A 112,374-nucleotide genomic window follows, 5' to 3' on the forward strand; every position below is an offset into this window, starting at 1 on the left:
GTCCAAGAGCCGGGTCCAGGGGCACCCTGGTGGGGAGTGCAGAGGGGCAACGCCCCTTTGCCCGCCGGAGGCCCGTCTCGTCTCGATCTCGCTGAAGGAGCGAGGGGCCAAGCGCGGACACCGTGCCGTATGCCCCTCACCAACCCGCGGGGATGCAAAGCGAGCGGTGAGTCCTCAACGCCGGGACCACAAAGCGGAAGTCCGTCGTGTCCCACGGTTCCTCATGGAAATGCCTCCGGCGGCAAGGGGTTGCCCCCTTGACCCCGGCTGCCGTGGAACATTGGGTTTGAGGTATCGGCGTCGCGCCGGCAAGGACGCTATGCCGATTCGCTTCCGCGGTCGACGCCCACATAGATCTTGCCGATCAGCTCGCCGTCGTCCTGGCTCTCGTCGATACACGCAATGAACTGCTGGCTCAGGATCCGGTCGCTCTCATTGTCATGCATCACGCTGATCTCGCCCGTCGGGCAGCACGCCCAGAGCGTGATCGCCTTCGTGTCATCCGGCTCCGCGATCGGCACAATGTCCAGCCGCTTCTTCTCATAGTACGAACCGGCCCGCCGACCCAGCCCCATGTAAGGCGTCGGATCAGACGTCCCGTCGGTCCCCTGCTGGAAGATCTCCTGCAGGACCGCCTCCGACCACTCGGCGAGTGGCGCCGTGACCGACGCCTCGTCGCCGATGTTGATGACGTCGACCGGGCTATTGCCGTACCGGTCAACGACGCGGTTCCGCGTCCCCTTGGTGTAGGTGAACTCGATCCCTCCCTGGGTGTGGCCAATGTCCTGATTGGCGACCTTCAGGATCGCGGCTCCCCCGGTAATCTCACGCAGTGCGGCGGCCATCTCTACTCTCTCTTGGTGACGCGAAGGGTCCAGTCCGTGGTGAGCTGCACGAGCTTGCCACCGCCGGCCGGGTTGTCTCGCTGGGACAAAAGTTGAACGGTCTGTCCTGGCGTCGCGACGCGAAGCCAGCAGGTCTCACACTCCATCGGCACGGGGTGCTCTCGGGTGGGATAACGGAGCAATTCCTCAATGCGACGGGCGACGGGCCAGGCAGCCGCCGCGCTGGCGGCCGTGACATCGATCTGGAGACGGGATTCGGAGTCGCCGGGGATGTGCGGGTTGGGGATGTCGCTGAGGAGGAGGAGTCGGACGGCGGGGAAGGTATCGATGGCGAAGCGGGGTGTGCCGTAGCAGATGCGGTCGTGGACGAGGTTACGGAGGGTCTCGTCCGCGAGGAGGTGGGTGATGATGGCGGTCCAGAGGGTCGGCATGTGGTTCAATCGGCCGATGATCCGAAGGTGCGAACCACATGGCGGAGGTCGGTAAAACTTCTTGTTTGGCCGCGACCGGAAGTGCAGACTGTGGTCGGCGTTTTGTTCGACGTGCGATCGCGTTGAGGAGGGCGGGCATGGATCCGGAGTTCTCGGCGGACCGATCGGAGGAGGGTGATCCCAAGGTCGTTTGCCGGGCGGTGAATGCCATGATCGCCGAGCACATCCGCTTGTTGCTGGCGGTGCATGACATTCGGGCGGCGGTGATTCAGCGGGACCCGATACGAGCCATGGCAGCCACTGCGGATCTCCTGCTGGCGGGTCAGGACTGTCGGAAGTCGCAGCGCGTTCTGAGTGAGATCCTGGCGAACGATTACGGTGGCGACTGGGGCTGTCCGTCGTGCCACGAAGAGGTGCCGCGGAATTTCGATGTGTGCTGGAGTTGTGGTGCGTCGCATCCGTCGTTGGCGAATCCGGATGCTGCGGTCATCGACTCAGAGGACGTTGAAACCGCGAAGTAGGCCCCCACCGGGTCCAGGGGCACCCTGGTGGGGGATGCAAGGGGGTCACCCCCCCTTGCCCGCCGGAGGCCTGGCCGTCGAGAGATGTCTGAAGGAGAGCGTGTCCAAGCGCGGACAACGTGCCGTATGCCCCCTCACCTGCGACGCGAGGAGTGCGAAGCGAGCGGTGTAGTTAGAGGGAGTCCTCAACGCCGGTACCACAAAGGGGACATCCGTGGTGTCCCACGGTTCCTCATCGAAGCGCCTCCGGCGGCAAGGGGTTGCCCCCTTGACCCCAGCGGCCGTCGCACGTTGGGCTTGAGCGATCAGCGCTGCGCCGGCGGGCGCGTCTTACTCAGGATCGCCATAGAACCGCACGGACCCTGGCTCCGGCAGATGCTCCGGATCCAGCGTGCACCCCTTCGGAATCGTCATCGGATACAGCGTCGTCGGCCGGCCCGACCGATAAGTGATCTTCTCGATCATCATCTCGTCCCAGCACTCGTCCAGATCCGGCGCGACATAGTCCGCCGGCGGCGGATCCAGCACATCAACCCGAACCAGCTCCGCCGTCTTGAACGACCGGATCGGAACATGACTCGTCTGCATCTGCCGCCGGTCATCCGGTCCGGGAACCGGCTCCCGATGAATGCAGTTCACGATCTCAATCTCATGCCGGGACTTCTTCAAAAGCGTCCCGCTGAACTTCCGCTCCCCTCGGGCACCCATGTAGACCGCAATCCGCGACCCGCACTGCGTCTCTGCCAGCGTGTGCCGCACCTCGCGCAGCCTGAGCTCCTGCGAGACCTTGCTCAACTCCGGATCCACCTCGACGGACCCATCCAGCGGATACTCATCAAGCGACCGCAACGCCGGAGCCGTCATCGCCATCGAACCGAGCGACATGCAACCGGAGAGCAGCCCCCCGGCCAGTGTCAGCGAAAGTGTGACGTGACGAACCATGACGCGCTCCCCCGGCAAGCCGGACCAACCGCGGCGTGAAGCGGCCGGACCCTACGACCGCCCGAAAGCGACGGTCAACCCCGCCTCGCTGCCACGCGGCGTCTGAGCTCAAAGGCGCCGCGTTCGCCCCTCCGCACCGGCAGAAACCGCGGATGCTGGTCGGCGTCCAACGGCAAAAGATAAACTCCCTCCACCCCGGCAATGCGCCGCGGGAACGACCCGTTTCGGAGGGCCCCCGGATGGTCACTGTTCGTGCTCGCCTGCTGAGTGTGCTGCTGCTCCTGTCGATCCTGCCCGCCCCGTCTGTTCGCGGCGCGGATGTCCCCAACCGCGCGGAGCGGCTCCGAAAGCTCGAGACCCAGCTGCGGAAGGCCCCCATCCCGGAAGCGATCCAGGCCCTCGAAGCGGCGATCGCGGAGTCGCCGGATGATTCACCCACCCGCATGAAGCGGATGGAGATCGTCCTCCGCCTCCGCTCCGAGAATCGCTTCGAAGAGGCGGCCGTCGAAGGGGAGAAGCTCCTGGACGACGCGATGTCGCACGCGGGAGATCGCGATCGCCTCCGCACTCTGCCGTTTGTTTCGTCCGTGCTCGCTGGGCTCTACGCGGAGTTGGGCCAGGAAGAAAAGGGACGGGCGGCCCTCGATCGACCGATGGCCTGGCTCAACGAAGTGATTCTGCCGGCCAGTTCGCAGTTTCTGAAGGGGGCCAGACTCCGCCAACTGGCGAACGTCGCGGGCTGGGTCGCCAAGCGGAAAGGATTCGCGGCAGGCGACGACCTGCTCTCCCGCGAACAACGAAAGCTGGAGGTCGGTCGGGAGAAGTGGGCTCCAGAGTCCGAAGGACTGGGCCACTGGGTTGACGTCATGGAGTCGCGGATCTCGCTGGCAGATCGCTCCGAACAGCCGGACGTCGTTCGATCGCTCTCTGCGGAACTCGACGCCGCGGCAGAGCAGATGCTGAAAACGAACCCCGGTTCCGACCGCGCGGTCCTCACGATGCTCGAAGTCCGTACGAACTCCGTCGACCGGATGTATCGCGACCAACCGGAAGCGGCCCTCGCCCTCCTGAAGAAGACGCTGGAACAGACCGAGATTGAATCGACTGAGAACCGCCAGGTAATCGACCGTGTTCGAGAACAGCTCGCCAAGTATGAGCCGCGGATCCAGGCCGCGATCATCGCCAAGTCCCTGACGGGCCGGCCCGCTCCGGAGATCAAGGGGGCGGGCTGGGTGAACGGAGACGCGCGGCCCCCGGAAGCGCTCCAGGGAAAGGTCGTCCTCCTCGACTTCTGGGCCCTTTGGTGTGGTCCATGTATCGCCGCGTTTCCCGAGGTGACCGCCCTGCACCAGGAGTTTCACGGCCAGGGGCTGGAGATCGTAGGCGTGACGCGATCCTACGGGTTCGAGTGGGACGAAGCGGGCGACGAGCCGGTGTTCAAGGAGAACAAGGATCTCCCGAAGGAAACGGATGCTGTCGGCCGCTATATGAAGAAGAAGGCTCTCCCGTTCCCCTCGATCGTCGACGAGCACGAAAGCTCGATGTTTACGAACTATGGAGTGACCGGAATCCCGCAGTCGGTGCTGATCGACCGCAAGGGAGTCATCCGGCTGCTGCAGGTCGGGCACACCGAAGCGCACACGAAGGCGCTGCGGGACAAGATCGTCGAGCTGCTTGCGGAGTAACCGGCGAGCGGGGGGCGTCAGCCCCCTGATAGAGCGTCCCGCGTTCACCTTCCGTACGCACTCCGGAGTGTACCGGCAATGGCCGGCCTCGTGGTCTACCGGCCACCATCCATCTGAACCACCTTCTTCAACCGCTTGATCGCCCACTCCTCAATCGCCATGAACGCCGGCCGCAGGAACGGCATCTGTTCGCCCGCCCCGCCGCCCCCTGCGTCCTTCGCCGGCCACGACCGCACCGCCTGGCTGTCCGTCACGTCAGGAGCTGTCCCGATCGCCTTCACCGCCCCGCCGGCAATCCACTCCGTCCCAAACTCGATGTGCGGCGCGTACTCCTGATTGCTCCCGACGGCGGCAAAGAACTCGGACCCCTCCCGGCCGCTCTCATGCAGCAGTGTCGCTCCCAGCGCCCCGGTCTCAACCGGTACCCGCCGCCGCGCCTCCGCCGCCCAGCGGGCCGCAATGACCTCCATCTCCCGCTCGAGCTCCTTCTCCGCCTCCTCACCAAACCGCCGCAGCGACTGCGCGAACGCGTCGAGACCACTCCATCGAAATTGAACGCTGCCGGATGCCATACCACTCCATCGGCCCGCCGTCGCCTCGTGTCGACGGATTTCCCGAAGTCGTTCCACCCGCGGCGGTGACGGCAGTCCTGGTTCCCGCGATGCTGTCTTCATTGGAGACAACGAAGGGCCCCCGCCAATGAGACTCTGCGCCGCACAGATCCAGCCGACCGCCGGAGACATCACCGCCAATCTCTCCCTGCACCGCGCGGCGATCGAGCGGGCCCTCGCGTTCGGAGCGGAGCTGATCATCTTCCCTGAGCTCTCGCTGACCGGCTACGAGCCGACCCTCGCGGCGGACCTCGCGATGACAGCGGACGACTCCCGCCTCGGCCCCTTCCAGGCCCTCGCGGAGGAACGCGGACTGACGATCGCCGTCGGGCTCCCGCTCCAGGCGGGCTCCGGAGTCGAGATCGGCCAAGTGTGGTTCCAGCCCGCCGCGCCGCGACTGACCTATTCGAAAATGCTCCTCCACGTGGATGAGCTCCCGTACTTCCGGAGCGGCACGCGGCAGGTCCTGCTCCGGCAATCCGGGCACGTCCTGGCTCCCGCGATCTGTTACGAGTCCCTCCAGCCCGAGCACGCGGAGGCCGCCGCCGGTGCGGGGGCGGACGTCTATCTGGCGAGCGTGGCGAAGTCTGTCGGCGGGGTCGATCGGGCCTTCGTCCACTACCCGGCGATCGCCCGGCAGCACGGCATGGCGGTGTTGATGGCGAACTCCATCGGTCCCTGCGACAATTTCGTCGCCGCCGGACGCTCTGCGATCTGGAGCCCGCGAGGCCAACTCGTGGACCAGCTCGACGCGGATGCCCAGGGCGTCCTGGTCTTCGACACGGAGACCGGCGCGGCCGAACGGACCACGTGGTGACGTGCCGCCGGACTCGCTCGGCGTGATGACACGGATTCCCAGAAGTGCCGCAGCCGGGAGAGCGAATGTCCTGCCGAGCCGCGTGAAGCGCAGGACGGTGACTGTCGCGACCGGGAGGGCGAAGCTCCTGCTGAGCCGCAGGCGTTGCCGAGCCTCCCCGGGCCGAGCGATTCGATCGACGAGGCCCGGCAGTGACGGTCCTGTCCAGAGTCGCCCGTCCCTTGGACATTCGCGGCTCCGCGGGAGCGTCGCCCTGCCGATGGTCGTTCCCCCGGCACCTCAGCGAGCCGACTTTTTTCGCCCGAGTGTCACAAACGGCCCAGCTCATTCGTCTTCTCTGTAAAGCCCGTCCGCCCGTCGGCTCAGACGGGCGGACGGAGTCACACAAACCTGGAGGTCGCACGATGATTCGGACCTGGATGGCAGCAGCGGCGGGAGTGATGGTCGGGGCCGTGGGGATGGGCTTCGCCGCCCCTCACGAGCACGGGGAGCGGGTCAGAACGATCTCCTCGCGGGAGATTCAGGAGAAGGTGAACGGCAAGGAGTCGGCCGTCACGGCGGTCGAGGTCACGATCGGGCCGGGGGAGGCGGGGGATTCGCACCGTCATCCGGGGCCGGGGTTCGTGTACGTCCTGGAAGGGGAGTACGAGCTCGGGATCGACGACCAGCCGACGAAGCGGTTCAAGGCAGGTGAGACCTTCTACGAGCCGACGGGATGCCTGCACCGGGTCTCGAAGAACCCGGCGAAAGAAGGGACGACGCGCCTGATCGCCTTCGTGGTCCATCCGCGGGACGCGAAGGAGATCGCGGTCCCGGAACCCAAGAAGTAAGTCCGGTTTCCTCGTGAGCCAAGCGGCCTGCCGGCGAGCGAAAGTTCGAAAGCCCAGGCATCCTCAACACGAAAACGTCAAACGGAGACAGAGTGATGAAAGTCGTTGTGATTGGCGGAAGCGGTCTGATCGGGAGCAAGGTGGTGGCGAGCCTGCGGGAGCGGGGGCACGACGTGCTGTCCGCCTCGCCGCGGTCCGGCGTGAATGCCGTGACGGGCGAAGGGCTGGCGGGAGCGCTGACCGGCGCGGACGTGGTGGTCGACGTCTCGAACTCGCCGTCGTTTGAGGACAAGGCGGTGATGGAGTTCTTCGAACGCTCCACGTCGAACCTGATGGCGGCGGAGAAGAAGGCCGGCGTGAAGCATCACGTGGCCCTCTCGGTCGTGGGGGCCGAGCGGTTGCCGGACAGCGGCTACATGCGGGCCAAGGTGGCTCAGGAGGCGCTCATTGAGGGGAGCGGCGTGCCGTACACGATCGTGCGGGCGACGCAGTTCTTCGAGTTCCTGGAGGCGATCGCGGCTTCGGGAACGGTGGACGGGGAGGTGCGGCTCCCGACGGCGCAGTTCCAGCCGGTGGCGGCGGTCGATGTGGCGTCGGCGGTGCTCGATGCCGTGCTGGGCGCGCCGGTGAACGGAATGGTGGAGCTGGGTGGGCCGGAGTCGTTGCCGATGTCGGAGTTCATCGGGCGGGCGCTGGTCGCCGGTGGGGATGGGCGGCGGGTCGTGGGGGATTCGGAAGCGCGGTACTTCGGGGATCAGCTCCAGGAGCGGGCGCTGGTGCCGGATGCGGGAGCCAGGATTGGATCGCTCCGCTACGAAGCCTGGCGGCAATCGGCCAAGGCGTAATTCAGGAGCCGGGGGCCAGGCCCGTGTTGTGATCTTGACAGGCCCCTGGCGGGTGCAGGGCGGAGCCCTGCCCGCCGGAGGCCCGCGGAACGGTCCAAGCCACCCAGGGCGCCGTCGTCAGTGGAGGTCGAACTGGAAGGTGTTCTCCCCCTCCCGGACCTCGACGACGAGTCCCGACTTCTCATCGGACGAATACTTCGCCGGGATATCCGGTCCTTCGATGGTCACCTTGTAGGCGCCGACCGGAGCGCGGCTGATCGTGAAGCGGCCTTCCTCATTGATCTTGGCGCCGAGGAACTGTCCGTCGGGATAATGGAGGAAGAAGCGGGCTTTGCTCACCGGCTGGCCGCGCAGGGTCGCCAGTCCCACGACTTTTCCCTCCGCCGGAGTCTCTGGCGGGGCGGCGATTGCGAGGGTTCCGCAGCCGAGAATCAGGGCGATCAGTAGCGCGCGTGCAGTGAACATTCCGGCCTCCTGGGAGCGATGGGATTCCTCCTTCGAGCACCTCGGGAATCCCTTGCGGCAGTCTTGTGGGGAGTGATCTCGCAGGTCAAGGATGCCCCGGGAGGGCGAGGCTCCTGCCGAGCCGCGTCGGCGACGGAAGAGGCCAGATTGGGCACCGCCGGGAGCTTGCGTAGACACAGAAGAAGGCGAGCGGGGGGCGTCAGCCCCCTGATTCGGAACATCCGCTGTCTCGAACCGCGTCCTTGCCGGCACAGCGTGATAGCTCAAACCCAATGTGCCACGACAGCCTGGGGTCAAGCGGCCAAAAAGCACAGGCCTCCTTGGCCCGGGAGGCACTTCCATGAGGAACCGTGGTGCACAACGGATGTCCCCTTTGTGGAACCGGCGTTAAGAACTCACCGCTCGCCGTGGAATCCACGCGGGTTGGTGATGGGGCATCCGGCACGTTGTCCGCGCTTGGACACGATCTCCTTCAGACATCTCTCGACGGCCAGGCCTCCGGCGGGCAAAGGGGCGTTGCCCCTCTGCACTCCCCACCAGGGGTTCCCCCTGGACCCCGGCTCAGGCACTCGCCCGCAGCAACGCCTTCAGAAACTCACCGTGACCCGTCTGATCAAACACGGCCATCACCTGATACGTCGCACACGTCGACATATCCCGGATCCGGTCATTCTCCACGCCCCCCGGCTTCGCCCGCAGCGACGTCTCAAACGGAAAATACCCGACCGCTTCGAACACCACCTGCTGCCCGCCGATCGTGACCTCTTCGGTCCCCCCTTTGACCCGCAGGCTGTACCGCACCCCCGAACAGACGGGAACAAAGTCCGCCGTCGGCTCATAGTGGTTGCCGGCGGTCGGCTCGCGGTCCATCCACCGCAGGATCTCGCACTCGTTCCCAAACAGATCGTCCATCAGATCACCACCTCCCGGTACTGCCCGATCGTCGATAGCACCCCCATCGGCAGCTTTTCAAACCCGCCCCCCGTCGCCAGCGTATAGCTGTAATCCCCCAGCGACTGATCGCTGTGCAGCAGCCCCCGCTTCCGCGCCTGCCGCGCCAGCGCGAGCATCTGATACAGGCACGCCTTCAAATCCGCCGGACAGGTCTCGGCCGTATAGCCCGCGGTGAACACGACCTTGATGTTGTTCCGCCCCACCGGCCACAGCGGCCCGCTCTCCTGCCGCGACCACAGGACCGAGTCCCGCATCTCGATGCACCCGGCATTCCGCTCATGCGGCCGGCTGTCGACGAGCGCGTAGTGCGTCCCCGCCGCCAGTGACTCCAGCACCGCCCCCCGCGGCCCATCGAGAATCTCGACGGACGCGACGGCAGTCACCGGCCGCTGCGGCAGATAGAGCGACGGCATCCCGCTCCCGCTCAGGTATTCGGTGTGGACCTGGCTCTCCAGCCGCCGGGAGAGCGCGGTGTCGAGCCCTGCCTGCACGGCCTCGATTGCCAGGTCGAGGAACGGGTCATCGGCGGAGCCGGCCAGTCCCAGCCAGGTCTTGGCGTTCGCGCGGGTGATCAGAGCCACGTCACAGCCTCCTCGCTCACAAGTTGGTCAACCGTCCACAGGATCGCGGCCAGGATCGCTCCCCACGGAAAGGGAACGAGCCACGCTCCCAGCCGCAGCCAGGTCGCATACTTCCACAGATGCGGCGGGACGGCATTCGCCACGAGCGCCGCCCGAACCATCTCGCGCCGCCGCGAACGCCACTGCCGCCGCGCCACACCGCGGCCCACGGAAAGCGCCCCCCGTCGCGCCGCCTGGACCACTTCGGTCCGATCATGCCCGGCATAGATCGCGGCCCGAGCGACTTCGAAGTCATCCATCGTCGAGAGCGGTTTCTCCACGAGCTCGCCGCCGACCGAGACCCGATAGGCAACACACCCCGGCCGGCGATTCGCAGCAGATCCGGGAGCGGGCATCAAGACCTCGGAGTCGGGGAGAGGGGACTAGGGACTAGGGACTAGGGACCAGGGACCTGAGGAGAAGTGGCCTTCAGTGGGATCGAGGTTTCTGCCCGCCCGAAACACGATGGAGCGTGCGACAACGAAGGTCGTCACACGCTCCATCGAACGGGAGGAAGGGAGGGGGACGAGGGACTAGAGACTAGGGACCGGAGGAGACGGGGCCTTCGTCGTCACGAGTCTTGCGACGACTGGACCCCGAGGACGACGGACAGAGAAGAGAGCTCCTTCCTATCCCTAGTCTCTAGTCCCTAGACCCTAGTCCCCCCCATTCCCTCACGGCACCTGCGCCGCCTGGGCGAACACCGGGCAGGCCACGAACTGCTTGGGGGTCGAGCCTCCCGTGAAGGCGGGCGTGGCGATCGCCCGGACGTACGGCTTGGTCCGCGTCCCCTGGAGGAGCGCGACCGCTTTGTTGGCGGTCAGGGTGACCGCCGCGCCGGTGATGTCGGTCCAGTTCGAGTTGCCCGTCGTCGACTCCTGGAGCTTGCACTCCACGGAGAAGCTCGCCGGCGAACCGGTCGCCGTGCCCAGAGAAAACAGCCCGGCCACGGGGCCGAGATGGTCCTCAAACTGGACCGAGTCGCCGTTCACCGGAGTCGTCCCGGACAGCTCACTGCTGGCAGGGATCGAACCGCGGACATCGAGGTTGTGTTGGTAGTCGCGAAGCATGGATGGAGAGGATTCAGGAGTCAGGAGTCAGGAGTCAGGAGTCAGGAGTCGGGAGTCGGGAGTCGGAGCTGGGACAGAGGGAGGAGAAGAGGATGGGGAGGAGAGAAGTCGACCCAGGAAGAAAGGATTCAGAACCTAAATCCTGAATCCTGAATCCTCTCCCACCCCCCTGGTCAGCCGACGACCAGGTCGTCAATCAAAACAAACGCTTCCTCGCGTCGCGGACGGCCGTCGACGTGCTGGATGGCCCGGATCGAGGTCCGGTCGTTGAGGAAGTTCGTGCTCATCGTGTTGTTCAGGACGAACTCGATGACCCCGTGCCGACCCAGCAGGTACTCGGAGAAGACGCCCCCCACCAGGCAGCTCAGGTCCGTCGCCGAACCCTTCGCCCGGTCGCTGGGGACCATGCTCGACTTGATGTAGCTGTACGGACCCAGGCGGCTCTTCTCGACGTCGACGACGAACGCCCCCTTGCCGTCGCCGCCGCTGACCGCATCGGCCCGCCGCGTCGCCAGGTAGGCCATCATGGTCGGCCGGACGAGCCAGGTGAAATTCGTCGTGTCGACGTTCCGCTCGGCGACGAGCGACTCCGCCAGCATCAGGTCCTGCGGCTCCAGCGTGTCGCCGTCGGTGCCGGGACTCGACGCCGCGTGCGGCAGGACGCCGTCGTAGGCGATCAGCCCCTTCGGCTTCACGTCGCTCACCGCCGTGTTCCTCAGCAGCGTCGCGTTCAGCTCCTGGCTCAGGGCGTTGGCGATCTGGTTGCGGAGCATCAGCTCGGTCTGCGGGCTCGAGAACCGCAAGAGCTCGTTCGGCATCGTGACGATGCAGGCCAGCTTCTTGACCCGCATGTCGATCGAGCCGGAGGTCGGCGTGCTGGGGGTGATCGTCCCCGCCTCGCCGATCCAGTAGGCCGTCGGGTCGCCGGTGATCCGCGGCCACTGGATCGAGCCGTTGAGCGGGAAGGTGAACTCGGTGCACCCGGCCGCGGTGAAGACCTCCTTGGCCCGCAGCAGGTCGATCAGCTCTCCCTGTTGCGTCGGCCCGAGGAAGACGCCGTAGACGGTGTCGTCATAGATCGACAGATCCTGGTTCCGCCGCCGGGCCTGCCAGGCCGCGTGCCAGCGGGCTTCGTCGGGATCGCATCCCACCACTCCCTGCCGGACGATCGACTGGATCTCGGCCCGCTCGCGGTCATCGAGGTACTGCAGATGGCTTGCGCCGATGGGAGCCAGGAGCGACGCTCCGTCGAGTCCCACGCCGCCGAAGCCGACCTTGTGGAGCCGGTCGCTGACGTCGAACTCGATCTTGGCGAACTTTCGCGGCTCGCGGTTGTCCGGGTGCATCGCCTGGACGAGCTTGGAGAAGCTGTAGCCGCGGCTGGAGAGGGGATTTTCGCCTTCGCGGATGGCGGGGGCTCCGCCGCCGAAGAGTTGGCTGCGGGCGTTGACCCGCGGCCGGCGGGCGTCGTCGAGTGCCCGTTCGAGATGTTCCTGCTTTTCGACGAGCGGCTGGATCGCCGTGTCGACCGCTTGTTTGACGACGTCGGCGACGTTGCCGACGTCGGACTCGGTCTCGGAGTGAATTCGCATTCCTGCCCTGATGTGTGGGGTTGGTGGAGGTGGTTGGAAGTGGTTCCACGGGTGAATCGGCACGTGGGGGTGAGGGGCGCGCACGTTCGAGGTTCGCGGGGTCCAAACCAACGTCCCGCGCTCAGGAATTCGAAGAGTTGGAAACACAGAGGCGCAGAGGGCACGGAGGTGTTGCGTGAGTGAGTGTTGAGAGGCTCATGAACGCTTCTGGCGGAGAAGGGGTGCCACAGATGAACACGGATCAACACAGATGAAGGCAAGGAGGCAGACCTTGCAGCCATACCGGCCCAAGAATCGGGGTCCAGGGGGACCCTGGTCAGGGGGTGCAGGGGGGAGAATCCCCCTTGCCCGCCGGAGGCCTGGCCGTCGAGAGATGTCTGAAGGAGCGCGTGTCCAAGCGCGGACGCGGTGCCGTATGCCCCCTTACCAACCCGCGACGAGTGCAAAGCCAGCGGCGTGGTGTCCAGGGAACTCTCATTGCGGGGAAGTCCCGTCAGGGACGGCCGAAAATAGCCCACCCTTTCAAGGGTGGGGCTGCGGTCGACGGCCAGGCCTCCGGCGGGCAAAGGGGCGTTGCCCCTCTGCACTCCCCACCAGGGGTACCCCCTGGACCCCGATCCTTGGGCCGGTGAAGCTGCGACGACAGACGCACTCCCGCCTCTGTCTGTGTTGATCCGTGTTCATCGGCGGCCCCTTCTCTCCTTCCTCTGCGCCGCACGCCCGTGGCTCATTAGCTCGTTCACCGGCCCGCCCGCCGCCCCAACTTCCGCATCGCCACATCAACCCGCTGGTGCAGCGGCGCAATGCTCGCGCGAATGGTGTCACCCACGATCCGGCTCAGCGGCAGGGGCGCCCCCTTCGCCGGCAGCGCCACGTCGGCTGTTGGACTGGCCGCAGGAAGCCCCGCGCCCACCGACTGCTCAAGCCGCGCGATCCGCTGCAGCAGCGCGTCCCGTTCCCGGCTCCACCCGAGCACCGCCAGCGGCTCCTCGGCATGCGGCGCCAGCGACTGCCGGATCGGGTTCGTCAGCTTCTCACCCCGAATCCGCCCCAGCTCCAGGAACCGCCGCACCGCCCCCGGGTCCGCCGGAATCGTCACGATCGACCACTCCAGGAGGTCGTTCGAAATGAAGTCCACCACCCGCGACGACCGGAAGTCCATCACCTCGGCGGCCTCGTTCACCGAAGGCCGCTTGAACGCATGCAGCCGCGCCTTGTGCGGCAGGTAACTGATGGACGCCGTCTTCAGCGTCCCCTCATCCAGCAGCGCAAACACCTGCTGCGCCTCCGGCAGCACCTGGGAGAAGGTGACCCGTGCCGTCGCCCGTTTCGCCTCCAGCACCGGCGTGGAAGAGAGTCCCAGCGGCAGTGCGAACTGCTCCCCATGGTTCAGCAGCACCACGGGATTCCGCTGAAAGTTCTGCAGCAGCAGCCCATCGCCCCCCTCGCCCGGCACGATCTGCACCAGGCACCCGTTGCGGTTCGCCTGCTCCCCGCGGGTGACGATCACAAAGTCCGCCGACATATCGGTCCCGCGAACGCTCTGCGCCACGGTGTCGACGTCGCGGAAGCAGGGATACCCATGCGGCGTGAGCGAAATGCTCTCACCACACTCCTGAAGAATCGCCTCGGCGCCGCGGAGTTCCTGAAACCCGGTCTGCATGATTGAGCCTTTCTGTCAGCTCAATCGGCACGGCGAGCCTTCCGGCGAGCGGGGGGCGTCAGCCCCCTGATTTGGCCGAGGCCTTCGTCGCCGCCTGGAACTCTCCACTCTGGACTCCGGCGCGTACGCCGGGCATCATCTGAGTAAGACCGAACACGGCGGGGGTTGCCCCAATCGGTCAGGGTCATGCTGACGGGGCTGCTCATGCCGGAGCCAAACGAACCACAAAGGCCAGACGACTCCCGATCCGCGAGGCTCACCCGCCGCATCGGATCCCTGTCGCTGGCCGCCGCCGCGCTCCTGAGCCAGTCCCCTGCCTCCGCCCGGGACAGCGGACTCCTGCGAGACATTCAGGACCGTGCCGCGATCCTCGCGGCACCGCTTCAAAATACGCTGACGATGCCGGAGCGTCTCCGCGACAGCCCGCTCCAGCCTGACGCAACGCTGCCCGGTCTCGCAGAGCCGGACGCTCCGCTCCCGCCACCGCTCGTTCTGCAGCCTGGACCCGATGAAACCCGGATGCTCGCGGGACATCGGTCTCACAGTTCCCATCGGTCACACAGCTCGCATCGCTCCCACAGCTCCGGTAGCAGCCACTCGTCGCACTTCTCGGCCAGCATCGGCAGCAGCATGCGGCTTACCCCCGATCGCTCGATCGCCGATCCTCCGCCGCGACCGGCGGCCCGAGCCTTCACCAAGCCGACCCCGCCGCGGTCGCTGCATCACGGGACCGGGATCTTTCAACCCGGCGACGATGCGAACGGCGGGAGCGACGGCATTGAGTCGGTCATCGCCCCGCCGATGCCGGCCCATGTTCGCCGCGAAGGACGGCTCCCCGTCGCACCGACGCCCGACTCCACGGACCTGCCGATCGCGTCTGCGCCCGATGCGGTCCCTGAGGAGCCCAGGCGGACACCGTCGTTCTTCCCTCCGGTGGCGCGGCCTCCTGAGGTTCCTCTTCAGGCCGTGGAGCCGGTCGCCAAACGTCCGGCCGATCCGTCGGCCATCGATCTCACGCAGCCGGACCAGCGGTATCACCTCGTCAGCGTGGCCCGGATCGCGAAGGTGGGGAAGGCGGTCATCTACGACGTGAAGGACCGCCGCAAGCACACCATGCAGGTCAGAGACACGCTGGACCGGTTTCGTTTGACGGAGATCGACATCCCCGGCCTGTCGGTGACGCTGACGGGGCCGGACGGTGAGACCGTCAAGCTCCACAAGGACTCGCACTGATCGACGTGCGGGGGACCGCGGCCAGACCGCCGTCGTTTCCCGCGAGGAATGGAGAGCATGACCAGTCCGGAGCCGACCGCACGGATCGAGTTCGAGGTCGACCCGTCGATCTGCCGCCTCACCGCGCTGAAGAAGGCGGCCTACCGATGCAGCGACCGCTACCGCGTGCATCTGCAGCCGCAGCCGGATGGGCGGGTCCGCGTTGAACTGATGGCAAAGGAGTCGCGGGAGCGAGCAACACATCCCGGTCCGGACGCGCTGGCGGACGCCGCGCGGCTTGACTTCTGCGGCGAGGCACTCGACCAGGAGCTGCGGGAGATGGTGGCCGAAGAGACGCTCGGCGTCCGGAACCTGCTGCTGGCCCAGGCGTTCTCGGCGACGTCGCTGCTCGATCCGGAAGGAGAGACCGGCGATCCCGACGCCGACCCGCTCGGGATCCGCGTCTCGCAGGCGACCGATCGCGGGCACGCGCCGACCCCGGGGGGCTGACGATGTCCGGGCCCGATGCCGCCGCGCTCTCCTCTCTTCCGTCGCTCCCTGTGCTCGCGCCGCTCCCCGTACTGAACGACCGGTTCCGGCCGCTCTCGCACTACGCCGACCGGGTTGGCGCCGAGTACGCCCTCCTCCCGCTGCGGTTCATTCCGCTCGATGGCGAACGGTACGTCGTGACGAACCTGGCCGGAGAGTACTTCGTCCTGCCGCGGCCAGAGCTGGAAGCACTCGTCCGTCACCAGCTGCCGATCGGCTCGCCGCGGTACGAAGACCTCAAGGCTCGGCACTTCCTGATCGACGGCGATTCGAGCGTCGCTCTCGACCTTCTGGCGGTGAAGCTCCGCACCAAGCAGTCGTTCGTTGCCCAGTTCACCAGCCTGTTCCTGTTCGTCGTCTCGCTCCGCTGTGATCATAGTTGCCCGTACTGCCAGGTCTCGCGGCAGTCGACCGACCGCCACGCCTTCGACATGACGCGGGAGACCGCCGACCGGGGGATCGAGTTCCTGTTCCGCGGTCCCTCCCGGTCGCTCAAGGTGGAGTTCCAGGGGGGCGAGTCGCTCCTCAACTTCGACCTCATCCGGCACGTCGTCCTCGAAGTCGAGCGGATCAACGCGGAGGCGGCACGACCGCGGGACATCCAGTTCGTCATCGCCACAAACCTCGCGTTCCTGACGGACGAGATCCTGGCGTTCTGCCGCGACCACGGCGTCCTGTTCTCAACGAGCCTCGACGGTCCCGCCGAACTGCACAACCGCAACCGTCCCCGCCCGGGAGCCGACAGCCACCAGCGGACGATCGATGGAATCCGCCGCATCCGCGAGACGGTCGGCCCCCATGCCGTCGCGGCCCTGATGACAACGACCGAAGCGAGCCTCGACCAGCCCGAGGCGGTCATCGACGAATACGTCCGGCAGGGCTTCTCCTCAATCTTCCTCCGCCCGCTCAGCCCCTACGGCTTTGCGGTCAAGACCGGGATGGCGGCCCGCTACGACGCCGACCGCTGGCTGGAGTTCTACCGGCGGGGCCTCGCCCACATCGTCGAGCTCAACCGCCGCGGGATCGTCTTCGCCGAGGAGTACGCCTCGATCGTCCTGCGGAAGATGCTCACCCCCTATCCGACCGGCTACGTCGACCTCCAGTCGCCGGCGGGCCTCGGGATCAGCGCCCTCGTCTTCAATTACGACGGCGACATCTACGCCTCGGACGAGGCCCGGATGCTGGCCGAGACTGGCGACAGGACGTTCCGCCTCGGTCACCTGCACCGCGACACGTTCGAGACCGTCATGACGTCCGAGGCCCTGCTCTCGACGCTGGAGGAGACGATGACCGAGGTCATGCCGATGTGCAGCGACTGCGGGTTTCAGCCTTACTGCGGCAGCGATCCGGTGTATCATCACGCCACCCAGGGAGACCGGGTGGGGCACAAGCCGACAAGCGGGTTCTGTCGGAAGAACATGGGTGTGTTCCGGCATCTCATCTCGCTGCTGGAGGACGATCCTCAGGCGGCGGTCATCCTGAGAAGCTGGATCTGAAAACCGGGCGTCGAGCGGGACGCGAAACACGACGCAGGGGAGACGTCAGGGCCACCGATGTTGAAGCTGAACGCACGAGTCCCGGCGATCCGCGATCTCGATCCGTTCGTGGCACGGATCGAGACCTCCGGTGACGCGCCGACCGATGGAACGTCGGCCTATCTCTCGCGCGATCCCGTTGCGCCGGTTCCAGCCGGACACCGGGCCTACTTCTCGCTTCACGAGCCCGCCGAGGTCGCCGCGGCTGACGCCTATGTCGCCCGGCTACCGGAGTCGATGAGCTATCTGGCTGAAGGGGACATCGTCCGCGTCAGCCCCCGTGTCGGGGAGGTGTGGGTCGTCTACCGCCGCGGCTCGCCGTTCAACGCCCTCCTCCTCACGGAGCAGTGCAACAGCGACTGCCTGATGTGCTCCCAGCCACCGAAGGCCGCCGCCGACCGCCACCTCGTCGCGACCTACCTCGATGCCATCCCGCTCATGGATCGCCAGACGCCGGAGCTCGGGATCACCGGGGGCGAGCCGACGCTGCTGGGGGAGGCGCTCTTCGACATCCTCAGAGCCTGCCGTGACCATCTCCCGCAGACCGCCCTCCACATGCTGACGAACGGCCGGCTGTTCCAGTACCTCCGCCTCGCCCGCCGGCTTGCCGATCTCCGCCATCCCGATCTGATGCTGGGGATCCCCCTCTACTCGGACCTCGCCTATCGGCACGACTTCGTCGTCCAGGCCGCGGGAGCGTTCGACCAGACGGTGCGAGGCCTCATGAACCTCGCCCGCTGCGGTGTCCGGATCGAGATCCGCATCGTCCTGCATGCCCAGACGATCGACCGCCTTCCGCAGTGGGCGGAGTTCCTGGCGCGGAACCTGCCGTTCGTCGAGCACGTCGCCCTCATGGGGCTGGAGATGATGGGCTACGTCCGGATGAACCTGGAGGGGCTGTGGATCGACCCCGCAGACTACCAGTCGGAACTGCGGCAGGCGGTCGAAACGCTGGACCGCCACGGCCTCAACGTCTCGATCTACAACCATCCGCTCTGTCTCCTTCCGCCCGCTCTGTGGTCCTTCGCACGGAAGAGCATCTCGGACTGGAAGAACGAATATCTCCCAGTCTGCGAGCCGTGCGCGGTCCGCTCGGAGTGCGGTGGTTTCTTCTCCTCCGCCACACTCCGCACGAGCAGTCACATCGCCCCGTTTGCGGAGCCGCTCATTCACAGAGCGACCGAAGTCAGCCAATCGTTTCTGTCTTGAAGCACCATTGAAGGGAGCATCACATGTGGGATTCGGTTCTGATCGCGTCGCTGTTCGGGCTTGTGGGGATCCTGCTCTCGGTGATCGGTTACAAGCTGTTCGACCTGATCGAGACAAAGATCGACTTCGCGGAAGAGATTAAGAAAGGAAACACGGCAGCGGCGATCGTCATCGCCGGCTTCCTGCTCGGCATCTGCTTCATCATCGGCCGCGCCATCGGCAGCTGACCAGCGTGGATCATCCGGGCGAGCGGTGGGCGTCAGCCCCCTGATAGCGCCGTAGCTTCACGACGACGGCGAACCGATCAGGCGGACGCCTGTGCCCCCCCGACCTCCGCCTCCCGGAACCCGCGAGCTCTACAAAGTTCCTCAGGATCACTGCGCCGCGCCAGCTATTCGCCCGCCCCCGCCCCCACCATCTCCAGCGTCCCCAGATCCAACGCCGCGCCGGTCCGGTCCCCTTCGATCGGCGGAACCGTGAAAGTCCGCTTCAGCCGGCCCAATGGTCCGGCGAAAGCATTGACCGCGTCGCTGGGAATCGCCGAGAGCTCGGCTGTCAGCTCATACTCGCCCGGTGGAATGTCGTTGATCCGGAATGTGCCATCCCGGTTCACCGCCGAGGAAAACCGGGAGGCCGCCTCCCGCTGCGCCAGGAAGGCGTCATACGCGGACCGGTACGCGATACCCTGCGGCGTAGCCATGTAGGCCTGCCACCACTTCTGCCGCTTCGCCTCGTCCGCCTCGACGTCGGCCGGAATCTCCGGCGGCGGAGGGGGGAGAGGGCCGACGGGCTCGACGTTGATCGACGAGAAGTTCCAGTCGAACGGGACCTTCAGGTCCGCCGGGGCGACGAGCAGACCCGTGACGGGCCGTCCTGTCCCGCCAATCTGGACCTCCGTCGTCTCCCCTTTGGGGAACTCCGTGGTCCGGTGGTGTGAATACGTCTGCGACTCCCCTCCAGCCCGGATGTGGTGCCGCACGATGCGGACCACCGTCCCCTTCCCCGGCAACACACGGTCCCAGCGGAACGAGCCGTCCCGGGCCGACGTCGCGTGGTAGTCGAACGAAACGTTCGGCCGGCCCTCCGCATAGCTGTCGGAATGGTGGCTCAGTTTCAGGAGGACGTCGGCGGCCGGCTCGGCCCCGACTCGGACCATCCCCTGAACGACCGCCCACGGCTCGAGCCGGATCGTCTCCAGCGCGTCGTCGGGCTTGAGCGGGACCCACGCGGCGCCCGAGGGGTGGACCACGATCAGCTCGAAGGGGCCGGTCTGCGAGGGGATCTCGAACTCCCCCTTGGCGCCGGTGGTCCGCCGGTCGCAGTACGACCCGCTCTCGGAAAACTCGCCGTTGAGGAACCGGATCTGTGTCCGGTTGAGGCCGATGACGACCGTCGCCTTCTCGGCGGGGCGGCCGTCCGGAGTGACGACAACGCCCGAGAACCGCTTCCCCTGCCGCAACTCGACCCGCACTTCGATCGAACCCTCGTCGGAGCGGACATTGCGTGTGTCGGCGGTCTGGTAGCCGGGCGCTTCGATGCGGAAACGGTAGTTCGGCCGGGGATAGTCGGTGCGGTAGTAGAACGCCCCGTCCTTGCCGTCGAACGAGTCCTTGCGGTCCCAGATGAACTGGTCGTTCCCCAGGTCCTCCCCCAGCACAACCCGGAAGGCGGGGATCGGCTGCCCGGTCGCCTGGTCGACGACGCGGCCGTTCACGTGGAGCGATGGTTTGGAGATAAACACATACGGCTCGTCGCGGGCTACGAGCCGCTGCTCGGAGAGCTGCATTCCGGTCGGCGGGGCGATGTCCGCGATCACCGCGTCTTCGGGGGCCTCATTCCATTCCCACACCCCTTTCTCGTCGGCGTAGGACAGAACTTTGTCGAGCCCATAACGGTGGTCGTCCCCGCGCCAGTTCTGGAAGAAGACGCGGAACTTGGGAACCGGCTTTCCATCGGCGTCGACCATCTTGACCCGGATTGTCCGGGGCGCCGGGAGCGTAAAGTGGGCGGGAGCGAGGTCCGGCTGGAAGTCGATGTTCTCGAGTGCCGGTCCATGGCCGGCGGCCGTCACGACCAGGTCGAACCGGCCGGGGCGACATCCCGCCAGCCGGTACTCGCCGCGGTCATCGGTCATCGCCTCGCGCTGGGCATTGATGAACTGGCCCCGAACCCGAGCCCCCGCGACCGGTTTTCCCTCGCGATCGACGACGCGGCCCGTCGCCACGATCCCGCGGGCGATCGTGATCCGGCGTTCCGGAGTGCCGCCGGCAGGGACGCTGAACTCCTTCAGCGAAAGCGACACCCGGCTCTCGCTGAGGTACTGCGGATGGTCCAGCGTGATGCCGACGGAGTCGAGGCTCGCCGGAACACTTTCATAGGTCCAGCGGCCGGCGGCGTCGGTCTTCACCCGGTCGCCGACGCCGAGCTGGCTCTGATCTTCGTCCCGCTTCTTGAACTCGATGTGGGGATGGACCGAGACCCCTTCGACGGGCCGCCCCTCCTCGTCGACGACGACACCGCCGACGCGGGCTCCCGCATCGAGATGGATCGTGTACTGGTCGGGGATCTGGTCGCTTCGATCCGCCACGTCCCATCCGGCCCAGAACGGCCCGAAGCCGGGAGTGGTGACATCGACGTTGAAATACTGCGTTCCGCGGGCCGGGAGATCGACCGCCAGCCGTCCGGTCTCGTCCGCCTGGGCGAAGGTCCCGTAGCGGCCGGCCTTCACGAACTCGCCGCGATGGAAAGTCCAGGTCTTCTGCCCCGGGATGAGCCGCAGCTCGACCTTGGCCTTCGGGACCGGCTTGTCATCCGGCCCGACGATCAGGACCTCGAACCGGCGTGTCGCCGGAGCGGGGGCCGCCTGCGGTTCGATCTTTGGGGGAGCCGGCTTGTCGGAAGGCTGCGCAGGGCTCTGGGCTCCGGTGAGGTGCGGGAGGCAGAGGGCCGCCAGGATCGCCAGCGTCGCGATCGACCATCCTCGCAGCCTCGTCGTCGGCGCGGGGGCGTCGGTGTCGAGGAGCCGTTGCAGTCGCGCCGCACAGGTCCGACCGCTGCGCGAGTCAAACAGCGCGAGAGCGGGAACCGCGGACCGCGTGGCGGCCTGGGCGGCCCAGCGGACGACCCCCAGGAACGCTTCGCCCCGCTCGACGAAGTTCCCCGCGTGTTGCGCGCTCGCCAGGTCATCAGCGGCGAGTTCGCGAAGGCGGTCAAGGACCGATCTCGCGATCCACAGGGCGGGGTTCGTGAAGTGCACAATCTGGAGGCCGCGCAGCGCCGCCTGAATCGCCAGGTCGTGCCGGCGGATGTGGGCCAGTTCGTGCAGCAGGACCCACCGCCGCTGTCCGGCGGTGAGCGTCGCCGCCAAACCGGGGGGAAGCAGGATCCGCGGTGTCCGGATTCCCCACACGGCGGGGGAGCGGACGAGGTCCGTTTCCAAGAGGCGAACGCGGGCGAGCGCGGGGTCGTCCGCCGTGAGCGATGCGAACTCATCTGTCCACGGCGCTTCGGCGGGAGCGGCGCGTCGCAACTGGCGATGGAAGGCCCATTGCACCCACGCGAACCGCGTCGCGAGTCCCGCCACGGCGAAGGCCCAGGCAACCATGAGGACCGCTCGCCAGGAGAAGCTCGCGCGGGGGGGCCGGGCGACGGTGGCGGGGATCGGCGCGGCTTCCAACTTCGGCAGCGTCGGTGTCGATGGCGGGGCCGAGACAGCGATCGGTCGCGCGGCATCGCTGACCGGGGACGGCTGAGGCCGTGACGTCGAAGAGAGAGGGGCGCGGTCGACAGGGACGGCGGGCTGCGGGGCAGGCTCGACGACGGTGGCGGTGGACGGAACTCCCGCGGGGCCGATCGCAAAACTCGGGAGCCATGCGGCGACCGGCGCCGGGAGGGGGAATTCGACCGGCGTCAGGAGCTTGAGCGGGACGAGCAGGAACAGCAGGTAGCCCCACCGCGGCGACGCCCGGCGGCGGACCAGGAACCAGACCGTGGCGGCGACCGCCAGCACGCCTGCGGCGGCGACGTGGCCTGCAACAAACCAGCTCCACCACGCGGGGGCCCACTCATTCAGCCGGAGCACAACGTTCATCATGAGTCTCCGCGGCGCGGGGAGAGGAAGGGGAGGGCTCAGCAGCCAGGATCCAACAGCCAATCGCAGGCCTCGGTCACGATGGCGGCTTGCGGCGGGAGAGGGTTCGTTTCTTGGCGTCGATCAGCTTCTGGAGCGCGTCGAGGTCCTGGGCATTGAGGTCGCTGGCCTCGACCATGTGGACGAGGAGCGGGCCCGTGGCCGCCTCGGTGGCGTTGGAGAGGAGCGTGTCGGCGGCCCCCCGCAGGGTGGCGATGGCCGATTGCGCCGGGCGATAGACGAAGCCGTTCCCGACCGGCGTGGTCGTGAGGTACTGCTTGTCGACGAGCCGTTTGAGCAGCGTCTTGACGGTGGCGGGGGACCAGCCGTGCAGTTCGCCGGCGAGGGTGTAGACCTCACGGGCCATCGCCTTCTGAAGATCCCAGACGATCTTCATGACTTTCCACTCTGCCATGGAAAGATCGCGGAGTTCGGGCGAGGACATGGGCCGGTGCCGAAGAGGAGCGGAGTACGAACGTCTACAGATGTAGTCGAGTCGCTTTCAACTGTCAACCGGCCTGTCCATTCAGCGACGTGCGTATCAGACGGGTCTGCCCCGCGCGCTCCAAGGTCATTCGGCGTAGGAGTGGCTTCTTCGATCGGCAAGGATGGCTCCGCTGGCCGGCGGAGGTCCTTTGCGTCGGAATCGTCCGAACCAGAGAAGGGACGATGTTGTCGTCCATCGTCGACCCATTACGCTCACTCACTCGGGAGCATGGAACAGTGCAGAGCGAACTCGCAACTCGTCTCTTTACGCACGTCGACCGTCTCGCGGGCCTGATCGGTCCGCGGCCGATGGCGCGGGAAGCGACGACCGAAACGACAGTCACCTACATCGAACGGGAGCTCGCCTCGTGCGGCCTGTCGGTGGAGCGGGAGTTCTATCCGCTCCTCGGACGGCAGGTCTGCAACCTGGTGGCGAACCGGATCGGAAGCGGCCGTCCGGACGAGATCGTGATCCTCGGGGCCCACTACGACACGATCTCGACGACTCCCGGCGCGGACGACAACGCCTCCGCGGTCGCCGTCCTGATCGAGACCGCGCGGCAGCTCCAGACCTTCGCCCCGGACCGGACGATCCGGTTCGTCTCCTTTGCGGCGGAAGAGCCGCCGTACTTCCAGACGGACGGGATGGGGAGCCGCGTCCACGCCCGGGGCTGCCGTTCGCGGAACGAGGAGATCCGGGCGATGCTCTGCCTGGAGATGGTCGGTTACTTCACCGATGCCGAAGGGAGCCAGACGGTCCCACCGGCGATCCCGCGCTGGCTGCGGGGGGCCGTGCCGACGCGGGGGGACTTCCTGGCGGCGGTCGGCAATCTTGCCTCGTGGCGGCTCGTCTGGTCGTTCCGCCGCGGGTTTCGGCAGGGGACGCAGCTTCCGCTCTTTGCGATCGCGCTGCCGGAATCGATCCCCGAGATCGGTCTCTCCGACAACAGCTCGTTCTGGGAGCAGGGCTATCCGGCGCTGATGCTCAGCGATACGAGCTTCCTCCGGAACCCGAACTACCACCTTGTCAGCGACACTCCGGACACCCTCGATTACGCCCGGATGGCGGAGGTGACTCTCGGTGTGGCGTCGGCCGTTGAACGGCTGGCTGGAGGCGAGCGGGGGGCGTCAGCCCCCTGATGGCGCCGCTTGCCGGCGAAGCTTCCATAGCTCAAACCCAACGTGCCACGGCAGGCTGGGGTCAAGGGGGCCACGCCCCCTTGCCGCCGGAGGCACTTTTATGAGGAACCGTGGAACACAACGGACGTCCGCTTTGTGGAACCGGCGTTCAGGACTCCCCGCTCGCTTCGTAATCCCCGCGGGTTGGTGAGGGGGCATACAACACGGTGTCCGCGCTTGGACACGGGCTCCATCAGACATCTCACGACGAGAGGGCCTCCGGCGGGCAAAGGGGCGTTGCCCCTCTGCACTCCCCACCAGGGGCGAGCCCCTGGACCCCGGTGATTTGGGCCGCAATGGTGGGGACGCCGATTCCGTCTCCATGGCTGGCTGAGCGAAACGCCGCAGCCGTGATCGACGGACGGACAGCCTCCCCCACACCTGAACACCGTTCAGCCCCAACCCCCAGATCCCAGCCCCGCGAGGACATACGACAAACTGACCCGCCGATCCCAAACGGGCACACCCGCTGCATCACCTCCGTCGGCAAACAGGGAGCCCCAAAGGACTGCGTATTCACGGACGGCATCTCTTCACCCCCGTCCGGATCGCCAACATGGCCCTGCACGCTGCCTGGAAAGGGCATCTTCGCATCAGTCTCGTCTCGCTCCCCGTCCAGGCGTTCACCACGTCCGCGGGCTCCAAGTCGGACGACATCTCGTTCAACCAGCTCCACGAAACCTGCCACAGCCGCATCCGCTACAAGAAGGTCTGCCCGATCCACGGTGAGGTCCCGAGCAGCGAGATCGTCTCCGGCTACGAGTTCCAGAAGGGGCAGTACGTCGTGCTGGATCGCGACGAGCTCGATGCCGTCCGCATCCAGGGGGACAAGGCGATCGACGTCGCCACGTTCGTCCCTCTGACGTCGATCGATCCGGCGCTCTACGCGGGGCAGGCGTACTACCTGGTTCCGGATGGCAAGATGGCTCAGAAGACGTATGGCCTGATCCGTCAGGGGCTGGCGGACGAAGGGGTTTCGGCCATCGGGGAGGTGGTGATCTCCCGGAAGCAGAAGCTGGTTTCGATCCGGGCGGCCGAGGACTTTCTGGTGATGGATTGCTTGTACTACGAGGGGGAGTTGCGGGATCGGGAGGAGATTCCGACGCCGAGTGCGAGTGGCGGGAAGACGACGGCGGCGGAGTTGAAGCTGCTGAAGTCGCTGGTGGAGGGGATGAGCCAGGAGTCGTTTGATCCGTCGGCGTTCCGGGAGGATTACAATGAGCGGGTGCGGGAGGTGATTGAGGCGAAGATTGAGGGGAAGGAGGTGACGGCGGTTCGGGAGTCGAAGGAGCCGGATGTCATCAACCTGATGGATGCGATCAAGAAGAGTTTGAAGATGACGACGCCGGCGCCGCGAGCGGCGGGGCGGAAGTCGCGGACGACGAAGGGGAATGGTCGTTCGACGAAGCGTCCCGCGCGAAAGTCCGGATAGCCCCCCAAGAGAGCCGGGGTCCAGGGGTTCACCCCTGGTGGGGAGTGCAGAGGGGCCTGTGTTGCTTTTTGGCCCTTTGCCCGCCGGAGGCCCTCTCGTCGAGAGATGTCTGAAGGAGCCAGTGTCCAAGCGCGGGCGCGGTGCCGGATGCCCCCTCACCAACCCGCGTCGCTACCGGACCGACATCCGAACACCCATTGGCCCAGTCGCGCCGGTCCACGCTCGGATGCACTCCTGTGCGAGAGTCCTCGGTAGCGTTCCACTCTGCACCCGGGCGCAGGGTTTGCACCCCTTCTGACGGCAAGTCCGGGAGTGCACAGGCAATGGCGTCGGCTCAATCACAGCTCAAGGAATACAAGCGGAAACGGGACTTCCACAAAACCAGCGAACCGGCGGGGAAGTCGTCCCGACACCGTTCGACGAAGAAGGGACTCGCCTTTGTCGTTCAGAAACATGACGCCAGCCACCTCCACTACGACTTCCGTCTCGAATGGGACGGCGTCCTGAAAAGTTGGGCCGTCCCGCAGGGCCCGTGCCTCGACCCCTCGCTGAAACGCCTGGCCGTCCAGGTGGAAGACCACCCGCTGGAATACGGCACCTTCGAAGGGATCATCCCGCCGGGGCAGTACGGCGGCGGCACCGTCATCGTCTGGGACAACGGCACCTGGGAGCCGCTTGGCGACGCGGCGGAAGGTCTGAGGAACGGCAAGCTCAAGTTCCATCTCCACGGCGAGAAGCTGACGGGCGGCTGGACCCTCGTCCGGATGCGCCGCAAGCCGGGGGAGAAGAAGGACAACTGGCTCCTCATCAAGGAGCGGGACGACGCGGCCCGGCCGCTGAAGGAGCGGGACATCGTGAAGGACGAACCGGCGAGCGTCCTCAGCGGTGTCACGATCGGCGAGATGGCCGAAGAGCCGCCGGCCGAGTGGAACTCCGAAGGCCCGAAGACCGGCCGCAAGTCCCGCCCGACTTCAAAGACAACCCGATCCAAGCCCGCGGCCAAGCCCAGGACTGCGGCGAAGTCCAGGACGTCGGGCGACAAGTTCCCGAAGTCGATCCAGCCCGAACTGGCGACGCTCGTCGAAGCCCCGCCCGCGGGGGACGACTGGCTGCACGAGATCAAGCTCGACGGCTACCGCGTCGTCGCCTTCGTTCATAAGGACAAGGTCCAGCTCAAGACGCGGAACGACCTCGACTGGTCGCACCGCTTCCCGGAGATCGCCCAGGACCTCCAGCGGCGGTTCCACGGCGAGGACCTGGTCTTCGATGGCGAAGTGTGTGCGGTCGATGACGAAGGGGTGACGCGTTTCGGGATGCTCCAGGAGGCACTCAGCGACAGCCAGACCGACGGGCTCGTCTACTACGTCTTCGACCTCTTGTGGCGGGACGGAACGGACCTCCGCGGGAAGTCGCTGGAGGTCCGCAAGGACCAGCTCGCGGAGCTCCTCGGCAACCGTCCTCACGGCCGGATTCTCTATTCGGATCACCAGGTGGGGCAGGGCGACAAACTGTTTCGGAAGGCGGCCGATATGGGGCTGGAAGGGATCGTCTCCAAGCGCCGCGACCAGCCATATCTCTCCGGGCGCGGCGGCAACTGGGTCAAGTCCAAGATAAGCCAGCAGGACGAGTTCGTCATCGGCGGTTTCACGGATTCGACCTCCGCGACCCGCCGTCTTGGGGCGCTCCTCATCGGCTATCACGACAACGGCGAGTTCAAGTACGCCGGCAAAGTCGGGACCGGCTTCACCGAGGCTATGACGGCGGATCTCCGGGAACGGCTCGTGACCCGCGAGAGCGACGAGTCCCCGTTCGCGGACCGCGTCACCGGAGCGGGGCGGGGCGTCCACTGGGTCGATCCGAACCTCGTCGCCCAGATCGGTTTCACGCAGTGGACCCGCGACGGCCGCCTGCGGCACCCGGTCTTCCAGGGCCTGCGGGAAGACAAGCCGGCCCGTTCGGTGAAACGCGACATTCCGAAGGAGGCCCCGGCGATGGAGGAAGCACCGCGCAAGACAAAGTCGTCCCCGGGTGGTGAACGAAAGCCCGCAAACGGGACCGCCAGGAAAGCTCCGGCCAGGCGACGCCCCACCCAGCACCACAGCGGCCCCGAACTCTCCGCGGCGGACCAGAAGCAGCTCGAACAGCTCCACCTCACGCATCCCGAGAAGGTCCTCTATCCCGCGGAAGGGATCACCAAGCTCGACCTCGTAGAGTTCTACGCCGCGGTCGCGGAGTGGATGCTGCCGCACATCGAGAACCGGCCGCTGAGCCTCGTCCGCTGCCCGGACGGCGTCGGCGGTCCGCGGTTCTTCCAGAAGCACGCCGCCGGCGGCACCCCCGACGCCCTCAAGCGGATCCCGATCCGGGAGAAGGACGAAACGGAGGACTACCTCTACATCGACAGCCTCGCGGGGCTCCTCTCGACGTGCCAGATGGGAACGCTCGAGATCCACCCCTGGGGCTCCCGCTGTGACGACATCGAGAAGCCCGACCGCCTGATCTTCGACATCGACCCCGACGAAGGTCTCGCCTGGTCCAAGGTCGTCGGAGCCGCCCGCGAGGTGCGGGATCGCCTCCAGGATCTGGGCCTCGAGAGCTTTTTGAAGGTGACAGGAGGGAAGGGGCTCCACGTCGTCGCCCCGATCGTCCGCCGCGGCGAGTGGCCGGAGATCAAAGCCTTCACCCGCGGCTTCGTCCGACAGATGGCGGCCGACGATCCCCGCGCCTACACGACGAACATGAGCAAGAGCGAACGCCGCGGAAAGATCTTCCTCGACTACCTGCGAAACGACCGCGGCGCCACCGCCGTCGCCCCCTACTCCACCCGAGCCAGGGACGAAGCCTCCGTCGCGGTCCCGATCGCCTGGACGCAGCTCACCCCGCAGATGCGCTCGAATCACTTCACCATGAAGAACCTCACCACCACCCTCGCGCGGCGGAGGACCGACCCCTGGGAAGAGATGCTCACGCTCCGGCAGTCGCTCACCGCCGCCATGCGAAAGAGCGTCGAGGAAACCTGAGGCCCTCCTCAACCTGAAGGCGGTCGGCCGCGGCGCAGTACTCCGTTCTCCTCACGTTCTCCTTGTGGCGGGCCCAGCGTCCGGGTAGCGTCGCTGTCATCCCCCGCCATTCGGAGATCGAGAAATGGGCAGAACCTTGTTTCCTGTGTGCGCCAGTTTCGGGCCGACGTTTCTGGCCCTCGGGCACGTCGTCCCCCACCGCGGAGGGTTTCCCGTCGGCCTTCTGATTGCCCTCCCGGGAGCGGTCATGCTGACGATCGCCCTCAACATCCTCTATCGCGAAGTGACCGCCCGGGACCGCGCCGCCGACCACCCCGCAAGCTGACGAAACGCAGTCGCTTCCGCCCGCCGGGAACTCAAATTGACGCGATCGACGCTCTCCCGCAGACTGTCCGCGCCGCAAGGGCACACGCGGAATCTCGTCAGGAGATGCATTCGATGGGCAAGGTCATTGGACTCGTTCTGGCTGTCATTCTTCTGGCGGGGACATCCCGCACCATCGTCGGCAAACCGACCATGGTCCTCGAAGCAGACGACCTGGAGTTCCCCGAAGTCCACGCGAGCTGGTTCGATCCCTCGACCATCCCCAGCCGAATTCAGGAGCTCGATGGAACCCGCGTCGTCGTCTACGGTGCGATGTTCCCTCCGCTCGCCGAGAAAATGCGTCACTTCCTGTTGATCGGCGACACACGCCGCAAACCGGCCCAGTCCTCCGACTCGACTCAGCTCCGCTACGCCAAGATCGGCGTCAAGCTGACGCACGAAATCGGCTACGAGCAGGGAAAGACACTCCGCGTAGAAGGCACCCTGCGAGTCCGACCGTTCCTCGATCGGGGCGAGCTACGGTTCCTCTACCTCATCGAGGACGCCAAGGCCGAAGTCACCGAGCCTCGCCCCAACCGCTACGAACGGGTCAACTTCTTCAGCTGCTGATCATCGGCGAACGGGGGGCGTCAGCCCCCTGATTCCAAGCCGGCGTCAGCCCCCTGATTCGAAGCCGGCGTCAGCCCCCTGATCAAAAGGACCATCGCCGCTCTGTCGGGGCGACGCGCCAATCCGCGTCGCGACCGGCAATCACCGCCAACGCGTCCCCAGCCATCCAATGATCGAGCCCGCCAGCAGCAGTCCCATCCCCAGACTGAGCCACCACACCGTCTCCGCGCCGCCGTGGCTGTTCAACCCCGGTCCCGCAACGATCAACAGACCGGCCCCTCCGACAACCCAGCCAACGAACCGAAGCCCGCGACCAGGAATGAGATGATTCGGGCCCATCGCTCCCCCCGGATTCACTCCCACCACCGCGGCTGACAGGGACGCGGGGTTTTGCCGCCACAACAGCGTCCAGTTTAGCTTGGACCGTTCCTCATGAAATGCCTCCGGCGGGCAGGGTTCCACCCTGCACCCGGCCCTCCGCTCGCTTCGCTCGCCGGAGTGCACAGGTCACGCTCTCCCCGACCTCACGGCGTCACCCGCTTCAGCACATACGGATCATGCTCATGATCCCGCTCCGTCGCCCGCTCGAACCGCTGCACCTCCTTGCCCTCATACAGCACCTGCAGCGCCCCGTCATTCATCCGCACCAGCCCGTACTGCCACTCGGTCTCCCGCCCCTCCAGCAGCACAAAGATCTCCGGATCCGTCCCCAGCGCAAACGCAAACAGACCTCCATCGACCGCCCCCGGCATCCCCGCGGGATACCGGTACAGCGGCTGACTCAAGAGCCGCAGCGCCTGCTCCTCCCCCGCATCGCTCACCCGCCGATCCTCCAGCACCACGGAGAACTCCCGCGCCATTGCCTTCATCTGTGCCAGCCGGGCCACCGCCGTCCCCGCCGGCTTCCCGCTCTCCGGCACGCCCTTCATCACCATTCCCGGTCGCGATGGACTCCACGTCGCCACGCCCGCCCGCCGTCCCGTCAGCTCCCCCGCCGTCAGTGAATGCAGCTCGACATGAAACCCGTTCGCCGGCTGCCACGCATAAAACAGCGACATCACGACGACCGGCCGCCCCTCGTCCGTCGCCACATACAGGTCCCCGAACACCCGCCCCGTCCCCGGGTTCGACCACCGCAGCAGCGACTTCGGCTCCAGCTTCACCTCCCGCTTCCCGGCCGTCTGAAAACTCCACCGCGGCAGCTCCGCGTCAATCAGCCGCCGCGTCTCCTTCACTTCCGCGGAATCGGCCGTCGCCTCCTCCCCGCGCGACAACCCCGCCAGAACGCTCAGTCCCACAACGACGCAACACGACAGAACAAATCGCATGAGCGGCCTCCGGATCGACGCGAAGAATCGACTCCTCCAGAGAGTAGAGACAATGTGTCTATTGTCAATCGGTCGGTATTGGCGATGCGAGGGGCATGAGTCGTTCGAAGGTCGAACGCTGAAGGCGTTCAACAACTTAGCCTGGGGCAACGCCCCAGGAACGGTGAGTCCAATCGTCCTCAAGCCCTGAAGGGGCGCAACAACAGCAGAGGGCGCCCTCACACTGCGGCGCTCGCTCTGCACTCTCCGCGGGTTGGTGAGGGGGCATCCGGCACTGCGCCCGCGCCTGGACACGATCTCCTTCAGACATCTCTCGACGGCCAGGCCTCCGGCGGGCAAGGGGATGTGATCCCCTTGCATCCCCCACCAGGGTCCCCCTGGACCCAATGTGTCTTGCCTCTCCTCTCTACCTTCCGCCTTAAGCCTTAAGCCTTAAGCCTTCTCTTCCCACCTTCGCTCCAGCCGCTTCACCCGCGCCTGCATGAACGACAACGGCGCCGCCATCACCTGATCGCGAATCCGATCCAGATGCACCCGCGCCCCCTCCAGATTCCCCTCCCGCATCGCCAGATCGAACCGGCCCCGCTCCATCGAAATGTCCCCCGGAGCCATCCCCTCCGCCGCGTCCAGACATCGGACAGCCGTCTCCAGGTCCCCCCGCGCCATCGCGATCCGGCCTTTCAGCGCCATCGTCTGCGCCTCATCGGGCTTCAGGCTCGCCGACCGTTCCGCCGCCTCCCACGCCCCATCGAGCTCCCCCAACTCCAACAGCGCCACCCCCTCCATCAACGGTCCCACCGGGTCCCGCGGCTGAGCCGCCTCATACTCCCGCGCCGTGGCCAGCACCTCCCGCGGCAACTCGTCCTCCAGTTGCAGCAGGGCCAGCACCAGCAGCGCCGCCAGCGGCCCGCGCCCCTCGTCGGTCAGCTTGCGGAACTCCTCCCGCCCCCGCTCGCGATCCCCGTTCAGCGCGTGACAGATTGCCAGATTGTACCGGGCCGTCGGCGACCACTTCCTCCGCGGCTTCCGCTCCGCCAGGGCCAGCGGCGCCTCGTAGTCCCCCGCCAGGAGAAGCGTCACGATCCTGGTCTCGTCCCGGGCCGTGAAGCGGGCCAGCATCGACAGGAACATCCCCGCAAGGACTCCCAGGAACGTCGCCAGGAACGACAGGGCCAGGACGATCGACATCGGCTCCCGCCGTCCGCCGGCGCTCTCGCGGACCGCGGAGTCCAGGCCAATGGCGATCAGGACGGCAATCATCAGGACAATCGAGAGCACCGTGACCCGGCCCCCGCTCCACCAGCTCCCGCGGACCGCCATCCGGCGCCGCATCCAGCGTCCATTGGTGTAGATGACCCACCAGACCAGCCCGGGAGGGATCAGGACCGTGGCCAGCATCAGCAGGTTGGCGATCGCTCCCTCGCTCGGATGGCCGGAACGGATCAGGACCAGCGAGGCCGCCAGCACCGTCAGCCAGACGAGAGTCATGCACCGCGCGGCCCAGCGGCGGCGCGGGACGTCCCCCCGCTCCCAGGGGACGGTGACCGGCTCGAACTCCGGGGCCTGCCGCGCGATGGCGTCGATCCGCTCATCGCGCGAGGGATGCGTGGCGGTCGCGTAGATCATCCAGGAGAGCAGCCCCTTGTTCGGGATGCCGAGCAGCACATGGATCTTGGACAGGGCGGAGGCGAGCGGCTGGTGGCCGACCGCTTCCGCGGCGCGGCGGTCGCAGTCGTACTCCAGGACGCGGCTCAGGACCCGCTTGAGCCCCGTCGCGAGCGCCCCGCCGAAGAACAGCGCCGCCCCCGCCAGTTCGGTCACCGGGGAGCCCGGAAAGTCGAGCCAGGCGGCGACGAAAACCGCCGCCGAGGCCGCCACCGGGACGATGCCGGCGAACCACCACAGCGACAGGTTGGCGATGTGGCCCAGCTCGTGAGCCAGGATGGCGTCCCGTTCTTCGGGCGTCAGCCGGTGCAGGATGCCGCCGGTCGTCAGGAGCGTCGGGGCGGCGATGCTGGACATGAAGGCCATGGCGCTCAGGTCCCCGGTGTCAGCCGGGATCATCCGGACGAGCGGCGGGTGGACCCCCATTTGTCGGGAGAGCTCCGCCACGCGTTCGGGGATGGGGCCCGTGGTGATCTCGTTGAAGCTCCGGTTCTTCAGCTGGTTGAGGGCCCGCAGGTTCATCGCCATGAGGAAGAAGATCGACAGCCCGGTCGCCCAGAAGGTGAGGCCCATGCTGGCGCTGCCGGACCGTTCGAAGACGAACCGGCCGGCGACGAGCAGAGTCCAGAGCGGCAGCAGTCCGAGGGCGGTGAAGACGAGCGAGACTCCGATCCACCGCCCTCGCGATCCGCGGCCGACGCGCGACTGGCGGTACGACGCGGCGAGCATCAGCAGGAACACCCCTCCGGCCGTCGCGAGTACGGAGGAGGGCTGCGTCGGGACCCATTGATCGGGTGAGGAGGAGAGGAAGAACCTCGACAGCAGAGACGCGTCCTCGCCGGAGAAGCCGCCGGGGCGCATGCCGCGGCGGTCCGGGCCGCGTCGCCGGCGGAGCTGGTTGCGAAGCTCGCCGCGAGCTTCCGCGGCTTCGTCGCTGCGTCCCAGGCGATCCAGGATCGAGGCCCGGGTGGCGAGGAGTCGCGTGCGGTCGGCGATCGGGAGATCCGGGTTTTCGAGCTGGAGCTCGATGAGGTCGAGGGCCTCTTCCGGTTCGGTCGAGATGAGGGGGAACAATTCCAGCCAGGGGTCCTGTTCGGTCTTGTCGAGTGTCTCGAAGCCGGCCGGGGGACCGTCGGGGAGGGGCGGGGCGGCAGCGGGTGGTTGTGCGCGGAGGTCCGCTGCCGCGAGGGCGGTGATGAGGGCGAGGGGGAGCAGGATCCAGCGGAGGCGAAGTGGGCGGGACATGGCGCCGCTTGGATGAGGCCGGGAGAGGGTGAGCGAGCGAACGTGCGCACTATGCTGTGTCCTATGGCGGCGGTCCAGCGGGGCGGGTTCTCGCGGCGTCGCTGCATCGAGCGCCCACGGGTTACGCGTTGGGGACGTAGTTTCAGGGAGAGTCCGGGAGTCAGTCGGAGGCCGACATGCGGTACTGCATCTACGGTCATCTGACGGCCTTTGTCATTTGTGGGATGTATGCCGTCGCGGGGCGTTTTGGCGTGCTGCAACAAGTCGATTCGTTCCCCTTGTGGGCCTGGATCGTTGTTGCAGCCTTCGTCTGGTCATCGGTGTTGGCCTGGTTCGTCTGCCCATTGGTCTCGCTGTTCTTATTGCTCCTGGTCGAGCGACCATGGCGGCACGCCTTGGCGGCGTTCGTGGCCGAGGTCCTGCTCTGGGTGGCTCAATACTGGGTTCTGATGTTGCGATAGATTCGATCGGGACGAGATGCCGAGCCATCGAACTGCTCGTCGCTCGAACATCGTTCTCACCGGCACGGCACCCGTTCGCTCGATCCCACGTTCCACGGCCACCGGGTCCAGGGGCACCCTGGTCAGGGGATGCAAGGGGGAGAATCCCCCTTGCCCGCCGGAGGCCTGGCCGTCGAGAGATGTCTGAAGGAGTCGGTGTCCAAGCGCGGACAACGTGTCGTATGCCCCCTCGCCAACCCGCGAGGAGTCCAGAGCGAGCGGTGTCGTGTGAGCGAGTCTTCACCGTCCGCCCCCGCAGTGCGGAGATCCGTGGCATCGCGCCGCGAGACGCGCTCTCCGGCCCTGTGGGCCGCTGGTCCCCGCTTAACCCGCGCCGGGGAATCCACCCTCGTCCGTTCCGTGGTCGTCGGCTTCGTGTTTGCCCGATCGGTGTCCATCCGCGGCTGCCCCCCCTGGAACTCCCTGCGCCGGCTCGTCCGTTGACGCTGGTCCTTTCCGCAGGTCAGACTTCAACCGGCGACTTCCAGGGAGGCGTCGCCGGGGTCGGGACGGAAGGCAGGAGGAGTCATGGGCTGTTCATGCTGTGCGGAGCCGTCGGTCCGTCGCTGGAGAGGGCTTCCCCTCGTCCTCACGCTGTGTGTCCTCCTCGGCTGCACGGAGTTCTCGCAGCCCCTGTGTGACGAAGCGGACTCCGTGGTCGACGCCCGGCTGCTGGGGAGCTGGGACTTCCCTCCGGACAAAGGGAAGGAGGAGGAATGGACCGAGTGCGTCATGACCGTCCAGCGGGTGGAGGGAAAGACCACGCTGCGGTTCGTCAGTTCGGCTCTGCACTACGGCAAACGCGAGGAGGAGAGCTACCTGGGGCGGGCCGTGACGATCGGCGATCGATCGTTCCTGAGCGTTCGCTCTCTCAATCCCGAGGTGAAGGACCCGGGTTGGCTGCTGCTCCAGTATCGGTTCATCGCGCCGGACGAGGTGCGGTTCTATCTGCTGAAGACCCGCCTCGTGGAGGCCGAGATCCGCGCCGGTCGCCTGCCGGGCCGGTCCCGAATGATCCCGCCTCCCCCGCTGCTCGCTCTCCTGGGGGCGAAGCCGCACGAAGAACTCTCGCTCACGGCGACCGTCGACGAGATGCGGGCGTACCTCGCCCAGCACCCGGACGCCTGCTTCGATCTGAAAGAGCCGATCCTCCCGCTGAAACGTCGACCGGGTGATGCGTCGCCGGCCGGCAAGGCGGACAAGCCGATCGCCGTCGAGGTCGCGAAGCCCGTCCAGTAAGGGGGACGACGTCCGGCCGCGACGCGCGCGAACGCCGTTGACCGCGCGATCGAAGGATCGGCACACTTCGGTGTCGGCGGACGGGAAACCGGAAGACCTGATTCATCGGAGGGCAGGGCATGGGGCGGAACCAGCGTCGCGGAACGGGTCTCGTGTGGCTGTCGGTCCCGCTCGTCCTGGCCCTGGCTCTCGTCAGTCGCGCCGCGGAGCCGGACGAACTGCTCAAGCAGGTCCAGGGGAAGTGGATCCGCTACCAGAACGCCCCCGGCGGGAAGGTCACGCTCATCAAGGAGCATCGGGATCGGAAGACGATCCTGACCGCCTACGACGAACGGAAACGGGTCCTCTACTCCCACACCTCCGACTTCACCGTCGAGCAGTCGGGCCGCGTCAGAATCTTCACGTTCCGCAACCGGACCATCACCGCGGGCCCGGATAAAGGGCAGGAACAGAAGGAGCCGTCGTCGTACGTCTATCGGATCGTGGATGGAAAGTTCCTCGAGGTCCACGGCGTCCTCGACGACTCCCCCGGCCCGCCGGCGATGATCCTGTGGGAACCGTACAAAGGAGACCTTGGCGACGTCGCTCGGCTGGATTGATGAGAGGCCGCTCTCGGCGCCGGTTTCGAGTTCGGAGACCGGCTGCCTCCCACGGTTCTCGACGGTCGGCCTCCGGCGGGCAAGGGGGCGTGGCCCCCCTGCACCCCTCACCAGGGCATCCGCCCTGGACCCGGTTCTTTCCTCTCGAATTCCGACCCGCCTTCTGTCATTCTGCAACCTCTTGCTGCGGCTAGTGCTCTCGGAGGCGGACCAGTGCCATCAGTTCCCTGCCCCCAATGCGGGGTCACGCTCAACGTCCCGGAATCGGCCTTCGGACAGACGCGTCCCTGCCCCCACTGCAAGCAACGCGTCCGCCTCCAGCGCCCCAAACCGGTCGACGCCATCACCGGCCTCAACTTCGAAGACAAAGACCTCTTCGACGAAGACGACTCCGCCGCCGATCTCGACACCACCCCCGGCAAGAAACGCAAATCGCCCGCCGGAGGCTCCTCCGGCCCCGTCAAGAAGACGACCAAAAAGCCCGCGAAGCCCAAAAAGAAACCCGCCTCCGACGACACCGAGATCCCCCCGTGGGTCATCCCGGCCGCGATCGGCGGCGTCGTGGCGCTGTTCTTCATCGTCATCCTCATCGTGATGATCGGCGGCGGCAGCGGCACCACGGCTCCCCCCATCGCCCTTTCCCGCGAACCCCAGCGCGGCCCCAACTCCTTCGTCCCGTACGCCCCCCCCACCGGAGCCGACACCAAGCTCTGGAAGGTGACCGTCGACACCGCCCCTCCGCCCCCCGCCGGCCTGCAGTCGTTCTTCGGCGCCCCCAACCGCGACGCGGTCGTCGCCTTCGCCTCCCCCGCCGCGGCGACCGCCGCCGTCCTCGATCGCCGGGGCGACGGAACCCAGTGGCTCCAGTACAGCCTCGACAAGTCCGAACAGCTCGGAAAGGTCGACATCCCGGGGAGCTTCGGCGGCGACCGGCAGGCCCCCGTCGTCGCCCTCAGCCCCCTCGGCAAACAGCTCGCCCTCCGCGGCAGCGGCGAAGGGGGAGAGAAGCGAGTCGTCCTCTTCAAGACGGACGGCACGGAGGCCGCCTCGATCGACGTCGATGCCCCGATGGAAGGGATCTCCTGGCTGTCGTTCCCCTCTGAGGAACGGCTGCTGGTCCTCGCCGGCGACCGGCTTCGCGGCTTCGACGTTCCGTCGGGCCGCGAGGCGTTCCTGATCGAAGGGGTCAAGGCGCTCCCCTCGACATCGCCCGGGGGCAAGTGGGTGGCGGCCCTCATCGGCGAAGGGATCGGCTGGTACTCCACCGCGGACGGGACGGTGGCCGGCGTCAGCCCGCTGCCGGAAGCGTGGTTCACGCAGGACCAGCAGGTGAGCCCGCAGCCGGACCTCGCGGGAAAGCGGCTCGCGCGGGTCGCGTTCTCCCGCGCGGGGCGCTCGGCCGCGATCGTCGTCGTCAATCCGCACTCGGATGTTCACATTGCCGAAGTCGATCTCTCGACCGGCCAGATCCGCGACGCCTTCGTCCTCCAGCACCGGCAGACGCAGGAAGTGCAGAAGCTCCTGGATGCCGCGTGGGTCGGCGAGCGGCAGCTGCTGTTCCCCTCCGGAATGCTGGTGGACCTCGACCTCAAGACGTGGCTCGTCCGCTATGAGCCGGGGACGTGGTGCGGAGCGGGCCCGGACGGACGGTACTGGCGGGTCCTGGCGGGGCGGGAACTGGGGCAGTCGGACAAGCTGTCGGGCCATCAGGCGGTCCTGGCGGCGGTGACGCTTCCGGACCCGGTGGCGGCGGAGCAGCTGCGGGACGCGCGCGGGGGAGGCTTCGCTTGGCATCCGGGGCAGGCGGTCCGGATCGAAGTCGCCGGCAATCTTCCGGACAGGGAGCGGGAGGCGACGATCGAGGCCTTCGCGGCGATGCTGGCGCAGCGGGGGATGCAGATCCGGCCCGATGCCCAGCTCGGGGCGCGGCTCAACATCGGGGTGCGGCCGGGGCTGGTGACAGGGAAGTCGCGGCCGGCGCTCGATACGACCGACCGGGCGGAGGAGTACAAGGAGGGGAAGGCCGGGACCGTGCGGATCTCGATCGTCGACGAGCACGGCAATCCGATGCTGGTGGTGAGTGCTCCGGACGAGAAGCCGGATGCGGTGACCAGCACGTACGGCGGGAGCAGTGCCGAGCAGTTGTGGCGCCAGTTGCGGGCGAAGATCGACACGCTGCGTCTTCCGCGGTTGTACTTCCGGACGGACGGGGGACGACGGCTGTCGCTCTCGCAGCTTGAGATCCGCCGTGCGCAGGCGGGGATCGACGGCCTTGCCAAGCCGACGTATCCGAACCTCGATGGCATCCCGGACGCGTTCGCGTTGCCGAGCGACCGTTGAACCGGGTCCAGGGGGACCCTGGTCAGGGGGTGCAGGGGGCAGAATGCCCTTTGCCCGCCGGAGGCCTGGCCCTCGGAAACCATCGGAAGCGATCGGTATCCGAACTCGGAAGTGGCGTCAGATGCCCCCTTATCCTCTTCTCTTCCTCAAGGCCCGGCCTGATACGAGATCGCCTGTCCCGGCACCAGCCGGTCCGACTCGATCGTCAGCTTGGGGGCGGTCCCGCCGGCGGTGATCCTGCACATGCGCGACTCATCGGGGAGCAGGCCGCGGAGGGATTCGCCGGAGCGGACGCCGTTCACGGCGGGGTAGGCGTCGTAGTAGAACGGCGCGATGCCGCGGTTGGTGATCGTCACTTCGGACCGGTCGGAGGCGGCGGCGAAGCGGGTCACCTCGAACCGGTATCCGCAGGCGAGTCCCGCCTTCCGGAGGACGTCGGGCTTCTGATAGTCGGGCTGTCCGTCGCCGATCATGAACGAGATGTGGAACTTCGCCGCGTGATCGGCAAAGGGGATGCCGTGCGGTCCTTTCGGGGCGAGTGCGAGCCGCTGGTCCTTCTTCTCAAAGAAGCTGAACTCGCCCCCGGTGGGGGACCGCTTCCAGCGGTCGAGCCCGAAGGCGACCCAGTTCGGCTCGTTCGACGCCTTGTGCTTCGCGTGATTGAACGAATCGTCGAAGAGGCCGAACCGCAGCCCGAGCAGTTCGGGGCTCGCGGCATAGGGAGCCTGATCGCCGGCGGCGTCGACGGAGATCATCCACGGCGTCTCGCGGAACGTGGCGGCAAGGTGCCGGGCAAACTCCCCCTGGTAGTCGAGCGAGGGGAAGGTTTTCCCCAGGACCATCGGGCCGTCGTAGATGTGGTACTCCGACCACAGGCCGAACCCGACCTGCACGAAGGCGAGCCGCGGATCGCGGTCGTAGCGTTCGGCGAACTTCGTAAAGAACTCGAGCGTGAACCGCCGCAGCTCCGGGTGCGACCAGTCTGGGAACCCGGTCGGCTTCTTCTCGCTCGGAGCGGTCTGGCCTTTGTAGTCCGGAAGGGCCTGGATGTAGGCGGGGACGCCGCTCGGCTGGCCGACGTAGGTGTCATGCCAGCGGAGGATCGTCTGGTGCTTGCGGCGGGCGACGGTATCGAGCAACGTCTCGACCGCGCTCCAGTCGTAGGTCCCCTTCTCGCGGACGACCTGAGAGTAGGTCAGGTACGAATACTCAAGCTGAATCGGCGCCGTCTCGACCTTCTCGTTCGTGCTCCACAGGACGATCCCGGTCATCGGCTGAACATCGGTCAGCGTCGACTTCAGTGCGATGGGAACCAGATCGTCGGCGGTTACGGGAGAGGAAGTCAGGAGGGGGAGACTGGCGATCGCAGCGAAGAGAGAATGTCGCATCGGGTGAGTGGAGCTCCAGAAGACGGACGACAGGAGAGGGCGAGTCGAGCGACGAAACCCCAAGCTGAGGAGCGGTGACCGAAGTTGCAAGGCCGGGAGGCCCCCTGTGTGCGTCTGGAGAGTCGGTGGAGAACTCCAACGGGAGGATCGAGAGAAGACTTCGGGAGGGCGAGGCTCCGGCCGAGCCGCGGCGGTGGAGAACGTCTCCGATCGCCCCGTCACCCTCACCCAGTGAGAGCCGTGCCGTTCCTCCGGAGAAGGGGCGGCACGTCCATGTGATGGAGGGAAGGTGTTTGCGAACCTTCGCGGCTCAGCCGGAGCTTCGCCCTCCCGGTCCCCGGCGATCAGGCTTCGCCGACCGAGAAGTGCCACCAACTTTCCGGACAGACGCCGATGGGTTGAGCAAAGGATGTCCGTCCGGCGGGGATATTCTTTGATCAGTCGGCCGGGGCGTTGGTCCCCTGTTCCGTCTCGTCGCGGCTGTCGGCCGGTGCGACGGGGGGACTCGCCACTCGCGTCAGCAGGATCGGCTGGCGGGCTTCGGGGGTTCCCAGCGGGGCGTAATTGCGTTGGACTCGCAGCTCGTCGAGCGAGGCGATCCCTTCCTTCGCATCCGCGGCGAAGTCGAGCCGGCGGGCTTCGGCGTCGTCGGGAACGAGGTCTTCGAACCAGACCTGGAGGTCGGGGTCGAACCGCCTGGCGAGGTGCTCCGTCAGGGCCCCGGCGATGTACCGCCGCATGGGGTTGATGGCGGTGTTGTACCAGACCCGCTCGCTCACCTCGGCGGTGGCCCGGTTGAGGTCGTGGGCGATGCCGACGGCGAACCGCGGCACCTTGTGGAGCGCCAGGACGTTGTCGCGGAGCTGGTCCGCCTGCTCGCCGGTCAGCATCTCGTTCGGCTTCACCGACCAGGGAACCGCCTTGACCCCCGGCGGCTGAACGATCGGCCGGCCCGCCTGGGCGAAGCCGCGGTAACGGGCCATGAACTTCTCGCCGATGGCGTCGAGAAGCTCCGGCGTCACCGAATGATGGACCTCCTTGTCGATCTCGATCAGCATCGACTGCAGCGGTCCGTGCTCATAGGTCTGGTGGCGGGCCCGCTCGATGATCTCGCTGGAGAGAATCCACTCGGCGCCCGCTTCGGTCGGGCTGAGCGGGACCGACTTGCTCGTGGGGTGCTTGCCCTGGATGCAGACGATTTCGTCGGCGCCGACGTCAAAGGGGGCGCCGCCGCCGGGCGTGATCGTCCAGCGGCGGGCGACCCCGTCGCGGTCGGTCTTGGCCTCGGCCCAGGGGGTGGGGATGACCCACAGTTCCGCGGGGAGGCCGAGACCGTCGGGGACAGCCCAGAGGACGACGCGGCGGAAGAGGCCGAACTGAAGGAAGATCTCGTAGGCGAGCCCCTGCCAGAAGTCGACTTCGTTGCAGTAGGCAAAGAGGCGGGCGAGCGGGTGTCCGGGATCGGCGACCCGTTCGCCGTCGACGAGATAGCCGACGTGCGGCGTATCCTCCGCCGCCTTCTGGGCGTTGGCGTCGATGGCGATGAAGTTCCACAGTCGGCAATGGCGGGCTTGTTCGCGGGTGAGGCGGAGGTCGCGGGCAAGGTCGCTGGTGGCTCCGGAGCCGAGGCCGAGCGGAAGCGGGGAAGGGGAGGCGACGGTGGACTGGCGACGGGGCTGGAAGGTGTCGGCGAACGAGGGAGCGATTGGCATTGGGGGTTCCTTTGCCAGTCAATCGGCCGGGGGAGGAGAGGCTCAGGAGAGGCTGAAGGCGGAAGGCGGAAGGTAGAGGGGGAGAGCCCAGGAGCCGGGGCCTGGGGGACCCTGGTGGGGGATGCAGGAGGCCTGGCCGTCGAGAGACGCCTGAAGGGGTCCGTGTCCAAACGCGGACAACGTGTCGTATGCCTTCCCTCCATCTCTTCTCCGAACGGTTGCGCGTCAACCATCGGCGCGACTGTCAGGTCTCTGGAGTCCCCTGGTACGGCGGTAAGACGAAACGGCGAGCAGGAGCAGCGAGATGAACAAGCTGGTCGTCGATGCAACGAGGGCGACGCGGTTCCGCTGGTAGGCGATGGGGATCAGCAGGTGGTCCATCTGCCATATGAAGTCGCGGGACTCCTTGAGCATTCCGAACACGACGAGCAGGCCGATCATCCAGCGGCGGATCCGTCGGTAATGCCAGCCGGAATAGAGAGCCGCCAGCGCCAGTGTCGGTGTGAGGAGAAAGTACGGGTACGCGTCGACCAGATCGGCAATGAAAAGCCCATCACGGATGTTCCACGGATCCCTGATGACGTAGACCGCAAAGCAGACCGTCGCCGCGGCGGCGAGGGTCGAGACCGTGATGCGCGTCAGGAGGGCTTTCATCAGAGCGGCGACCGGCCGATGAACACTGTGGGCCTCGTGAATGCTTGTCCGGAGAGATACGGCCGCGCGACGCGAAGTTTTTCCTCCAACGGCTCAGTCTGCCCGGGGGGCTGGCCCCAGGTGCTCGATAAACCCCTTCGCCGCCGCCGAGTCCGCGCACGCCATCCACTTCAGCCGGTCGAGGCAGTCGATGGCCGTATCCCGCTGACGTTCGAGGAGCGTGACGTGCTCCTCCAGTCGCGCGACCCTGGCCTGCAGCAGGAGGTGGGACTGGATCAGCTCGCGGCGGGAGTGGAGCCACAGCCGCAGTCGGTGCCAGAGTCGTGTCATGAGGGATCAGGCGTCAGGTGTGGGATTCGCTTGGCGTGGGATTCGGCGGCCTGAAGGGCCATTCATTCTCTCAGCCAGGGCCATCGGCCCTGGTGGTGATCGTTTTGAGATCCCTTTCGGCCCAACCGTTCGGTTCCCATGGCTCGAAGGCCACACAGTGGAACCGAATGGTCAGCCCGTCGGGCCTGTCGTTGTTCTGTCGCACGACGTTCCAGGGCCGATGGCCCTGGCTGGACGAACCTCTGGCCCTTTGGGCCGTTCTCTTGCGCACGGCGGCAATTCCTGTCCCCGGCGGATGTCCCCTGTTTCCTGACACCTGTCACAGCACCCCCACGCCGAGGACTTCCCCCAGCTGACACGCCGTCCGGTGCACCCGCGCCAGCACGGTCGGCTCGTATCGACGGTCCAGGACGAGAACGAGGCCCGTGTGTTTTCCATCGGCCGCGGTGAGGTCAGTCGGGAACAGCAGCTTCACGACACCGCGGGGCGGAGCGGCGGAGAAGAGTTTGCCGCGGTTCGCGCAGGGTCGGTTCTGGCACCGGAATGCAAAGCCGTTGCCGGTGCGGAGCATGATCGTTCCACACCGCGGGCACTCCGCCTGGAGTCGCGGCGGAACGACGGTCGGCTCGCACGCCGAGAAGTCGTCGCGAAGGAGCCGGATCCGCAGGAAGTCCCACAACCGGTGTCGAGACTGAGGCTCGCGGAACCGGAGCAGCACCATCTGCTGCCGCCGCGACTGCGGAAGCAGCACTTGCGCGCGGCGATTGAGGTCGTCGTGCCGCGGTGCGATAAGAGGAAAGTCGGCCATGCTGCCGGCTCTATCGGCACCGAAGGCGGACTTGCGTGCGCGATTCGGCCCGGCTGGGCTCTGGTGTGGTATGATCGAGGCGACGTCCCATGGTCGAAAGGGTTGACGACGCCATGCACTCTCTTCGGCTCGCATCCACATCGCGGTTCATTCTGTGCGCTCTGGCACTTCTGCTTCCGTTTCCCTGGGGAGGCGTCGCGGTTGCGATCTGTTGCGGAGTCGCGCTGACGGTCAAACCGATCCAGCGCGGCGCGGGGCTGGCGATCGCGTCGGTCGTCTGTTTCGCCATCGGCGGACTCTGGTCCGTGGCGCTCTATCACGCGGAAACGGAAAGCGGCGTCGCGCGGGTGAGCCTGAGAACCCACGCGCAAGCCGGCACGCTGGATCAGTTCGTCGGGCAGACCGTGTGCCTCAAAGGCTACGGAATTCCTGCAGGGCGTCCCCAAATCTTTGGAACGGATGATCAAGGTCCGCAGTACACCCACTTCATCCTGTCGGCCGACGGCGGCTATCAGTCCCGGGAGGAAATGATCGGCGTCGTGATCGAGAACAAGGGCTATTGGACGTGGTCGGACGACGCCTTGGCCGTGACCGGGGTCCTGGTCAGGAATCCCAGCGCGACTGACGCCGATCATGTCCCTCGGTACATGCTGGTCCAGAGCCGAGTCCGTCCGTCGCGAACCGCTTTCGACATCGTGCCTCCCGGCCGACGAGGCTGTTAGGTCCTGCTGCTCGATCATCGCGAGAGGCCGACGGGCGTGCAGAGGTCGAGACGACGCGCGAACCCCGGGAGGGCGAGGCTCCGGCCGAGCCGCGGCGGTGGCGGACGCGTCCGATCCCTCCGAGACGTCACAAGACCATCGAGCGAAGAACCGCGCCCGGTTCGGAACCTGCGCGGCTCAGCAGGAGCTTCGCCCTCCCGGCCGTCGCGGCTCCGTTCTCCATGAGCGGTTTCTGGTAGGATGGTTTCCTGGTGACGCCGGGACCGTGTTCCAACCGAAAGCTTCAGCGATGCTCATCAGGAACGGTGTGATGGTGGCCGCGCTGTTCTGCCTGTCGGGCTGTGACGGTTACTCGACCGTCTCGGGGGTTGTTGTCGATGGTGACGGCGCTCCGATTCCTGACGCACGCGTTGGAGTCGCGCTGGAGGGCTACGGCCTTGGAACCGGGGGAACCTCGGACGCCGCGGGAGCGTTCTCCGAGTCGGGCACACACCGGCCGGTTCGACATGGCGTGTTGGACCTCGTCGTCGAAAAACCGGGTTACCGAAGAGAGCACCGGCGCCTGCCTCTCAAGGACGACAACCAGCGGCTGCGAATCGTCCTCGAACGCCTGCCGCCGGGGTTTCAGGAGCCGAATCCGACGGGGCTGTAAGGGGCCGATTTCCTCCATCGTCGGAGCCGACCACCGCCCCGCTTACGGCGGGATTCGGGCGACCTCAAGGACCACCGTCTCGCCGGGACGGAAACTGCCCCCGCGGACGACGGTCCATTCGGCGGCCGCGTCGCCGGGCTGGCTGGCGGCGATGCGGAGTCGTCCTCCGCGACCGATGACTTCCTCGATGAGCTCCTCACTGAGAACGTCTCGCAGGGGCCGCCCCTCCACGCCGACGATCTTGTAGAGCGGGGCCGCGGGCTTTCCCTCCGCGGCGACCGTGTCGATCACCGCCGCTCGCGGGACATCCGTGGACTGCACTCCGCTCATCAGGAGGGCCGCCAGGAGGGTGACGGTGATGGAGAGTCGGCTTGTGACAGGAGCGGGCATCAGTCGTTGCCTGATCGGGAGGGGCGGGAGGGCGGCGCGGAGGGGATCGGTCAGTTTCGAAACCGCCCCGCGTACCAGACGAGCGTGACGTTGGCGGTTCCCGCGGTGCGGAAGTCGATGTCGAGGATGCGGGCATCCTCAGGCTCAACCTCACGAGGCTTGTTCACCAGCTGGAACTCGATGGCGTACCCCTGTTCGAGGGCCTTCGTCACCAGACCGTTGGCGAGCGAGTCCCGCAGCAACGGACAGGCGTGTTCGATCTCGTACTTCTCGCGCCACAAGGCTTCTTTCGAAGTCTGGGCCGGGGCCTCATCGCATCCGGAAAGGATCGCGAGAGCGGCCATCGCCAGTCCGAAGTCCAGGACCGTTTCCAACGATCTTCGGTCCGATCGCAGGAACGAAACGTGACGCAGCCACATGGCGTGTTCCTCCAGCGGGAGTGGTCTTCCGCGATGCGTGTCGTTTTACCAGTTCGCCGGGCGGTCGAGACAGCGTCGTTGACTGAGGCCGGATCCGGCCCGCGGGCCCGTTGTGCCGGGCAGGCCCATTGCCGATGATGAACCTCCACGGGCCCGCGGGCCGAACACGTTTCAAGCGTCTGGAAGCATCATGACTCCCGTTCACACCATGGCCGGCGTGGGAGAGATCCTCGAGGTCTTTGAGGACAAGGTCCGCATCACGCCGCAGGGGGTTCTCGGCTTCCTGACCAAGGGGCTCCAGGGGACCAAGACGATCCCGATCGCCTCGATCCGGGCGATCCAGTTCAAGAAGTCGGCGATGACGAACGGCTACCTGCAGTTCACGGTCCCCGGCGGCAGCGAGTCGCGAGGAGGCGTGTTCTCGGCCGCTTCGGACGAGAACACGTTCATGTTCGCCGGCCAGAACGAGCTCGCGGAGTCGATCCGCGACTTCATCGAAGCCCGGATGCCGATGATCCGGTCCTCCGCCAAGGGAGCCGCCGGCTGGGTTGCCGAGCTCTCGCAGCTCGCGGAACTCCGCAGCCAGGGGGCCCTCACCGAGGAGGAGTTCCAGCGGGCCAAGGAGCGCCTGCTCGGCCCGGCGTGAGGGCCGCCTCGTTGACGACCGCCGTGTTCCCTTGCGGGAGAGGGCCATGTCCTGGTGGAAGGTTGCGTTGATCGTCACGGTGGTCTGGTTCGTTCTGGTCCCGGGCGCGGCCTACGTTCATGTCGAAGTCCTCCTCTCGGGTCAGCTGACGGAAGAGCAGGAGGAGGTGGTTGCCGGGCGATACGGAGCTGTGGCCGGGGCCGGCATGGTGGTCATCTGGGGCGCCGGATTCCTGATCTCGGTTCTTTCGGGACCGCCGCGGCCGAAGATCGACCAGGGGTTCTGTCTGAGCTGGTGGCACCTCAGTCCCCGACGGCAGTTCCTTCGGGAATTCTGGGCCGGCGGGTTGTGCGTCGGGCTGTTCGTCGCGTTGCAGGCCAGCGGGAACGTTTCGCGGGGGCTGGCTGAGATTGGTTTCCACGACCCGGTGGCCGTTGGCTGGCAACTGGCTGGCGTCATTGTCGCGATCTGGGTCATCTGGGTCGCGTTTCTGTACTGGCGATGGAGGCGAGCCGCCGCCGGTGAGACGTCCAGAGAAGGCCCCACGTCATGACGACCTCCGATCGACTGACCATCGTCGACGGGGCCCTGGCCCTCGACGGTGGGACGATCCTCCTCGACGTCGTCGATCGGGCGGGGGCCGTCCACCAGATCGTGCTCGCACAGAACGTCACCCCGAAAATCGAGTTGGAGTTGCTCCCCGGACGACTGCATTTCGACGGAAAGCCAGTCGGTGTCCGGTCGACCGAGGAAGCCTCCCTTCTCAATCGGCTGAAGAACTCGGACGTCCAGCTCTGTGAGGAACTCTCCGACGACGTCTCGGACGATTCGAATGCCTCCCTATCCCCTGTCATCGTCCTGGGAGAGGACCTGAAGGCGTGGCATGCAAAGACGCCGGGCGGCCGCCTGCGGATGCTCGTGGACACGATCGTCGAGCGGGTCGAGGCGGAGGCGTACGTGCTCTTCGCCGAGAAGGTCGCCCTCGCGGCCGATTCCACGAAGTACACGGTCTGGCCAGATCCCGACCCGACAACGCGCAATCGTGCGATCCTGCAGCTGTCGCGAGTCCAGAAGGCCGGCGTAAGCACCGCCCGGACCTTTCTCGACAGCGGCGAGCCTCTGGCTCGGGACATCAGCGCGGTCGCCGCCGTGGAGATCATCGAGACCTGGCGTGCCGAAGGTCTGGCCGTTCGAGTCGAGCCGCCGCTGAAGACCCGCGCGGCCGAGTGAACGGGACAGCGATCCCTTCCAGGCGATCCTTGACCGTCCTCATCACGCCGTACAAAACTGGGACTCTCTCGGGCCCCCTTCGCGGGTGACGGGTTTGGCATCGAAGGGGCCAGGCGGCAATTCATCATGCGGATTATTCTGATCGCTCTCTGCACCATCGCCCTCTTCTTCGGGATCGCACTGCTCGGTGCAGCACGGAGCGCGATTCATGAGATCGAAGCCTTCGTCCTGTTCCTGATCGCCGCGGTCCTGCTGTCCGGAGCCGGGATCATCGAAGCGGTCAACCTGGCGAGCAAGAAGCTGCTGGCCGCGATCGACTCGGCCGGGGAGACACTTTCGGCCCGGGACGCCGACTTTGCGGCCGCTCCGCCGCGGGCGGCCTTCGCTCCGGCGGTTCCTCCGCAACCATCCCCATCGGTCGCTCCCTCGTACCGGCCGGCTCCGCCGCCGCTCGCGCCCCCTGCATTCACCCCGCCGTCGATGGTCCGGCCGGCGTTCTCTCCACCGGCGGCGCCCCTGGACGAGGAGGTTCCTTCGATCGACGAGTTCGAAGTGGCCGACGAGTCGACCGGAGGGGAGGAGGAACGGGCCCAGGAGCTCTATGAACAGGCCCGGTCTTTTGCCAAGGGAGGGGACGGGCATGCGGCCGTCAGCACCCTGCGGCAGGTGGTCCGGCTCTTCCCGCAGTCCCGCGCGGCGGAGAAGGCCAAGCGAACGCTCGGAAAGAATGGCGCGACCGCCTGAACGGCAGATCGGCTGGATGGCCCGTCCATCCTGAGGGACCGGGCGTCATCAGTTCCGCAGGCGGGTGCCGGACCCGGCCTGCGCAAGTCATCTCGCTGTGCGAGAACGCCAACGCGCCTGACGAGCGAGTTCCGAGGCGGGCTCCGACGAGTCGACCACCTTCACCTCTCCGTCTCGGTAGAGGAGAAACGTCCGTCCCTCAATCGCTTCACCGACCACCTCCCTGATGGACCTTCCCTCCTGGTCCAGGTCTTCGATCCGAACATCGCCCGCCCGATGCCAGGGCTCGACCGACGGCCGTCCCGAAACGTACAGCAGCGTCCCCGCCGGCGCCTCATCGAAGTCGCACGGCTGCTCCGGTGAGAACGCCGTCCCCGGACCGACAATCGCATAGACGTTCGTCGCGCTCGACGCCGGATCGCCGAGGTGGAAGATCCCGGCCGGGAACGCCCTGAGTTCTTCGGGCGTCCGGGCCCGGGCCGGTTCAATGAAGTTCCAGAGCTCCGTCCGCCAGCCCAGCGGCGCGTTCTCCCGGCGGTCTTTCAGGGCCGGCCAGCACTTCCCTGTGTCGGCTCGATTCTGCGTCGCCATCCCGATCGCCCGGGCCGCAAACAGGCAACGACTCAACTCGCCCTCGCGACGCGACTCGCGGACCGCGATTGACGCCGCTCGACCGAGGAGCAGGAGCAGAACCACCAGGAACGGCGCGAGAATTCGGCGGAGCAAGACCGGTCCTCCGGAGAAGGGGAGCCGGCCCATCGTACGTCGATGGGAGGTGGAGTGTGAAAACAATCCGGCTCTCTCGGGCCTTGAGAGTTCCATCGTTGTCGTCGTCGCGTCCGCTTCCTAAAACCGGTGGACCGCTCTGAATCGCTTCGAGGAGAGATCGATGCAGCCCGCCGTTCTGATCGTTGGCGCCGGTCCTGTCGGCATGACGATGGCCGCGGAACTGACTCGGTTCGGGGTTCCGGTTCGGATCATCGACAAGGCGCCGCAGCGGACGGATAAGTCGAAGGCCCTCGTCCTGTGGAGCCGGACGCTCGAGCTGATGGATCGCGGCGGGTACTCGCGGGCGTTTCTGGAAGCCGGGTTTCGGGTGACGGCGGCGAACTTCTATGGCGGGGGGCGGCATATCGCGCGGCTTCCGCTGGATGATGTGCCGACGCCGCATCCCTACGCACTGATGCTGCCGCAGTGCGATACCGAGCGGCTCCTGGAGGAGCAGCTCCGCTCCTGGGGTGTGGTCGTCGAACGGCCGGTGGAGCTGACGGAGTTCGTGCCGGGAGCGGAGCACGTGACGGCGACGCTGCGGCATCCGGATGGGCGGGGGGAGACGCTCGATGTGTCGTGGCTGATCGGGTGTGACGGGGCGCACAGCACGATCCGGCACGGGCTGGGGATTCCGTTTTCCGGGAGCACGATGCCGAGCGACTGGATCCTGGCGGACGTGCATCTGCATGGGGCGTTCGAGCATGGCGAGGAGGTGAATATCTTCTGGCATGCGGATGGGGTGCTGGTGAGCTTTCCGATCTCGCCGGGGCGGTTCCGGGTGATTGCCGATGTGGGGGATGGGCATACGAACCCGCATCCGCCGGCGCCGACGTTGGAGGCAGTGCAGGCGCTGGTGGATCGGCGCGGGCCGGGGGGGCTGGTGGTATCGGAGCCGGTGTGGCTGAGTGCCTTCCGGATCAATGAGCGGAAGGTGGCGGACTATCGGGCGGGGCGGGTGTTCATGGCGGGGGATGCCGCGCATGTGCATAGCCCGGCGGGTGGGCAGGGGATGAACACGGGGATGCAGGATGCGTTCAATCTGGCGTGGAAGCTGGCGCTCGTTGAGCGGGGGCTGGCGGCGACGGAGCCGTTGCTGGGGAGTTACAGCGTGGAGCGGGGAGCGGTGGGGGAGCAGGTGCTGGCGGATGCGGGGCGGTTGACGATGGTGGCAACGCTGCGGTCGGGGGTGCTGCAGGGGATTCGGAATCATGTGGCGGGGGTGGTGTTCGGGTTTGCGGGGGTACGGGAGAAGCTGGCGACAAAGCTGACGGAGTTGGGGATCGGGTATCCGCACAGTCCGTTGACGGTGTCGGGAGGGCGGCATCAGCACGGACCCGCGGCGGGGGATCGGGCGCCGGTGGAGAAGGCGGGGGCGGTGACGGCGGATGTGTTTGGTGCGGCGCCGCGGTTTGTGGTTTATGGGGAGCGGAGTGTTGCCGGAGCGGCGGTGATGGAGCGGTACGGCGATGTGGTGGACCAGACGGTGCGGGAGCCGTTTGTGGAGGGGGGGATGTGGCTGGTCAGGCCTGACGGGTATGTGGCGATCGCGACGGCGCGTGGTGACTGGTCGGCGATTGAAAGTTACCTCGCGCGGTTAAAGACCCCGGTTGTGCAGTAAGCGTTCCAGGAGCCGGGTCCAGGGGCACCCTGGTCAGGGGGTGCAGGGGGGCCTGTATTGTTTTTCTGGCCCTTTGCCCGCCGGAGGCCTGGCCGTCGAGAGATGTCTGAAGGAGGGCGTGTCCACGCGCGGACGCGGTGTCGGATGCCCCCTCACCGAAGACGCGGGGATTGCAAACCGAGCGGTGTGGTGGGGGGAGTCCTCAACGCCGGTACCACAAAGAGGACGTCCGTGGTGTCCCACGGTTCCTCATGGAAGTGCCTCCGGCGGCAAGGGGGCGAGGCCCCCTTGACCCCGGCTGCCGTAGCACGTTGGGTTTGAGCTATGGACACCGCTCCGGCAAGGACGCCACTTGCCACGTGGACCGACCGCGGACTATGTTCGCGCCGCGCTACATCACTCCCTCACCACACAACAACCCGCCGTGAACATCCAGCAGTTCCACCTCGTCCTCCGCCGCGGCGGCGATCGACAAATCCAGTTCCAGCTTCCCGGCGGCACGCTCATCCCCGCCCACTTCCACGTCACCGAAGTCGGCCGCATCGACAAGCACTTCATCGACTGCGGAGGCACCCGCCGTCACGCCGCCTCCTGCCTCCTCCAGACCTGGGTCGCCGACGACACCCACCACCGCCTCACCGCCGCCAAACTCTCGGACATCCTGCACCTCGCCGAACCAGTCCTCGACTCCCCCGACCTCCCCGTCGAAATCGAATACGGCACCGACGTCGCCGCCCAATACGCGGTCGACGACTTCGACCTCTCGGACGAAGCCTTCACGTTCACCCTCGTCGGTAAAAAGACCGACTGCCTCGCCCCGGATAAGTGCGGCATCACGGGTTGCGGCCCCACCAGCGACAACCCCACCGGCTGCTGCTGACCGCCGCAACGCCCGAGTCCGTCGCCGCCGGCTCTCCTTCTCGCCAGGAGTTCCCATGGCCAAACGCTCGCCCCGGATCTCCATCACCCGCGCCTACGCCGCGGCCAAGGCGGCGGCCGCCGGCGAATACCGCGTCCTCGTCGACCGACTCTGGCCCCGTGGTGTCTCGAAGGACTCGCTCCACCTCGACGAGTGGCGAAAGGAGATCGCCCCCACCGCGGAACTCCGCCGCTGGTTCGGCCACCGCGAAGACCGCTGGGACGAGTTCCGAATCCGCTATGCCGCCGAGCTCGCGGAGAAGAAGGACGACCTCAAAGAGCTCCGGTCTCTCCCGGCGAAGCACCACCTCGTCCTGCTCTACGGAGCCCGCGACGAAGAGCACAACAACGCCGTTGTTCTTCGCGACGTCCTGCTTCGCCGGCGGATCCGTAAGTCGACGTGAACGGCCTTCCGGACCAGACGAAGCGTGATCGCCACCAGCGGGAGGGCGAAGCTCCTGCTGAGCCGCGAGCGTCCGTTGCCGCGTTCCACTTCTCCTCAGGGCACTCTGGAACACGCCGAGGTGATCGCTTCGGCCACCGTAGCGGCTCGGCGGGAGCCTCGCCCTCCCGTTGTTGAGGAGTGATGGCGTTGATCGAAGGCGAGCCGGTCTAGGGGCGGGTGATCTCTCCCGATTCCAGCTTCACGGCGGACCACTCTGTCGCGTTCCGTCCGAACACGCAGAGTGAATCCCCGTCCGTCACCACGACCATCTGTTCCTGAATGGCGAACTGGTTCTTGACGGGCTTGGAAACTGGCAGCTGGCCCCAGACGCCCGTCACCGCGCTGTAGGCGTACACCCCCTTGCTGGTCTGAAACACCGCGAAGCCGTTGCCCACCGTGAGCGAGGCGTTTGGTTCGAGGGGTTCTTCCAGTTCGACTCGCGTCCATTTCCCGAGCGTCGGGCTGTAGGCGGCGACTGCCTTCCGGGATCTTGCGATGACCGCGATCGTCTCCCTGGTGAGGACAGGGATTCCCCCCGACCCGCCGAAGGGGCCACTTGCGGAGGCGGTGACGGGGACCGCCGCAATCACGGCCAGGATCAGAACGCCGAGGCCTCGGTGGCATGTGGTCGTCATGGTGGCCCGTTGGTTGGTGGGAGACGGATCGACGTCGGTGCGCAACGGTTGCGTAAGAAGCTGCTCAGACATACGCCGGACGATGCAGTTGTTTAACCGCATTCCGAGCCGGGTCCAGGGGGACCCTGGTCGGGGGGTGCAGGGGGCAGAATGCCCCTTGCCCGCCGGAGGCCTGGCCGTCGAGAGTTGTCTGAAGGAGCTGCTGTTCAAGCGCGAGACGGGTGTCGGATGCCCCCATCTCCGATGACGCGGGGATTGCAAAGCGAGCGGTGTGGTGTGGGGGAGTTCTCAACGCGGGGACCACAAAGGGGACGCCCGTTGTGTCCCACGGATCCTCAGGAAAGTGCCTCCGGCGGCAAGGGGGCGTGGCCCCCTTGACCCCAGGCTGCCGTGGAACGTTGGGTTTGAGCTATGGGCGCTGCGCCGGCGGGGACGGCGCTATTCGTTCGTCACGACCGTCTGCGCGTAGCTCGCCGTCGACGTAATCGCCGAACCCGCCGGCGGAACGGCCGTATCACTCGGCTTCCCCGTAATCACACTCCGCTCATGCCGCCCCCACCACGCATCCGCCTCGTCAATCGACCATGACTGCGACGTCGGCACCCGCGACAGACTCGCCGCCAGATCCCGACCCGTCTGCGGCCGCTTAGCCCGCGACTTCTCCAGACACGCCATCAACGCCGCCTCCAACTCCGGCGAAACCGCCCGCCCCAGCCGCACCGACGGCACCACCGGGATCTCCGTCACGTGCCGCTGGCACAGGTCCACAATGTTCTGCGCGTCAAAGACCGGCTTCCCCGTCAGCAGGTAATACCCCACTGCCCCCACTGCATACAGGTCGCTCCGCGGATCAACAGAGTTCGGCGACTGGATCGCCTCGGGCGACATATAGAGCGGAGTCCCCGTCAGCGACCCCGCCGCCGTCAGGTTCGTCTGCTTCTCTTCGTCAACGGCCTTCACGAGACCGAAGTCCAGCACCTTGGCGACATCCGGCTCCCCGCCGCGGCGGTTCAGCATGATGTTCGCCGGCTTGATGTCCCGATGGACCAGCCCCAGCGAGTGCGCCTCATAGAGCGATCCGCAGATCTGCTCGAGAATGCGGATCACCCGCCCCTCCGGCTGCGGCCCGTACTTCTCGACAAGCGCCTGCAGGTCGATCCCGTCCAGGTACTCCATCGCGTAATAGAACAGCCCCTCCGGCGTCCGCCCGTAGTCGTAGATCGCGACGGTGTTGGGATGGTTGAGCTGGCAGGTGAGCTGCACCTCCCGCTCGAACCGCTCGATCGTCCCTTCGTTCACGCGGTCGACCTGCAGCATCTTGATGGCGGTCGGCCGCCGCAGCACCGCATGGTGTCCCTTGTAGACGATCCCCATCGCGCCGGAGCCCAGCTTCTTCTCGAGCGTGTACTGCCCGAGCTTCTGCGTCTCGAGGGCCGCCTTCTGGGCCGCCCGCTGCATCCGGGCCACGATGATGCTGAAGACGAAGATGGCGACCGCCGCGAGGGCCAGCAGCGTCTGGAGCCCGGCGAAGGTCCACTGCAGGATCGCGAGCGGCCGGAAGGCTTCGGCCCGGTCGATCTCGGTTGCGATGCCGATCTGGTAATGCGGCAGGAAGGCCCAGGCCCCCACGACCGGAACACCGCGGTAATCGCGGTATCCTTCGAGGTCTATTCCGTCGCGTCCGGCGAGGGCTTCGGCCGCCATGTGGGTCAGCGGCAGCTTGGCCCGGCGCTGCGTGGGGCGGTAACCCGCGGTGAGGTCGCCGCCGGGATCGCGGACCAGGACGTTGAGAAGCGAATGCTGCCCCGCTTCGTCGGGAATCAGTCCGAGCAGGGCGAGGCTTTCATCGAAGCGGGAGTTGGAGACCATCCGGCCTGTGTGGTCGAAGGCGTAGGTCTCGCCGGACTCGCCGAACTGGCCGAGCTGCAGGATGCCGGTGAACTCGCGTTCGGGGCGGATGCGCAGGCCGAGCACGGCGATCGGTTGGAAGGTGGCGTCGCGGACCGGTGCGCAGACCCACATGGTGGGGACGCCGGAGCGGAGCTTGCCGTTTTCGTCCTTCATCAGGACCCGGCTGGCGACGGGGGGGATGACGACGGTGTCCCCGTTCAGGACCTTGGCGACGAGCTGCTCGATCTGAATGGGCCGTTCCGCGACGCCGATCAGCTCCGGGGCGTCCGACGAGATGATGGTGCCGGTCTTGTCGGAGACGAAGTAGCCGAAGTAGTCGTGAGTGGAGAGGGTGGGGGCCAGCTCTTTGTGGATGAGTTTATGGATCGGGGAGGTGCGGAGCGTGCCGGTGGTGACCTCTCCGGCATCGGGGTCGGTGAGCTTGAGGAGCTCCTCGATCTGTTCGCGGACCTGGGCGTCGTTGGCCTGGGCGAGAGCGTTGGCTTCCTGGACTTTGAACCAGGTCTGGAGCATCGAGGTTTCGACGCCGAGGAGGGTCTGGAGCTGGGAGCCGAGGTTGTTCTTCATGGTCCGCTCGATGGCGGCGCGGACGAAGAAGCCGCCGAGGCCGAGGAAGGCGATGGCGAGGAGGGGGAAGACCCAGAGTTGTTTGCGGAGGAGGAGGCCGGTGCGGGAGATGGAGCGGCCGACGCGGCTCGTGGCCCAGGTCATGCGGACCGCGGAGGGCGAGGCGTTGGCGGAGGCGTGTCCGTTTTTGAAGAGGTTCCAGGGCCAGCGCAAGTTGGGCCTCGCAGGTGCCGGGTTCGCGGCGTGGGAAGGGGGGAGCCGCGGGGATCACCGGACGCGATCAAGGATGGATTGTGGCGGGGCTGGGGGCAATCGTGGGGTGTTGGGGGTGGTGGATGAAAGGGGAAGAGGTTTGCGAAGGTATCGTGGGTATGGTCGTGGTGAGAGTTGGCAACATGTGGCGCAATCGTCACAGAAGTCGCGGGCGGTTTGATCGGATCGTTCGAACGGCGTCTTGGGCCAACGGACCTCCATCGCTCACTCCAACGCTGTCGGCCCACCGGGTCCAGGGGAACCCTGGTCAGGGGGTGCAGGGGGCAGAATGCCCCTTGCCCGCCGGAGGCCTGGCCGTCGAGAGATGTCTGAAGGAGAGCGTGTCCAAGCGCGGACGCCGTGCCGTATGCCCCCTCACCAACCCGCGGGGATCAAGGAGCGAGCGGTGTGAATCGAGGGAGTCCTCATCGCTGGTACCACAAAGGGGACGTCCGTCGCTTACACCGGTTCCTCATGGAAGTGCCTCCGGCGGCAAGGGGGCCTGCGTTGTTTTTTGGCCCCTTGACCTCAGGCTGCCGTCGCACGTGGGGTTTGAGCTATGGAGGCTGCATCGGCCAGATCGCTCTTCCATTACATCGAAGTTCGAGGTAAAACGCCTCGAACCTTGAGGCAACAACCCGCATGCCACCACGAACCAGCAACCCACCCTTCCTCAACGGCGTCCCCGAGCTGTTGATCCTCCGCCTCCTCTCCCAGCGGCCGATGTACGGCTACGAACTCGTCCAGGCCATCAAACTCGCCACCGGCAACCACCTCGAATTCGGCGAAGGCTGCGTCTACCCCATCCTCCATCGCCTCGAAGCGGACAAGCTTCTCAAAGCCCGCGAACAGGCCGCCGGAGCCCGCACCCGCATCGTCTACGAAACCACGGCCCGCGGCCGCGCCCGACTTGCCGAATCGATCTCCACCTGGGAACGCGTCTCCGAAGCCATCAACCGCGCCCTGCAGGGAGGGGAGGGGGACCATGGATCCGCAGCACTGGCTTGATCAGCTCCGCACCGAACTTCAAACGCGACGGCTCCCCCGGCGTTACGTCACACGCCTCCTCCGGGAACTGTCGGACCACGTCACGGATGAATGGGAGAACCCGATGAGCAAGGACGCTCCACAAGCCCCCGGCCCCGCTGCCGTCCCCGGCCCGCTCGAACGGCTGGGCTCGCCGCAACTCGTCGCCGAATCCGCCGCGCGGGAACTCCGCGCCCGCAGCTTCGCGGCCCGACATCCCGTCTGGACCTTCGGAGTCCTGCCGCCGCTCCTCGCCATCGTGGTCGCGGCCGCCCTGCTGCTCGGCCCCGGCGCGCTCCTCGACACCCTCCTCGACCTCCCGCCGCTGGACGAGTACGAGACCGCGCCGTGGGTGCATCTCGTGGCCCAGGGCTACGTCGTCGGCTGCATCGTCGCCGCCTCGCTGCTGGTCGTCCTGGCCTTCATCGGCCTCGCCAGGCGCTGCGACCTCGCCCGCCGCTGGCCCATGACCGCCGCCCTCGTCACCGCGCTCGTCTGCGGCGGCCTCTGGACCGGCGCCACCCCCAAGACCGCGGAGAAGATGGGCACCGTCATGGTCGGCCTCCCCCGCTCCCTCGGGCCCGCCGGCATCGCTTTCCCGCAACTCCTCCAGTTCGCGGCGCCCCTCGCCCTGGCGGCCTGGCTCACCCGCCGTCGAGCCCACGCCGCGCTCTCGTGACCGGCGAGACCTGACTCGCCTTGCATCGATGTCGTAACCTGCGTCGATCGACGGAGACCAACCCGGCCTCCGCCGGTCGCTCCGACTCGACACCGCACAACGAGGCTTCCATGGGTGCGATGGCCGACTTCGCCAGCGTCTCGCAAGACGCATGGCCCCATGTCCTGGCCGCCGTCCGCCTCGCCGGCGTTGCGATCGACATCGGCGAGTGCGACCAGGGAATCCAATGGCACGCCTGCGTTCGTGGCCCCGGCCGCGTCGAACTCGGGTACTGCCCCCAAGACCCCGGCCGCGAACTCGTCGTGTACGCCCCGACCCTCCGCTTCTGGCGACGGCCCCTCAGCATGGGACGGCTCTTCGGCGATGTCCGCCGCGCCGTGATTGCGGCCGGAGGGACGCTGGATTGACTCACTCGCTCCGCCGCGATCGCGGGCGGATTGGTGAGGGGGCATACGGCACCTTGTCCGCGTTTGGATACTCACTCTTTCAGACATCTCCCGACGGCCAGGCCTCCGGCGGGCAAAGGGGCCAAGAAGACAACACAGGCCCCCTTGCACTCCCCACCAGGGGTGGCCCCCTGGACCCCGGTTACTAGCTGGCCCTTTTGACGGCTCTGCGGCGTCTGCGAAACAGGTCCAGCAACCGCCTCTTCATCCGCTCATACAACGCCTCTACTTCCTTCACCTCACACCCCATCTCCTCCGCCAGATCGGCCATCGGCCGGCCCTCCACCACCACCGCCTGCGCCACCGGTCGCAGCGTATGATCCAGGTACCGCAGGAACCGGTCCGGGGCATGCCGAAGCGTCTGCTGCTCCTCCTCCGTCCACTCCACGCACGGCTCCGGCACCTCCGCCTGGATCATCAGCCCCGGCAACACCGTCCCCGTCTGCCGCGCCAACTCCCGCTCCCGACGCGGCACATGATCCAGACGCCGGATCTCATCGATCATCGCCCCCCGAATCCGCTGCCCGCAGTACGAAGTAAACCGCACCGGCCCCCCGCTCCGATACCGGTCCAGCGCAATGAGCAATCCGACCTGCCCCATCGACACCAGGTCGTCAAAGCAGGTCGTCGCCACCCGCGCCAGATGCCGCTCCATCGTCCGGGCAATCGCCAGCACCACCGGCTGGTAAAGCGCCGCCAGTTCGGCCCGGGACTCCGGCCACGCCCCCCACAACCGGGCCTCTTTCTCACGGTCAATCGCCATCTCGTCCCCTCCCACGGTCCGATTTTGAAGTAGTGTACAAGCGTTCTAGTCGAGGCTCAAGGCCCGATCTCCCACTCCGGACATCACGACCACAAGCGAAGTCGGATACACCCGCACCGCCTGCACGGTCACACCGGCCATTCGCGCCAGAAGGCCTTGCACGACGCCAGGCGTTTTCCAGCGAATCAGCACTCCCCCCGGAATCCCGGAGACCTCCGGCCACGGCTCGGGGAACGACACGCTGTGGCCGCCAACCGCCACCGGCCGCCCGCTCAGAAAGTCCACCAGCGGACCGCAACGGCACGCATAGACGACCGGGCCAAAGTGGAAGTACGCCGCCCCGTCCAGCAGGTCCGGCGCACGAGGCATCGCCATCCACCGCACGGTCCCGCCGAGGACCTCCGCCCCGTTCGCCTGCCACGCCGCAAGGAGCCGCGGCACCCACTCGCGCACGAGCGAACGCCACGGCTCCGGTAAGGAGAGTTCCGTCATGCCGCCTCTATCGGCCCACGACACCACCCCTCGGGCACGCATCAAACAACGTCACCGACGACCGCTAGCGCCGCCCGCCCGTCCCACCGAAGATCGCCCCGCTCCCCCCGAACGCCGGCCGCCGCCAGCACTGCCCATTCCGACAGCCCGCCGGCGCGATCGCTTCGGAGCCGGACGCTCTCCAAGCGGCCGGTCGGGAGACGGACGACCGAGCCGGTGCGAATGCCGAGGCCTGCGGCAAATTCGCCACCAGGACCGTCGCGACATTCTTCCGCTCGGCGCCGTACCCTTGAATCAGCCCGATCAGCTTCCCGTCCTGACCAAACACCCCGCCCCCCGAGTCACCCGCGTCGACGCCCCGTTCCTCCGGATCGAGCGACACAAAACTCTCCGGCCGCCCGGTCGCCAGGATCCCACAGTACAGCCCGTTCAGCGGCTCGCACGACGTCAGCCCATACGCGACCACGCTCTCGCGATACTCCGGAGCCCGGACCTCCACGCTCGGCACGTCGAGTCCGGTCACAATCGTCAGCGCGTCCCGATCGGCCGCCTTCTGAAACGGCACGTTGTTCTGCCACCGCCCGTCGACCTGGATGTCGATCTCAATCCCGCCGTGCAGGTTTTCGATGAGATGCCCCGCCGTCAGGAACCGTCCGTCACCGACGCTGATCGCGGTGCACGACGGCGGAGGCTCCGCCGCGACATACCGCCCATCGACCAGTCGATGCCCCCGAGCGCGAACGGCATAGGCATAGGGCGCGGGATCAAAGGCAATCACCGGCGGAAGTTCAACGACAACCGGCCCCTCCTCGCGCCGAACCGGCGCGACCTCCGGCTCCACGACAACCGCCGCATCGCCACCGGTGATGCCGCCGATCACATAGCTCCCATCCGGATCGTCAGCGGACCACAGCACGCGGGGCCTCTCAGCCAACGCCAAAGGCGGCACACATCCGCACAGCGGCAGCAACGCCGCCAGGACACCGAGCAGCACGAACTCACGACGCATCGTCAGACTCCCTTGAAGACCCTCGGTGCAGCCATCCGGTCCCAGGCGTCGCCGTCGACCCCCTGATACCTGGTTCCTAGCTCCACCCCATCGACGAAAACTGCCCCTCATACGCCTTCTTCGGATCAGCAGCCCCGGCGAGCTGATAGACGCCGAACGGGTTGCCGCGGCGGTCGCGGATCTGCTCGTAAGCCCGCTCGGAGAGGTAGAAGAAGTAGTTGTGCGAGTTGTGGACCTTGATGAGCAGCTCGCCCCGTGGCGTCCGGACCACGAACGAACCGGCGTAGGCATGTCCGCTCCCGCCGTGCCTGCCGTTGTACTGCCGCACGACTCGCTCGGTCCGCCCGCGGCCGATGTCCTCGGACTCGAACGACAGCGGCCAGTACGAAGCCAGATCGAGTGGATGCCCCAGCGCAACATGAGCGACGGCAACATCCCATGCGGGAGCGACAGACGCCTTCACGACCTTCCGCGTCCCAGCCGAAGCGAGAAGGTCCGGCGTGACCCAGCGGTCGAGCTGATCCCTGCGGCCGGTGTACTGCGTGTAGGGATACTCGCTCTCGAGCGGCAGGCCGACCTCGGTCATGACCTTCACGCCCGCCTGCATCGAGACCCCGGAGTCGGCCCCCAGCTTGCGATCGATGAGCTCGCACTGCTGATAGAGGAACATCCGGGAGAGTTCTCCCTTCTTCCCTTTGGAGCGGTACTCCACGATCTCGGCACAGGTCGATCCGCCATTGGCCCGGCAGTCGTTCCGCCGCTGCATCTCGAGCCGCTGGCCCCAGTTCTCCGGGGCGTACTCTGGAGCCAGGAACCGCTCCCAGCCGTCGAGCTCATCGAGCGTGAACTGTGAGCAGACCGGCAGCGAGCCGTCGACCTCGGCGATCAGCTCATCGGTGGCGATCGAGAGTCCGCCGCTGTTCGTCATCGCGAAAAGTCCTCAATCCATTCGATCTGTTTCGCCCGCGGCTCGCGGCACAGCTCGGCGACCCGCGCGTCCACGCCCTTGGCCGCTCCAGCCCCCGCCGCCCGGGCCATCTCCGACCACGCCTTCACCGCGGCATAGGAGTCCTTGAACTCCGCGGCCCGAACTCGCACGGCAAAGTCCGCCGCCGCCTGACGCAACCCGGCCCGATAAGCCGCGAGGTATTTCTCTCGCGTCACTGATCCCGAGTCGGCGGTCGTGATCTCAACCGGCCCGACCGGCGGAGCGACCCACTGGCCCACAGCCGCCATCAGCCCGAGGGCCGCAACAAACACGAGCGCGATATTGAACCCGGTCCTCATCCATGCACCGCCTTCACGACCGCCGCCGCGCGAGGACTGATGCCCGACGCGACCACGCACAGCACATCGCCCGCCGCCATCCCGGCGCACTGCTCTTCAATGGCCGCGACATAAGCGGAGAACTCCGGCGGAGCCTCCCGCCCGACAGGCCAGGGCGGGGCAGGGGACGGCTCCGAAGTGGAGGCCGCCGGCGCGTTCGTTGGCCGCCGAAGCTTCGCCCACGGCACGTTGACGGCCACCAGCGCGAGGATCGCGACCAGGGCGGCGATCGGTCCGAGTTGCGTGACGAGCTGAGACATGGAATGTCGGTTGGGAACGTAAGAGAACTGGTCGAGTGTCAGGTTGGGCCGAAGGCATCCGGCCTCACGAGTTGTCCGCCTGCCACGCCTCCAGCGAGGCGACGAGCCATGCCACGCCCGCCGAGACCGCGGCGTCGGCGAATCCGAAGTCATGTCGGTCGAGGACCCCGAGGGCCGCGATGGCTCCGGTGCCGAGGCCGACGACCGCGGCCACTTTCACCGTGTAGGTCAGGTCGGCGACGTCGAAGCGGCCGGACGTGGAGGACTGGTTCGTGCCGAGGAGCGTGCGGGCGAGGGCCAGGAGGTTGTTGAGCATGGATCCGGTCTGCGGAGGAGGAGAGTTGTCGTGCCCTCAATCGGACCGGTCGCCTGGGCTGCGGACATGCCCCGAGGCGGACTTTGGCGAGCGGGGGGCGTCAGCCCCCTGATCCCGCATGGCGGTCGGAGGCGGGGACGGCGGAGCGGAGTCGACGGGCGTGATGCGGTTCACGCTGTCGCGGATGGCTCGGAGGATTTCTTCGTGGGACTTCTGGCCGCCGCGGAGTTCGATGTGTCCTTCGGAGAGTTGGCGGAGGATGGCCGTTTGTTTGGGCATCTGGTCGCGGGCGGTGTCCATGAGGTCGGAGTGGCTGGAGAGGATGCCGGTGATGTAGGGTTCGACGCGGGCCCAGGCGTAGCAGAGTCCGGCGGCGATGGCCCGGCCGGTGCGGAGGATGACCCAGGAGAGTCCGGCGAGTGCGACGAGAGGCCAGCCGAACCGCTCCATGAGTTCGAGGAGCGGTTTGAGGTGTTCGGGAGCGAGGAAGTCCATTTGGTACCGCCGGGTCATGAGGCGTGCTTCGCCATGCCCCCTTCATCGGTCCAAAACCGCTCGCCAAGAACCGGGTCCAGGGGCACCCTGGTCAGGGGGTGCAGGGGGCAGAATGCCTCTTGCCCGCCGGAGGCCTGGCCGTCGAGAGATGTCTGAAGGAGCACCTGTCCAACTTTGGCCAACGTGTCGTATGCCCCTTCACCAACCCGCGGGGATTGCATCGCCAGCGGTGTGGTGTGGTGGAGTCCTCAACGCTGGTACCACAAAGGGGACGTCCGTTGCGTACCACGGTTCCTCATCGAAGCGCCTCCGGCGGCAAGGGGTTGCCCCCTTGACCCCGGCTGCCGTCGCACAATGGGTTTGAGCTATGGAGACTGTGCCGGCGGGCGCGCTGGTTCGCGGCGCTTCGGTTGCGGTATCCTTCCTGCATTCTGTCCACACGTTTGACGAGGGCACGTCATGCTCCATCCGCTCCTGGCCGTGGCACTCCTGCTCATCGCACTCGCCAGCCCCCGCGCCGCCTCCGCCGCCCCACGCGTCATCACGTTGCCCGTCCCCGTCACCAAAGGCTGGTACCTCACCCCCGACTCCGAAACCCTCATCCTCTCCAGCCCCAAAACCGGAGAACTGATCTACTTCAACGTCCTCCAGGGCAAAGAAACCCGCCGCCTCGCCGTCCCCTTCAAGCCCGCCGCCATCACCGGCCAGAAAGACCTCCTCTTCGTCGCCGTCGAAGGAGGCAACATCGTCCACGCCCTCCGCCGCGAAGACGGCGAGAAAGTCCGCCAGTACCGCCTCCCCGGCGAACCGGTCCAGGCCCTCGCCTGCCACCCCGAATCCGGCCCAATCTTCGCCTCGAACCTGAAGGAAGAAATCTTCTCCCTCGCCCCCGACTCCACGCAGGCCACCAAGACCAACGCCCTCGGCATGTTCCTCTGCGTCGACCCCGTCACGGGCAAGCACCTCTTCGCCGGTACCAACCGGCCATCAGAAGACGTCCTCGAGTTCCAGCGCTCCGCCACCGGCCAGCTCCAGGTCAAACGCCTCACCGTCGCCGAAACCGCCACCGTCGCCCGCTACGCCGTCCAGGGCTCGCGGCTCAAGCTCGTCGACATGAACGCCAACACGGCGGTCGGCTTCGGCGGCTACCTGCACCTCAGCCCCGATGGCAAGAAGTTCGTCATGGTCGCCGGCGGGGGCTGGCGTTCGCCGACAAACCGGTCGACCCGCTTCGACATGGCGGTCTTCGACGCGACCTCGCCGGACACCATGCTCGGCGGTCTCGAAATCGGCGGCCCGCAGACGATCGCCTTCCACCCGGTCCTGCCGATCGGCGTCGCCCAGGGGGCCAACTACGACTACTCGCTCTTCGACGCGGAGAGCCTCGTGGTCCGGCAGCAGTGGCGGCTCAAGCCCCCGGCGGTGAACTTCTGGCACAACCTCGCCGCGTTCGGCGGCAAAGGGACAGTCTTCCTCTCCCAGCAGGGAGAGTCGCTCCAGTTCTTCATCCTCGACCTCACGCCCGAGCAGAAGGCCAAGCTCGAAGCCCGTTACGGCAAGCTCCCCGAATATCCCGACGCCCTACCCGTCGAAGCCGCCCAGACCGCCCTCGCCGCCAAAGGCCCGACGCCCCCCGTCACCCCGCCGACCGACCCCGGTTCTCCCGAGCCGCCGGCCACGGTGATGAGGAAGTCCGGCACCGACCGGCCGACGGCGACGAAGCCCATCCCCAAGCCGCCGGCGGGGAAGCCGCTGGGCCGCCAGGACGCGCCGGTCCACGTTCCGGAGGGCTCGGATCTGGCGTTCTACCGGGCGGTGAAAGGCCTGCCGTACCTGCAGGACCGGGACTACCGGCTGATGGCGATGCCGAAGTCCGTGAAGGACAGCGCGGTGCTGGTCCGGGATTCGTCGCGGGCGGGGGGCTGGCCGTCGAAGGGAACGGTCGAGGCGACGCGGGACTGCACGGCTTACCTGGCGGTGATGTACCAGATCAACGGTTCCAGCCTGGTGAAGCGGGACTTGTTCGACGTGCTGGAGAGCGAGGGCTGGAAGGAAGAGAAGGACGCCATCACGACGACCTCGGCGGAGAAGGAAACGTGGGGCTGGAAGTTGTTTTCGAAGCCGGTCCAGGCAGGCCCGCTGACGTTGTCCTCAAGGCTCGGCCTGAACTCGCCGGCGCAGGCGGTCTACTTCTTCCGCTAAAGCTCACCCGCCCAACCAGCGCACCCGCCGGCACAGTCCCCATAGCTCAAACCCAACGTGCGACGGCTGCTGGGGGCAACGGGCAAAAAAACAACACAGAGCGCCTTGCCGCCGGAGGCGCTTCCTTGAGGAACGGTCCAAACCATCATGGATGCGGAAGCCGAAGAGAGCCGAATCCGCGATCATTGTGAAGCCCCTCTCGCCGGGCCGCAGTCCGTGAGCGTCAACCAGGGTGCCGATGTCGTGGATGAGCTCGTGGCCCGTTACCACGAGGAGTGGAGCGTCGGCTACTTCCTGTCGCTGCTCGTCCTGTCCTACTTCGTGCCGCTGATCGGCCTGATGCTCGGCCCGCAGGGGATGAGCCACAAGTCGACGCGGATTCAAGGCTCGATCGTCTCGGTCGTCGCCGCAGTCCGGATGGTGATGTGGGCCATGAAGTGGGGCTGGCCCGTATGAGAGTGATTCAGTTCCGTAGGCAGAGAATGGCCCCACCACGCGGAGCTTTCCGGCGGCAGACGCGTTTTCGACAGATTTGCGAACCGATTCATGCCGGGCTGTGTGACCCAGTCTACGAAGCTCCACCATCGCCCCGGCTTCATACGTTGGCGAGAGGCGAGCTTACCAAGGAGAGCGCGATGGCCGCAGTGGGAAGTTGCGAAGCACGTACCGCCGGTGCAGCGGGCGCGTCTTTCGTTCCGTCTGGCAGGCGTACCCCTTGAGGAGCCGGAGGGTCCGGGAGTGGAGGGGGAGCGGCTGGTTGAGGACGAACCAGGAGACCACCTCGTCGTATTCGGGCGTGGTCAGCGATCCTTCGTACCGGAACCACTCGTCCAGGGAGGGGATGACCGCCGCCGGCGGGAGCGAGACATAGCTTTCCTTGCCGCGGGCGGCGGTCTCCAAAGCGGGCGCGGTCCAGGCATCGAGCAGTTGCTGCAGTTCGGAAGAGGTCGCTGCGTCGGCCTTCTTCGATGAGCGCGGCGCGGGACCTTCCGCCTGCTTCCTCGTAAGGTCGGAGACGACGCCCAGGACGATCAAAGTCGAGCCGTTCTGCGGGTTCTCGATCTCGTGGACCAGGTGCACTTCCAGAGCTCTCTGCTCCCCTTCCATGTCGTGTTCGGATCCAAGATGGACGTGAATCTTCACGAGCCGGGCCTTCATCCCGCCGAGGCCGGGGATCGCGTGCGGCGCAACGGTCAGCATCGGGGCGGTGTACCCCTTGGGCTCTTTCCCGGCGGTATACGTCCTCAGTACAAAGTTTCTGTGGTCGTCTTTCTCCGTGAACGTTCCCTCATAACAGCGCCCCCGGTAGTTGATGGAGAGCAGATCGGGAGCATTGACCTGGATCGCCTCGTCCTTCTTGAGGACGATTGGAGACTGCTGCGGCCAGTACTGAGCACCGCGCGCATTGCCTGATTCACCTGTACCACTCATCGAAGGCCCTTTTTCAAAGAAGAGTTGGTCCGCTCGCCCCCATGGTGCCGGTCCGACTGGAACACGTCAACAGAATGCTGCGGCCGGTCTTGGGTCGGGTGGCACGCCACGGAGGCTTTGCTAAGCGGCGTGGCGATTCGCTGTCGAGTGAGGATTCGGGAACGCCGAGGCCACTCCTTGTCCAAAGCTGCCGGCTGTGGCACCCGGCCACTTCCGAATAGACGCGCGACCCGCAGCCGGCTAATTCTTCCGAAGAACGGGTGTGAGAACTCCAGGTCTGGCAAAGGGCGATTCGTGGCAGTGACGCTTCACACGTGGCACACGGCGTCCGAGGCGATTGCAGCGTTCGGCGAGCCCGGAGCGTCCGAGACCTTCTGCGATGGGCAGTTCGTGGTCCTGCCGTCCACCGTCCTGTGCTTTGTCACGACCGGCCCGACATTGGAAGGGGCGCACGTTTCGTCTCCGACGCAGGTGACGTGGCGGCCGAAGCCCGGCACCGTCCGGGCGCATCGGGACGACTACAGCTGGTTGCCCGAGCCCGTGCGGGAGATCTACGACCGGAGTGCGCCGGAGGTCCGGAAGCTCCGCACGCACCACGTTCTCGTCCGTTCGCGGGACGATGAGCGGTTCTTCTATGCCGGCGAGGCGCAGCTGGAGAGCTACGGTAGCACGCGGGCCGCCGGCGGCGAGTGGGAGCTTGCCGCTCGATTCGCGCTCAGGCACAAGCTCCCCCGGGAAGTGTGGCGGAAGCTGGGGGGCTATTCCGGGTGGCTGGTGGAGGTGAACCATGAGGCCCGCTACGTCGAGACCGGTGACCTGCCGGAGTTTGAGCGGCTGGTGAACGAGTTGTCCCTGGCGGAGTTCTCGCACCTCTGGATGACCCGCTACGAAGAGGACTCGCTCACCCTCCACACCAACGCCCGGCGGGGATGGCTCATGTACCTCCGCGACCCGGCCGACAGTGGCCTCTATGCGCGGGACCTCGAGTCCGACGGAGCGACGGACACCCAGGAGGTGTTCCGGTGCGTTTGCGGGATCGACCTGGAGTTCGAAGCCGCCCGGACACTGCCGCGTGAGCTGGCCCAACGGGCCGCCATCGAGTTCTTCCAGACCGGCCGTTTGCCGGAGTGCGTCCCCTGGGATCCGGAGTGGTAGACACGCGGAGCGACCGCCGCCGGCGGGCACGAATGGGCCGTCCAGTTGTCCGGGATGTCCCCTGATCGCCGTCGGCGCTCAACTCGCGGTGTTGGATTCCGGACTCGGAAGGATCTTGGCCGGCGAACTCCCCCACGCATCCGCGAGCTTGAACACCAGCGGGTTCAGCACGATGGAAAAGATCGCGCCCGCCACCAGCAGGCTGACCGCTTCGGGCGGGAGGAGTTCCAGGCTCACCCCCAGCGCCGCCAGGATGAACGAAAACTCCCCGATCTGCGCGAGCGCCGCGGAGACCGACAGCCCGAGCGCCATCGATTCCCCGAGGAGCAGCACGATCCCGAGGGCCGCCATCGACTTTCCGATCACGATGATCCCGATCACCGCCAGGACCCGCATCGGCTGCTCCAGCAGGACGCGGGGATCGAACAGCATTCCCACCGAGACAAAGAACAGCACCGCAAAGACGTCTTCCAGCGGCTGCAGGCTCTTGATCGCCTTGTGGCTGGCGTCGGACGCGTTCAGGACCATCCCGGCAAAGAAGGCCCCCAGCGCGAACGAGACCCCAAAGACCGCCGTGGCGGCGTAGGCGATGCCGAGCGACTGGCCGACAACCGCCAGCGTGAACAGCTCGCGGGACTCGGTCTCCTCCACCTTCTTGAGGAGCCACGGAAAGACCCGCGTCCCCACGATGAGCATGAGCGCGACGAAAGCCGAGACCTTCGCCAGCGAGATTGCCAGGGAGCCCCACAGGCTCCCTTCGCCGGTGGAGACGCCTCCCAGCGGCCCGGCCAGGGACGGGAGAAGGACCAGCACGAGCACCACGGCGAGGTCTTCGACAATCAGCCAGCCGACCGCCACGCGCCCCTCGGGGGAGTCGATCTGTCCGCGGGCTTCGAGCGCCTTAAGCAGCACCACCGTGCTGGCGACGGAGAGCGCGATGCCGAACACGAGACCCGCGCCGAGCGGCCAGCCCCAGAGGCGCGAGATCAGCACTCCCAGGAAGGTGGCGGCCAGGATCTGCGCGATCGCGCCCGGGAGTGCGATCTTGCGTACGTCCCACAGGTCGCGGATGGAAAAGTGCATCCCGACGCCGAACATCAGCAGGATCACGCCGATCTCGGCGAGCTGATGCGCAAGCTTGGCATCGCCGACGAATCCCGGCGTAAAGGGACCGATCGCGACCCCGGCCAGCAGATAGCCGACGAGCGCCGGCAGGCCGACCCGGACTGCGACATACCCGATGGCAAAAGCGAGAGTCAGACCGATCGCGATCATCGCGATCAGCGGCGTATCGTGCGACATGGGGGGAGGGTGGTTGGGAGTGTGTTGGCGCGTGTTTTGAGGCACACCGTCGAAACAGCCTGTCCTCTCCCCCATCCGGGACCGCGATTGTAGGCCGCAGGCCCCGGGTGGTGGCCGGGAAATGGGGCGTCGATCAGAAAAGGACCGGATCCATCAGCCCCCGTTGCTGTTCAAATCATCAGCGGTTGGGCCCGCTCGTGAGCTGGACTGCGCGGTTCCTGCCGGTACTCGGGTCCGCCGTTCTAAGAGGCACGCCGATTCGAACATCCTCCCGCGCCGGAGACGCTCGGCGAGGATTGGCGGGGCGGCGAAGCGTTCGGCGACGTCCGGTCCGCGCTCCCCGCCTCAGCTGCGCGAATCACGACGCGCGGAGGATCAGCCCGCCGGCGAGTCGATGGAGGAGGCCCGATCCGCGTCAGCCCCCTTCTCGCGCGACCGGCTGTCGTCACTTGTCGACGCGATCATTCCGTCCAGGATCGCCACGAACGCGTGTCGCCCCACAGCGATGATCCCCAGCAGCAGGAGCAGAATCAGGATCCACACCACGGGGGCCGGGAAGATCGGCAGCAGCAGGGCCACGCCGACGATCGCGAACCCGACTCGGATCGGCATTCCCTGTCGGTCCAGTCTCGCTTCCGACTTCTCAAGCCGTGCTCGAAGGGAAGCGATGTCGTCTTCAGTCGAGCTCACCGTCGGGTTCTCCGGTCGGGATCGTGCCTGGGCCCTGCGTTGCGGGATTATGCCGCGCGTCGCCGTGTCTTTCGGCTCAAACGCTCAATTCGTCGGGCATCGGGCTCGACCCCCGTGGAGTCCCGCGAGAACGATCAACCGCCGGCCGGATCTCCGGCCGAAGTCCGATCCCCGGCGGCTGTTTCGTGACGGGAGCGGCCGGTGTCTTTGGCCGGATCGATCACCCAGGCCAGGAACGACACGATCGCACATCCTCCAAGGACGATCGCCCCCAGGCCGACGAGTAAAACAGCAAACCTGGGGGAAATCAGCAACGACAGGATGAGGCCGACGATCACAAACCCGAATCGGGTCCGTCGCCGCAGACGTTTCAGTTCCGCTTCCGTCTCCGTCTGACGTTTTCGGAGCACGGCGAGGTCATCTTCGATCGAGCTCACCGTCGGAATCTCCCGTCGTGGCGGTGTCTGGGCCCCTGCATTCCGGGATTATGCCACGGACGGCGCGGTCTCGCCTCCCCAGAGTTCCACCCGGCGAGCGTCTTGAGCCATGACGCGCCCGTCCTTGGAGGCCGCCGCTCGGGCCGGATCGCGAGCGGCCGAGGAACAGGCCGCTATCACTCCAGGCAAGGGGAGACACAGGCTCCCTCAATCAGAACGGCCACGTTCTCCACGACCGTGAGGTTTCCAGGCCGGCCCCACACCGCATCCACCACTCCCTGCGAAGACACGACGTCGATGAAGGCGGCCTCGGGTGACGAAACCCAGAACGTATCCGTCCGCCTGCTGCCGCAGAACGAAGGATCCAGACGGGCCCCCACTTCGACCTCCCGAAGATTCCCCGCCGCCAACGCCTCTTCCAGGCGATCGCCCCGGCGAATTCGGATCCGGTCCCTCAATGCCAGCATTCGGTCGACCTGCGGAACCGGCGTGAGAGCCGAGTCCCCGACTCCCTCACGCCGCAGGACAACGACCACCTGATTGGCGTCGACGGGCGGCTCGAGCGGGGCACTGTGTCTGGACACGGTGATCGCAGCGGACGCGACACAAACGCCTGCGACGAACGCAACGGCGACACAACCCAACACGCTGATGCCGCGCATGCGGACCCCTCTCCCAGTCGTCGGCGTCCGAGTTGATAGACGGTCGGGCACCCGAGGATCTTGACCTCCAGCGGGGACAAACGGAACTTCGCTCGCAGACTCGCCGTGACCTGGTCGCTCACTTCGCAGGCGTCGCGGGTTGGTGTGGGGGCATACGACACGGTGTCCGCGCTTGGACACGGGCTCCTTCAGATATCTCTCGACGAGACGGCCTCCGGCGGGCAAAGGGGCCTTGCCCCTCTGCACTCCCCACCAGGGTGCCCCTGGACCCGGCTGGGGTGCGGTGGGCGGTGGCTGTTCTGCGGCGGACCGTTTAGCGCTCGGTCGCGGCCTTCCACTGCGTCCGCTGCTCAATCGTCAGGACCTCCAGCATCTTCTGCTCAAACGGCGCGGCCAGACGGCTTCGCTCCGGCCGCGGCGCGTCGACCGGAGCCTCGGCAGCCGCGGTGCGATAGTCGTTGAGGATCTCCTTGAGCTGCTCCCTCTGCTCGTCCGAGAGCTTGAGTTCCGCGGCAACATCTGAACGCGTCAGCGCCCACAGTCCCTGACGCTTCAAAATCGCCGGCCGGAGCCTCGCGAACTCCTGATCGCCAACAATCATCCGGAGCTCCGTCTCGATCTCGGCATTCCACTCCTCCAGCGCACAACAGCTTTCCGTCCGGACCGCCGCGCACTCGGCAAAGGTCCTGGCCTCCGTCAGCCGCTGCCGCAGAGAATTGAGCCGTTGATCGAACTGGATCCGGGCCTGGAGATTCGTCAGCAGCTGGACCTGATCCCGGTTGAGGGACAGCGTCCGCCCCCGCGCGGCGTGAACCTCCAGGGCCGCGATGAACTGGATCTGGCCCGCGATGGATTCGTCGTCGATCATCCCGTAGCTGGTCGGGAGCGGAATCTGGAAGCCCGCGACTTGCGAGCCCGTCCCCCCGCGGATCGACCGGGACGACGCTTCGGGATTGCCGCGGGCGGTACCCGGAGCGAAGCCTGAGCTGCCGAAGCCTGAGCTGCCGAAGACCGGGCCGGGATCGGGAGCGGGAGGGCCGGGGGGCCCCAGCATCTCCGTCCACTTCGCCTTCTGCTCTTCCGTCAGAACGCCGAGCATCCTGGCTTCGAACTCCTTCTGGGCCTTTCGGCCGTCCTCGGTCGCGCTGGCAAAGGGGCTCTGGAAGCCCGACGCGGAAAAGTCCTGGGCCAGCCTCTTCAGCTCATCGGCCTGCGCCTGGGTGATCCCCAGATCGCGGGTCACGTCGGGACGCATCAATGCGCGGGCGCCCTGACGCTGAAGCGAGATCTGGGTGCCGCGGCGGAACTGCGTTTCGTCCACGACCTGTTTGACCTTCGCGTCCTGTTCCAGCGACAGCGATTCCGACAGGACTCGCAGTTCCTCGCGGAGCTTGAGACGGTCGTCGTCCGTTTCCGCGGTCCGGAGCTTCTGGAACATCGGCCCGAGCCGACCGAAGAAGTCCGTCTCCTCCGAAATCTTTCGGAGTTTCTCGACCTGGTCGTCGGTGAGCCCCATCTCCTTCCGGACGGCGTCGTCCCGCAGCGCCTCACGAATCAATCCCGGGACAGGCGCGGCGGTTCGCGAGCCCCGGGAGCGCTCCTGTCCGCGGACAGGGGAGACCAGCCCCGTCCCGGCCAGGACCAGCAACAGGACTCCGGAAACCGCCGCATGCAAGACCTGGTTCACCGTTTGATCTCCTCTGGCCCGCTTTCGTTGTGCCCGCCCCGTTCGGGATCAGGACAGTCTCCCTCAAGATCCTTGTCGTGGGATGAAGTCCTCTCGCCTGCGAGCGTCGGTGATTCTGTTCGTCCGCCGCCGCCTGAGCCAGTCCGTCCCATGGAGATTGGCATTCCCTCGACAGAACGCGCCTCGCCGACGTCGCAGCCGGCGGGCGTCCGAGTCACGACGCGGCGTCCCCGGCGAGGGGTTCGATTGGTGGCCGTCCATCGCCATAGAACGACCGTTCGCGCGATCGGTCGACGACTTCGAAGTGCCGGTCGAGAAACGCTCCCTCGACAGACCAGCTGTAGCTTCCGCTCCGGTCCACCAGCCACACCACGCCGGGGCCGCAGTGGCGACAGTAGTAGCCGACACGGTACGTCTGTCCGATCTCGCGGCCCCGGCGTCGCGCATGCGGCCACAGCCGGGTCAACCGGACGACGCTTCTCGGCGGGAGCGGAAAACGACTCATTGCTGACGAAGGGGGGCTCGTGAGCCAACATTATCTTGTGTCGAGCGAGGTTTCCGCTCAGACGCTTCCTCCGGCCGACGTGACGGAACGCATAACGATGTACTGGCTCCCGGCGGTTGTGACCCTCTATTTGAACGCCGCCGCATTCGCGCTGGGGGGCGCGGTCTACTCCGGAATGGGGGACGTCACGCTGGGCGATGTGGCCGTTCAGCGCTGGCTCGTCGCTCCGGTTCTGATCGGCGCCCCTCTGAACCTGGCGGCCATCGCGGGCGGCTTCCTGTCGAGGAGAATCCGTCACCACGTCGCGTGGCCTGCGTATCGGCAATGCTGCGTCGGACTGAGCGTGCTGTACTGCGGCGTGTCGCTCGCGGCACTGCTCGCACCGATCGAGTTCGGGGGGACTGTGGTCTCCGGGATGTGGACTCAGTTCCGCAACGAGTACCTCGTCTTCGCCGCCGCGTTCCTGCTGGCGTCCGTCGTGCTCGACGGTCTGCGACCGACTCAGGACGGCGCATGCTGAGACGACACGGACGGTGTGGATTCGAGAGGGGTGTCGCACATTGATGGTGAGCCAGCCACGCCGTGCCGGCGGAGAGATGAGATCGGGACCGGCGATCTGATATCGTGCCGACGCGCTCCACCCGATTCGACACCATGAGGCCAACCGTGTCCGACTCCACCGCCGCTCACCACGAATCGAACCGCCATTTCTACGACCGGATCGCCAACGCTTACGACCTGATCGCCGACTCCAACGAACGCGCCGCGCGTCAGACCGGCGTCCGAGCCCTCGCCCTCAAGCCCGGTGAGTCCGTCCTGGAACTCGGCTTCGGCACCGGGAACGAGGTCCTCGACTTGGCGGCGCTGGTCGGCGCGGAAGGGAAGGTGGCCGGAATCGACATCTCTTCCGGGATGCTGGCGGTCTCGCAGCGAAAGCTCGCCGAAGCGGTCCCGGCTCCCCAGGCCCCCATTGACCTGCGTCTTGGAGACGCCCGGTCGCTGCCGTTTGCAGACAACACGTTCGATGCGGCTTACACCAGCTTCACGCTGGAGCTGTTTCCGGAGGGGGACATCCCGCTGGTGCTGGCGGAGGCGAGGCGGGTTCTCAAGCCGGGTGGGCGGATCGGGATTGTCTCAATGGCGACGGTCCGGCCGGGGAACCGGGTGAGCGGACTGGAGAAGACGTACATCTGGATGCACCGGCACTTCCCGCATCTGGTCGACTGCCGTCCGATCGACACGGAGGCACTGGTCTCGGCGGCGGGGTTCGAGGTCGCGTCGTGCGAGGACCTGGAGATCTGGACGATGCCGGTGCGGGTGGTAATCGGCCGGAAGTAGGCGATCTCTGTCCCTCCGCTGAAACAGCGTCCTCGCCGGCACGACTCCGATAGCTCAAACCCAACGTGCGACGGCAGCCGGGGTCAAGGGGGCAACCCCTTGCCGCCGGAGGCGCTTCACTGAGGAACCGTGGGACACAACGGACGTCCCCTTTGTGGTCCCGGCGTTGAGGACTCCCTCAAAATAAACCGCTCGCGTTGCGATCCCCGCGTGTTGGTGTGGGGGCATCCGGCACGTTGTCCGCGCTTGGACACGATCTCCTTCAGACATCTCTCGACGAGACGGCCTCCGGCGGGCAAGGGGGCGTGGCCCCCTTGCATCCCCCACCAGGGTGCCCCTGGACCCGGTGAGGGGCCGTTAGGCATCTGCCACCTTGGGCTTATCCCAGAGCTCTTTGCCCCCGCAACTGCTCCGAGATCTCCGCCAGACTCGCCTTGATCTGACGCAGCGTCGCCCGGCGCGACACCAACACCAGCAGCACCGTCGAAAGCGCCGCCAGCAGCAACGCGATCGTACATCCCAGCAGCCAGTACGCGGCCCACTCCCCCACCATCGCCCAATCGTCCCAGTCATCAACAAGGCTCGCCCGCCCCGCGTGATACGCCCGCAGCCGCGGAGCCACCATCATCACATAAAAGGGACACAGCCCAATCAGCCCCGCCGCCGTCAGCGTCCAGAACAGGATCGCCGCGCCCGCCAGCAGACGGATCGTCCGTCGATCGCGATCCAGGACCGCGCCGGCCACCTGCCGCGGATCCGGCCCCCCTCCCCCCGGCGACGAAGCCCGGTCGACGTTCAACAGAGCCCGCCCCAGCCCCTTGTCGGTTGCGTCCTGGTCAGTCATGAACGTTCCTCCTTTCCAGCCGGCGGCCAAGGACCTGCCGGGCGTAGTGCAGACGGGAGCGGACCGTCCCGACCGGGCATCCCACGACCCCGGCGATCTCGTCGTAGCTCATCTCTTCGATATACCGCAGGACCATCACTTCCCGGTGCTCCGCCGCCAGCTCGTCGAGCGCGGCGTGGATCCGCTGAGCGTCCTCCTCAGTGAAGCGAGGTCCGTCCGCGGCGGTGTCCGGCAGCGCCGCTTCATCGAGAGGCTGATGCGGCGGGGGCCGGTGGCGGAAGGTACGGAACGCCCGGTCCCGCGCAATCCGGTAGAGCCACGCCCGGGACGCGCCGGCGTCGGCCAGGCGGGGGATGGCCCGGAAGACATCGAGCCAGACCTCCTGGAGGGTGTCTTCGACGGCGGAGTCGGCGGTCTCGCCTTGGTGTGGGGCGCGGAGCATTTTGCGGAGGTAGTAGCGAAGTCGGGGCTGGTAGCGTTCGACGAGTTCCGCGAAGGCCGTTTCGTCACCGGTCTGGCAGCGGAGCACGAGAACGCGCTCGTAGAGCCTGTCGGTCGAGTCGGTCATCGGGTCCTCGGTGGCCGCGTTCCGTGCGGGTCTACGAATAGGTTGCGCGGAGTGGGGGAAGAGTTCGAAGATTTGGCTATTGGACGCGACTTTTCGAACGACTTGCCCCACGACGAAGCTCAAACGACGTCCTTGCCGACACGACTCCCGCCAGCTCAAACCCAACGTTCCACGGCCACTGGGGTCAAGGGGGTCTCACCCCCTTGCCGCCGGAGGCACTTCAACGAGGAACCGCGGTAAACGACGGGCGACCGCTTTGTGGTACCAGCGTTGAGGACTCCTCTTCACTTTTCGCTGATGGAAGCGTCTTACCCGGCGACAGCGCGTTTGTTTGATACCATAAGCACCGACGAGATCCCGCAACGATCGGACGGCGGGCAGGGAAGCGTTCCGCGGAGCAGGGAAAGCCCAATGCGACTGTTCTTTCTGATAGCGGCGACTTTTTTGCTTGCCTCCTCCGCCTCGGCAGAGGGGTTGTACTTTCCCAATCGGGCGGCCACGTCTCCCTCCGGTTCGTATGACGTGGAGGCCAAACCGCCGGACAATCAGAAGGGGGAGCACTGGCGGTTGCAGGACAACCTCGTGTATGTCTGTTCTGACACTGCGAACGCTGAAGTCCTCTGGACGCGGCGGCAGCCGATGGAGCGATTCGTCCAGGATGCAGATGGCGGGTTTCGGCTCGCTCATGCGGGCGACATGCATGAGGACATTGTCACTCGGCCGCTCGAGTCTTCCCCAAAGGCGCTGCTGGTTTCGGACAGCGGTTGGACGGTCATCCGAACCTACGGCGATCGTCTTGTCGTCATCGCCCCCAACGGGGATGTCGTCGGGACGGTCGCAGTCGTCGAGGACGCGTTCCGTGACGAAGACAAGAAGCACGTTCGGGATTTGGGCGCCGGCTTTCGCTGGTCTGGGAATTCTCTCTGGTACTTTCTGATGACCGCGGAGGGAGAGTTCCTTGTGATCCGACCGTGGTGGGGGAGGAGGGTGTTCCTCAGCGTGCATGCGGGGACTCTCGCTGGCTGCGACCGCGAGGTGTTGTCGATTGCTGCCGCCGCTGAAGAACGGGAAATCGTCCTTCGCACCCTGCGGGCGCCTGTTGACATGCAATACCCCGGCGATGCCTTTATGACTGCTGCCTATCTGGCGGGGGTGCTGTCGATCCCCGAGGCCGTGCCGCTGCTGAGGGGGGCCGAGAACTCGCCCAGTTTCTCTTTCGGTCTGTCTTTCGAGGCATTGCACCTGTACTACGTCGATCCGATGGACCTTCGGCAGTTCCGGCTCCGCCAGATCGCCCAGCTGTCGCTTCGTCGCCTCGGCGAGAAGCCGGCTTCGCTTCCCTGTTACCAAGTCCACTTTCGCGTGGCGGGGGAGGCCATTCCATTTTCGCCGACCCCCATTGAACCTCAGCGGCATGAGAACGTGGCCGCGGTGAAACTCGGGATGAAACCCAGAGACGTCCTCCTGGCGCTTGGCTCTCCGGACGTCGTGTGGCGGACCGACACATGGAACTACGACATGGACGCACCGGAGCCCTTCTCGGTTGCGATCACGTTCAGTGAGGGCCGAGTGACGAAGATCGAACGCCGCGCGGCGGAATGGAAAGACGGACTCACCCGCGACGAGCAGGTCAGTGACTAGCTTCGCAGGGCATGTTGGGGCCTGGCGCCGGGGGCGGTGACCGCCTGCCCAACGCGACCAGAAGTGCCGCCGGCCGAGTACGGCGCCTCAGCCGAGGCCGTGCAGGTTGGCGAGACGCTGAGGACAAGGCTTGGTAAAAGGACGCCGTCGGGGATTCGGCTTTGCGGAGAAACGCCCGAGGATCCTATGGCTGGTGTCTTGCTTGCGATGATTCGTACGGTGTTTCGCATCCCGGCGCCCGTTGTCGACGAGGCGCGTGCCGTGGAGATCGCCATCGAAGCGGCGATGATTGATGGTGTCATTCTCCAGGACGATCCTCTTGAATCGCTTCGACGTGAGCATCCGCCACGCGTTTCAGAGGGATTGCGGACGTGGACGGTACGCGTCAACCCGGTCGTGCAGTCACCCTGGTATGTGATCTGCAATCAGACTGGAGTCGTCGTGAAATCTGGCATACCGCCGCTATAGCGGACGTTCCGGAGGCTGGGTAAGCCGCAGTTGTAACCCACAGCGCGGGCCGTTTGGCACGTCCCTGGAGGCTCTGCGGAAGGGCGTGGAGAGAGCGCCAAGGCAATGGCGAGCGGGGGGCGTCAGCCCCCTGATGCGTCCGCGCGCTCAAGATGCCGCCGGCTGCTCCGGCCCAAAGGGCCATCCGTTCTTCCAGCCAAGGCCATCGGCCCTGGTGTCGCCCGCATCAAAGGGAGCCACGGCCCAACGGGCCAACCATTCTGTTCCAGAAGCAGAAGAAGAGAAGGTTCACGCGGAGGCCGCGGAGAAAAGGCAGACGTCCTCTCGTTTCTCTCCGCGTCTCCACGTGAGACTCCTTCGACGAAGAGGAGATAGGGGGGCATGCGGCACCGGTCTCGCGCTTGACACTCACTCCTTCAGACATCTCTCGACGGCCAGGCCTCCGGCGGGCAAGGGGGTGTGACCCCCTTGCATCCCCCACCAGGGTGCCCCTGGACCCGGTGAGGGGCCTCTTGACGGGGTTAGGCAACTTGCCTTAGAGTGTGCCTTAGGCAACTTGCCTTGCCACTCCACGGAGGCCCATCGCGTGTCCCACTCTCCCGGGCCCGATGTCACCGAAACCGAGCTCGCCATGCTCCAGGTCCTCTGGGACCAGGGCGAAGCGACTCGCCGCCAGGTGACCGACGCCCTCTATCCCGGCGGCGGCGACTCCCACTACGCCACCGTCCAGAAACTCCTCGAGCGGCTCGAGAAAAAGGACTTCGTCCGCCACGATCGCCGCGACGGCATCCTGGTCTTCCAGCCCTGCGTCGACCGGGACGAATTCATCCGCCGCCGACTCCAGGGGCTCGCCGATTCCCTCTGCGGAGGTGTCGTCGCCCCGCTCGTCATGAACCTCGTCCGCACGCAGCCGCTCTCGACCGCGGAGATCGACGAGCTCTACGCCTTCCTCGGCGAGCAGCGGCGGGAACGGGAGCGAAGCGGCACGAAGCGCAGCGGAAGTTCCAAGTCGAATGGTTCCAAGTCCAAATAGCGGAGCCGGGCCGTGACGCTGTTCGAACATGCCCTCCTGAGCAATGTCGTCTGGGCCGCCGCGCTCGCCGCCGGCGCCGCCCTGATCACGCGGTTCTTCGCCAGGCGAAGCCGCCGCGCTACCGCGCTCCTCCACGGCCTGTGGGTCCTGGTCCTCCTGCGGCTGATCATCCCGCCGGCCGTTTACCTCGCCTACACCGTCGCCCCGGTTCCGCTCTCCGCGAAGGCGCCCGACGCCGTGGCAGCCGTCGCCCCGACCAAGCCGCGAGTCTCCGCCGGCGCAATCACAACCGCAGACTCCACGGACAACCGCAGCGCGCAGCCGATCCGCTCGAGCGTCTCACCCGCGACACCGCAGCCAACCGATCTCCTGCCGTCCCCCGCGTTCGCGACCGCTGTCGCCGAGCCGCGGAGCGAAAATCCATCGCTGGCTGCGCCCCGAAGAGCATCTCGTCCCGCCACCTCGCCGACCATCGCCGCCCCCCAACCGGCAAACTCCCTCGACGCCTGGCGTCTCGCCGCACTCGTCATCTGGAGCCTCGGAGCGATCCTCTGCGCGGCCACCGTTGCCCTCCAGGTGATCCGCTTCCGCCGCCTCCTCCGCGCCGCCCGCCCTGCGGATGAAACCCTCCGTGAAGAAGTCGCCGGGATGACCCGCCGGCTCGGCCTCAAGCAGCCCCCCGAAGTCCTGATGATCCCCGCGCGGCTCCCGCCGCTCGTGTGGGCCTTCACCGGCCCGCCGCGGCTGCTGCTGCCCACGGAGCTGTGGGACCGCCTCGACGACGCCCAGCGGCAGACAGTCCTGGCCCATGAACTCGCTCATCTCCGGCGGCGGGACCACTGGGTCCGCTGGCTGGAGGCGGTCACGCTCGTCCTCTACTGGTGGAACCCGCTCGCCTGGTGGGCCCGCCGGCAGATCGAACGCTCCGAGGAACAGTGCTGCGACGCCTGGGTCGTCTGGGCCCTGCCGGACTCCGTCGACGCTTACGCCGAAGCCCTCGTGGCGACCACCGCGTTTCTCTCCGGTCCGCGTCCGCGCTGGCTCGTCGGGGCCACGGGGATCGGACGGATCACCGATCTCAAAAGGAGACTGAGCATGATCCTCACCGAGTCCGAAGCGGCCCCCCTCGCTCGCCCCGCGTCGCGCGCCGTCCTGATCGCGGGCGTCATGGCCGTCCTCCTCCTCCCCGCCTGGACCCCGGCGCCGGGCGAACCGCCGAAGCCCCCCGCGGATCCCGTCGCAGCCCCATCGCCCGCCCCACCGACGCCGCCGGCATCGCCTAAGCCGCCGGCGACCGAACTTCCGTCGCTCCCCTCGGTGACTCCTCCCCAGCCGGAGCCCAAGCCCGCTCCGCCGCCCCCCGACGTTCCCGCCGCGAAGCCGATGGAAAAGGAGCTGCCGCCAGGCGGACCACCGTCTCCACCACCGACCGACACGCCCGCGCCACCGAAGCCGGCTCCCGTCGAACAGCCATCGCTGGGCCCGGTTCCCGAACCGTCCGGCGCTCCCGCCACAGCCCCGAAGGCGGTCGACGTCTGCCAGCCGGTCGAGGCGGAGATCGTCGAGTACGACACGTTCAACGGCCGGATCGAAGCCGCCGAAGCGGTCGAGATCCGCGCCCACGTCGGCGGCGTCCTGACCAGGGTCCCGCCGCGGGACAAGCCGATCGTCCAGAAAGGGGACCTGCTGTTCGAGATCGACCCCCGCCCGTTCCAGGCGGAGTGCCGGAAGGCCGAAGCGGAGGTCGCTCGATGCGAGGCGCAGGTGAAACTGAGAACCGCCAATCTCGAACGTGCGGTTCGACTGAAGAAATCCGACGCCATCTCCAGCGATGAGTACGCCCGGATCGAAGGGGAACGGGAGGACGCCATCGCGGCGCTGCGGGTCTCGCAGCCGGCCCTGGAGCTGGCGCGGCTCAAGGTGGAGTCGACGCAGATCACCGCTCCCATCAGCGGGCGGCTCAGCCAGCCGCGTCTCGTCCCCGGAGAGCTCGTCGGCGCCGACACGACGCTCCTGGCGACCATCGACTCCACGGATGCCATGCTCGTCGAGTTCCAGATGGACACGAATACGGTCCTGAAACGCGTGCGGGAGACCCGGCCCGGCGATGGGACCAGCGCTCCCACCGGCCTGGCCCGCCTGATCGGCCTGCCGGTGGAGGTCATGCTGGACGAGAAGGATCCCCCGCGGCGCTCGGTCATCGAATCGACCGACTCGCGGATCGAGGCCAACCAGGCGGGAGCTCTTCGCTGTCGCGCCGCGATCCCGAACACGGACGGCCTCCTGCTGCCGGGACTCTTCGTCCGCCTGCGGATGCCGCTGCCGAGCTACCGGGCCCTCGTGGTGCCGGACGCGGCGGTCAATTTCAGTAGCAGTTCACACACAGAATCGGGAGTTCGGACGCGTCCGGTGTGCGTTGTCGACGAAGATGGCAAGGTGGAGCTCCGCTGGGTGGTGGTTGGTCAGCGCCTGTCGTCCGGGGTCGTGCCAATTCGGGAAGGTCTGAATGCCTCGGATTGGGTGGCGACGCAGTTTCTTCCGTCCATCCCCTCTACGCCTTCTCGCAAGATCAAGCTTATGACGAATAAGGTGGCTTTCCCGACGATTCCGAAGAAGACCGAGAACTAGGTGCGAGGCCGGCGCCGGACCTCATACGATCGCGTCCGCAGCCCCGAACTCGGACAGGATACCCGCCAGCCCCGCCGACAGGACCGCGCGCTCCGGCGCCATCAGTTGCTCGGCGTACGGGCTGCTGTTGTCGACGGGGGGCTGAGCGGCCCGGCGAGCCCTCAGCAGCTTCACGCGAAGATTCAGGACCCGCTCCGCGACCTGCCGAACCGCTTTCGCCTTCGCCGCCACGTCGGCCGGCGGTGCGCCGCGAAAGGCGACGACCGCGCGGCGGAGAACCGCCTCGGCATCCTCCAGCTTGGTCTGATGTGTCAGCCAGGTGAACTGGCCCCGCCACTGCGCCATCCGCCGCCTCGCCTCGCGCCCGTTGTTGACCATCCGGACAACGTCGCCGGAATCCGGGTTCGGCCATGACGAAGGAGGCGAGTCGATTCGTGCGGTCGAGGCCTCGCGACCGCATGACCGTCTGTTGCACCACAAGAGGCCTCTGAAGTCCCGCCAGGGACGGCCGAAAATCGCCCACCACTTCAGTGGTGGGGATCCGCCACGCCGAGCACGGGCAGTCCCGTTAGGGACGAGAGAGAATCGGGGGGCCGCGAACCGTTGTGTTCTTCCGTCCCTGCCGGGACTCGGACGAGATCCCGTCGTGTCCCCCCCACCCTTGAAACGGGGGGCTATTGTCTGTCGTCCCTGCCGGGACTCATTTTTCACGGCCGCTCTGATCTGTGTGCATCTGTGTTGATCTGTGGCTCAATTCCTTCGGAGAGGCAGGTTGAGCGCGGAATCAGGGGGCTGACGCGCGGGGTTATCAGGGGGCTGACGCGCGGGGTTATCAGGGGGCTGACGCGCGGGGTTATCAGGGGGCTGACGCCCCCCGCTCGCCTTTATGGCGATGTGTTGTTCGCGCGGACGTGTTGGTGCGCTGAAGTCCCGCCAGGGACGAAAGGCCGCCTCGTCCGTCCTCTCTCGACCTTCCGCCTGAACCCCTTCCGCCTTCAGCCTCTCCCCCCTCCGCCCCTCCCAACGGCCTGAAACTTGCTCGAACTCTCGTCCAGACGACACAATCGACCCGACGCCCTCACCGCGGAGACTCACCATGACTGACGTCACCCTCGAAGGCCCCGCCGCCAGCGCCTTTGCCGACCCCGCCCAGGCCCAGCAGGCGGTCGAAGCCCTCAAGCAGGCCGGCTATCGCGACGACCAGATCGGCATCGTCTCCAAAGACTCCGTCGAAGGTCATCGCCCCGCCGCCGACCGCAACGGCGAAATCCGCACACGCGAAAGCCGCATCAAGGAAGGGGCCGCCGCCGGCATGGCGGTCGGCGCCGGCCTCGCGGCCATGTTCGGCAGCGTCCTGTGGGGGGCCAGCGTCCTCAGCGGCGTCATCCCCGGCATCGGCCCCATCATCGCCGGTGGCACGCTCGGCGTCCTCCTGACCACCACGGTCGCCGGAGCCGCAGCCGCCAGCCTCGGCGGGACGCTCCAGGGGATCGGCCTCACAGAGCAGGACGCCCGGTTCTACGAAGCGGAACTCCACGCCGGCCGGACGATCATCACCGTCCAGGGCGAAGGGATGGACGACGCCCAGGAGATCCTCACCCGGCACGGCGGCTACGACCGCATGACGAACCGGGCTTAGGGTGGGACTGGGGCCAGGGATAAGAGACCGGGGACTGGAGAGTAGGGACGAGGGATGCCGGAGATGTCCGATGAGCCTGAGCTGCTGACCGTTCTTCGCGAGATCCGCGACATCCAGCGTCAGCACCTCGAGGCCTACCAGAAGGCGACCGCGGCGACCCAGGTCGAGCTCGAGCGACAGCGCCGCATCCAGGAGGAGCAGATCGCCCGGGTCCGCTCGTTCCAGGCGTTCTACCGCGTCGTCGTCATCGTGGCGACGATCGTGATCCTGTGGGGCTTCTACTACCTCTGGAAGCTGGACCTCGCCAACAACGCCCGCCGACCGATGCTGAAGCCGGTCGAGGTCGAATACACGCTCTGACCGGTCCCCGAGGCCTTCGGATTTGTCAAACATAGAGGCACGGAGGTCACGGAGAGGAGACCAGGAGACAAGACTGCCTGCAGATGCATCCCTGTTTTTATCTGTGTCGATCTGTGTTCATCCGTGGCCCCCACTCTTCCGCCTCCTCCGCGCCCTCCGTTCCTCTGTGTTTCAACCTGTCTGCGTTTCCACTCGTGAGCCACCGGCTCCGCTCACCGCTTCCGGAACGGAATCAGCTGCCGCAGCCGCGGGTCGCGGAAGTACAGCCCCAGCCACAGAACCACCCCGATGATCACCGGCGCGATAAACGGCTCCTTCCCCCGCACGTGGACCTCGGTCGCCCCTCCCAGGTACCCGGTCAGCAGGATCGCCCCCAGCACGGCGGTCTGCGGGATCAGATAGATCACCGCACAGGCGATCTCGACAATCCCGATCGTCCGCATCTGCTCCATCGTGTAGCCCATCTTCTCCACCTGCGGGATCATCTCGGCCGGCGGATTGAGCTTGAAGTACGCGCTCATGGCAAAGAGCGGGATCGGAAGGATGGAAAGAATCCGTCCGGTCCAGATCTTCCACTTGGTCTGTGTCATTTCCGTCATCGAAGTCGGTCCTGTTACGCTGGTCGTCGGTGCAACGGGGCGCTGGGCCGGGTCTGTGGAGCGAGTCGAAACCGTTCCAACAACATTCTCCGGCCACCCCGCGGGACGACGCGGCGAAGCGTCATCCTACCCCATGCGTCGTTCGAATCTGGCGAGCCTCGACAACAATCCGCCAGAATTCCGAAGCCGCTCCGTACGCCGACCGGAAGTGCCACCGCGGGAAGCCATACCCCAATCGTCGCGGGACACCACCGCGACGACTCAACCCAGCCGACACCCCTGAAGAAGCCCCCCCCATGCCCACGAACCTCTCCGACTTCGACTTCAGCGACTTCTGGCATCACGGCGAATACGTCGACGGCCTCGCCGAAGGCCCTCCGTCGCCCGCCATGATCGCGGAGCTCGAAAAGGAGCTCGGGTATCGGCTCCCCCCCGCCTACATCGCTCTCTGTCGCGACAAGAACGGCGGCCTCCCCCGGAAGTGCTACCACGCCGCGCCGCACGCCACCTCCTACGGAGACGAGGGCTTTATTGAAGTCGCGGAGATCTACGCGATCGGCCGCACCGCCCCCTGGGCCCTCGGTCGCGAAGGCTGCGACAACGCCTTCTGGGTCGGCGAATGCCTCTATCCCGCCGTCGGGGTCTACTTCGCGAACGCCCCCGACCAGGGACACCAGATGCTCGCGCTCGACTATCGGAAATGCGGCCCCCAGGGCGAACCGTCGGTCGTTCTGGTCGACGAGATCGAGGAGTACCGGATCGTCTCCCTCGCCCCGGACTTCGAGACCTTCATCCGCGGCCTCAAAGCCGAAGCCCCCTGAGCCCCGTCGTCCCAGAAGGCGAGCGGGGGGCGTCAGCCCCCTGATGGCTCCGCTCGTGCAAGTCGCCCCCGGACGCTCCGGCCCAAAGGGCCAACCGTTCTGTTCTCTCCTCCGCGTCTCTGCGGACCCTTCGTCGCTGCGAAGAGGAGATGGGGGCATCCGACACCCGTCTCGCGCTTGGACAGCAGCTCCTTCAGACAACTCTCGACGGCCAGGCCTCCGGCGGGCAAAGGGGCGTTGCCCCTCTGCACTCCCCACCAGGGTGCCCCTGGACCCGGTGAGGACATCGACCAACGCTCACGTCCCCATATCTACCTTCCGCCTGAACCCCTTCCGCCTTCAGCCTCCCCCCTCCCTCACAACGTCCGCAGCCACCGCTCCAGATCCACCGCCCGATTCACCGTCAGCATGCTGAACGCCCCCGCCGCCGCCACCACCTGGTCGTCATGCGCCCCGTTCGGCGCCGCCAGCAACTCATCAACGAAAGCCCGCGTCCACTCCCCCTCCACAAGAACCACGTTCCCACTCTCCACCTGCGCCGCCAGGTTCATCCACCGCCCCGGAATCTCCTCCCCCTGCACATAGCTCCGCCGCCCCGTCACCCGGTCCGGCCGCGCCCGAAGCCCCGCCAGCTGCTGCAGCATCCGGTCCGTCGACTCCGCCCCCAGCCCCGTCGGCCGCTCGATATACGTCTCCGGCGGATTCCGAAACCGCGACTGGTCTCTTAACGCCGTCTCGGCAATCAGCCGCTCCCGCTCCCGATACCCCACCTGCTGCCGCGCCACATCGCACACGTAATAGATCCCATCCGCCTCCGCCATCAGCACGCCCACGGTCCAGTCCCCGCCCCCCTGCGTCCCCGCCGTATCCCAGTACCGGACCGCCCGCCCATCGACCGGCCACCGCAAAGTCCGCCGCGACAGAAACTCCAGCCGGAAGATATCCCCCTCCGCCGCCGTCGGCCGCTGCTGAAGCTGCCCCGCCGCCCGCAGCGATCCCATCCCCCGCTCCAGCTCCTGCACCGAGGCCTCGTCGAAGAGGGCTGGCCACAACAGCCCCCCCGCCTCCGTCCGCGGATCGACCGCGCATCGCCCCGCCTCAAACCGCATCGGCAGGCACAGGTGCTCGTATCCGCCCTGCGCGATGAGATGCCCGCTCAGGTCCTGCGTATGCAGCCGCTGCATGCAGACCACCCGCCGCGCCTTCCGCGACCGCCCCCGCGACGTGATCGTCCCATCCCACCACGACAGCGCCTCCTGCCGCTGCGCCGCGCTCTCGGTCTGCCGGACGTTGTGCGGGTCGTCGCACACGATCACGTCCGGATGATCCCCCGTCCCGCGGCCCCCCACGCTCGTCGCCAGCCGATACCCGCCGCTCGTGTTCTGAAACCACGTCTTGAGGTTCGCGTCCCCCGTGAGCCGCACCGGCCACTGCCGCTGATACCACGGCGACGTCACGATCACCCGGCACTTCATGGAGTCCCGCGTCGCCAAGTCCTGCATGTAGCTCGCAAAGAACCACCGGCTCTCCGGCCACCCGCCCGGCCCCCACGCCCAGCAGGGCCAGAAGACGGAGGCCAGGAGCGACTTCATGCACCCCGGTGGAATGTTGATGAGCAGCTTGTCATCCGGCGTCACGAGACACCGCTCCAGCCGCCCGCAGAGGAGATGCAGGTGCCAGTTGTCGACGAACGGCACCGCCGGCTCGACGATCTCCCACGCCTCGCGAACAAACTCGTGCAGCGACACCCGTCGCGGCGGAGGCGCAACCGCCCCGTCGCGATTCTCCCGCCGGAGCCGCGCGAGCTCTTCAAGAATCTCAAGCCGGGTCAGCACGCCCACCTTTATCGGCCCGCCCCGTTCCGTCACACCCTCGAGGCGTCACGCCCTCGACCCCTCACGGCGCCGACCCGTCACGGAGCCGCGTCCCCGGCGAGCATCGAAAGCGACCTCGCCGGCCGCCCCTCTTGCGCAAGGCGCGCTCTACAACCACGTTGCAGTCACACCGATCGCCGCGCGGCCTTTGAAGGAAGAGCAGGGCGTGACGATGTGACCGGAAGACGAGCTCTCGAAGCGCATTCCCCCACCTCGTGGAAAGCGCCCTCTCCTCGCAAAGAGCCAGGCGAGCGGGGGGCGTCAGCCCCCTGATGAAGGAGCGTGCGGCCCTCCTCGAAACACGAGACCGGGGAACGCCTGCGCGGGAGGGCGAGGCTCCCGCCGAGCCGCGGCGGTGGCAGAAGCGCCCGACCACCGCCTCGCCTACCCCGACCCGACTCCCGTCTAGCCAACTCGCAGACCCTCCAGAGGACGGATTGGACGCGGTCTTGGAACCTGCGCGGCTCAGCAGGAGCTTCGCCCTCCCGATCCCGCGGAAGGAAACGTTCGAGACGAAGCAATCCGGCCCAACGGGCCAGTCGTTCCTCCAGCCAGGGCCATCGGCCCTGGGATTCCCGAACGAAAGACGGAATAGGCCTGAAGGGCCGGCCATTCCGTTCCCGCGAACCGATCTCCCGCCACGATCAGGAAACGAACGGATGGCCCTTCAGGCCGACGTTCCCTGACCTCGCAAACCGCGCCAACGCCACGCCCCACCCGCCTTGATCCGTGTCCATCTGTGTTCATCTGTGGCTACCCCTCTTCCGCCCCACCGATCAACCCGCCGGAGTGTCCCGCTCACCGTCCCCCCGATACGCTGCCGACATGGATGACTTCGCGGCGTTTCAAGGCGGCCTGTCGCATCTCGACACGCTCCTCTCGCTGGCCCAGCCCGGCCCGGCGACCCGGGACGGCGAGGCCACGCTGCTGCCGGACGGCCGCATCGAGATCTGGGACACCGCCGCCGCCCCGCCGCTGAAAGAGAGTGTCCGCCGCGTCCTCCGCGCCCTGGCCGCGCCGGCCGAGCGGGTCTGGCACGCGGGCGAGTGGGCCTACCCGTTCCACCTCAGCCCCGAGGCGGTCGCGTGGATCGAAGCCACGGCCCGCGCCACGGGCCTCCGGCTGCGGCCCTGAGACTTGAGCCTCAACCCTGTTCCAACCTGCGGACGCGTTCAATCTCCCGTTCCCTCTCCAGGGCCAGCAGGAGGGTCTCGTCGGAAACCTCGCGGGTCTCGACCCGCTCCACGTAGCCGCGGTTCTTCCCCAGGGTCTTGAGGACAAACGCAATCGCCCACGGCGCCTGCTGCTCGAGATGGTGTCTCAAGCCCTCTTCTGCGTCGTCGATGAGCTGGGACCGGGCCTCGAGGATCGCGCGATCGATCTCGGGGTTCTTCGCCCGACGGTAATAGATGGCGCGAGGCGTGCAGCCCAGCCGGCGGGCGGCGCGGGAAATCAGCCCCTGGCAGGCCGCCAGAGCGTCGAGGATTTCTTCGTCGGTGAACTGTCGGTGACCGCCGGACATCGGGAGCGCGCGAGAAGAGGTTTCCCGCTCTATCGACGCACGGCGCCCGGGCCATGTCATCCGGCCGACGCCACCTCACCGGCGCGCCGGCCTTGTCCTCGCCCCGGCCAGTGTCACTTTGTCTGCCCCTGCCCCTGCACCTTCCGGAGTTTGGCCTGCAGCAGGTCGGTCATGTAGGCGATCCGGCCGGCCGTGAGCTGGTTGGCGTGGAAAGCCTCCTCGTGCAGGCTCACCATCCCCGGGATTTCCCCCTTGGCGTCGAGCAGGGCGGTGCGGGCCCTAACGAAGTCGGCGCGGATCTGCTCCAGGTTCGGCGTCCCGGCCAGGAGGGCTTCATCGGCGGCCGCCGGCAGACAGAGCAGGAGCGGATCGTCTTTCCGCATCTTGGCCACGTTCGTCATGACGTTCTTGACCATCTGATCCGGCGGCGGCCCCGGCCCTCCGTCGGCCCGCATCAGGCTCAGCAGCATCTCGGTCAGGTTGAGCAGCAGTCCGCGGCTGAGCACCACTCCGGCAGGGGCCGGCGGTCCGTAGCCGGGATCGGTCATCGGCGGGAACGGATACCCGGCAATCTCCTGTGCCAGAGCCGGATTGAAGGGGGGCAGCTTGAGCTCCCGCGGCTTCCCGTCAGCCGTGGCCGCGGGGGGCATCGGACTTCCTGGCCCAGCGGGCGTCCCCGGCATCGGCGGCGGTGCGAGGGCGACAGTCGCCGTGGGGGCCGGGGGCGTCCCGACCGCCGGCGCCTCGGGCGCGGACGGCGTCACGGGGGCGGTCGGACTCCCGGTCACGGCCGGCGCATCGGCCCGCGGCGCCTGAAGACGCCGGGAGATCAGCACGCCGACCTCGATCACCGTCATGAGCGCGATCGCGCCGACAATCAGCCGCAGCGGCGACTTCGCAGCCTCGCCGGACGCGGCTCCTTTCTTCTTGCGTCCCGACCCGCTCTTCGCCTTCGCAGACCCCTTGCGCTTCACCGCCGGGCGTTCTTCCTCCGCCGGCTCCTCGGCTTCAAACGGCTCATCGATCTCCCACGGATCGACCGCCGAGGACTTCGCCTTCTCCTTGCCGGCCTTGCTCCCGGCTCCCGCTCCCGACGTCCCCCCGCCGACAACCACCACGGTTGAGCATTGGGGGCAGCGGACCTTCCTGCCGGCAAACTCGTCGCGCGCCTTGAACGAGTGCCCATTGGAGCACGAAGCGGTAATCGGCATGGGAAACCGGGCCCGAGTGGAAAACAGCCAGAGAGAGGAGAAAGCGAGGCCGGATGCTAACGGTCCCCCGGAGGCCCCTCAAGCGGATTCCCACCACATCGCCTCCGCCCCCGCAACCCCCCGTCGAAGAATCCGGCATTGCGGCGTCGACGCGCCACGGGAAGAATGAAATCCCATTCGGCGAGGCGCGAAATGACAAAGCTGGCCAGCGTCGTGGTCTCGATCGTCGCCGTCGTCCTGGTCTCGGCGGCGGTCGCTGTTCCGGCTCAGAACCGCGGCGGGGACGACCTGCCGGTCCTGGAGGTCGACGACTTCCGCCTCCCCTCCGCCGTGGCGGTCCGGATTCCCGGCCACGGCATCCCTGACTCCCTCCGCGCCCTCGACGGCCAGCGCGTCTGTGTCTACGGCAACATCTTCTACCCGCCGACTCACGAACCGGTCCCCGCCTTCCTGCTCGGCGGTGAAACCCGGGGCCGGTCCTACCCTTTCGGAGTGCGGCCCCCCTATTACGTCAAAATCGGCGTCAAGCTCCGCGAGCCCTCAGCGGTGGCGGCGGAGGAAACGGTCCGGGTCGAAGGGGTCCTGCGGCTCCGTCCGCGGGTCGTCAACGGAGAGCTCGATTTCCTCTACCTCATCGAGGACGCCGTCTACACGCGGTGCGAGCATCGAAAGGGATTCCACTCCACGTTCGGCATCGGCTGCTGACAAACCGTCACCGATCCGCTCCACCCGACGGACGGACGACCATGCGAAGACCATCGACCGTCCTGATCGTCCTCGCGACGCTCTTCGCCGCCGCGGCCGGCGGTCTTGTCTGGGCCATCGCCCGGCGGGCCGCTCCCCCGACCGTGCCCCCGCGCTCCACCATTGCCGACATATCGTCACAGCCATTGGATCCCCCGTGGGACGACTCCGACGCAGACGTTCTTCTGAGTGATCCGCGGCAGCTCTCCTCTTCGACCAGCACCGTTGGGGGCGGCGCCGCTCAACTCCAGGCGATGCTCAAGGAACCTCGCCGTCCGGCCCCTCCGGAGGGGTGGAAGCCGTTTCTGATGGCGGTCACGTATCTGGAGGAGTGGGGCGGTCGTTCCATGGCGGCGACGCGGTTTGAAGAGATCGTCCGCCTGTATCCGAACTCCGCCTACGCGGCCGACTCCCGGGAACTCGCCAGCCACCTCCGCGACATGGTGGAAGAAGACCGCCGCTGGCGTGAGCCGCGGGATGTCCGGAGTCTGCCTCTCGCCGACCAGATCGAGTACCACGTCTACCACCTGAGAGACGTCCAGGGCGGGCAACTGAGTCAGCCGGGAATGTGTTCCGTCTTCGTGGCGGAGGACAACGCCGCTCTCCGCCTGCGGGAGATCGGCGAGCCGGCGATCCCCCGGCTGATCGGGCTGCTTCACGATCGACGCCCCATCCGGTCCGTCGGGTGCTGGCGGGACTTCCATCCCAGCCGGATCGTCCTCCGCTATCAGGACGCCGCCGTCCAGATCCTGCAGGACCTGATCCCCGTCGACATCGGCGCCCCGTCAGGCGGTTTCGACTACCTCTCCGTCCTGCCCGACGAATACCGCGAAGACGTCATCGCCAAAACCATCCGCTGGTGGACGCACACCGACCGCCCCGGAGTGCCCCCCTGATCCGCCGCCCCGGGGCCCCTGCGGGCGCCCTTCTCCTCACGCCCCGCGCCGCCGAATGACACGCCGGATTGTCCATGCGCCCAAAACACCGCGCCCGCCGGCACAGCCCCCATCCGCTCAATCCCATCGTGCCACGGCCACCCGGTCCAGCGGGACGCTGGCTGGCTGGCGTTGGGTTTGGGGGGACGGGTAAGTTGCACGTGGCTGCAACGTGGTGCATGTGGCTGCAACGTGGTGCATGTCTTTGACGTGACGGCAACGATTCTGCTTCGGACGCACTCCGTCGTCCCGGTCCCCTCCCGTCCCCCCCCACGATGAGTGATGTCACCCGCATCCTGTCGTCGATCGAGCAGGGGGACCGCCGTGCCGCCGGGGAGCTGCTGCCCCTCGTCTATGACGAGCTGCGACGGCTGGCGGCGGCCCGGCTGCTGCGGGAGCCGCCGGGGCAAAGCGTCCAGCCGACCATGCTCGTTCACGAGGCGTACCTGCGGCTCGTCGATGCCGATGCGGCGCCGCACTGGAACAGCCGCGGACACTTCTTCGCGGCGGCGGCGGAGGCGATGCGGCGGATCCTGATCGAGAACGCCCGCCGCAAACGGAGCGAGCGGCACGGCGGGCAGATGCGGCGGGTCGACCTGGAGACCGTCGACCCGGGGGCGAGGGAACGGGAGGACGAACTCCTGGACCTCGACGAGGCGCTCGGGCGGCTGGAAGAGCGTTGGCCGGAGAAGGCGCAACTCGTGAAGCTCCGCTACTTTGTCGGCATGACGATTCCGGAGGCGGCCGAGACGATGGGGATCTCGCACGCCACCGCCGAGCGGCACTGGACCTTCGCCCGGGCCTGGCTCCACGCGCAGATCCGGAAGGACGGGTGAGTGGGGGAAACGGAAAAGATTGCTGAGGGGATTCGGCGGCGGATTTCGCACTGAGGGATACTGGCATTCGCGGACAGGCGGGCTTTGCGTCGGGAGCGATCGATGTCGGACGGTCACCCCAACCTCGAAACGCTGTTCCTCGCGGCGCTCGAGCTCGAGTCGCCCGAGGCCCGGGCGGCGTATCTGGAGGGGGCCTGCGGCGAGGACCCGGAGCTGCGGGGCGAGGTGGAAAAACTGCTTCGCTCCCACGAGGCGGCCGGGAGCTTTCTCGACCGCCCCGCGGGGGACCTGGCCGAGACGATCCTGGAGGAGCCGGGGGCCCGCGAACGCGATGCGTCGCTCCACGCGGGGCTGGCTGTTCCCGCGGACACGGCGGTCGTGCTCGGCGACGTCGGCCACAGCGTCCTGATTTCCCTCGGCCGGACGGTCGAGCTGCCGCGGGTCGCGCTCCGGGAATCGACGGACGGCCGCGATCCGATGGTGCGGCCGAAGTCCCCCGAGATGCCCCCCGGTCCTTCCGGCAGCCGGTACCAGCTCCAGGGGGAGATCGCCCGCGGCGGAATGGGGGCGATCCTCAAGGGACGCGACACGGACCTGGGCCGTGACCTGGCGATCAAGGTCCTGCTGGACCAGCACAAGGACAAGCCGGAAGTCATCCAGCGGTTCGTCGAGGAGGCGCAGATCGGCGGGCAGCTGCAGCATCCCGGGATCGCGCCGATCTACGAGCTCGGGCAGTTCCCCGATCGCCGCCCGTTCTTCGCCATGAAGCTCGTCCGGGGGGAGACGCTCTCGAAGCTGCTGGCCCATCGCGCCAGCCCCGCCGTCGATCGGACGCGGTTCCTGGGGATCTTCGAGCAGGTCTGCCAGACGATGGCCTACGCCCATTCCCGCGGCGTCATCCATCGGGACCTCAAGCCGGCCAACATCATGGTCGGCGCGTTCGGCGAAGTGCAGGTCATGGACTGGGGACTGGCGAAGGTCCTCCAGGCCGGCGGCGTCGCGGACGAGAAGAAGTCGCAGGCGCTGCAGGAAGGGTCGAGCTTCATCCAGACCCTCCGCAGCGGCGCCGGCAGCGGGGGGAGCGACCTCCCGGGAACGCTCGGGACCCCGGGATCGCAGACCGTGGTCGGGAGCGTCATGGGGACTCCCGCCTACATGCCGCCGGAGCAGGCGCACGGAGAGGTCGACCATCTCGACGAGCGGGCCGACGTCTTCGGCCTGGGGGCGATCCTGTGCGAGATCCTGACCGGACGGCCTCCGTACGTCGGCACCGACGGGGGGGCGGTCTTTCATCAGGCCTCGCACGGGAAACTGGCGGACTGCTGGGGACGGCTCGACGCCTGCGGGGCGGACGCCGAGCTGATCGCGCTGGCCCGGCACTGCCTGGAGCTGGACCCCAAGGACCGCCCGCGGGACGCCGGGACGCTCGCCGCGCGGGTCTCGGGGTATCTGCACTCGGTCGAGGTCAAGCTCCGGGAGTCGGAGCTGGCCAAGGTCGATGCCCAGGTCCGGGCGGAGGAGCTGCGGCGGCGTCAGAAGCTCGCCTTCACGGCCGGCACGGCACTGGCCCTGTCGCTCGTCGTCGGGCTGGCCGCGAGTCTCTGGCAGGCGATGCGGGCGGACCATGCGGCCGCGCAGGCGGAGCAGGCGGCCTCCCTGGCGATGAAGCAGGAGCGGCGGGCGCTGGCCGCGCTCGACGAGCTCCGGGCGACGGCGCCCGCCTTTGCCGAACAGGCCCGCGCGCTGGCGGCGCGGGAGCAGTTTCGCGAGGCGGTCGAGAAGCTCGACTACGCCGTGACGCTGCGGCCCGACGCGGTGGAGTACCTCGTCGCCAAGGCCGACCTGCTGCAGTGCCAGTTCCGGCTCGCCGACGCCGGGGCGGTCTACCGCCAGGCGCTCCTTCTCCGGCCCGATCTGACGCGGGCGGCGGAGTCGGCAAGGCTCTGCGACGAGCTGCTCGCCGCGAAGCCGGGGCTCGACGGGACCCTGTCACACGAGAGTCTGGCGAAGCTCCACGTCGCCATGCAGGCGGAGCAGCGGCCGGCGGCGGAGATCATGCCGGTGGCGCGGCTCCTGGGAGAGCAGAAGCGGCACCTCGTCCAGTATTGGCTGGCGCGGCTGCGGGACCTGCCGATCTCGGCCGAGACGCCGCTGGAGCAGCGGCTCACGGTGCGGGAGGACGGCCGGCTGGCGCTCGACCTCTCCGGGACGAAGGTCCGCGACCTGGCGCCGCTGGCCGGGGCTCCGCTGGCCACGCTGAAGCTGTCGCGGTGCGGGGAGCTGAGCGATCTCTCGCCGCTGAAAGGGATGGAGCTGATCGAGCTGAGCCTGTTCGCGACCAAGGTGTCGGACCTCGGCCCGCTCCGCGAGATGCGGACGCTCGAGAGCCTGAGCCTGGGCCGGACCGCGATCTCCGATCTCGCCGGGCTCCGCGGGCTGAACCTGAAAGTCCTCGAGTGCCGCGAGGCGGCGATCAGCGACCTGGAGCCGCTCCGCGGGATGCCCCTGGAGTCGCTGATGCTGATGGGGACCCGCGTGACGAACCTCTCGCCGCTGATCGGGATGCCGATCCGGACGCTCGATCTCTCGTGGGTGCCGGCGAACGACTTCTCCCCCCTCTCGACCTTGCCGCTGGAGAAGTGCTACCTGCAGTTTGTCCGCCTGCACGACCTGGAGGTCCTCCGCGGCCGTCCCCTGAAGGAGCTGTGCCTGTGGGGCTGCACCGAGGCCCGCCACTACGCGGTCCTGTCCGAGATCCCGACGCTCGAAAACGTGATGCTGCCGGAGCGGTACCGGAGCCTCCCGCCGGACGACTACGAAGCGATCGGCACGCTCCGCGGTCATCCCCGGCTGCGGAAGATCGGCGGGGAGATCATCCATGCGATGGGCTATGAGGCGACCGGGTCGGCGGAGACCTTCTGGCAGGCGTGGGACCAGGAGCAGGCGCTGTTCTCCGCCCTGCGGAAGAAGGGGATCACCTTCCAGCTCGATAAGCTGCCCTCCGGGCGGTACAAGCTCTTCATCGCCAATCAGCCGCTCCGCGACCTCTCGGTCCTCCGCGGGATGCCGCTCCACGAGCTCGACCTGCATCGCTGTCCCTTCTCCGACCTGACGCCGCTTCGGGACTTGAAGCTGCACAAGCTCAGCCTCTCGACCGACTCCGTCACCGACTTCAGTCCGCTGCGGGGGATGTCGATCGAGCGTCTCTACCTGCGTCTCTGCCCGCATTTCCAGGACGTCGCTCCGCTGACGGAGCTTCCCCTCCGGGAGCTGTATCTCGACGAGTCCGTGAACGTGGCCGACGTCGCTCCGCTGGCGAAGATGACGACTCTCGAGAAGCTCTCCATACCGGTTCAGGCCGGGGGGATCGACGCGCTGCGGGACCATCCCCGGCTGCGGCTGCTGGCGTTCCAGCTGAACGGCGGCGAGCCGGAGACGACGGTCGAGGAGTTCTGGAAGGAGTACCGCTGGATCCGGAAGTTCCGGGAGGCGGGGATCCGGCCGGTGTGGATGCGCCGCTTGAGCTCCGGGCGGTGGGACGTGAATCTCGAGCGGGCCGATCTGACGGACCTCCACGTGCTCGAGGGGATGCCGATCGAGGTCCTGGGGCTGGGATACACCAAGGTCACCGACCTCTCGCCGTTGCGGACGCTCCCTCTCAAGGGGCTGAATCTCCACCACACGGGGGTCTCCGATCTGGGACCGCTGCGGGGGAAGGGGCTGACGCTGCTCGAACTGTTCCGCACACCGGTCAGCGATCTCAGCCCGCTGGCGGGAATGCCTCTGCAGCAGCTGGATCTGAGCCTGACGAAGGTGACGGACATCTCGGCGCTGCGGGGGATGCCGCTGGTGTCGGCGAAGTTCAACCGCTGCCCGATCACGGACGTCTCGCCGCTGGCGGAGAGCCGAAGGCTTCGCGTGCTGACGCTTCCGGCCGGCGTGACGGGGTTCGAGTTCCTGCGGGGTTTTCCGGAGCTGGAGCGACTGAGTTTTGCGGAGGACTCCCGCAGCGGCTTTCGCCCGGACAAGACGGCGGAGGAGTTCTGGGCGGAGTACGACGCAACGCGGTGAGGGGGAGCGGCGCGGAGCTGGCACGCGCGACCGGGGTCAGGGAAGGGCACCCCGGAGACCCGACCGTCAAGACCCGTCGCCGGCCGCCGACGCCCGGTCGATGCGCGCAGCGATGCCCGCGGCCTCGTCCCCGCAGGCACCCCGTCTGGACTCCCGCCCGGTGCGGCGGGATACTCGCCGCTTGATCCGCGCTCGATCCGCCCCGTCGTGAGGCCCGGTCCGATGCTCCTCCGTGCCGCGTTCGCCTGTCTCGTTCTCGCCGCACCCCTCTTGGCCGCGGAGCCAATGTTCGAGGACCTGTTCTCCAAGGACGGTCCTCCGCCGGGCTGGGTCGTCCGGCGGTGGAACGATGTCGGCGAAGCGGCGGACGCCGGTGTCGAGTGGACTGTGAAAGAGGGCGTCCTGCACGGCAGCGAGCCGCGGGGGACGTGGCTCATGAGCGAGCGGGAGTACGAGAACTTCCAGCTCCGGTTCGAGTTCAAGCTCGGCGAGCGCGGCAACAGCGGCCTGGCCCTCCGCGCGCCGCTGAAAGGGGATCCGGCGTTCGACGGCATGGAGCTCCAGATGGCGGACCTCCGGTACAACGAAGAGGCCAGACCCTCGGAGCTGACGGGGGGCCTCTACCGGGCGGTCGAGCCGCGGCGTCAGGTCTATCGTCCCACGGAGTGGAACACGTACGACGTCACGCTCCAGGGGAACCGGCTCACGGCAATCCTTAACGGCGAGACGATTCAGGACCTCGACCTCGCCGACCAGAAACAGGAAGTCCTCCGGCACGACGGCACCCCGGCCCCGTTCCTCCGCGACCGTCCCCGCCGGGGCCACATCGGCTTTCAGGAACTGAGCCGCGGCGGCGACCACGTCCAGATCCGCGCCGCCCGCCTCCGCGACCTCGGCCCCTCGGCGACGAAGCCGTAGGGCGTTCCCTTGACCCCAGTGGCCATGGCACATTGGGTTTCAGCCAGCAGAGCTGCGCCGGCAAGGACGGTGTTCGAGCGAGCGCCCGGCAGCGCGTCCTACTTGCGGCGGCCGCGTCAGACAAAATACGCAAAGCTCGGCAGCACGTCCGTCAGATGGATCTGCGTCGTCACGTCCGCCAGGACACCCAGCGTGCACCAGCAGGCCGACTGCAACGTCTCGGCGCGGAGCGACGACCAGCGGACGTCGAGGAGACCCGGCTCCGCCGCCAGCGGAGCGTTGAACCGCGGGAACCACGCCGGAACGTCGCGGCAATAGCGAAGGTACGCATCGCCCAGATTCCTTCGCAGGAACCGCTCTTCCGCCGGGACCACCCCCAGGACGTAAAACAGGATCAGGAACCCGACCACCGTCGCAAACAGAGCACTCTTGATCAGCAGAGCCAGCGCGATGCCAAGGCAGAACGTCCCGACATACAGCGGATTACGGCAGTAGGCATACGGCCCCTCCGTGACCAGCCGCCAGCCCTTGCGTCCGGCGATCGCACAGGTGGCCCACAATCGCAGTCCGACTCCGGAGAACAGGAAACTCCACGCGACGGCGTCGGTCAGACGGTCGGCGGAACTCCCTTCCGCAACCCACGAGGGAGAGGCCAACGCCCCGATCCATGCGAACGTGATGAGCACCACCGTGAGCTGAAGACGGCGCGTATAACACCACGAATCCCTAAGCGACTGCATCCCTTCCCCCCTCCATGAGCGAAACTGATCCGCCGGAGTCTTGTGGCTGAGCAGAGTTTGTGTCAATACGCGGTTGAACGGGGAGCGTCGCCGGCATGGCAGCACTGCGGATCATCGGGCGATGGGAGCGATGGAAAACGTCGGCCCCGGGGACTGGGCGACAGTATCGACTCGGGATGGCGGTGGTTCCGCGGCGGCGCGACGTAGAGCCGCTCTCACGTAGGTCCTGCCTTCGCGGCGGCGGTTCCGACGACAAACGCCGCCCCTGACGACTCACCGTCCCGCCAGACCGGTCGGGACTTCCCCGGCCCGTTCGTATGTCGCCAGGATCACGCCGGTTCCCGATGTCGCCGAACGGGTCAGCCGGAGAGCCGCCGGGATCGCATCCGTCCCGAACAGCCGCCGTCCACGGCCCAGCAGCACCGGAAAGATCAGCAGCCGCAGCTCGTCGATCAGGCCGTGGGCCAGGAGTGTCTGGATGAGCTGGCTGCTTCCCTGGATCAGGAGGTTCGGTCCGTCCTCCTGCCGGAGCTGGCGGACCGCGGCGGGAACGTCGGTCCCCAGTCCGCGGCTGTTCTGCCAGGCGAGTGTCTCGGGAGAGTGCGTGGCGACCTACTTGGTTGCGCGGTTGAACAGGCGGGCGATGTTGAGGGTCATTTCGGGGAGCGGCTGCTCGGCGGAATCGGCGTCGAGGCCTGGCCAGTACCGCGCGAAGATGTCGTACGTTCTGCGGCCGAGGAGGAGATCGAAGGGTTCGGAGAAGAGCTCGCCGATGGCGGCGCCGGTCGTCTCGTCCGCGTGCGGGGCGATCCATCCGCCGAGCTCAAAGCCTCCGGAGGGGTCTTCGTCCGGTCCGCCGGGTGCCTGCATGACGCCGTCGAGGCTGAGGAAGAGGGAGGCGAGGACTTTCCGCATGGCGATCTCCTGTGGGGCTTTGCGCTGAGGGGGCGGCCGGGCTGCCGGGTGTGTCCGGTTGGCTGGCTCATTCAAGCGACGACGGGGGAGTGGGGAAATCGACAGAGATGTGGGGACTTTCCTGAGAAAGAGGCGGAAGGGTGAATGCCGTGTCGTGGAGGGCGTGCAAGCCGGTGCGTTCGCGGGATGTTGATCCGGCATTGCGCCCCTAGCCGGGTCCAGGGGGTCCCCCTGGTGGGGAGTGCAGAGGGGCCTGTGTTGTTTTATGGGGCCCTTTGCCCGCCGGAGGCCCTCTCGTCGAGAGATGTCTGAAGGAGCACCTGTCCAAACGCGGACACCGTGTCGTATGCCCCCTCACCAACCCGCGGGTATTGCAAAGCTCGCGGTCTGGGTTGAGAGAGCCCTCATAGCCGGTGACACAAAGGGGGCGTCCGTTGTGTCCCACGGTTCCTCATGGAAGAGGCCTCCGGCGGCAAGGGGGTGAGACCCCCTTGACCCCAGGCTGCCGTGGCACGTTGGGTTTGAGCGGGCAATGTCGCGCCGGCAAGGACTTTGTTCGAGCCACCGCGTCGGTCCCGCGGGACCCGGGCTGCACCCAGCCGCCCACTGCGAATATCATCGCCCCCGGCGATATCGACACCCGCCTCCTTCGCTCCACACCGGGCACATGCACGACTCTCCCTCCTCCTCCAGCGACCTCGACCGCCTCGAGGCCCGACTCGTCGCCAGCTGGAGATCCGGCCGCAGAGACTCCGTCGAAAGCCTCCTCGCCGAACTCGGCAACCCGCCCCTCCCCTCGGACCAGCTCTGGCGGCTGCTCTCCCGCGAGATCGCCCTCGCCCGTGAAGCCGGCACAGTCCTCTCGTCCCGGGACTACGAGCGCCGCTTCCCCCAGTTCCGCAGCGATCTCGCGAAGACCTTCGCCAACGCCGGCCCCGGCGACGTCACGCAGTCCTATGCTCCGCCCGAGTCCGACACGGCCACGCTCATCGGCGGGGCCAGTCCCCCGGCCGCGAACCGCGAACCGCCGTCCGGATCGACCCGCACCCGCACCCGCCCCCGCGAGTCCGGCGATGCCACGCAGTCGTTCGCTCCGTCCCAGTCCGACGCCGCCACGATCGTGGGAGGAGATCCCGGGAGCGGCGGCCGCGAGCACCCCTACGCGCCGGACCGCCCCCGCGAGTTCGGCGACTACGAGATCCTCGGCGAGATCGCCCGCGGCGGCATGGGGGTCGTGTACCGCGCGCGGCAGAAAGGACTGAACCGGACCGTCGCGCTCAAGATGATTCTGGCCGGGCAGCTCGCCTCGGAGTCGAACATCCGGCGGTTCTACGCGGAGGCGGAAGCGGCGGCGGGACTCGACCACTCCGGCATCGTCCCGATCTACGAAGTCGGCCAGCGCGGCAGCCAGCACTTCTTCTCGATGGCCTATGTCGACGGCCAGAGCCTCCACGACCGCCTCAAGAAGGGGCCGCTCCCCCCCCGCGAAGCGGCGGCCCTCCTGAGCCACGTCGCCGACGCCGTCCAGTTCGCCCACGTGCGGGGGATCGTCCATCGCGACCTCAAGCCGCAGAACATCCTCCTCGACGCCGCCGGACACCCGAAGGTGACCGACTTCGGCCTCGCGAAGCGGATGGAGGGGGGCGAAGGGCTCACGCAGAGCGGCGACATCCTCGGCACGCCCAGCTACATGGCCCCCGAACAGGCCGAGGGAAAGATCCAGGAGCAGGGGCCGCTCGTCGACGTCTACGCCCTGGGGGCGGTGCTCTACGCCGCGCTCACGGGGCGGCCGCCGTTCCAGGCGCCGTCGCTGATGGAGATCCTGCGGCTCGTCGTCCATCAGGAGCCGGTCGCGCCGCGGCTCCTCAACGCCGCCATCCCGCAGGACCTCGACACGATCTGCCTCAAGTCGCTCCACAAGGACCCCCGGCGGCGGTACGGCTCCGCCGGGGAGCTGCGGGCGGACCTCGTCCGGTTCCTCGACGGCCGCCCGATCAGCGCCCGTCCCGTCGGCGGCCTGGAGCGGCTGGCCCGCTGGTGCCGCCGCAACCCGGTCGTCGCCTCGCTCGTGGGACTGCTCGCGACGGTCCTCACCGCCGCCGCCGTGATCTCGTCGACCGTCGCCGTGCAGATGAAGAACCTCGCGGAGAGCGAGAAGGACGCCAACCAGCAGGCCCAGCGGAACTCGATCCGCGAACGCGACGCGCGGCTGGAAGCCCAGGAGGCGGAGAAGCAGGCGACCGCCGCCAAGGGGGAAGCGGTCGCGGCGCGGCTGGTGGCGGAACGGCGGCTGGCGGAGAGCTATCTCGACACCGGCCGCGAGCTGTGCGACCAGGGGCAGATCCCGGCCGGCCTCCTGTGGATGACCCGCGGTCTCAAGCTCCTCCCCGCGGACTCCGAGGTCCTCGAAGGGACGATCCGCGCCAACCTGGGGGCCTGGTTCCCCCGCATGCACACCGTCGAGCGGTCGATCCCCCAGCCAGCCCAGTCCCGAGCCGCGCTGTTCCATCCCGACGGCAAGCGGTTCGCGACCGGCGGCATGGACGGCTTCGTCCGGATCTTTCGCGTCGACGGGACGCTGCTCGCCACGTCGGCGACGCCGCACGAGGTGTTCATCCGCCGCATCGCCTTCAGCCCGGACGGGACGCAGATCGCCTCCTGCGCCGATGACAGGACGGTCCGGTTCTGGGATGTCGAGACCGGCCGGGAAGCGACCCCGCCGATCCGCGCGGAGCACGCGGTCACCTGCATCGCCTACCACCCGTCGGGGAAGACGATCCTCGTCGGCACGGAGAGCCAGCAGAAGGGGGGCGTCCGCTTCTGGGACATCGCGGCGCTCCAGCCGACCGGGCCGACGTTCGACACCAACGGGGGAATCTTCGCGCTCGCCCTCTCCCGGAGCGGGAAGTGGATCGTGACCGGCGGCATCCGGGCCGGCCACGCGCGGGGCTCGGGCTGGGCGCAGGTCTGGGACGCCGAAACCGGGGCGGCCGTCGGCGGCGAGCTCCGGCAGCGGTTCCGCATCGTCGCCGTCGACATCAGCCCGGACGAGACGCACGTCGCGACCGGGAGCTGGGACGCCACCGCCCGTCTGTGGGACCGGCAGACCTCCCAGCCGACGAGCCCGCCGATGAAGCACCTGGGGACCTGCCAGGAGGTCCGCTTCAGTCCGGATGGCCGGCAGCTCCTCAGCACCGCCCGCGACCGCGGCTACCTGTGGGACGCCGCCACCGGAGGGTCCCGCGGACAGCTGGTCGTTTCCCCCGGCGACACCTACGGCGCGGCGTTTCGTCCGGACGGCCGGCAGATCCTCCTGGCGGGAGTCGAGCCGGCGACGTGGATCTGGAATCTCGCGGAGGACCTCGACGGGCTGGTCTTTCCGGACAAGAAGGAGGCCGCGGCTTCGGCGAGCGGCCTGGGATTCTCGCCGGACGGCCGCTGGGGGATCTCGGACGGCTATGTCTTCGACACCGCGACTCGCCGCGAAGCCGGGCCGCTCATTCCGAACGGGCCGGAGTACAACGCCCAGTTCTCCCCCGATGGAACGCGGTTCGTGACCGGCTCGCGCTCTGGCCGGACGCAGGTCTTTTCCCTGGAGCCCCGCCAGCCCGTCGGCAAGCCGCTTCAGCACGGCGGCCTGATCGTCGCGGCGGTCTTCAGTCCCGACGGCGAGCGGGTCGGGACCTCCAGCCACGACAACACCGCCCGTCTCTGGTCCGCCGAGACGGGGGAGCCGATCGGCGCCGTGATGTCGCACCCGACCCGCGTCTGGGGGGCTGCCTTCCAGCCGCACGGCGATCTGTTCGTCACCATCTGCGAGGACAACCGCATCCGCTTCTGGAACGGCCGGACCGGAGAGCGCTCGGGGCAGCCGATCGAAATCGCGGACCGGGGCTACGACCTCGCCTTCAGCCCCGACGGCCGCCGCCTCGCCACCGGCAGCTTCGAGAACCTGGTCCGGTTCTGGGACGTCGAGACCCGCCGGGAGATCCGGGCCCCGCTGCAGCACGCGAGCCCGGTCAACCGCGTCGTCTTCTCGGCGGACGGCCGGTTCCTGGCGACCGGCTGTTTCGACAGCGGCGTCCGGCTCTGGAACCTGCAGGACGGCCGGCGGATCGGCCCGGTCGGCTGGCACGACGGTCAGGTGATCGGCCTCGCCCTCCGCGGGGACGCCTCAATGCTCCTCGCCGGCACGGAACACGCCCATGCGAGAATTCAGAACCTCCCCGGCCCCCTCACGGCCCCCGCCGACGACATCGAGCGGTCAATCAACATCGCCTCGCGCCAGGAGCTGACCCCCGAAAACGTCCTCCGGCCGATCGACCTGCCCCAGTGGACGACCAGAAAGTCGACCGCCGAGGTTCGCTGAGGACGTGTCGCCGGTGACCGGACGTCCGGGGAGTCTGAGCGACGCACGCTGGCCCGAGTCTTCGAAACCGGGCATCCCGCTCTCGGCGGCGTGACCGGGTGATGCGGCCCGCCCGAAGCGCACCACTCACCGCCCGTTCAACTTCTCCACCCCCGCCGAGCTGTGCAGGGCCCGCATCTCCTTGTCCGTGATCGCCCGGTTGAAGACTGCCAGGCCGCCGAACCGGCCCTTCGTCGCCTCTCCGGTGAACGAGCCGACCGCGTACCGCGCCCCGACCGTGAAGTCCGATCCCCCTCCGGGCTTCGTCGCCGCGTGCTTCTCCGCGTCGTAGCGGAAGATCCCCCGCCCGTGGTAGTACGGGTTCAGCCCGCGGTCCTTGCCGTCGGGACCTTCCTCCGTGAAGTAGCGGTCGGTCCGCTTGTGCTTCTTCGGGTCGAGCGGCTGCTCGTCCAGCTCGCCGTTGATGTAGGCCCGGATGGACTTCGCGTCGTAGGTGAATCCCAGCGTGCACCACGTCTCCGTCGGGACGTCGTGGGCGGAGGCGGCGTAGTCGCAGCACCACGGGAACGCCGAGCCGTCCGCGCGGCGCGTCACGCCCCCTTCGCTCGAGATGTGCGGCGTCAGCTTGTTTGGTCCGCCGTAGGTCGGCATGTTCATCAGCAGCGAATACTGCCGCGTCCCGGTGTCGTCGTTGGCTCCCTTCCCCTCGCTCCACATCCCGGCGATCGTCCGGCTCTGCTTGAGGTCCACGATCCGCACGACCGCGAACAGGCTGACCTGCGCGTCCGGCCCGGCGATGTTGAGGTCCCCCGTCTCGGCGTACGGGATCTTCAGATACTGCCGCCCGTTGAACTCCGCCGCGTAGCCGGAGTACGGCCCCCCCTCGACGCGGGCGACCGGTCCCGACACCTCCTGCAGCGGATGGCGTTCCTTCGTCCCCGACGACACCCGCGGCTGTCCCGCCTCTTCGCCGAAGGTCCAGAACCCGACGAGCCCCGGCGTCTTCTCGACGACCGTCCGGTCCCCGACCGGCTCCGCGGCCGAAAGGACGGAGACGCTCATCGCCACGAGTGCGAGACAGGCGGACGAAAGACGGATGCGGAGCATGCGGGCGATGTCCTGCGGAGTCGGAAGACGGGAGAGGGAAACCGGGACGCGGTCGAAGGCCGCGCCCGCTCTCAACGAGGCTGAGAGGAGTTCAGGTTCAAAGGCTGCGGAGACGGCTTGGGCTTGGGGGGGAACGCCAGCCGGTACGCGGTCCGGATCCAGTCGCCGCGGGTCGTCGTGCCGTTTGCGGCGGGGAGGCCATCCGTCGGCAACGTGCGCTCGCGGGCGAGCGCCGTCCACCGGTCGGCGACCGCGGCTTCGAGCGGCCGGTCGAGCTGGGCGGCGTGGCCGGGAGTCGCTTCGTAGTACTGGCCGTGGAGCTTCGGGCCCCGCTGGCCCGGCTTCTTGGGCATCGGCTCCAGGCCATGCAGGCCGCCGACCGTTCCCCACCACTGGACCGCGGCGAAGTCCGCGTGTCCCGGCAGGACGTCCGAGACGTAGATCGTCGCCGAGCCGTGCGAGTGCAGCACCCGCTGCAGCGCGCCGATGTCGACCGACTGCACCGGTCCGCTCTTCTCAACCGCCAGCCCCGCCGCGTGGCCCGCCGCCTGGCCGAGCGACATCCAGATCGGCTCCAGCCGCAGGGCGCAGAACCCGACATGCGACGACGAGGCCGCAACCGGCACCAGCAGGTTCTCGACCTCCTTGGGGACGAGCGTTCCGTACGGAATCTGGTAGGGCGGGACCGGGTTGTAGAACTCGCCGCCATGCAGGCCGCCGAACCGCGGCCCCTCGTGATGCGTGCCGTGGCAGTTGTTCCCGTAGTCCCCCATCGCGATGGCGTCCGTGTGCAGGACCGCGCGGGCGTCGCCCGGGGCGTGCTCGCTGTCGCGCTGCGTGAAGACCCGCTGTCCCACCATCCGCCGCGCCTCGCGGACGTAGAGCTGCGGCGGCAGGTGGTTCGTCCGGTGAAACTCGTCCCGGCACCAGCCCCATTCGCGGGCCTCGCTGCGGAACGGCTCCGGGACCGCCTCGTCGTTCTGGAGGAAGTACAGCAGCCCTTCCTGGTCGCGGCGGTGGGCCTCAAAGATCTTCGCCCGGGTCGCCGCGTCGCCGTCCGGCCAGCCGAGGTTCTGGCCGGGGAGCGAGAGCCGGATCAGTCCCGTCGAGACGTCGTTGATGTCGTACTTGCCGTTCGGGAGCGGAGGGGTCTGGGCCTTGAAGATGCAGCCGCGGGGATAGCCGAAGACCCGCTCGATCTTCCCCGACTTCAACACGTCGATCACGCCGGCAAAGTCCTCGCGGCGGTAGCCCGGTGGGGCGGCGGGCGTCACCCGTCGGGCGGGATCCTTTGTCATGATCCAGCGGAAGTTGTACGCCTGGAGCTCGCCGTCCGCCTTCATCGGGGCGAGCGACTCGTTGTACTCCTCCTGTCCCTCGCGGCCGGCGCGCCACGGGACTCCGGCCGCGGCCATCAGGTCTCCTTCATAGGTGGCGTCGATGAACTGCCGGGCCGTCAAGGTCTCGCGGTTCCCGTCCTCGTCCAGCACCGTGATGGCGGTGATCCGCCGCGGTCCGGTCTTGCTCGACATCGTGACGTCGACGAGCCGCCCTCTGACGTCGAAGCGGACATGGGGGAACTCGTGCAGAAAGTTCAGGAAGACGACCTCATTGGTGCGCGGCTCGCCGAACGTGCCGCGGAAGGAGTCGCGGACCTGGGGAGAGTCAGGGCCGTAGGTCTCGCGGTAGGTCGCTTCCACGCGCCCGGCGAATTCCAGGAAGAGGCCGGTGAGGCTTTCAAACGAATGAAAGTCGGTGTGCGAGAGCCCGCTGGTGACGAGTCCGCCGAGGTGCCGCTCGGAATCGAGGAGGAGGACGCGGCAGCCCTGACGCGCGGCGCTGATGGTGGCGGCGATCCCACCGGGAGTGGCGCCGTAGACGATGACCTCCGCTGTGTCCGCGGCGCGGAGCTGGGCAGTGGTGCTGGCGAACAGGATGAGCAGGGCAAGCAGACGCATGAGGCGGTTTCCAGCGGGCACGATGGTCAGCCGCTCGACAGGTTCGCGCATCGGCTGGGGAAAGTCACGCAATGCGGGGAGGGGGAGGCGGAAGGCTGAAGGCGGAAGGTCGAGGAAGAGAGTGGATCGCGTTTTGCTGACGCGAGTCGGGTGGCGGCCCAAGAGCCGGGTCCAGGGGGACCCTGGTCAGGGGGTGCAGGGGGCAGAATGCCCCTTGCCCGCCGGAGGCCCTCTCGTCGAGAGATGTCTGAAGGAGGCCGTGTCCAAGCGCGGTCCACGTGCCGTATGCCCCCCCCACCAACCCGCGGGGATGCAAAGCGAGTAGTGAAGGGTGCTGGAGTCCCGTTGGAGCCCAGCATGGACGGTCTTCGAACAGATCGCGTCCAGCGGGACACGCTGAAGCGTGGACTCCAACGGCGTTCCTCGCTTCGACACCGGTCTTGCCCGCGAGGAAGTCCCGCAGGGACGGCCGAGAATAGCCCACCCTTTCAAGGGGGGGCTCGGTCCACGCGCCAACCGCACAGTCCCGGCAGGGACGAAAGACTCTTCCGCATCGAGACGGCCCCCCTTGAGGCGGACGCGCGTCGCGTCCCACGGGCCGGAACGAAAACGCCGCCGGCGGCCAGCCCCATAAAGCGGACGTCCGTCGTTTGCCGCGGTTCTTCATGAAGCGTCTCCGGCGGCTCATCTTGCGGAAGCGAGAGAGTTACAGTGTTGAGCGACGCGCCCGGCCGATGCGCAGCCCGGCGTGCAACTCAGGTGACGAGGGCCCCGAATGAACCGTTCCGCCTGGAAGGCGCTCGGAGAGGAGTTGTTCGCTCTGGACCGCTGGGGCGATTTCGATCCCGCCAGGAGGGAGTTCGACGCCGCCGATCCCAGGACGTGGCTCTGGCGGCATGCCGACCCGCATCCGGTCAATATCCTCGTCAACAGCGAGATTCCTCCCGACCACTTCGAGACCTATGCGCCGGCGCTGACGAAGGGGCTGAAGACGCTTCGTGATGAAGCGGGGCTGGAGATGGTGGTCCGGGCGCTGTCGCGCAAGGGGTTGACGGCCGCGGTCGGCGAGATCCTGGGGCTGTTCTCCTCAGAATCGCTCGTGCGTGAGCAGAACTGCCTGTGGGCGGCGGGGAACGCAATCTATGCGATCGCGCCGAAGGATCATCTGGAGGAGTGCCTTGCGGTGTGCCGGGACCCGCGGGTGGGGAGCGCGCGGCAGAAGCTGATCGTCCATCTCTCGCGGTTCAAGAAGTCTCCGGAGGTGTTCGAGACGCTGGTCTCTCTTCTGGAGGACGAGACCGCCCGCGGCCCCGCGATGGAAGCGCTGAAGAAGCTTGGCGACCCCCGCGCGATCCCGGCGATTGAGCGTACCCCGGTCCGGGAGGGAGAGGAGGGGATTTACGAGACGCACCAGAAGGCGATGGCGCTGAAGACGCTTGCCGCGAAGAAGAGCAAGGCTTGAGGCGGTGAAGCGGCGTTGAGGATTCACCGCTCGCTTTGCAATCCCCGCGGGTTGGTGACGGGGCATACGGCATTGTGTCCGCGTTTGGACACGGCCTCCTTCAGACATCTCTCGACGAGAGGGCCTCCGGCGGGCAAGGGGGATTCTCCCCCTTGCATCCCCTGACCAGGGTGCCCCTGGACCCGGTGAGGGATGGGGTGAGCAGCATCAATCCTTCCAGCCACCACTACAGCTCACACGCCAACCGCTCCAACCGCGTCTGCAACTCATACACCCTCGCAAACCGCCGCGCCGGTACCTTCAACAAACACCGCAGACAAATCCGGTCCAACTCCACCGGAACCTCCCGCCCGAACGCCGAAGGCGGACCCGGCAACTCCTCACGCACCCGCGCCATCGTCTCCGACACCGTCCCCCCCACAAACGGCGGCCGCCCCGCCACCAGCTCGTACAACACCACCCCCAACCCGTAAACGTCCGCCCCCAACCCCAACGGCCGCGCCGGATCGCCCAGCCGCTCCGGCGCGAGCGCGCCGGCCGAATAAATCGCGGCCGCCTCGGACCCCTCTTCCCCCTCGCTCGCTTCCCCGCATGCCGTCTCCCCGCGGCCCGCCATCCCTCCCATCGGATGAAAGTCCGTGATCCGCGGAATCTCCCCCGCCGCCAGCAGCACGTTCGACGCCTTCAGGTTCCCGTGCACCACCCCCTGCCGATGCAGGTAGCCGACAATCTCGGTCAGCTGCAGCAGGATCTCCACCACCTGCCGCACCGGCCGCCGCGCCGCCGACACCAGCGACATCAGGCTCCCGTTCGGCGCATGATCCAGCACCACGTACCGCCGCCGGTCCCACCACCCGGACCGCTGCGGCAGCACGACCTGCGGATGCGAGAGGACCGACCACGCCTCCGCGCTCTGTCGGAATCGACTCTCCCACGCCTCGCGATCCGGCTCGCCCTCTCCCGCCTCCCTCCGCTCCTCGGCGGCAAACACCTTCACCGCCACCATCTGCTGCAGCGGTCCCTGCAGCGCGCGGTACACCGTGCTCCCGGGACCACGGCCAATCTCCGCCACCAGCCGCACCCCGTCGCGGGCCGCCAGCCGCCGCAGCCGCTCCTGCTCGTCGAGCGGCACCGCCGCAATCTCCCGTCCGTCCAGAAACCGCTCCAGGTCCGCCGCCAGTTCGCCGGCGCTCGCATACCGCCCCAGCGGATCCTTCTCGAGGCACTTCAGGCAGATCGACTCGAGGTCGCGGGGGACGTCCCCCTTCCAGCGGCTCGGCGGGAGCGGCTCCTCGTTCAGGACCTGCTCGACCGTCCGGTTCCACGAGTCCCCGCGGAACGGCGGCCGTCCGCAGAGGAGCTCGTACAGGATGGCCCCCAGCGAGTAGAGGTCGGCCGCCGGTCCCACTTCCTGCACCCGCCCGGCCGCCTGTTCGGGGGCCATGTAGCTCGCGGTCCCCAGGACCGCGCCGTCCTGCGTCAGGGCGGTCTCTTCGGCGTCGAGCCGCTTCGCCAGTCCGAAGTCGGCGATCTTGGGGTGGAACTGGTCGAGGGCGGAATCGTGTTCGTCGTTCGGGCCGCGGGAGGGAGACAGCTCCGTCAGCCGGGCGAGGAGGACGTTGGCCGGCTTGAGGTCGCGGTGGATGATCTGGAGGTCGTGCGCGTGCTGGATCGCCAGGGCCAGCGCCTGGATGAGCCGGGCCGCGGACCGGGCGGGTTGCGGGTCGCCCCCCGTGAGCTGATGGAGGCTGCCGCCGTCGATCAGTTCCATGACGAGGAACGGCGAGCCCTGATGGGCTCCGATGTCGTGGACGGAGACAATGCCCGGGTGGCTGAGTCGGGCGGCGGCGTCCGCTTCGAGTCGGAAGCGGGCCCGTTCCTGTGGCCCGGCGAGGGGCCCGCTGCGGACGAGTTTGAGGGCGACGGTGCGATCGGAGGCGAGGTCGCGAGCCCGATAGACGACCCCCATTCCGCCGCGTCCGAGTTCGGCGAGGATTTCGTAGCCCGGCGGCACCGGGAGATCGACGAAGTCGTCTGGTGCCTTCTCCGGCCCAATCTGTGTGGGCGGGGGGTCAGGCATGAAGGGCTCCGGAAGCGGGGGTATCGTTCCCTTCAGTTTAGGGGGTGGGCGAAGCGAACCGAAGCTCGAACCGCGTCCATGCCGGCGCGACTCGATCGCGCAGACCCAATGTGCCAAGGCGAGCCGGGGTCAAGGGGGCAACCCCTTGCCGCCGGAGGCACTCCTGTGAGGAACCGTGGTACACAACGGACGACCGTTTTGTGGAACCGGCGCTGAGAACTCCCTCACGCGATGCCGCTGGGTCTGCAATTCTCAAGAGGTGATAAGGGGGCATCCGGCACCGTGTCCGCGCTTGGACACGGCCTCCTTCAGACAACTCTCGACGGCCAGGCCTCCGGCGGGCAAAGGGCCAAGAAAACAACACAGGCCCCTCTGCACTCCCCACCAGAGTGCCCCTGGACCCGGTGATCACGATGCCGACTTGGCCCGCTTCTCCAACTGCTTCACCAGATCGGCCGCCGCCTTCTTCACCTCCGCCGGCGTCAGCCGCGAAAAACTCTGCACCGCCACCGCCTGGTCCATCAGACCCTTCTCCTCCAGCCCCGCGGTCAGGCTGTTGAGCTTCCCCTCAAACTCCCCCGTCCTGGCAATGTCCTTCAGCGTCGGGATCAACTGGTCAGCCGCAACAGGGACCAGCGTCGAGACCGGCTCGGGAGGCTTGGAGCATCCGGTACACAGAACCAGAACGAACAGGAGAACGAGTGAGAACTTCATGGCGAATCACGAACCTGGAAACGATGAACGAAGACGAAACGGAGACAATGAACCGTGAGGAAAGAACGAGACCCGGGGGACGGCCGACACAGACCGTCCCCCTTCGTTGCGGACGCACCGCTCAGAACTCCTTGACCGGCTTCCCATCGGCGATGCCGCCGAGGTACGAATACGTGTTGAGGTCGATCTCGTTCGCCAGGAAGTGGACCGAGCCGTCGACCAGCAGGAAGTGGGCCCCGCCCGTGTGGGCGCTGCTGAAGTTCCAGTGACCCTCCGGCCAGTTGATTCCGTAGTACGGGTTCGTCGCCATCACGGCGTTCTGCGTGTAGTACCAGCCGTCCGAAGGATTCCCCGCCCAGATCGTGGCGTACTTCTCACCCAGCGAACCCCGCTCGCCGACGAGCGCCACGTTGCTCAGGCCGTCGGTGATCGTCTGGAACGAGACGCGGGAGTTGTCGTACATCGGCCCGGTCGGCAGGCTCCCGGCGGCGTTCCGCCGGTAGGTGCTGCCGCCGTTGGCCGTGTAGTTCGACTTGGCGTAGTTCGAGACGTTGGCGTTGATCGCCCCCATCGGGTTCGGGTCGGTCGGGCAGAGGAACGTCGCGATGGTGGTCTTGGCATACGGAGCCGGGACCGTCGCGCTCGCCGTCGTCATCGCGGCGACGGTCGTCCAGTTCTGGTTGAAGGCCCCCGAGCCGGCGATCTGGTTGTACAGGTTCATCTGGTCGAGATGCGGGAGCAGGAACGTCCCCCAGCCGAGCAGGTTCAGGTTCCTGTCGTTCGCGGAAGGGCTCTCGGACGACATCGGGTCGCTGTCGAGATAGCACGGCGGGAGGACGAGGTGCGTCTCGTGGTAGCTGTGGAACGCGATGCCGATCTGCTTGAGGTTGTTCCGGCAGGTGCTGCGGCGGGCCGCCTCCCGCGCCTGCTGGACGGCCGGGAGCAGGAGGGCGACGAGCACCGCGATGATCGCAATGACCACCAGCAACTCAATGAGGGTGAAGCCCCGGCGGGGGGAACGACGACGCGATGGGATCATGAGGGCAAAACCTTTGAAAGAATGAATCAGGCCGCCCGGCTCCGGCGGGGGGAGCGGGCGGATGGGGGCGGGCGGACGGGAGCGGGCGGGCCGGTGGGCCGATCTGCGGCCAGAGGGGAAACGGAGGAGGGCGGGAGGGGAGGCCCCGCGTTCGGGAGAGCCGCTTAGAACTCTTTCACGATGGCGCCGTCCTTGATGGCCCCCAGGTAGCCGCACGTCCGGCGGTCGAGGTCGTTCGAGAGGAAGTGGACGGAGCCGTCGCCGAAGACGAACTGCACCCCGCCGAAGTGCGGGCTGCTGAAGTTCCACGCGCCCCCCTTGTTGAGGGCGTAGTACTCGCTGGAGTCCATGATCGCGTTCTGGGTGTAGTAGGCGGCGTCGGTCGGGTTCCCGACCCAGATCGTCGCGTTCCGCGAGCCGACGGAGCACCGCTCGCCGATGATGGCGACGTTGCTGAGGCCGTCCGTGATGACCGGGAACGACGTCATCGAGTTGTCGTACATCGCGCCGGTCGGCAGCGTCCCCGAGGCATCGCGGCGGTAGCTCCCGCCGCTGACCCCCGTGTAGTTCGACTTGGCGAAGTTCGAGACCTTCTGGTTGATCGCCCCGAGCGGATTGGGGTCGCTCGGGCAGAGGAACGTCGGCACGCCGACCCGGGCGTAGGGCACGGGGTTGGCGACGCTGGCCGTGGTCATGGCGGCCACGGTCGGCCACGACCGGTCGAACGCGCCGGAGGCCGAGATCTTGTCGAACAGCGCTCCCTGGTCGACGTAGGGGAGGAGGAATGTTCCCCAGCCGAGGAGGTTGCGGTTCTGGGTGTCGGCCAGCGGGTCGTTGTCGATGTAGCCTGGCGGGAGGACGTAGTTCGTCTCGTGGTAGTTGTGGAGCGCGATGCCGATCTGCTTGAGGTTGTTCGAGCAGACGCTCCGCCGCGCTGCTTCCCGCGCCTGCTGGACGGCGGGGAGCAGCATCGCCACCAGGACGGCGATGATGGCGATGACGACGAGAAGCTCGATCAGCGTAAAGCCACGGCGGCGGAAAAGGGCGGGGTTCATTCGGCAGGACTCACACATCGGGGGGGGGGCAGGGCAGGGGGGAAGGCACGGCGCCGTCCCGCGCGGGGCGGGAGCGGACCACGCCGTGAGTGACACGCCGCCGGAGGCCGGGGATGGCCTCGGCGGAATCTTCAGGTGACCCCGGGCGGGATCACGGAGTGCGGGGGGGAATACGGATCGCGCCGGCTCAAACCGCGTCCTTGCCGGCCCGGCTCGATAGCTCAAACCCAACGTGCGACGGCCGCTGGGGTCAAGGGGGCCTCGCCCCCTTGCCGCCGGAGGCACTTCCCTGAGGAACCATGGGACACAACGGATATCCCCTTTGTGGTCCCCGCGTTGAGGACTCCCTCAACCAATCACGCTGGCTTTGCAATCCCCGCGTCTCGGGTGAGGGGACATACGGCACGGTGTCCGCGTTTGGACACGCCCTCCTTCAGACATCTCTCGACGGTCAGCCTCCGGCGGGCAAGGGGGATTCTCCCCCTTGCATCCCCTGACCAGGGTGCCCCTGGACCCGGTTCTTGGGGCGGCGATGTTCGCAGCACTCGTTCAGATGAGATGCATCGGCTGAGAAAAGAGGCGATCCTTCCCATCGATCTGATCCGCTTCGACCCGCAGATACCGATGCCGGTCCATCTCGCCCCGGGCATAGTGCCATTCGAGACGCCGACCCGACTCCTCCGCGACCTTCCCCGCCGC

The 112,374-nt window shown here is 67.3% G+C and carries 106 protein-coding genes and 2 pseudogenes (1 of these 108 cut by a window edge); 51 read left to right on the plus strand and 57 right to left on the minus strand.

All coding sequences use genetic code 11. The annotated features are described in order from the left end of the window. Window positions 1-317 precede the first annotated feature (317 nt). A complete protein-coding gene (locus VT03_RS21710) occupies window positions 318-845 on the minus strand; it encodes a hypothetical protein (RefSeq protein ID WP_075094936.1) in 528 nt (175 codons plus the stop codon). A gap of 2 nt (window positions 846-847) precedes the next feature. Continuing rightward, the gene (locus VT03_RS21715; RefSeq protein WP_075094937.1) at window positions 848-1,276 is read right to left on the minus strand and encodes a hypothetical protein; all 429 of its coding nucleotides are present in this window, start codon (window positions 1,274-1,276) and stop codon (window positions 848-850) included. 137 nt (window positions 1,277-1,413) lie between these two features. On the opposite strand from VT03_RS21715, the gene VT03_RS21720 reads away from it, so the two are divergent. Then, window positions 1,414-1,797, plus strand: a complete 384-nt coding sequence (locus VT03_RS21720; RefSeq protein ID WP_075094938.1) for a hypothetical protein — start codon at window positions 1,414-1,416, stop codon at window positions 1,795-1,797. A gap of 330 nt (window positions 1,798-2,127) precedes the next feature. Here VT03_RS21720 and VT03_RS21725 read toward each other — a convergent pair whose 3' ends face one another. Then, window positions 2,128-2,739 carry a hypothetical protein gene (locus VT03_RS21725; RefSeq protein ID WP_075094939.1) on the minus strand — a complete coding sequence of 204 codons (612 nt, stop codon included), beginning with the start codon at window positions 2,737-2,739 and terminating at the stop codon, window positions 2,128-2,130. 239 nt (window positions 2,740-2,978) lie between these two features. Between VT03_RS21725 and VT03_RS21730 the strand changes: the two genes are divergently transcribed. Further along, on the plus strand, window positions 2,979-4,424 hold the full coding sequence (locus tag VT03_RS21730; protein WP_075094940.1) for a TlpA disulfide reductase family protein: 1,446 nt from the start codon (window positions 2,979-2,981) through the stop codon (window positions 4,422-4,424). Between the two features lie 95 nt (window positions 4,425-4,519). Here the strand turns inward: VT03_RS21730 and VT03_RS32870 are convergent, their stop codons facing one another. Further along, the gene (locus tag VT03_RS32870; RefSeq protein ID WP_075094941.1) at window positions 4,520-4,996 is read right to left on the minus strand and encodes an HK97 gp10 family phage protein; all 477 of its coding nucleotides are present in this window, start codon (window positions 4,994-4,996) and stop codon (window positions 4,520-4,522) included. 127 nt (window positions 4,997-5,123) lie between these two features. Here VT03_RS32870 and VT03_RS21740 point away from each other — a divergent pair, with 127 nt between their 5' ends. From VT03_RS21740 to VT03_RS21750, 3 genes are all read left to right on the plus strand, one after another. Further along, window positions 5,124-5,852 (plus strand): carbon-nitrogen hydrolase family protein, encoded by a 729-nt coding sequence (locus VT03_RS21740; RefSeq protein WP_075094942.1) that lies wholly within the window; start codon window positions 5,124-5,126, stop codon window positions 5,850-5,852. Between the two features lie 404 nt (window positions 5,853-6,256). Next, window positions 6,257-6,682 carry a cupin domain-containing protein gene (locus VT03_RS21745; protein WP_075094943.1) on the plus strand — a complete coding sequence of 142 codons (426 nt, stop codon included), beginning with the start codon at window positions 6,257-6,259 and terminating at the stop codon, window positions 6,680-6,682. Window positions 6,683-6,777: 95 nt separating this feature from the next. Further along, entirely contained in the window at window positions 6,778-7,527 is a 750-nt protein-coding gene (locus tag VT03_RS21750; protein ID WP_075094944.1) for an SDR family oxidoreductase, read from the plus strand. Window positions 7,528-7,644: 117 nt separating this feature from the next. Here VT03_RS21750 and VT03_RS21755 read toward each other — a convergent pair whose 3' ends face one another. From VT03_RS21755 to VT03_RS21785, 7 genes are all read right to left on the minus strand, one after another. Next, window positions 7,645-7,992: a carboxypeptidase-like regulatory domain-containing protein gene (locus tag VT03_RS21755; RefSeq protein ID WP_075094945.1), complete on the minus strand. Its 348-nt coding sequence runs from the start codon at window positions 7,990-7,992 to the stop codon at window positions 7,645-7,647. A 561-nt stretch (window positions 7,993-8,553) separates the two neighbouring features. Then, entirely contained in the window at window positions 8,554-8,904 is a 351-nt protein-coding gene (locus VT03_RS21760; RefSeq protein ID WP_075094946.1) for a hypothetical protein, read from the minus strand. Next, a complete protein-coding gene (locus tag VT03_RS21765; protein ID WP_075094947.1) occupies window positions 8,904-9,527 on the minus strand; it encodes a hypothetical protein in 624 nt (207 codons plus the stop codon). The genes VT03_RS21760 and VT03_RS21765 overlap by 1 nt, the downstream gene beginning before the upstream one ends. Beyond that, window positions 9,518-9,922, minus strand: a complete 405-nt coding sequence (locus VT03_RS21770; protein ID WP_075094948.1) for a hypothetical protein — start codon at window positions 9,920-9,922, stop codon at window positions 9,518-9,520. The genes VT03_RS21765 and VT03_RS21770 overlap by 10 nt, the downstream gene beginning before the upstream one ends. A gap of 318 nt (window positions 9,923-10,240) precedes the next feature. After that, window positions 10,241-10,636: a hypothetical protein gene (locus VT03_RS21775; protein ID WP_075094949.1), complete on the minus strand. Its 396-nt coding sequence runs from the start codon at window positions 10,634-10,636 to the stop codon at window positions 10,241-10,243. Window positions 10,637-10,809: 173 nt separating this feature from the next. Then, the gene (locus VT03_RS21780) at window positions 10,810-12,228 is read right to left on the minus strand and encodes a phage major capsid protein (protein WP_075094950.1); all 1,419 of its coding nucleotides are present in this window, start codon (window positions 12,226-12,228) and stop codon (window positions 10,810-10,812) included. 739 nt (window positions 12,229-12,967) lie between these two features. Further along, entirely contained in the window at window positions 12,968-13,891 is a 924-nt protein-coding gene (locus tag VT03_RS21785; RefSeq protein ID WP_075094951.1) for a hypothetical protein, read from the minus strand. 204 nt (window positions 13,892-14,095) lie between these two features. Between VT03_RS21785 and VT03_RS34325 the strand changes: the two genes are divergently transcribed. From VT03_RS34325 to VT03_RS21815, 5 genes are read left to right on the plus strand one after another with little or no spacing between them, the layout of a single operon-like run. Continuing rightward, complete coding sequence (locus tag VT03_RS34325; RefSeq protein WP_231870493.1) at window positions 14,096-15,124, plus strand: hypothetical protein; 1,029 nt, start codon at window positions 14,096-14,098, stop codon at window positions 15,122-15,124. A gap of 57 nt (window positions 15,125-15,181) precedes the next feature. Beyond that, window positions 15,182-15,613 carry a hypothetical protein gene (locus VT03_RS21800; RefSeq protein ID WP_075094954.1) on the plus strand — a complete coding sequence of 144 codons (432 nt, stop codon included), beginning with the start codon at window positions 15,182-15,184 and terminating at the stop codon, window positions 15,611-15,613. Window positions 15,614-15,615: 2 nt separating this feature from the next. Next, complete coding sequence (gene hxsB / locus VT03_RS21805; RefSeq protein WP_082846422.1) at window positions 15,616-17,148, plus strand: His-Xaa-Ser system radical SAM maturase HxsB; 1,533 nt, start codon at window positions 15,616-15,618, stop codon at window positions 17,146-17,148. A 57-nt stretch (window positions 17,149-17,205) separates the two neighbouring features. Next, a complete protein-coding gene (gene hxsC, locus VT03_RS21810) occupies window positions 17,206-18,396 on the plus strand; it encodes a His-Xaa-Ser system radical SAM maturase HxsC (RefSeq protein WP_075094955.1) in 1,191 nt (396 codons plus the stop codon). A gap of 23 nt (window positions 18,397-18,419) precedes the next feature. After that, window positions 18,420-18,623, plus strand: a complete 204-nt coding sequence (locus VT03_RS21815) for a DUF350 domain-containing protein (protein WP_075094956.1) — start codon at window positions 18,420-18,422, stop codon at window positions 18,621-18,623. Between the two features lie 164 nt (window positions 18,624-18,787). Here VT03_RS21815 and VT03_RS21820 read toward each other — a convergent pair whose 3' ends face one another. Together VT03_RS21820 and VT03_RS21825 are read right to left on the minus strand one after the other, a co-directional pair. Beyond that, entirely contained in the window at window positions 18,788-22,489 is a 3,702-nt protein-coding gene (locus tag VT03_RS21820; RefSeq protein WP_082846423.1) for a carboxypeptidase regulatory-like domain-containing protein, read from the minus strand. A 73-nt stretch (window positions 22,490-22,562) separates the two neighbouring features. Beyond that, window positions 22,563-22,940 (minus strand): BlaI/MecI/CopY family transcriptional regulator, encoded by a 378-nt coding sequence (locus VT03_RS21825; protein WP_197489040.1) that lies wholly within the window; start codon window positions 22,938-22,940, stop codon window positions 22,563-22,565. 308 nt (window positions 22,941-23,248) lie between these two features. On the opposite strand from VT03_RS21825, the gene VT03_RS21830 reads away from it, so the two are divergent. The 5 genes from VT03_RS21830 (at window position 23,249) to VT03_RS21850 (ending at window position 29,575) form a co-directional block, all read left to right on the plus strand. Then, complete coding sequence (locus tag VT03_RS21830; RefSeq protein ID WP_197489041.1) at window positions 23,249-24,151, plus strand: M28 family peptidase; 903 nt, start codon at window positions 23,249-23,251, stop codon at window positions 24,149-24,151. 595 nt (window positions 24,152-24,746) lie between these two features. Next, the gene (locus VT03_RS21835; RefSeq protein WP_075094960.1) at window positions 24,747-25,622 is read left to right on the plus strand and encodes a Ku protein; all 876 of its coding nucleotides are present in this window, start codon (window positions 24,747-24,749) and stop codon (window positions 25,620-25,622) included. 323 nt (window positions 25,623-25,945) lie between these two features. Next, window positions 25,946-28,642: a DNA ligase D gene (gene ligD / locus VT03_RS21840; protein ID WP_075094961.1), complete on the plus strand. Its 2,697-nt coding sequence runs from the start codon at window positions 25,946-25,948 to the stop codon at window positions 28,640-28,642. A 124-nt stretch (window positions 28,643-28,766) separates the two neighbouring features. Continuing rightward, on the plus strand, window positions 28,767-28,967 hold the full coding sequence (locus VT03_RS21845; protein WP_156514683.1) for a hypothetical protein: 201 nt from the start codon (window positions 28,767-28,769) through the stop codon (window positions 28,965-28,967). Between the two features lie 113 nt (window positions 28,968-29,080). Beyond that, on the plus strand, window positions 29,081-29,575 hold the full coding sequence (locus tag VT03_RS21850; RefSeq protein ID WP_156514684.1) for a hypothetical protein: 495 nt from the start codon (window positions 29,081-29,083) through the stop codon (window positions 29,573-29,575). 141 nt (window positions 29,576-29,716) lie between these two features. On the opposite strand, the gene VT03_RS35005 is transcribed toward VT03_RS21850, so the two are convergent. The 3 genes from VT03_RS35005 to VT03_RS35085 form a co-directional block, all read right to left on the minus strand. Further along, the gene (locus tag VT03_RS35005; RefSeq protein WP_255378408.1) at window positions 29,717-29,842 is read right to left on the minus strand and encodes a hypothetical protein; all 126 of its coding nucleotides are present in this window, start codon (window positions 29,840-29,842) and stop codon (window positions 29,717-29,719) included. Window positions 29,843-30,099: 257 nt separating this feature from the next. Continuing rightward, a complete protein-coding gene (locus tag VT03_RS21860) occupies window positions 30,100-30,903 on the minus strand; it encodes a hypothetical protein (RefSeq protein WP_075094965.1) in 804 nt (267 codons plus the stop codon). 432 nt (window positions 30,904-31,335) lie between these two features. Further along, on the minus strand, window positions 31,336-33,813 hold the full coding sequence (locus tag VT03_RS35085; RefSeq protein ID WP_075094966.1) for a M48 family metalloprotease: 2,478 nt from the start codon (window positions 33,811-33,813) through the stop codon (window positions 31,336-31,338). Window positions 33,814-33,989: 176 nt separating this feature from the next. Here VT03_RS35085 and VT03_RS21870 point away from each other — a divergent pair, with 176 nt between their 5' ends. The 4 genes from VT03_RS21870 (at window position 33,990) to VT03_RS21885 (ending at window position 38,491) form a co-directional block, all read left to right on the plus strand. Continuing rightward, entirely contained in the window at window positions 33,990-34,274 is a 285-nt protein-coding gene (locus tag VT03_RS21870; protein WP_075094967.1) for a hypothetical protein, read from the plus strand. Window positions 34,275-34,841: 567 nt separating this feature from the next. Further along, window positions 34,842-35,552 carry a hypothetical protein gene (locus VT03_RS21875; RefSeq protein ID WP_075094968.1) on the plus strand — a complete coding sequence of 237 codons (711 nt, stop codon included), beginning with the start codon at window positions 34,842-34,844 and terminating at the stop codon, window positions 35,550-35,552. Window positions 35,553-35,671: 119 nt separating this feature from the next. Beyond that, on the plus strand, window positions 35,672-36,151 hold the full coding sequence (locus VT03_RS21880) for a hypothetical protein (RefSeq protein ID WP_075094969.1): 480 nt from the start codon (window positions 35,672-35,674) through the stop codon (window positions 36,149-36,151). Window positions 36,152-36,364: 213 nt separating this feature from the next. Further along, window positions 36,365-38,491 (plus strand): hypothetical protein, encoded by a 2,127-nt coding sequence (locus tag VT03_RS21885; protein ID WP_075094970.1) that lies wholly within the window; start codon window positions 36,365-36,367, stop codon window positions 38,489-38,491. A 146-nt stretch (window positions 38,492-38,637) separates the two neighbouring features. On the opposite strand, the gene VT03_RS21890 is transcribed toward VT03_RS21885, so the two are convergent. The 5 genes from VT03_RS21890 to VT03_RS21910 form a co-directional block, all read right to left on the minus strand. Continuing rightward, complete coding sequence (locus VT03_RS21890; protein ID WP_075094971.1) at window positions 38,638-39,879, minus strand: DUF4832 domain-containing protein; 1,242 nt, start codon at window positions 39,877-39,879, stop codon at window positions 38,638-38,640. 437 nt (window positions 39,880-40,316) lie between these two features. Beyond that, window positions 40,317-41,591, minus strand: a complete 1,275-nt coding sequence (locus tag VT03_RS21895; RefSeq protein WP_075094972.1) for a phage portal protein — start codon at window positions 41,589-41,591, stop codon at window positions 40,317-40,319. Between the two features lie 225 nt (window positions 41,592-41,816). Further along, window positions 41,817-42,245, minus strand: coding sequence for a hypothetical protein (locus VT03_RS21900; RefSeq protein WP_075094973.1), 429 nt, complete (start codon window positions 42,243-42,245; stop codon window positions 41,817-41,819). Between the two features lie 93 nt (window positions 42,246-42,338). Next, on the minus strand, window positions 42,339-42,575 hold the full coding sequence (locus VT03_RS21905) for a hypothetical protein (RefSeq protein ID WP_075094974.1): 237 nt from the start codon (window positions 42,573-42,575) through the stop codon (window positions 42,339-42,341). Between the two features lie 319 nt (window positions 42,576-42,894). After that, window positions 42,895-43,383: a hypothetical protein gene (locus tag VT03_RS21910; RefSeq protein ID WP_075094975.1), complete on the minus strand. Its 489-nt coding sequence runs from the start codon at window positions 43,381-43,383 to the stop codon at window positions 42,895-42,897. A 113-nt stretch (window positions 43,384-43,496) separates the two neighbouring features. Between VT03_RS21910 and VT03_RS21915 the strand changes: the two genes are divergently transcribed. Together VT03_RS21915 and VT03_RS34330 are read left to right on the plus strand one after the other, a co-directional pair. Beyond that, window positions 43,497-44,105, plus strand: coding sequence for a hypothetical protein (locus VT03_RS21915; protein ID WP_156514685.1), 609 nt, complete (start codon window positions 43,497-43,499; stop codon window positions 44,103-44,105). 310 nt (window positions 44,106-44,415) lie between these two features. Continuing rightward, on the plus strand, window positions 44,416-44,757 hold the full coding sequence (locus tag VT03_RS34330) for a carboxypeptidase-like regulatory domain-containing protein (RefSeq protein ID WP_197489042.1): 342 nt from the start codon (window positions 44,416-44,418) through the stop codon (window positions 44,755-44,757). A gap of 42 nt (window positions 44,758-44,799) precedes the next feature. Here VT03_RS34330 and VT03_RS21925 read toward each other — a convergent pair whose 3' ends face one another. After that, window positions 44,800-45,147, minus strand: coding sequence for a hypothetical protein (locus VT03_RS21925; protein ID WP_075094978.1), 348 nt, complete (start codon window positions 45,145-45,147; stop codon window positions 44,800-44,802). Between the two features lie 50 nt (window positions 45,148-45,197). Beyond that, a complete protein-coding gene (locus VT03_RS21930; protein WP_075094979.1) occupies window positions 45,198-45,566 on the minus strand; it encodes a hypothetical protein in 369 nt (122 codons plus the stop codon). 190 nt (window positions 45,567-45,756) lie between these two features. Here VT03_RS21930 and VT03_RS21935 point away from each other — a divergent pair, with 190 nt between their 5' ends. The 4 genes from VT03_RS21935 to VT03_RS21950 all read left to right on the plus strand — a co-directional run bounded on the left by VT03_RS21935 (window position 45,757) and on the right by VT03_RS21950 (window position 48,186). Continuing rightward, window positions 45,757-46,212: a DUF4429 domain-containing protein gene (locus VT03_RS21935; RefSeq protein WP_082846425.1), complete on the plus strand. Its 456-nt coding sequence runs from the start codon at window positions 45,757-45,759 to the stop codon at window positions 46,210-46,212. Window positions 46,213-46,258: 46 nt separating this feature from the next. Beyond that, a complete protein-coding gene (locus VT03_RS21940; protein ID WP_075094980.1) occupies window positions 46,259-46,765 on the plus strand; it encodes a hypothetical protein in 507 nt (168 codons plus the stop codon). Next, entirely contained in the window at window positions 46,762-47,442 is a 681-nt protein-coding gene (locus VT03_RS21945) for a hypothetical protein (RefSeq protein ID WP_075094981.1), read from the plus strand. The genes VT03_RS21940 and VT03_RS21945 overlap by 4 nt, the downstream gene beginning before the upstream one ends. 126 nt (window positions 47,443-47,568) lie before the next feature. After that, window positions 47,569-48,186: a tetratricopeptide repeat protein gene (locus tag VT03_RS21950; protein ID WP_075094982.1), complete on the plus strand. Its 618-nt coding sequence runs from the start codon at window positions 47,569-47,571 to the stop codon at window positions 48,184-48,186. Window positions 48,187-48,273: 87 nt separating this feature from the next. Here the strand turns inward: VT03_RS21950 and VT03_RS21955 are convergent, their stop codons facing one another. Further along, window positions 48,274-48,912, minus strand: coding sequence for a hypothetical protein (locus VT03_RS21955; protein ID WP_156514686.1), 639 nt, complete (start codon window positions 48,910-48,912; stop codon window positions 48,274-48,276). A gap of 163 nt (window positions 48,913-49,075) precedes the next feature. Between VT03_RS21955 and VT03_RS21960 the strand changes: the two genes are divergently transcribed. The 3 genes from VT03_RS21960 (at window position 49,076) to VT03_RS21970 (ending at window position 51,897) form a co-directional block, all read left to right on the plus strand. After that, complete coding sequence (locus VT03_RS21960) at window positions 49,076-50,575, plus strand: FAD-dependent monooxygenase (protein WP_075094984.1); 1,500 nt, start codon at window positions 49,076-49,078, stop codon at window positions 50,573-50,575. Between the two features lie 424 nt (window positions 50,576-50,999). Further along, window positions 51,000-51,455, plus strand: a complete 456-nt coding sequence (locus VT03_RS21965; protein WP_075094985.1) for a DUF6428 family protein — start codon at window positions 51,000-51,002, stop codon at window positions 51,453-51,455. Window positions 51,456-51,510: 55 nt separating this feature from the next. Further along, entirely contained in the window at window positions 51,511-51,897 is a 387-nt protein-coding gene (locus VT03_RS21970) for a DUF488 domain-containing protein (RefSeq protein ID WP_082846426.1), read from the plus strand. 208 nt (window positions 51,898-52,105) lie between these two features. Here VT03_RS21970 and VT03_RS21975 read toward each other — a convergent pair whose 3' ends face one another. Next, window positions 52,106-52,573, minus strand: a complete 468-nt coding sequence (locus VT03_RS21975; RefSeq protein WP_075094986.1) for a hypothetical protein — start codon at window positions 52,571-52,573, stop codon at window positions 52,106-52,108. 438 nt (window positions 52,574-53,011) lie between these two features. Next, window positions 53,012-55,264, minus strand: coding sequence for a serine/threonine protein kinase (locus VT03_RS21980; RefSeq protein WP_197489043.1), 2,253 nt, complete (start codon window positions 55,262-55,264; stop codon window positions 53,012-53,014). Between the two features lie 681 nt (window positions 55,265-55,945). Between VT03_RS21980 and VT03_RS21985 the strand changes: the two genes are divergently transcribed. From VT03_RS21985 to VT03_RS21995, 3 genes are all read left to right on the plus strand, one after another. Further along, a complete protein-coding gene (locus VT03_RS21985; RefSeq protein WP_075094987.1) occupies window positions 55,946-56,311 on the plus strand; it encodes a PadR family transcriptional regulator in 366 nt (121 codons plus the stop codon). Then, complete coding sequence (locus VT03_RS21990; RefSeq protein WP_075094988.1) at window positions 56,289-57,008, plus strand: hypothetical protein; 720 nt, start codon at window positions 56,289-56,291, stop codon at window positions 57,006-57,008. Before VT03_RS21985 ends, VT03_RS21990 begins: the two co-directional genes overlap by 23 nt. A gap of 110 nt (window positions 57,009-57,118) precedes the next feature. Beyond that, window positions 57,119-57,415, plus strand: a complete 297-nt coding sequence (locus VT03_RS21995; protein ID WP_075094989.1) for a hypothetical protein — start codon at window positions 57,119-57,121, stop codon at window positions 57,413-57,415. 184 nt (window positions 57,416-57,599) lie between these two features. On the opposite strand, the gene VT03_RS22000 is transcribed toward VT03_RS21995, so the two are convergent. The 8 genes from VT03_RS22000 to VT03_RS22035 form a co-directional block, all read right to left on the minus strand. Continuing rightward, window positions 57,600-58,217: a sigma-70 family RNA polymerase sigma factor gene (locus VT03_RS22000; protein ID WP_075094990.1), complete on the minus strand. Its 618-nt coding sequence runs from the start codon at window positions 58,215-58,217 to the stop codon at window positions 57,600-57,602. A gap of 45 nt (window positions 58,218-58,262) precedes the next feature. Then, a complete protein-coding gene (locus VT03_RS22005; protein ID WP_075094991.1) occupies window positions 58,263-58,709 on the minus strand; it encodes a hypothetical protein in 447 nt (148 codons plus the stop codon). A gap of 64 nt (window positions 58,710-58,773) precedes the next feature. After that, complete coding sequence (locus VT03_RS22010) at window positions 58,774-59,625, minus strand: trypsin-like peptidase domain-containing protein (protein WP_075094992.1); 852 nt, start codon at window positions 59,623-59,625, stop codon at window positions 58,774-58,776. A gap of 169 nt (window positions 59,626-59,794) precedes the next feature. After that, window positions 59,795-60,646, minus strand: coding sequence for a hypothetical protein (locus tag VT03_RS22015; RefSeq protein ID WP_075094993.1), 852 nt, complete (start codon window positions 60,644-60,646; stop codon window positions 59,795-59,797). Beyond that, window positions 60,643-61,005: a hypothetical protein gene (locus VT03_RS22020; RefSeq protein WP_075094994.1), complete on the minus strand. Its 363-nt coding sequence runs from the start codon at window positions 61,003-61,005 to the stop codon at window positions 60,643-60,645. The genes VT03_RS22015 and VT03_RS22020 overlap by 4 nt, the downstream gene beginning before the upstream one ends. Continuing rightward, on the minus strand, window positions 61,002-61,304 hold the full coding sequence (locus VT03_RS22025) for a hypothetical protein (protein ID WP_075094995.1): 303 nt from the start codon (window positions 61,302-61,304) through the stop codon (window positions 61,002-61,004). Before VT03_RS22025 ends, VT03_RS22020 begins: the two co-directional genes overlap by 4 nt. Window positions 61,305-61,368: 64 nt before the next feature. Beyond that, window positions 61,369-61,620, minus strand: coding sequence for a hypothetical protein (locus tag VT03_RS22030; protein ID WP_075094996.1), 252 nt, complete (start codon window positions 61,618-61,620; stop codon window positions 61,369-61,371). A 36-nt stretch (window positions 61,621-61,656) separates the two neighbouring features. Next, entirely contained in the window at window positions 61,657-62,133 is a 477-nt protein-coding gene (locus VT03_RS22035; RefSeq protein ID WP_156514687.1) for a hypothetical protein, read from the minus strand. A gap of 441 nt (window positions 62,134-62,574) precedes the next feature. On the opposite strand from VT03_RS22035, the gene VT03_RS22045 reads away from it, so the two are divergent. Together VT03_RS22045 and VT03_RS22050 are read left to right on the plus strand one after the other, a co-directional pair. Next, window positions 62,575-64,317 (plus strand): YncE family protein, encoded by a 1,743-nt coding sequence (locus VT03_RS22045; RefSeq protein ID WP_075094999.1) that lies wholly within the window; start codon window positions 62,575-62,577, stop codon window positions 64,315-64,317. A 147-nt stretch (window positions 64,318-64,464) separates the two neighbouring features. Next, entirely contained in the window at window positions 64,465-64,773 is a 309-nt protein-coding gene (locus VT03_RS22050) for a hypothetical protein (protein WP_075095000.1), read from the plus strand. A 162-nt stretch (window positions 64,774-64,935) separates the two neighbouring features. Here the strand turns inward: VT03_RS22050 and VT03_RS22055 are convergent, their stop codons facing one another. Then, window positions 64,936-65,748, minus strand: a complete 813-nt coding sequence (locus VT03_RS22055) for a carbonic anhydrase family protein (RefSeq protein WP_075095001.1) — start codon at window positions 65,746-65,748, stop codon at window positions 64,936-64,938. Between the two features lie 300 nt (window positions 65,749-66,048). On the opposite strand from VT03_RS22055, the gene VT03_RS22060 reads away from it, so the two are divergent. Next, complete coding sequence (locus tag VT03_RS22060; RefSeq protein ID WP_075095002.1) at window positions 66,049-66,903, plus strand: Imm1 family immunity protein; 855 nt, start codon at window positions 66,049-66,051, stop codon at window positions 66,901-66,903. A gap of 132 nt (window positions 66,904-67,035) precedes the next feature. Here VT03_RS22060 and VT03_RS22065 read toward each other — a convergent pair. From VT03_RS22065 to VT03_RS22090, 6 genes and pseudogenes are all read right to left on the minus strand, one after another. Further along, window positions 67,036-68,205, minus strand: a pseudogene (locus VT03_RS22065) (cation:proton antiporter); the annotation flags it as partial. A 375-nt stretch (window positions 68,206-68,580) separates the two neighbouring features. Beyond that, the gene (locus VT03_RS22070; protein ID WP_075095004.1) at window positions 68,581-68,817 is read right to left on the minus strand and encodes a hypothetical protein; all 237 of its coding nucleotides are present in this window, start codon (window positions 68,815-68,817) and stop codon (window positions 68,581-68,583) included. 212 nt (window positions 68,818-69,029) lie between these two features. Beyond that, window positions 69,030-69,332: a hypothetical protein gene (locus VT03_RS22075; RefSeq protein WP_075095005.1), complete on the minus strand. Its 303-nt coding sequence runs from the start codon at window positions 69,330-69,332 to the stop codon at window positions 69,030-69,032. 176 nt (window positions 69,333-69,508) lie between these two features. Next, window positions 69,509-69,916 carry a hypothetical protein gene (locus tag VT03_RS22080; protein ID WP_156514688.1) on the minus strand — a complete coding sequence of 136 codons (408 nt, stop codon included), beginning with the start codon at window positions 69,914-69,916 and terminating at the stop codon, window positions 69,509-69,511. 391 nt (window positions 69,917-70,307) lie between these two features. Continuing rightward, on the minus strand, window positions 70,308-71,681 hold the full coding sequence (locus VT03_RS22085; protein ID WP_075095007.1) for a hypothetical protein: 1,374 nt from the start codon (window positions 71,679-71,681) through the stop codon (window positions 70,308-70,310). A 214-nt stretch (window positions 71,682-71,895) separates the two neighbouring features. After that, entirely contained in the window at window positions 71,896-72,147 is a 252-nt protein-coding gene (locus tag VT03_RS22090; protein ID WP_156514689.1) for a hypothetical protein, read from the minus strand. A 58-nt stretch (window positions 72,148-72,205) separates the two neighbouring features. Between VT03_RS22090 and VT03_RS22095 the strand changes: the two genes are divergently transcribed. After that, a complete protein-coding gene (locus VT03_RS22095; RefSeq protein ID WP_156514690.1) occupies window positions 72,206-72,706 on the plus strand; it encodes a hypothetical protein in 501 nt (166 codons plus the stop codon). 146 nt (window positions 72,707-72,852) lie between these two features. Next, window positions 72,853-73,524: a methyltransferase domain-containing protein gene (locus VT03_RS22100; RefSeq protein ID WP_231870494.1), complete on the plus strand. Its 672-nt coding sequence runs from the start codon at window positions 72,853-72,855 to the stop codon at window positions 73,522-73,524. A gap of 379 nt (window positions 73,525-73,903) precedes the next feature. Here VT03_RS22100 and VT03_RS22105 read toward each other — a convergent pair whose 3' ends face one another. Then, window positions 73,904-74,368: a hypothetical protein gene (locus VT03_RS22105; RefSeq protein WP_075095011.1), complete on the minus strand. Its 465-nt coding sequence runs from the start codon at window positions 74,366-74,368 to the stop codon at window positions 73,904-73,906. Then, on the minus strand, window positions 74,361-74,936 hold the full coding sequence (locus tag VT03_RS22110) for a sigma-70 family RNA polymerase sigma factor (RefSeq protein ID WP_075095012.1): 576 nt from the start codon (window positions 74,934-74,936) through the stop codon (window positions 74,361-74,363). The genes VT03_RS22105 and VT03_RS22110 overlap by 8 nt, the downstream gene beginning before the upstream one ends. 411 nt (window positions 74,937-75,347) lie before the next feature. Between VT03_RS22110 and VT03_RS22115 the strand changes: the two genes are divergently transcribed. The 4 genes from VT03_RS22115 to VT03_RS35090 all read left to right on the plus strand — a co-directional run bounded on the left by VT03_RS22115 (window position 75,348) and on the right by VT03_RS35090 (window position 80,706). Then, window positions 75,348-76,577 carry a hypothetical protein gene (locus VT03_RS22115; protein ID WP_075095013.1) on the plus strand — a complete coding sequence of 410 codons (1,230 nt, stop codon included), beginning with the start codon at window positions 75,348-75,350 and terminating at the stop codon, window positions 76,575-76,577. A gap of 186 nt (window positions 76,578-76,763) precedes the next feature. Beyond that, window positions 76,764-77,045, plus strand: coding sequence for a hypothetical protein (locus tag VT03_RS33720; protein ID WP_156514691.1), 282 nt, complete (start codon window positions 76,764-76,766; stop codon window positions 77,043-77,045). Window positions 77,046-77,631: 586 nt separating this feature from the next. Continuing rightward, on the plus strand, window positions 77,632-78,078 hold the full coding sequence (locus VT03_RS22125; protein ID WP_075095015.1) for a BlaI/MecI/CopY family transcriptional regulator: 447 nt from the start codon (window positions 77,632-77,634) through the stop codon (window positions 78,076-78,078). A 12-nt stretch (window positions 78,079-78,090) separates the two neighbouring features. After that, entirely contained in the window at window positions 78,091-80,706 is a 2,616-nt protein-coding gene (locus VT03_RS35090; RefSeq protein WP_075095016.1) for a M56 family metallopeptidase, read from the plus strand. A 21-nt stretch (window positions 80,707-80,727) separates the two neighbouring features. Here the strand turns inward: VT03_RS35090 and VT03_RS22135 are convergent, their stop codons facing one another. After that, window positions 80,728-81,051, minus strand: coding sequence for a hypothetical protein (locus VT03_RS22135; protein WP_156514692.1), 324 nt, complete (start codon window positions 81,049-81,051; stop codon window positions 80,728-80,730). A 751-nt stretch (window positions 81,052-81,802) separates the two neighbouring features. On the opposite strand from VT03_RS22135, the gene VT03_RS22140 reads away from it, so the two are divergent. Beyond that, window positions 81,803-82,345, plus strand: a complete 543-nt coding sequence (locus VT03_RS22140; RefSeq protein ID WP_075095018.1) for a general stress protein — start codon at window positions 81,803-81,805, stop codon at window positions 82,343-82,345. A 63-nt stretch (window positions 82,346-82,408) separates the two neighbouring features. Continuing rightward, window positions 82,409-82,705 (plus strand): hypothetical protein, encoded by a 297-nt coding sequence (locus VT03_RS22145; protein WP_156514693.1) that lies wholly within the window; start codon window positions 82,409-82,411, stop codon window positions 82,703-82,705. Between the two features lie 212 nt (window positions 82,706-82,917). Here VT03_RS22145 and VT03_RS22150 read toward each other — a convergent pair whose 3' ends face one another. Further along, window positions 82,918-83,304, minus strand: coding sequence for a DoxX family protein (locus VT03_RS22150; protein WP_075095020.1), 387 nt, complete (start codon window positions 83,302-83,304; stop codon window positions 82,918-82,920). Between the two features lie 296 nt (window positions 83,305-83,600). Here VT03_RS22150 and VT03_RS22155 point away from each other — a divergent pair, with 296 nt between their 5' ends. Further along, a complete protein-coding gene (locus VT03_RS22155) occupies window positions 83,601-84,125 on the plus strand; it encodes an SMI1/KNR4 family protein (RefSeq protein ID WP_075095021.1) in 525 nt (174 codons plus the stop codon). A gap of 356 nt (window positions 84,126-84,481) precedes the next feature. Here the strand turns inward: VT03_RS22155 and VT03_RS22160 are convergent, their stop codons facing one another. Continuing rightward, on the minus strand, window positions 84,482-85,960 hold the full coding sequence (locus VT03_RS22160) for a hypothetical protein (protein ID WP_075095022.1): 1,479 nt from the start codon (window positions 85,958-85,960) through the stop codon (window positions 84,482-84,484). Between the two features lie 864 nt (window positions 85,961-86,824). On the opposite strand from VT03_RS22160, the gene VT03_RS22165 reads away from it, so the two are divergent. Continuing rightward, on the plus strand, window positions 86,825-87,133 hold the full coding sequence (locus tag VT03_RS22165; protein ID WP_075095023.1) for a hypothetical protein: 309 nt from the start codon (window positions 86,825-86,827) through the stop codon (window positions 87,131-87,133). A gap of 10 nt (window positions 87,134-87,143) precedes the next feature. Here VT03_RS22165 and VT03_RS22170 read toward each other — a convergent pair whose 3' ends face one another. Together VT03_RS22170 and VT03_RS22175 are read right to left on the minus strand one after the other, a co-directional pair. After that, the gene (locus VT03_RS22170; RefSeq protein ID WP_075095024.1) at window positions 87,144-87,521 is read right to left on the minus strand and encodes a helix-turn-helix domain-containing protein; all 378 of its coding nucleotides are present in this window, start codon (window positions 87,519-87,521) and stop codon (window positions 87,144-87,146) included. 113 nt (window positions 87,522-87,634) lie between these two features. Then, a complete protein-coding gene (locus VT03_RS22175) occupies window positions 87,635-88,732 on the minus strand; it encodes a hypothetical protein (RefSeq protein WP_156514694.1) in 1,098 nt (365 codons plus the stop codon). 192 nt (window positions 88,733-88,924) lie between these two features. On the opposite strand from VT03_RS22175, the gene VT03_RS22180 reads away from it, so the two are divergent. From VT03_RS22180 to VT03_RS22200, 5 genes are all read left to right on the plus strand, one after another. Beyond that, on the plus strand, window positions 88,925-89,437 hold the full coding sequence (locus tag VT03_RS22180) for a hypothetical protein (protein WP_075095026.1): 513 nt from the start codon (window positions 88,925-88,927) through the stop codon (window positions 89,435-89,437). A 41-nt stretch (window positions 89,438-89,478) separates the two neighbouring features. Then, entirely contained in the window at window positions 89,479-90,372 is an 894-nt protein-coding gene (locus VT03_RS22185) for a hypothetical protein (protein ID WP_075095027.1), read from the plus strand. 314 nt (window positions 90,373-90,686) lie between these two features. Next, window positions 90,687-91,247, plus strand: coding sequence for an ECF-type sigma factor (locus VT03_RS22190; RefSeq protein WP_075095028.1), 561 nt, complete (start codon window positions 90,687-90,689; stop codon window positions 91,245-91,247). Between the two features lie 102 nt (window positions 91,248-91,349). Further along, window positions 91,350-95,318, plus strand: coding sequence for a protein kinase domain-containing protein (locus tag VT03_RS22195; protein WP_075095029.1), 3,969 nt, complete (start codon window positions 91,350-91,352; stop codon window positions 95,316-95,318). A gap of 222 nt (window positions 95,319-95,540) precedes the next feature. Next, complete coding sequence (locus VT03_RS22200) at window positions 95,541-96,236, plus strand: DUF1080 domain-containing protein (protein WP_075095030.1); 696 nt, start codon at window positions 95,541-95,543, stop codon at window positions 96,234-96,236. Window positions 96,237-96,352: 116 nt separating this feature from the next. On the opposite strand, the gene VT03_RS22205 is transcribed toward VT03_RS22200, so the two are convergent. Both VT03_RS22205 and VT03_RS35010 read right to left on the minus strand, forming a co-directional pair. Next, complete coding sequence (locus VT03_RS22205) at window positions 96,353-96,976, minus strand: methyltransferase family protein (protein ID WP_082846428.1); 624 nt, start codon at window positions 96,974-96,976, stop codon at window positions 96,353-96,355. 273 nt (window positions 96,977-97,249) lie between these two features. Next, window positions 97,250-97,891: pseudogene (locus tag VT03_RS35010) on the minus strand (dihydrofolate reductase family protein). A gap of 667 nt (window positions 97,892-98,558) precedes the next feature. Here VT03_RS35010 and VT03_RS22215 point away from each other — a divergent pair. Then, on the plus strand, window positions 98,559-102,260 hold the full coding sequence (locus VT03_RS22215; protein ID WP_075095032.1) for a WD40 repeat domain-containing serine/threonine protein kinase: 3,702 nt from the start codon (window positions 98,559-98,561) through the stop codon (window positions 102,258-102,260). A gap of 126 nt (window positions 102,261-102,386) precedes the next feature. Here VT03_RS22215 and VT03_RS22220 read toward each other — a convergent pair whose 3' ends face one another. Further along, the gene (locus tag VT03_RS22220; RefSeq protein ID WP_075097230.1) at window positions 102,387-103,367 is read right to left on the minus strand and encodes a hypothetical protein; all 981 of its coding nucleotides are present in this window, start codon (window positions 103,365-103,367) and stop codon (window positions 102,387-102,389) included. A gap of 71 nt (window positions 103,368-103,438) precedes the next feature. Further along, on the minus strand, window positions 103,439-105,325 hold the full coding sequence (locus tag VT03_RS22225; RefSeq protein ID WP_075095033.1) for an FAD-dependent oxidoreductase: 1,887 nt from the start codon (window positions 105,323-105,325) through the stop codon (window positions 103,439-103,441). A 775-nt stretch (window positions 105,326-106,100) separates the two neighbouring features. Here VT03_RS22225 and VT03_RS22230 point away from each other — a divergent pair. Further along, complete coding sequence (locus VT03_RS22230) at window positions 106,101-106,787, plus strand: HEAT repeat domain-containing protein (protein WP_075095034.1); 687 nt, start codon at window positions 106,101-106,103, stop codon at window positions 106,785-106,787. A 226-nt stretch (window positions 106,788-107,013) separates the two neighbouring features. On the opposite strand, the gene VT03_RS22235 is transcribed toward VT03_RS22230, so the two are convergent. The 5 genes from VT03_RS22235 to VT03_RS22255 all read right to left on the minus strand — a co-directional run. Further along, window positions 107,014-108,867 carry a serine/threonine-protein kinase gene (locus VT03_RS22235; RefSeq protein ID WP_075095035.1) on the minus strand — a complete coding sequence of 618 codons (1,854 nt, stop codon included), beginning with the start codon at window positions 108,865-108,867 and terminating at the stop codon, window positions 107,014-107,016. A gap of 408 nt (window positions 108,868-109,275) precedes the next feature. After that, entirely contained in the window at window positions 109,276-109,581 is a 306-nt protein-coding gene (locus VT03_RS22240) for a hypothetical protein (RefSeq protein WP_075095036.1), read from the minus strand. Window positions 109,582-109,702: 121 nt separating this feature from the next. Beyond that, the gene (locus tag VT03_RS22245) at window positions 109,703-110,620 is read right to left on the minus strand and encodes a DUF1559 domain-containing protein (RefSeq protein ID WP_075095037.1); all 918 of its coding nucleotides are present in this window, start codon (window positions 110,618-110,620) and stop codon (window positions 109,703-109,705) included. 164 nt (window positions 110,621-110,784) lie between these two features. Next, window positions 110,785-111,675: a DUF1559 domain-containing protein gene (locus tag VT03_RS22250; RefSeq protein ID WP_075095038.1), complete on the minus strand. Its 891-nt coding sequence runs from the start codon at window positions 111,673-111,675 to the stop codon at window positions 110,785-110,787. Between the two features lie 549 nt (window positions 111,676-112,224). Beyond that, on the minus strand, window positions 112,225-112,374 hold the 3' end of the coding sequence (locus VT03_RS22255; protein WP_075095039.1) for a hypothetical protein. It continues 1,113 nt past the right edge of the window; the window shows 150 of its 1,263 coding nt (coding positions 1,114-1,263); its start codon lies beyond the right edge, outside the window; the stop codon is at window positions 112,225-112,227.

The organism is Planctomyces sp. SH-PL14, from assembly GCF_001610835.1.
Classification (GTDB): Bacteria; Planctomycetota; Planctomycetia; order Planctomycetales; family Planctomycetaceae; genus Planctomyces_A.

Excerpts from the sequence above, each read along its gene's own strand:
- VT03_RS22030 (WP_075094996.1), bottom strand. The coding sequence starts at position 61,620 with ATGCTCAACAACCTCCTGGCCCTCGCCCGCACGCTCCTCGGCACGAAC.
- VT03_RS22020 (WP_075094994.1), bottom strand. The coding sequence starts at position 61,005 with ATGAGGACCGGGTTCAATATCGCGCTCGTGTTTGTTGCGGCCCTCGGG.
- ligD (WP_075094961.1), top strand. The coding sequence starts at position 25,946 with ATGGCGTCGGCTCAATCACAGCTCAAGGAATACAAGCGGAAACGGGAC.
- VT03_RS21770 (WP_075094948.1), bottom strand. The coding sequence starts at position 9,922 with ATGCCCGCTCCCGGATCTGCTGCGAATCGCCGGCCGGGGTGTGTTGCC.
- VT03_RS22180 (WP_075095026.1), top strand. The coding sequence starts at position 88,925 with ATGACAAAGCTGGCCAGCGTCGTGGTCTCGATCGTCGCCGTCGTCCTG.
- VT03_RS22245 (WP_075095037.1), bottom strand. The coding sequence starts at position 110,620 with ATGATCCCATCGCGTCGTCGTTCCCCCCGCCGGGGCTTCACCCTCATT.
- VT03_RS22045 (WP_075094999.1), top strand. The coding sequence starts at position 62,575 with ATGCTCCATCCGCTCCTGGCCGTGGCACTCCTGCTCATCGCACTCGCC.
- VT03_RS21710 (WP_075094936.1), bottom strand. The coding sequence starts at position 845 with ATGGCCGCCGCACTGCGTGAGATTACCGGGGGAGCCGCGATCCTGAAG.
- VT03_RS22195 (WP_075095029.1), top strand. The coding sequence starts at position 91,350 with ATGTCGGACGGTCACCCCAACCTCGAAACGCTGTTCCTCGCGGCGCTC.
- VT03_RS34325 (WP_231870493.1), top strand. The coding sequence starts at position 14,096 with ATGCCGGAGCCAAACGAACCACAAAGGCCAGACGACTCCCGATCCGCG.
- VT03_RS22225 (WP_075095033.1), bottom strand. The coding sequence starts at position 105,325 with ATGCGTCTGCTTGCCCTGCTCATCCTGTTCGCCAGCACCACTGCCCAG.
- VT03_RS21745 (WP_075094943.1), top strand. The coding sequence starts at position 6,257 with ATGATTCGGACCTGGATGGCAGCAGCGGCGGGAGTGATGGTCGGGGCC.
- VT03_RS22215 (WP_075095032.1), top strand. The coding sequence starts at position 98,559 with ATGCACGACTCTCCCTCCTCCTCCAGCGACCTCGACCGCCTCGAGGCC.
- VT03_RS22005 (WP_075094991.1), bottom strand. The coding sequence starts at position 58,709 with ATGACGGAACTCTCCTTACCGGAGCCGTGGCGTTCGCTCGTGCGCGAG.
- VT03_RS21800 (WP_075094954.1), top strand. The coding sequence starts at position 15,182 with ATGACCAGTCCGGAGCCGACCGCACGGATCGAGTTCGAGGTCGACCCG.
- VT03_RS22115 (WP_075095013.1), top strand. The coding sequence starts at position 75,348 with ATGCGACTGTTCTTTCTGATAGCGGCGACTTTTTTGCTTGCCTCCTCC.
- VT03_RS21970 (WP_082846426.1), top strand. The coding sequence starts at position 51,511 with ATGGCCAAACGCTCGCCCCGGATCTCCATCACCCGCGCCTACGCCGCG.
- VT03_RS35085 (WP_075094966.1), bottom strand. The coding sequence starts at position 33,813 with ATGTCCCGCCCACTTCGCCTCCGCTGGATCCTGCTCCCCCTCGCCCTC.
- VT03_RS21905 (WP_075094974.1), bottom strand. The coding sequence starts at position 42,575 with ATGACACGACTCTGGCACCGACTGCGGCTGTGGCTCCACTCCCGCCGC.
- VT03_RS34330 (WP_197489042.1), top strand. The coding sequence starts at position 44,416 with ATGGTGGCCGCGCTGTTCTGCCTGTCGGGCTGTGACGGTTACTCGACC.
- VT03_RS22110 (WP_075095012.1), bottom strand. The coding sequence starts at position 74,936 with ATGACCGACTCGACCGACAGGCTCTACGAGCGCGTTCTCGTGCTCCGC.
- VT03_RS21725 (WP_075094939.1), bottom strand. The coding sequence starts at position 2,739 with ATGGTTCGTCACGTCACACTTTCGCTGACACTGGCCGGGGGGCTGCTC.
- VT03_RS21990 (WP_075094988.1), top strand. The coding sequence starts at position 56,289 with ATGGATCCGCAGCACTGGCTTGATCAGCTCCGCACCGAACTTCAAACG.
- VT03_RS21975 (WP_075094986.1), bottom strand. The coding sequence starts at position 52,573 with ATGACGACCACATGCCACCGAGGCCTCGGCGTTCTGATCCTGGCCGTG.
- VT03_RS21755 (WP_075094945.1), bottom strand. The coding sequence starts at position 7,992 with ATGTTCACTGCACGCGCGCTACTGATCGCCCTGATTCTCGGCTGCGGA.
- VT03_RS22165 (WP_075095023.1), top strand. The coding sequence starts at position 86,825 with ATGGATGACTTCGCGGCGTTTCAAGGCGGCCTGTCGCATCTCGACACG.
- VT03_RS22000 (WP_075094990.1), bottom strand. The coding sequence starts at position 58,217 with ATGGCGATTGACCGTGAGAAAGAGGCCCGGTTGTGGGGGGCGTGGCCG.
- VT03_RS21950 (WP_075094982.1), top strand. The coding sequence starts at position 47,569 with ATGCGGATTATTCTGATCGCTCTCTGCACCATCGCCCTCTTCTTCGGG.
- VT03_RS21785 (WP_075094951.1), bottom strand. The coding sequence starts at position 13,891 with ATGCAGACCGGGTTTCAGGAACTCCGCGGCGCCGAGGCGATTCTTCAG.
- VT03_RS21815 (WP_075094956.1), top strand. The coding sequence starts at position 18,420 with ATGTGGGATTCGGTTCTGATCGCGTCGCTGTTCGGGCTTGTGGGGATC.
- VT03_RS21835 (WP_075094960.1), top strand. The coding sequence starts at position 24,747 with ATGGCCCTGCACGCTGCCTGGAAAGGGCATCTTCGCATCAGTCTCGTC.
- VT03_RS21820 (WP_082846423.1), bottom strand. The coding sequence starts at position 22,489 with ATGATGAACGTTGTGCTCCGGCTGAATGAGTGGGCCCCCGCGTGGTGG.
- VT03_RS21870 (WP_075094967.1), top strand. The coding sequence starts at position 33,990 with ATGCGGTACTGCATCTACGGTCATCTGACGGCCTTTGTCATTTGTGGG.
- VT03_RS22220 (WP_075097230.1), bottom strand. The coding sequence starts at position 103,367 with ATGCTCCGCATCCGTCTTTCGTCCGCCTGTCTCGCACTCGTGGCGATG.
- VT03_RS21945 (WP_075094981.1), top strand. The coding sequence starts at position 46,762 with ATGACGACCTCCGATCGACTGACCATCGTCGACGGGGCCCTGGCCCTC.
- VT03_RS22175 (WP_156514694.1), bottom strand. The coding sequence starts at position 88,732 with ATGCCGATTACCGCTTCGTGCTCCAATGGGCACTCGTTCAAGGCGCGC.
- VT03_RS21935 (WP_082846425.1), top strand. The coding sequence starts at position 45,757 with ATGACTCCCGTTCACACCATGGCCGGCGTGGGAGAGATCCTCGAGGTC.
- VT03_RS21995 (WP_075094989.1), top strand. The coding sequence starts at position 57,119 with ATGGGTGCGATGGCCGACTTCGCCAGCGTCTCGCAAGACGCATGGCCC.
- VT03_RS21730 (WP_075094940.1), top strand. The coding sequence starts at position 2,979 with ATGGTCACTGTTCGTGCTCGCCTGCTGAGTGTGCTGCTGCTCCTGTCG.
- VT03_RS22015 (WP_075094993.1), bottom strand. The coding sequence starts at position 60,646 with ATGACGAACAGCGGCGGACTCTCGATCGCCACCGATGAGCTGATCGCC.
- VT03_RS22230 (WP_075095034.1), top strand. The coding sequence starts at position 106,101 with ATGAACCGTTCCGCCTGGAAGGCGCTCGGAGAGGAGTTGTTCGCTCTG.
- VT03_RS22190 (WP_075095028.1), top strand. The coding sequence starts at position 90,687 with ATGAGTGATGTCACCCGCATCCTGTCGTCGATCGAGCAGGGGGACCGC.
- VT03_RS22205 (WP_082846428.1), bottom strand. The coding sequence starts at position 96,976 with ATGCAGTCGCTTAGGGATTCGTGGTGTTATACGCGCCGTCTTCAGCTC.
- VT03_RS32870 (WP_075094941.1), bottom strand. The coding sequence starts at position 4,996 with ATGGCATCCGGCAGCGTTCAATTTCGATGGAGTGGTCTCGACGCGTTC.
- VT03_RS22150 (WP_075095020.1), bottom strand. The coding sequence starts at position 83,304 with ATGACGGAAATGACACAGACCAAGTGGAAGATCTGGACCGGACGGATT.
- VT03_RS33720 (WP_156514691.1), top strand. The coding sequence starts at position 76,764 with ATGGCTGGTGTCTTGCTTGCGATGATTCGTACGGTGTTTCGCATCCCG.
- hxsB (WP_082846422.1), top strand. The coding sequence starts at position 15,616 with ATGTCCGGGCCCGATGCCGCCGCGCTCTCCTCTCTTCCGTCGCTCCCT.
- VT03_RS21940 (WP_075094980.1), top strand. The coding sequence starts at position 46,259 with ATGTCCTGGTGGAAGGTTGCGTTGATCGTCACGGTGGTCTGGTTCGTT.
- VT03_RS21860 (WP_075094965.1), bottom strand. The coding sequence starts at position 30,903 with ATGCGATTTGTTCTGTCGTGTTGCGTCGTTGTGGGACTGAGCGTTCTG.
- VT03_RS21715 (WP_075094937.1), bottom strand. The coding sequence starts at position 1,276 with ATGCCGACCCTCTGGACCGCCATCATCACCCACCTCCTCGCGGACGAG.
- VT03_RS22185 (WP_075095027.1), top strand. The coding sequence starts at position 89,479 with ATGCGAAGACCATCGACCGTCCTGATCGTCCTCGCGACGCTCTTCGCC.
- VT03_RS21985 (WP_075094987.1), top strand. The coding sequence starts at position 55,946 with ATGCCACCACGAACCAGCAACCCACCCTTCCTCAACGGCGTCCCCGAG.
- VT03_RS21780 (WP_075094950.1), bottom strand. The coding sequence starts at position 12,228 with ATGCGAATTCACTCCGAGACCGAGTCCGACGTCGGCAACGTCGCCGAC.
- VT03_RS21740 (WP_075094942.1), top strand. The coding sequence starts at position 5,124 with ATGAGACTCTGCGCCGCACAGATCCAGCCGACCGCCGGAGACATCACC.
- VT03_RS21720 (WP_075094938.1), top strand. The coding sequence starts at position 1,414 with ATGGATCCGGAGTTCTCGGCGGACCGATCGGAGGAGGGTGATCCCAAG.
- VT03_RS21930 (WP_075094979.1), bottom strand. The coding sequence starts at position 45,566 with ATGTGGCTGCGTCACGTTTCGTTCCTGCGATCGGACCGAAGATCGTTG.
- VT03_RS22200 (WP_075095030.1), top strand. The coding sequence starts at position 95,541 with ATGCTCCTCCGTGCCGCGTTCGCCTGTCTCGTTCTCGCCGCACCCCTC.
- VT03_RS22235 (WP_075095035.1), bottom strand. The coding sequence starts at position 108,867 with ATGCCTGACCCCCCGCCCACACAGATTGGGCCGGAGAAGGCACCAGAC.
- VT03_RS21910 (WP_075094975.1), bottom strand. The coding sequence starts at position 43,383 with ATGGCCGACTTTCCTCTTATCGCACCGCGGCACGACGACCTCAATCGC.
- VT03_RS21775 (WP_075094949.1), bottom strand. The coding sequence starts at position 10,636 with ATGCTTCGCGACTACCAACACAACCTCGATGTCCGCGGTTCGATCCCT.
- VT03_RS21845 (WP_156514683.1), top strand. The coding sequence starts at position 28,767 with ATGGGCAGAACCTTGTTTCCTGTGTGCGCCAGTTTCGGGCCGACGTTT.
- VT03_RS22050 (WP_075095000.1), top strand. The coding sequence starts at position 64,465 with ATGGATGCGGAAGCCGAAGAGAGCCGAATCCGCGATCATTGTGAAGCC.
- VT03_RS21850 (WP_156514684.1), top strand. The coding sequence starts at position 29,081 with ATGGGCAAGGTCATTGGACTCGTTCTGGCTGTCATTCTTCTGGCGGGG.
- VT03_RS21875 (WP_075094968.1), top strand. The coding sequence starts at position 34,842 with ATGGGCTGTTCATGCTGTGCGGAGCCGTCGGTCCGTCGCTGGAGAGGG.
- VT03_RS22170 (WP_075095024.1), bottom strand. The coding sequence starts at position 87,521 with ATGTCCGGCGGTCACCGACAGTTCACCGACGAAGAAATCCTCGACGCT.
- VT03_RS22155 (WP_075095021.1), top strand. The coding sequence starts at position 83,601 with ATGCCCACGAACCTCTCCGACTTCGACTTCAGCGACTTCTGGCATCAC.
- VT03_RS22145 (WP_156514693.1), top strand. The coding sequence starts at position 82,409 with ATGTCCGATGAGCCTGAGCTGCTGACCGTTCTTCGCGAGATCCGCGAC.
- VT03_RS22250 (WP_075095038.1), bottom strand. The coding sequence starts at position 111,675 with ATGAACCCCGCCCTTTTCCGCCGCCGTGGCTTTACGCTGATCGAGCTT.
- VT03_RS21890 (WP_075094971.1), bottom strand. The coding sequence starts at position 39,879 with ATGCGACATTCTCTCTTCGCTGCGATCGCCAGTCTCCCCCTCCTGACT.
- VT03_RS22025 (WP_075094995.1), bottom strand. The coding sequence starts at position 61,304 with ATGTCTCAGCTCGTCACGCAACTCGGACCGATCGCCGCCCTGGTCGCG.
- VT03_RS22035 (WP_156514687.1), bottom strand. The coding sequence starts at position 62,133 with ATGACCCGGCGGTACCAAATGGACTTCCTCGCTCCCGAACACCTCAAA.
- VT03_RS22140 (WP_075095018.1), top strand. The coding sequence starts at position 81,803 with ATGACTGACGTCACCCTCGAAGGCCCCGCCGCCAGCGCCTTTGCCGAC.
- VT03_RS21925 (WP_075094978.1), bottom strand. The coding sequence starts at position 45,147 with ATGCCCGCTCCTGTCACAAGCCGACTCTCCATCACCGTCACCCTCCTG.
- VT03_RS22070 (WP_075095004.1), bottom strand. The coding sequence starts at position 68,817 with ATGCCGATCCGAGTCGGGTTCGCGATCGTCGGCGTGGCCCTGCTGCTG.
- VT03_RS21760 (WP_075094946.1), bottom strand. The coding sequence starts at position 8,904 with ATGGACGATCTGTTTGGGAACGAGTGCGAGATCCTGCGGTGGATGGAC.
- VT03_RS21825 (WP_197489040.1), bottom strand. The coding sequence starts at position 22,940 with ATGGCAGAGTGGAAAGTCATGAAGATCGTCTGGGATCTTCAGAAGGCG.
- VT03_RS21750 (WP_075094944.1), top strand. The coding sequence starts at position 6,778 with ATGAAAGTCGTTGTGATTGGCGGAAGCGGTCTGATCGGGAGCAAGGTG.
- VT03_RS21880 (WP_075094969.1), top strand. The coding sequence starts at position 35,672 with ATGGGGCGGAACCAGCGTCGCGGAACGGGTCTCGTGTGGCTGTCGGTC.
- VT03_RS21960 (WP_075094984.1), top strand. The coding sequence starts at position 49,076 with ATGCAGCCCGCCGTTCTGATCGTTGGCGCCGGTCCTGTCGGCATGACG.
- VT03_RS21915 (WP_156514685.1), top strand. The coding sequence starts at position 43,497 with ATGCACTCTCTTCGGCTCGCATCCACATCGCGGTTCATTCTGTGCGCT.
- VT03_RS22055 (WP_075095001.1), bottom strand. The coding sequence starts at position 65,748 with ATGAGTGGTACAGGTGAATCAGGCAATGCGCGCGGTGCTCAGTACTGG.
- hxsC (WP_075094955.1), top strand. The coding sequence starts at position 17,206 with ATGTTGAAGCTGAACGCACGAGTCCCGGCGATCCGCGATCTCGATCCG.
- VT03_RS21900 (WP_075094973.1), bottom strand. The coding sequence starts at position 42,245 with ATGAAAGCCCTCCTGACGCGCATCACGGTCTCGACCCTCGCCGCCGCG.
- VT03_RS22240 (WP_075095036.1), bottom strand. The coding sequence starts at position 109,581 with ATGAAGTTCTCACTCGTTCTCCTGTTCGTTCTGGTTCTGTGTACCGGA.
- VT03_RS22135 (WP_156514692.1), bottom strand. The coding sequence starts at position 81,051 with ATGGCGCAGTGGCGGGGCCAGTTCACCTGGCTGACACATCAGACCAAG.
- VT03_RS21895 (WP_075094972.1), bottom strand. The coding sequence starts at position 41,591 with ATGCCAATCGCTCCCTCGTTCGCCGACACCTTCCAGCCCCGTCGCCAG.
- VT03_RS22105 (WP_075095011.1), bottom strand. The coding sequence starts at position 74,368 with ATGACTGACCAGGACGCAACCGACAAGGGGCTGGGGCGGGCTCTGTTG.